Raw genomic sequence first — 115219 nt, 5'->3', positions numbered from 1 at the left:
CGCAGGCTGCGCCGCCGCCCCCGCCGGACCGCGTCCGCGGCGCCGGGCAGTCCGCCCCGCGCGATGCCGTCCTGCACGGCTCGGGCCAGGGCCTCGTCGAACTCAGACATAGTTCTCCGCCTCCTCGTTCTCATCCGCGTACTCGGAGACATGGCCGGCCAGCGCCCGGCGCCCCCGCGCCAGACGCGACTTCACCGTGCCGGTCGGGGCGCCGGTCTCCAGGGCGATCTCGTCCACGGTCCGGCCCACCAGGTGGTGCAGCACGATCGCCTGCCGCTGGTCGGCCGGGATCGCGCGCAGCGCGGCGACCAGTGCCAGGTGGTCTGGCGAGGTGCCCGGCTGCACGTCCGGCCGGGCACCGCGCCGGTGCGCGCGCAGCCGGTTGGCCGTCCGGCGCCAGGAGCTGACCGCGATCCGGAAGGCGACCGTGCGGACCCACGCCTCGGGATCCTCGTAGGCCGCCACCCGGCCCCAGCGCTGCCAGGCCCGCGCGTAGGCCTCCTGGAGCGCGTCCTCGGCCTCGGCCAGATCACCGACCATCGCGTACACGTGGCCGAGCAGTCGGCGGTTCGAGGCGGCGTAGAACGCCTCGAAGTCCGCCTCCGATCTCGCTGTGCCCATCAGATCCGCCCCTTGTCGTCCGAGGGTGGCGATCGGCGCCACCGATCGGACACGCCCCGGCCCGGCCGCGGGTTCCCTCGCGGCGAGGAAATCTCCGGAAAAACCTGGAGCCCGCCGGCCCGAAGCGGACCGGCGGGCTCCATGCCCACAGCAGAATGCGCTGCTCAGTGCGTCTGTGTCACCTCAGTGCGTCTGTGTCACCTTCGCCAGGGCTCGCGGCGCGTCCGGATTCAGGCCACGGCTCATCGTCACGTGATACGCCAGCTGCTGGAGCGGCAGGATCTCCAGGATCGGCGAGAGCTCCTCCGGGATCCCGGACGGCAGCACGAACCCGGCAGTCGCCCCGGCCACATGCTCGGCCGAACCGACCACGACCAGGTCCGCACCGCGCTCGTGCAGCCGCTCCAGCACCGGTTCCAGCGCCGCCCCGCCGGCCCCCTCGGCCGCCACCGCGACCACCGGGCTGACGTTGTCGACCATGGCCAGCGGCCCGTGCAGCAGGTCCGCGCCGGAGAAGGCGTGGGCCGGCAGGTAGCTGGTCTCCATGATCTTCAGCGCCGCCTCGCGCACCGTCGGGTAGGAGTAGCCGCGCGCGGTCAGGACCAGCCGGGAGGCGAAGCGGTAGCGCTGCGCCAGATCGGCCACCTCGGACTCACGCGCCAGCACGGCGGCGGCCAGCTCCGGCAGCGCCTTGGCCGCCGAGCCGTCGCCGCCGCGCAGCGCGTCCACCAGCAGCCACAGCGTCAGCAGCTCGGCGGTGTACGTCTTGGTCGCCGGCAGCGCCAGCTCCGGACCGGCCAGGACGTCCAGGGACAACTCGGAGGCCTGGTTCACCGGGGAGCCGGCGACGTTGGTCACCGCCAGCGTCAGACCGCCGCTGGCCTTGGCCATCTCGGTGTACGCCACCAGGTCCGGGGACCCGCCGGACTGCGAGACCGTCACGCACAGCACGTCCCGCAGATCCGGCTCGGCGCGGTAGGCCGTGGTGGTCGACATCGAGGTCAGCCCGACCGGCAGACCGAGCGCGATCTCCATCAGGTACTTGGCGTAGTACGCCGCGTTGTCGCTGGTCCCGCGGGCGGTGAGCAGCGCGAAGCGCGGGTGGGCCGCCTTCACGGCCTCGGCCGCCTCGCGGATGCGCGGCAGCCCCTCGGTGAGGATCCGCTCCAATACCGCGGGCTGTTCGGCGATCTCCCGGGCCATGATCTGTCCTGATTTCAGAACCTGCCCCGATTTGATCCCCTCGGGCTTGGCATCGCTCACCTACGCCGTCCCTTCCGTCAGGAGCCGCGCGACCGCGAGCCCGGACACCAGCGCCGCACCATGAGTGGCGATCTGCGTCGCCCCGGCGGACTTCTCTCCCAGACCGTACGCGATCCCCATCTCCACCACGATCGCGTCCGGCCGGACGGCGGTCACGGCGGCCAGCGCCGAGGCCATCCAGGCGTGCCGGTGCGCGTCGCGCACCACCAGCACCAGGGGCCGGCCCGCGGCGGCGGCCACGGCCTCGGAGACCGCGGCCGGGGTGTACGCGATCGCGGCCGCCCGCGGCCGCACCGCGTCCAGCGCGGCGGCGGTGTCGTCGTCGCCGGCGAAGCCGGTCGGCGCGCCGGGCTCGACGAACCGCACCGCCGAGCTGCCGGCCGGCAGCTCGCTGAGCACCGGGCTCAGGCCCCAGGGCACCGCGGTGCCCGCCGCGTTGTTGGCCAGCGGCACGAACTCCAGGATCGAGGCCGGACCGGCCAGCGGGACCAGCGGGGCACCGCAGACCCGGACCGCGCGCAGGGCGGCGGTCAGGCCGACGGCGTCCGGAGCGTCCGAGGCATCCGAGGCCGCCGGGGTGTCGCCCGGCGGCTCAGAGCCCGTACTCCCGGCCACCGCACCGCCAGCAGCGTGCGTCCCCTCCACGGTCGCACGCTGCTCGGCGGCCCAGGCCCCCAGCTCGCGCACCCGGGTGGCGGCGTCGTGCAGCCGCTCGGCGGGCAGCCGGCCGTCCCGCACCGCCTCGACCAGCGCGTCGCGCAGCATCAGGTAGTCGCACTCGTCCCGCAGGCCGCCGCCGACGCAGACCGCGTCGACTCCGGCGGCCAGCGCCAGGACCGTCCCCTCGGCGATCCCGAACGTGTCGGCGATGGCGGCCATCTCGATGCCGTCGGTGACCACCAGCCCGGTGAAGCCGAGTTCACCGCGCAGCAGGTCCACCAGGACCTTGCGGCTCATGGTCGACGGGAACTCCGGGTCGTAGCGGGGCGCCAGGATGTGCGCGGTCATCACCGACTTCACCCCGGCCTGGATCGCGGCCCGGAACGGCGCCAGGTGCTTGGCCCACTCCTCGTCGGAGTGCTGCACCAGCGGCAGCCCGTGGTGCGAGTCCACGGCCGTGTCGCCGTGCCCGGGGAAGTGCTTGGCGCACCCGGCCACCCCGGCCGCCTGTAGACCCCTGACATACGCCGCGGAGTGCCGCGCCGCCACGCCCGGATCGGCCCCGAAGGACCGGGTCCCGATCACCGGGTTGTCCGGATTGGTGTTCAGGTCCGCGTCCGGCGCGTAGTTCAGGTTGATCCCGGCGCGCCGCAACGAGCGCCCGATCTGCCGGGCCACCGTCTCGGTCAGCTCCGGGTCGTCCACGAACCCCAGGGCGTAGTTGCCCGGGAACGCCGACCCGGTGGCGACGTCGAGCCGGGTGACGTCGCCCCCTTCCTCGTCCACCGCGACCAGCACGTGCGGGTTCTCGGCCCGCAGCGCCGCCGACAGCTCGCCGGTGCGTTCCGGCGTCGCGGCTATGTTCCGTCCGTAATAGGCGACTCCGCCTAGACCGTCCTCCGTCAGGGCGCGACGCACCCAGTCGGGAACCCGGCCGGAGTCGTCATTGACGAACCCCGGCTGCAGGACGGCGGCGGCGTCGCGCAGCAGTTGCTCTCCCATGCGCGCGCCGACCCCTTACCCCTTCACCGCGCCGGCGGTGAGACCGGTCGAAAGGCGGCTTTGGAAGATGGTGAACAAGATGATGACGGGAGCGGCGATGATCAGCGCCCCGGCCATCTGCCCGGAGTAGTCCGAGCCGTGCGACGGTGTGCTGCTGAAGAACGTCAGCCACACCATCGCGGTCTTGTTCTGGGCCGGCCCCATGATCTGCCGCGCCATCACGAACTCGTTCCAGGCCTGGATCCAGGCGAACACGCCGGTGGACACCAGCCCGGGGGCCAGCAGCGGCAGCACGACCCGCCGGAAGGCCTGGGCCTTGGTGCAGCCGTCGACCATGGCCGCCTCGTCCAGCTCGACCGGGATGCCGACGATGTAGGTACGCAGCGTCCAGATGATGAACGGGATCGTGAAGACCAGGTAGGCCAGGATGAGCCCGACCAGCGAGCCGATCAGGTTCGCGGAGTTCAGCACCGGCAGCAGGCCGACCAGGATGGTGATCAACGGCACCGTCTGGACCACCAGGATCGCCACGATGAACGGCTTGCGGCCGCGGAAGTCGAAGCGGGCCACGGCCAGCGCCGCCAGCAGGCCGACGACCAGGCTGATGGCCACCGAGCCGAGGGTGATCACGACGGTGTTCCACAGGTTCGCGCCGAAGTTGTCGTCCATCGCCGAGGAGAACGACGAGAAGTCCCAGTGCGAGGGCCAGAATGTCGGGTGCTGCGCGATGAGGTCCTTGTTCGACTTCACCGTGGTCAGCAGCATCCAGTAGATCGGGAAGCCCAGCACGATGGCGACCAGCATCGCCACGGTGTTCCAGAACGCGGTCATGGCCCGGCGGGGGGCCCGGCGGTAGGCGCTCACTTCTGATCCCCGATCCTGAGCATCTGACGGATGTAGAAGACGAGCACCAGCATCATGACGACGATCATCGCGACCGAGATGACCGCGCCGTCGCTGTACCGGTTCCGGTCGAAGGCCTGCTCGAACAGGTAGACGCCGATGGTCCAGTAGCCCTGCTCGGGCGCGCCGTTGCGCATGGTCCAGATCTGGTTGAAGACCTGGAAGTCCCAGATGAAGGACAGCGCCGTGGTGATCATCAGCAGCGGCCGCAGGATCGGCAGCGTCACGTTCCGGTAGACCTGCAACGGCGAGGCGCCGTCCACCCGGGCCGCTTCCTTGAGCTCGGTGGGCACCTGCGTCATACCCGCGTGCAGGGCCAGGACCAGGAACGGCAGCGCGCCCCAGACCACCACCGAGGTGACCACGACGTACAGGCCCTGATTCGGGTCGGCGAACCAGTCGTGGTGCAGCATCCCCTTGAAGCCGACCAGGTAGAGGATGTAGTCGATGACGCCGTAGGCGTTGTCGAACAGCCAGCGGAACACGGTGCCGGTGACGATCGTCGGCATGGACCAGACGAACAGCAGCACCGTGATCAGGGTGACCCGGGCCCAGGGCGAGATCCGGCCCAGCAGCGCGGCGATGGCCATCGCGATGAGCATGCTCAGGGCGACGTTCAGCGCCGTCCAGACCAGGGTCCGGCGGATCACCTGCCAGAACAGCGGGTCCGACAGGATCGAGCTGAAGGTCTGGAAGCCGACGTAGCTGACCAGGCTGGGATTGACGAACTTGCGGTAGTTGTTCATGTTCTGGAACGCCAGCAGGACCATCCGCACCAGCGGATAGCCCATCATCGTCGCGAGCACGACGACCGAGGGCACCAGGAAGAGATAGGGCAGGGACTTGCCCCGCACGGTCACGCCCCGCCGTTTCGGCGGTGGACTTTGGACCTCCCGTTGGGAAGGCCGGTTCTGGATAACACTCATCGGATCCGCGATCCTCTCGGGCGCCCGGCGCTGATGGCGACTCGCAGGCGGCGGCAAGGAAGCGGCCGGCGGTGAGGACCCCCCCTCACGACGCCGGCCACTCAGGTGTTCTCTGACGGGGTGCGCTGCGGCGGTGCGACCGGCTCCCCAGCCGGCCGCACTCCGCTCCCCCCTTTGTCGATCAGTCGCGAACTAGCTGTTGAGGTCCTTCAGGATGCTGTCCTGAAGACTCTTCAGCACGGTCGCCGGATCCTGACCGGAGGCGATCTGCCCGAACGCGGTCTTCAGCTGGGTCTCGTCGGCCGGGGCCCAGTTCGGCGAGTTCGGGATGAACCAGGTGACGCCCTTGGCCGCGTCGCCGGTGGCCTTGTTGGCCGGGTCGGCGGCGATGTAGTCGTCGATCTGGGTCTTGTTGTTCGGGATCGCCTTCTGCGCCAGCAGCTTCATGCTGGTGGTGTCGGTGAAGATGCGGATCCACTCCTCACCGAGCTTGCTGTTGGCCGCCTTGCTCGGCACGGCCAGGTTCGAGCCGCCCAGGAACGCCGGGGTCGGCGCGGCCGCGGTCACGCCGGGCACGGCGATCTCGGCCAGGTCGGGCTTCAGCGTCGGGTCGCCGACCTTGGGGTCGTAGACCTGCGCGGCCTCCCAGCCGTTGCCGATGATGGCCGAGATGTTGCCCTTGGCCATCAGGGCGTCCTGGTCGGTCTCGTCCTTGGTGGCGCCGCCGACCGAGTAGTTCTTCTGCAGGTCGTCCCAGGTCTGGATGCCCTGCAGGAACTTCGGGTCGGTCATCGTGCCGGTCCAGCTGTTGCCGTCGGACTTGGCGATGACGCCGTTGACGCCGTAGGTGCCGGCGCCGAAGGAGATGGCGGTGTACCAGTTCTGGCCCGGCAGGTAGAGCGCCGAGAAGTTGGGCTTGGCGGCATTGGCGGTCTTGACCTTGTCCAGGTCCGCCTTCAGCTCCTCGACGGTGGTGGGCGCGGTGGTCACCCCGGCCGCGTCCCACAGGTCCTTGCGGTAGATCAGGACGCGCGAGCCGGCGTAGTAGGGGATCGCGTACTGCTTGCTGCCGTCCGGCGAGGCGCCGGAGGCGGCCAGGCTGTCCAGCCAGGCGCCGGAGTTGTCGAACTTGGACTTGTCCCCGGTCAGGTCGACCAGCTGGTTCGCGCCGATGTACTTGGCGGTCTGGGTGTTGCCCAGCTCGATCGCGTCCGGGGCCGACGAGGAGCCGATGGCGGCGTCCACGGTCTGGCCGTAGTTGGTCCAGGTCTGCCAGTTGATCTTCACCTGGGCGCCGGTCTCGGCGGTGAAGCGCTGGTTGGCCTGGTCGACGACGTTCTCCCAGCCCTTCTGCGCGTCCTGCATCAGCCAGATGTTGACGGTCTTGCCCTTGCCGTCCGTGGTGATCGGCGACCCGGTGGAGCCGGTGCCGCCGGAACCCAGCTGGTTCGAGGACGGGGCCGCGGTGGTGCCGGTGCCACTCGCCGAGTCGCCACCGGACTTCGACGAGCTGCACGCGGAAGCCATGAGCGCCACGGCCACGGCCGCCGACGACAGGGCTATGAGCTTGCGCCTCATGCCGTACTCCTTGGTAGGTGAGGGATCTGAAAGACCCACGGCGACCACCAAGGACTCACCGACCGCGCGACACGGCAACCCTGAGCGATGCCGTCCCGTGCTGCGTTGACCGGTGTATCCGGATCTCGTGGATCTGTTGTGGTCGGCACCCGGGAATCACAGGGCTGTGTACCACCGCCGTGAAGCGCCTCCTGAAGCGCCTGGCGGACCCTTCCCGATTGGTTTAGACCAGTCCGGAGACTGGCATAGACCACTGGGGCCGTCAAGACTGCGCGACCTCGGTTGTCCAAGCCGTTACCAAGACGCAACCAGCACTGACATACATAATCCCGTCCCAGGTAAACCCCGGTATCCGAACAAAGTCGGCACCGAGATCGCCCGGCTGGACACACACGCGGGTCCATGGCACTTTGGGCCACGAGGAGGGGCCGTTCATGACCGCAGAACCCGCGAACATCGCTCTGGAGGCGCAAGGGCCGCCGACCCAGAGCCCGCCGCTGGAATCAGGGCTGGAATCCGCCCTGGAAACCGTGCGCGTGCCGAAGTACTACCGCCTGAAGCAACACCTGCTCGATCTCACCCAGACGATGCCCCCGGGCACCCCGGTCCCCCCGGAACGCCTGCTCGCGACCGAGTTCGACACCTCGCGCACCACCGTCCGGCAGGCGCTGGCCGAGCTGGTGGTGGAGGGCCGGCTGGAGCGGATCCAGGGCAAGGGCACCTTCGTGGCCAAGCCGAAGGTGGCGCAGTCGCTACAGCTGACCTCTTACACCGAGGACATGCGGGCCCAGGGGCTGGAGCCGACCTCGCGGCTGCTGGAGATGGAATACGTCGCCGCCGGCGTGGAACTCGGCGAGCGGCTGGGCATCCGGGCCTCGGCCAAGGTGCTGCGGATCAGCCGGCTGCGACTGGCCAACGGCGAGCCGATGGCGATCGAGACCACGCACCTGTCCCAGCAGCGGTTCCCCAATCTGCGCAAGCTGCTCGGCCGCTACTCCTCGCTGTACACGGCGCTGGCCGAGGAGTACGGCGTGCATCTGGGCGAGGCCGAGGAGACCATCGAGACCGCGCTGGCCACCCCGACCGAGGCCGGCCTGCTCGGCACCGACACCGGCCTGCCGATGCTGCTGCTGTCCCGGCACTCGATCGACACCGAGGGCGAGCCGGTGGAGTGGGTGCGCTCGGTCTACCGCGGCGACCGGTACAAGTTCGTGGCGCGGTTGAAGCGGCCCGACGGCGAGTAGCGGGCCGGCCGGCCGGGAGCGGCTCGACCGGCACAGCGTGTCCCAACTCACCCCGCGATCGCACGGCCGGGGCCAGGGCCTGCCGTAAAGTCGCGTCGTGTCCATCGTCGTAGTCACCGGAACCAACACCGACGTCGGCAAGACCGTCGTCACGGCCGCCGTCGCCACCCTGGCCGCCACCCGCGGCAGCTCCGTGGCCGTGGTGAAGCCGGCGCAGACCGGGGTCACCCCCGACGGGCCCGGCGATCTGGCGACCGTGCGGCAGCTGGCCGGTGTGACCGATCTGCACGAGTACGTCCGCTACCCGGACCCGCTCTCCCCGGCCGCCGCCGCCCGCCGCTCCGGCATAGCGCCGCTGGACTTCGACGACACCGTCCGGCGCATCCAGGACCTGGCCGACAATCGGCGACTGGTCCTCGTCGAGGGCGCCGGGGGCCTGCTGGTCCGCAACGACGAGGACGGCAGCACCCTGGCCGACCTGGCGCACGCGCTCAAGGCGCCGCTGCTGCTGGTCGCGCACCCTCACCTGGGCACCCTGAACATCGCCGCGCTCACCCTGGAGGCGATGGCCGCCCGCGGTCTGGACCTGGCCGGCATCGTGCTGGGCTCCTGGCCGACCACACCGGACCTGGCGATGCGCAGCAACATCCGCGACCTGGAGACGATCGGCGCCCGCCCCCTGGCCGGCGCGCTCCCCGAAGGCGCCGGGCGGCTCGATCCCGCCGACTTCCTGCTCGCCGCCCGGGCCGGACTGGCCCCGGCGTTCGGCGGCACCTTCGATCCGGCAGAATTTCGGCAGACCTGGGACCCTCGGAAGGCGGCCTGACTTATGACAACCACTGAACAAGACCTCGATATCCTCGGCGCCGCCCGGCGCCAGGTGCTGGACGAGGGCGTGGGGCTGACCGAGGAGCAGGTGCTTCAAGTCCTGCGGCTGCCCGACGAGGCGCTGCCGGAGCTGTTGCGGCTGGCGCACGAGGTCCGCGAGAAGTGGTGCGGCCCGGAGGTCGAGGTCGAGGGCATCGTCTCGGTGAAGACCGGCGGCTGCCCGGAGGACTGCCACTTCTGCTCGCAGTCCGGCCTGTTCCCCTCGCCGGTGCGCGCCGCGTGGCTGAACATCCCCGAACTCGTCGAGGCGGCCAAGCAGACCGCGGCCACCGGCGCCACCGAGTTCTGCATCGTCGCGGCGGTCCGCGGCCCGGACGAGCGCCTGATGAAGCAGATGCGCCAGGGCGTGAAGGCGATCCAGGACGCGGTCGACATCCAGGTCGCCGCCTCGCTCGGGATGCTGACCCAGGAGCAGGTCGACGACCTGGCCGACATGGGTGTGCACCGCTACAACCACAACCTGGAGACCGCGCGCTCCCACTTCCCCAACGTGGTCACCACCCACACCTGGGAGGAGCGCTGGGAAACCCTGACGATGGTCCGCGACGCCGGCATGGAGGTCTGCTGCGGCGGCATCGTCGGCATGGGCGAGAGCCTGGAGCAGCGCGCCGAGTTCGCCGCGCAGCTGGCGTCCCTGACCCCGGACGAGGTCCCGCTCAACTTCCTCAACCCGCGCCCGGGCACGCCGTTCGGCGAGTTGGAGCCGCTCGGCGCCAAGGAGGCGCTGAAGACCATCGCCGCCTTCCGGCTGGCGCTGCCGCGCACCATCCTGCGCTACGCCGGCGGCCGCGAGATCACCCTGGGCGACCTGGGCACCGAGCAGGGGCTGCTGGGCGGGATCAACGCGGTCATCGTCGGCAACTACCTGACGACGCTGGGCCGCTCCCCCGAGGAGGACCTGGCGCTGCTGACCAAGCTGGAGATGCCGATCAAGGAGCTGTCGAAGACGCTGTGACGGCCGGCCGACACGGCCACCGGGCGGTCCGGGGCGGTCATCCGACCCGGGCCGTCGCCGTTCACGCCGCCAGCAGCCGCAGCGCCGCCTCGGACGACGAACCCTCCGGCACGGTGTGCAGGATCAGCGCCTGGTCCGGGTCGTCGGGGGCACGGAAGGTCTCGTATTCCAGGGTGATCTCGCCGACGACCGGGTTCCGGTAGGTGTAGCTGCCGTGCGTCTTGTCGCGCACGTCGTGCCGCGCCCACACCTCGGCGAAGTCCGGGTTCCGGCACAGCTGTCCGATCAGCGTGCCGAGCGCCGGATCATCGGGGTGCCGACCGAGGTCGAAACGCAGGTATGCCGCGATGTCCGCCATCTTCGCGGCCGGGTCTTGGAACAGCCCGCTGAAGTGCTCGGTGTGGCAGAGCAGCCAGGCGAGGTTCCGCTCATGCGGCTCCAGGACCCCGAAGTCGGTCAGCAGCGCGGCCGCGAGCTCGTTCCAAGCCAGCACGTCGGTGCCCAGGCCGACGACGTACGCCGGGACGTCGGTCGTGGACTCCAACAACCGCTGGAGCCCGGGCCGTACCCACTGCGGCTCCCGCTTGCCAGTCCCCTGATACACCTGCGACTGGCCCGGCCGCGCCAGCCGGTACAGGTGCTCGCGCTCGGTCGGATCCAGCTTCAGCGCCCGGGCCACGGCGTCGAGGACTTCCTCGGAGAACTGGAGCGCACGGCCCTGTTCCAGCCGCACGTAGTGGTCCACGCTCACCCCGGCCAACAGCGCCGACTCCTCGCGGCGCAGCCCGGGAACCCGGCGGCGGCCGCCGTAGTCGGGCAGGCCCACGTCGGCCGGGTTCAGCCGGGCCCGCCGGGAGCGCAGGAACTCGCCGAGTTCGGCGCGTCTGTCCAGGGTCATGACTCCTGCCTAACACGCGCGGCGCATCCTGGTCATCCCGTGCCTAGGCTTCGCGCGGTCCTGGGTAACCGGCCGCGCAGGGCCGATCGTCGTAAGCATGACGAACGAGACAACGCAGCAGAGCACGAACACCGTCCTGGACACCGCCCGCCTCGGCACCACCGACCTGACCATCACCGGCGTCGGCTTCGGCTCCTGGGCCGTCTCCGGCAGCGGCTGGAGCTACAGCTGGGGCGCCACCGACGACGCCGAGTCGATCGCCGCGATCCGGCACGCGGTCGACTCCGGCGTCAACTGGATCGACACCGCCCCGGTCTACGGTCTCGGCCACTCTGAGGAACTGGTCGGCAAGGCGGTCTCGGCCTACTCCGAGGCCGACCGGCCCTACATCTTCACCAAGACCGGGCTGGTCTGGGACCCGGAGAACCCGCAGGCCGCGCCGATCCGCACGATGCGGCCGGCCGGCGTGCGCCGGGAGCTGGAGGCCTCGCTGCGGCGCCTGGGCGTGGAGCAGGTCGACCTCTACCAGGTGCACTGGCCGGACACCGGCAAGGCGCTGAGCTTCGCCCCCGGCGACGCCGGTGACGGCTCGGTCTCCCCGGACCACACCCCGCTGGCCGAGTACTGGCAGCTGATGGCCGATCTGCGGGCGGAGGGCAAGGTGCGCGCGATCGCGCTGTCCAACCACAGCGCGCAGCAGTTGGCCGTGGCCGAGTCCATCGCGCACGTCGACGCCGTCCAGCCGCCGTTCTCCGCGATCAACCGCTCGGCCGCGGCGGACATCGCGTGGGCGAAGGAGCACGACACCGGCGTCATCGTCTACTCGCCGATGCAGTCCGGCCTGCTCACCGGGGCGTTCTCGGCCGAGCGGGTGGCGAACCTGCCGGCCGACGACTGGCGCCGCGAGAGCCCGGACTTCACCTCCGGGTTGGCCGCGAACCTCCAGGTGGCCGAGGCGCTGCGGCCGATCGCGGCGCGGCACGGCGTGAGCGTCGCCGAGGTCGCGATCGCGTGGACGCTGGCCTGGCCGGGCGTCACCGGGGCCATCGTCGGGGCGCGCACGGCCGCGCAGGTGGACGGCTGGCTGCACGCGGGGGCGCTGCGGCTGACCGAGCAGGATCAGGCCGAGGTCACCGCCGCGATCCAGGCCTCCGGAGCCGGGTTCGGACCCGCGAGCGTGTAGCGCGATCCGGCGAGGCGGTCGCCGGGTTGTTCGCCGGGACGACGAGCACCTGCAAGGCCGGCGGGTTCCGTGAAGTCAGCTCTCCGACGCCTCGACGCCGGGTGCTGAGGATCGGCTTCCAGGCCCTTGCGCGAGCCGGAGCGGGGCGGAAAGCTACTGACTCGTAACTTCGCCCCAGTCCGCCCGAACCGACCACAGGTGACCGTCGTGACCGAAGCACAGCCCGAAAGCCCGCGACCGCTGCACGGCGGCCAGATCTCCGTCGAGGTGGCCCGCGCGCACGGCGTGGAGACCATGTTCACGCTCTCCGGCGGACACGTCTTCTCGCTCTACGACGGAGCGGTGAAGGCCGACCCGCCGATGCCGATCCTGGACGTCCGGCACGAGCAGACCGCGGTCTTCGCCGCCGAGGCCACCGCCAAGCTGACCCGCAAGCCGGGCCTGGCGGTCCTGACCGCCGGCCCGGGCATCACCAACGGCGTCTCGGCGGTGACCACCGCGCACTTCAACGGCTCACCGGTGGTCGTCCTCGGCGGCCGGGCCGCGGATTCCAACTGGGGCAAGGGCGCCTTGCAGGAGCTGGACCACCCGCCGCTGCTGGCGCCGGTGACCAAGCACTCGGCGACCGTGCACACCACGGCGACGCTGGCCGCCGACCTGGACGGCGCCTTCGCCCTGGCCGACGCGCCGCATCGCGGTCCGGTCTTCCTCGACCTGTCGCTGGAGGCGGCGTTCGACGTGGACGCCAAGCCGTTGCCGACAGTGGGAGCCCGCAAAGCGGTCGTCCCGGATCCGGAGGCGCTGGCGAAGATCGGTGATCTGCTCGCCCGCGCCGCCAAGCCGGTGCTGGTGCTGGGTTCCGACGTGTGGATGGACGGCGCCGAGACCGCCGCGGTGGCCTTCGCCGAGGAGACCGGCGTCCCGGTGATCACCAACGGCATGGGCCGCGGCATCCTGCCGCGCGGCCACCGGCAGCTGGTCACCCGGGCCCGCTCGGCCGCGTTCGGCGGCGCGGACCTGGTGATCGTCGTCGGCACCCCGCTGGACTTCCGCCTGGGCTACGGGCTGTTCGGCGGCCGTGACGGCAACCCGCTGGCGCCGGTGGTCCACCTGGTCGACTCCCCGGAGCAGATCAGCAGCCACGTCGGGCTGGCGGCGAGCGCGGCCGGCGACCTGGCCGCGGCCTTCGAGGGCATCGCGGAGTCCTGGCGCAAGGGTACGAAATCCGGTGCCTACGCGGACTGGCTGACCGCGTTGCAGGACAAGGCCTCCGCGGCCATCGCCGCCGACCGGGACCTGCTGACGTCCGCGTCCGACCCCATCCACCCGGCCCGCGTCTACGGCGAACTGCTGCCCCGGCTGGCCGACGACGCCGTGGTGATCGGCGACGGCGGCGACTTCGTGTCGTTCGCCGGCCGGTTCGTGGAGCCGGGCCGGGCCGGCTGCTGGCTGGACCCGGGCCCCTACGGCTGCCTGGGCACCGGCCTGGGCTACGCGATCGCGGCCCGGCTGGCGCGGCCGACCTCGCAGGTGGTGCTGATGTTCGGGGACGGCGCCGCCGGCTTCTCGCTGATGGACGTGGACACCCTGGTGCGGCACGGGCTGCCGGTGGTGATGGTGATGGGCAACAACGCGTGCTGGGGCTTGGAGAAGCACCCGATGCAGGCGCTGTACGGCTACGACGTCGCCGCCGACCTGAACCCGGACGCCCGCTACGACAAGGTCGTCGAGGCGCTGGGCGGCGGCGGGGAGTTCGTCACGGACCCGGGGCAGATCGGGCCGGCCCTGGACCGGGCGTTCGCCTCGGGGCTGCCGTACCTGGTCAACATCGCGACCGACCAGACCATCGCGTATCCGCGCTCGACCACGGGGCTGTGAGTATCGACTGGATATCGCGCGAATATCGAGTACCGAGCTGAAAGTGTCGCAGCGCGGCGGAGTTTTGTAGTCTCCAGCGCGTGACTGACTGGGTGACCATATCCTCGCTGGCCACCGCCGGGACCACGGTGATCCTGGCGGCGGCCACGCTGAAGTCGGTGCGCTCGGCCTCGCGCGCCGCGGCCGCCGCCGAGCGGGCCGTGCTGGTGGGCCTGCGGCCGGTGCTGCTGAACTCCCGCCTGACCGACCGCGACGAGAAGATCTTCTGGGCCGACGACCACTGGGCGGTGGTGAGCGGCGGGCGCGGCTACGCCGAGATCGTGGACGGGAACGTGTACCTCGCGATCTCGGTGCGCAACGCCGGTGCCGGGCTGGCGGTGTTGCAGGGGTGGTCCGTCTCCGACGAACGCCGCGGTCCGGAAGACCGGCACACGGCGCTGCCGGACTACCGCCGGATGATCCGCGATCTGTTCATCCCCGCACACGACATCGGCTACTGGCACGCCGCGATCCGCGACACCGACGACCCGCAGTACGACGCGATGGCGGCGGCGATCAAGGAGCGGCGGGTGTTCACCGTCGAAGTCCTCTACAGCGACCACGAGGGCGGGCAGAGCAGCATCTGCCGGTTCGTCCTGCGGCCGCGGGACAAGGACGGGAATCCGGCGGACTGGCTCACCGGGGTGGGGCGGCACTGGAATCTGGACCGGCCGGATCCGCGCAGTACGCAGTACGCGTGAGGCGCTATTCCCTTTGATCGCTATTCCCTTTGATCACCGGGAGGGGCGAAGCTAGCGTCAGGTGCATGAGCTCCGAGACAAGTGCGCCCGGTCCCAGTGCCCCCAGTACCCCCAGTACCCCCAGTGCCGATCCCGGGAAGTGGCTGGAGTACAACCGCGCCAACTGGGACGAGCGGGTACCGATCCACGTCGACGGCGAGTTCTACGACCTCGCCTCGTTCGTCGCGGGGCGGGAGACGCTGGCGGAGTTCGAGCTGGCCGAGGTCGGGGACGTGCGGGGCAAGCGGCTGCTGCATCTCCAGAGCCACATCGGCACCGAGACGCTGGGCTGGGCCCGGCACGGGGCCGTGGTCACCGGGCTGGACTTCTCGGGGCCGGCGATGGCCGCCGCGGCTTCGCTCGCGGAGCGGATCGGCGTCACCGACTCGCGCTGGTTCACGTCGGACGTCTACGACGCGGCCGAGGCGCTGGGCGGGGAACAGTTCGACGTCGTGTACACGGGCAAGGGCGCGTTGTGCTGGCTGCCGGACATCGAGCGGTGGGCCCGGGTGGCGGCTTCGGTGGTGAAGCCGGGCGGGTTCCTCTACCTGTCGGAGTTCCATCCGTTCGGGAACACGCTCCGCGAGGAGGACGGCCGGACGGTCGGGTACGACTACTTCGACGCCTCGCCGCAGGTCTGGGACGAGCCGGGGACGTACGCGGATGCCGCTGCGGCTACGCGGGAGAACGTCACGGTCGAGTTCAACCACGGACTCGGGGACATCGTCAGCGCCCTGATCGCGGCCGGGCTGCGGTTGGAGTTCCTGCACGAGTTCGACAAGACGATGTTCGCCCGGTATCAGGTTCTTGAGAAGCGGGACGGGTTCTACCGGCTGCCCGAGGGGATGCCGCGGGTGCCTTTGATGTTCTCGCTGCGGGCTTCCAGGCCGGCGTAGGCGCTTACCGGATTGCCGCCTACCGGGTTTGCCGCTTACCGGGTTTGCCGCTTACCGGGTTTGCCGCTTACTTAGCTCTCCCTCTCCTACCGCGTCTACAGCTTCGCCATGAAGCGGTCAGCGTTGACGATGACGCGGGTGATCTCGCCTTCGCCGACCAGCCGGCCGGCGGCGTCGTGGGCGGCCACGGTGAAGCGCAGGAGGCGATCGTCGCGGTGCGCGAGTTCGGCGGCGGCGGTGACGGTGCCGCCGACCGCGGTCGGGTAGACGTGGTCGAAGCGGATGCGCGTGCCCACGGTGGTCTGGCCCTCGGCCAGGAGCGGCGCGGCAGTCGCGACGGTCGCCTGCTCGGCGAGGGCGATGAGGCGGGGCGTGCCGAGGACCGGGAGGTCGCCGGAGCCGATGGCTTGGGCGGTGTCGGCTTCGGTGACGTGCAGGGTGACTTGTGCTGTCTGCACTGCCTGTGCGCCCTGCGAGGCATGGGCGCTTTGCACCTGGCTCGGTGTGCTTTCAGCGCTGTCAGCGCTGTCAGCGCTCTCGGTGCTGTCGGTGTTCTCAGTGCTCTCGGTGCTGTCGGCTTCGGTCACGCGTAGACCCTACACAGGCTGTGGAAGACGCCCCGCCGGCTCATGAGCTCCGGCCAGGTGCCGCGTTCCACGACGTGACCGTCGTCCAGCACCACGATCTCGTCGACGTGCTCCAGCCCGGCGAGGCGATGCGTGACCAGGAGCGTGGTCTGCGGCAGGGCGAGGAGATCACACAGGAGCGCGTCGGCGGTGGCCGGATCGAGGTGCTCGGTGGGCTCGTCGAGGAGCAGCACCGGGAAGCCGGCCAGCAGCGCGCGGGCCAGCACCAGGCGACGATGCTGGCCGCCGGAGAGGCGAGCGCCGTGCTCACCGACGAAGGTGTCGAGCCCGCGAGGAAGAGTGCCGACCCAATCGGCGAGGCGGGCTTGGCGGAGCACCGATCCGAGCTCCGCGTCCGTCGCGTCGGGACGGGCCAGCCGCAGGTTCTCGCGCAGGGTGCTGTCGAAGACATGGGCGTCCTGCGCACAGAGGCCGACGACGCGCCGCACGTCCTCAGACCGCAGGGCAGTGGTGGGGACGCCGCCGAGGGTGATGGAGGCGGGGTCCGCGGGGTCGACGAGGCGGAGCAGGGCACTGATGAGCGTGGTCTTGCCCGAGCCGCTGGGCCCGACCACGGCGACCTTGCGGCCGGGGGCCAGGTCGAGGTCGAGGTGCTGGAGGGCGGGATCAGTGCGGCCGGGCCAGGTGACCTGGAGCGCTCGGGTGGCGATGGTGGGGTGGGCTGCGGGATGCGGCGCGAGGGTCTGCGATGCGACAGGCAGCGGCAGCGGCTCGGCGGGCTCGCGGACGGCGTCCGGCGCGGCGAGGACTTCGCGGACGCGGCGCTCGGCGGCACGTGCGCGGCGGAGGTACTGGAGCGCTTGGGGCATCGCGGCGGTGGCTTCGAGGAGGGCGAGCGGGGTGAGGATGAGGACGGCTAGGAGCGTGGGTGGGAAATGGTGCGCGGCTTGCTGGGCAGCTTGGTGCGCGGCTTGCAGCGCTGTGGTGCCGAGCGGGTGGGCGGTGCCGGGGGCCCGCGAGATGGCACCCGCGGCTTGGCTCGCATTGGCAGCAGCTAGGTGCGCGGCGTCGGGAGTTTGTCCGGCAACACTCAGGGCTTGGCGGGCTGCCGCGACTTGATGAGTGGTGTGGCCACCCGCGTCGACAGCCCCCAAAGCCACGTAAGCGGCGCCCCAGACCGTCGCGCCGGTGGCGAGGGTCGTCAGGGCCGTGCCGAGGCCGCGGGCGGCGGCTGAGCGGCGTTCGGTGGCGGTGAGGTCGCGGTCGGCCGCCTGGACGCGGGCCAGGCGCGGGGGGACCGCGTCGGCGGCGAGCAGGTCGGGGGCGCCGCGCAGGAGGTCGTGGAGTTCGGTGGTGAGGTGGCCCTTGGCGGGCGCCACGTGCCGGTCCGCGGCGGCGGATGTGCGGGCGGCGGCGAGGGGGATCGCGATGCCGGTCGCGAGCAGGCCCAGGGCGGTGATCAGCGCGACGCTCGGGAGGGCTTCGGCGAGTGCGGCGACGGCCGGGGTGCCCACGGCCGTCGCGGCGAGTGCGGGGATCAGGAAGCGGACATAGCGGTCCTGGACTGCGTCCACGTCGGCGACGAAGCGTGCCAGCAACTCGCCGCGCCGCCGGCCTGGCGCCTGTCGGCAGAGGCGGTCGTAGGTGCGGGCGCGGAGGCTGCCGAGGATGCGGTACGCGGCGTCGTGCGCGACAAGGCGCTCGGCGTAGCGGAACACGGCGCGCCCGATGCCCAGCGCCCGTACCGCCGTGATCGCGATCATGAGGTCGAAGATCGGCGGCTGCTGCGATGCCCGGGAGATGAGCCACGCGGAAGTCGCCGCGAGGCCGGTCGCCGAACCGAGGGCCGCGGCGCCAAGGGCTGCGGCCAGGGCGAGGCGCGCGGTGGGGCGGCCGCTGTCCAGTCGCTCATTTGGCCGAATTCGGGCGCGGGTCTGGGCGGCGGGGTCTTGACAGGGTTCACAATTGCGAAGATTGTTCTTTTTGAGGCGGTGCGCCCCCTGGGTGGGCGGGGCGTCAACCGGGTGTGTCGCGTAGGTATCGGCGGGCCCGAGCGTCACCACCCGATCCGCGACCTCCAGCAGTGCCGCGCGGTGCGCCACGATGATCGCGGTGCGGTCGGCGACCAGGCTGCGGATGCTGGCGACGGCCTCCGCTTCGGCCGCGGGGTCCAGGGATGCGGTCGGCTCGTCGAGGAGGACTAAGGGGCGGTCCGCCAGGAAGGCCCGAGCCAGGCCCAGGCGTTGGCGTTGGCCCGCGGACAAGCCGTGGCCGCCTTCGCCGATGCGCGCGTGCAGGCCGCCGGGGAGGGCCGCCACGAAGTCCGCCGCCGCGGCCGCTCGCAGCGCCTCCCAGACCGCCGCGTCGGACAGGTCGGTCTCGGGCAGGTCCGAGTCAGGCACATCCCCGTCGGACACCGCGCGTCCGGCCCCCAGCCGCACGTTCTCCGCCACCGTCCCCGCGAACAAATACGGACGCTGCGGCACCCAGGCGATCGGCCCGCACGCGGTCGCCGTCCCCGCCGCCACATCCACGAACCCCAGCAGCGCCTTCAACACCGTCGACTTCCCCGCGCCCGACGCCCCCACCAGCGCCACGCACTCCCCCGGGGCCACCGTCAACGAGAAGTCCGAGAGCGCCGGCTCGCCGCGGCCCGGGTAGCTGACCGTCAGTCCATTGATCTCGATCCCGGCGAGTTCCGTCGAGGCGCGCGGGCCGGGGACCGGCGCCGGGACCGGCGTCTCCAGCACCCCCAGCACCTCCCCCGCAGCCGCCTTCCCCTCGGCACTCGCGTGGTAGAACGCCCCCACCTGCCGCAGCGGCCAGTACGCCTCCGGCGCCAGGATCAGCACCAGCAGCCCCGTGCGCAGGTCCAGCGTGCCTGCCACCAGGCGCAGCCCGATCCCGACCGCGACCATCGCCACCGAGATCGTCGACGCCAGCTCCAGTACCAGCGACGACAGGAACGCCAGCCGCAGCGTCCGCAGCGTCGCCGCCCGGTCCTCGTCCGTGGCCCGGCGGATGGCGGCGGCCTGGGCCCGGGCGCGGCCGAACACCAGCAGGTCCGGCAGGCCCGCGACCACGTCCAGGAAGTGCCCGGCCAGTACGTCCAGCGCCCGGCGGCGGCGCTCCACATGCGTGCGGGTCGCCACGCCGACCAGCCACAGGAACAGCGGGATCAACGGCAGGGTCACCAGGACGATGAGGCCGGACTCCCAGTCCGCGCCGAACAGGACCGCCAGGACCGCGGCCGGGACCGTCGCCGACAACACGACCTGTGGCAGGTAGCGCGCGAAGTAGCCGTCCAGGCCGTCCACACCGCGGGTCGCCAGCGTCACCAGCGATGCCGTCTTGCGCGTGGCCAGCCATCGCGGGCCGAGAGCCATGAGATGCGCGGCCAGCCCGACCCGCAGCGCCGACTTCACCGACGCCGCCGCCCGGAACGCCGCGGCCTCCATGGCCCACGCGAGCCCGGCCCGCACCGCGACACAGCAGCCCAGCGCCACCAGCCACGGCCAGACCCCCGACGCCGTGGGCGCCGCCCGACCCGCGGACCCGAACCCGAACCCGCCCCCGAACCCGATCGCGATCAGCGACGCCAGCGCCCACGCCTGCCCGATCACCGCCAGCGCCGACAGCGTCCCGAGCACCGCGCACAGCGCCGTCCAAGGCCGGACAGCGCCGGCGTGCTCCGCCAGCCGCCGGTCGAGCATCAGCGGCCCGCCGCGGCGAAGCGGGTAGGCACAGCGAGGCGGGTCGGCAGCATCACCGAGGCCATCAGTGCGCCGCCGGAATGTTCCGGACCCCGATCCGCTTCCGGAACACCCAGTACGTCCAGCCCTGATACAGCAGCACCAGCGGCGTGAACACGCACGCCACCACGCTCATCACCCTCAGCGTGTAGTGCGAGGACGCCGCCGAGTGCACCGTCAGCGACCAGTCCGGGTTCAGCGAGGAGGGCATCACGATCGGGAACACCGCGATGAACATCGACGCCACCATCGTCGCCACCGCCACCCCGGACAGCACGAAGGCCCAGCCGTCCCGCCCGATCCGCACCACCACCGCGCACGCCAGCAACGCCACCAGCGGCACCACCGCCACCGTCCAGGACAGCGGCCCGCCCCAGTGGTTGTTCACCCGGCCCAGCAGCACACCGACCAGCACCAGGCTGACCAGCGCGCCGGGGACCGCGAGGCGGCGGGCGGCGTCGCGGATCGGGCCGCGGGTCTTCAGGGCGGTGTAGACGGCGCCGTGGGTGAGGAACAGGGCCAGGAAGGCCAGGGCGCCGATGACGCCGTCCACGGTGGTGAGGAAGTCCGACATCCGGCCGTGGAAGTTCATGTCGTCGCCGATCTTGGTGCCGGAGAACATGCAGCCGAAGACCAGGCCCCACAGCAGCGGGGGTAGCAGCGAGCCGACGAAGATGCACAGGTCCCACCAGGCGCGGTGCCGGGCGTCGCTCTTGCCCCGGTACTCGAAGGCGACGTTGCGCACGATCAGCGCCAACAGCACCAGCAGCAGCGGCACGTAGAAGCCGGACAGCAACGTCGCGTACCAGTTGGGGAAGGCCGCGAAGGTGGCGCCGATCGCCGTGATCACCCACACCTCGTTGCCGTCCCAGACCGGGCCGATGGTGTTGATCAGGACCCGGCGGTTGGTCTCGTCGCGCGCCAGGACCTGCGTCAGGATCCCGACGCCGAAGTCGAAGCCCTCCAGGAAGAAGTAGCCGATCCACAGCACCGCGATCAGCAGGTACCAGAAGTTCACCAGGCTCACAGGCCGTCTACCTCTCAGTGCTCAGTACTCAGTACTTCAGTGCTCACTACGCGGATCGAGGGCTCAGTAAGCGAACGCCAGCGGCTGGTCTTCGTCCCCGTCCGAGGACGCCGACGCCGGCCCGTCGGCCGGGGCGACGTCGTGCACCCCGGCCCGCGCGTACTTGACGCACAGCCCCACCTCGACCACCGCCAGCACCGCGTAGAGCGCCGCGAACAGGATCAGCGAGGTCAGCACCCGGCTGGCCGGGACCGAGGTCGAGACGCCCTCGCGGGTGCGCATCAGGCCGTAGACGATCCAGGGCTGGCGGCCGGTCTCGGTGAAGATCCAGCCCCAGGCCGAGCCGATCACCGGGAAGACCAGGGTCCACAGGCCGAACCGCCAGAACCACGTGCCCCAGCGTCCGGCCGGCGTGCGGCCGCGCCGGGTGAACCAGAGCCCGAACAGCGCGACCAGCACCGAGAACATCCCGAAGCCGATCATCCAGCGGAAGGACCAGTAGGCCATCGGGATCCACGGCCGGTAGTCGCCGGGGCCGTACTTGGCCCGCTCGGCGGCGTTGGTCTGGTTGATGCCGGGGACCGGGTCGTGGAAGTTGCCGTGGGCCAGGAAGGACAGCAGCCGCGGGATCTCGATCTCCACCGAGTTGCGGCCCTTCTCCACGTCGCCGACCGCGAACAGCGAGAACGGCGCCGGGCCCTGGGTGTCCCACAGCGCCTCGGCCGAGGCCATCTTCATCGGCTGCTGCTCGAACATCACCTTGCCCTGCTGGTCGCCGGTCAGCGCGACGCCGACGCCGGCGATCAGCAGCGCCCACAGGCCGACCAGCAGCGAGGGCCGGAACACCGTCGGCTGCTGCTTCTTGCGCAGGTGGTAGCAGGAGATGCCGACCAGCGCGGCGCCGGCGCACAGGAAGCAGGCGGTGAGCACGTGCAGGAAGGTGATGACCGTGGTCTTCTGGATGATCACGGCCCAGAAGTCGGTGAGCTCGGCGCGGCCCTTCAGCTCGTTGATCACGTAGCCGACCGGGTGCTGCATGAAGGAGTTGGCGGCCAGGATGAAGTAGGCGCTGGCCACGGTGCCGAAGGCGGCGATCCAGATGCAGGCCAGGTGCACGGCGCGGGGCAGCCGCTCCCAGCCGAAGATCCACAGGCCGAGGAACGTGGACTCCAGGAAGAAGGCCAGCAGCGCCTCGATGGCCAGCGGCGAGCCGAAGATGTCGCCGACGAAGCGGGAGTACTCCGACCAGTTCATGCCGAACTGGAACTCCTGCACGATCCCGGTGACCAGGCCGAGGGCGAAGTTGATCAGGAACAGCCGGCCCCAGAACTTCGTGGCCTGGTAGTACTGCTCCTTGCCGGTGCGGTGCCAGGCCGTCTGGAACCCGGCGACCAGGAACGAGGTTCCGATGGTCAGCGGGACGAACAGGAAGTGGTAGACCGTGGTGATCGCGAACTGCCAACGCGCCACCGACACCGGGTCCATCGCGGCGGTCACGGTCTGGTGCACGGCTCGGCCTCCCGCGGACGGACAGACGTGGTCAGGTGATCACGCAGCGTAGTGGGTCCGGACTCGGTGCGGCCAAAGCCCCGTCACCTGTTCGGCGGCACGCGCGGGGCCGGTGTTACCTTGCCTGCATGGATTACTGCGGGCAGTGCGGCGAGCCGACGGCCGCGACCGGCCACGACCGGTGCGCGGCGCGGGCGGAGCTGGAGCCGCCGCGGTACTGCGAGCAGTGCCGCCGGCGGATGGTGGTGCAGGTCGTGCCCCGGGGGTGGTCGGCGCGGTGCGTCGAGCACGGGACGATCACGAGCTAGGGCCGGACAGCAGAGCCGGACAGTAGAGCCGGATAGCAGAGCCGGACAGCAGGTCCGGACACGACGAAGCGCGCCGCCGGTCGACCCGGGACGGCGCACTTTCTGGTGTCTTGCCCTCAGCCGATGACGGCGATGAGGTCGCCCTCCTGCACCACGTCGCCCTCGGCGACGGCCAGGCGCGACACCTTGCCCGAGACCTCGGCCAGGACCGGGATCTCCATCTTCATCGACTCGAGGATCACGAGGGTGTCGCCGTCCTCGACCTCGTCGCCCTCGGCCGCCACGATCTTCCACACGTTGGCCACCATCTCGGCGCGGACTTCCTCGGCCACGTTCGATGCTCCCTCGCAGTCACAAGCTAACTCTGTACGTGCGCATCCAATCACGCCGCACCCCGTACCCGCCCGCGCAGGGGCCGGACTCACTCACCGACCATCCGGCTCAGCGACTCCACGACCGCCGGGTCGTAGTGCACGGCCAGCCCGAGCCGGATGTTCCGCAGCGCCTCGGTGCGCTCGGCGGGCTCCGGCGCCTCGCCGGCCAGGTCGTCGTAGTCGTTGGCGACCCGCAGTATGCGGCTGGGCAGCGGGCCGGCGGCGCCGAACGGGTCCGGGTGGTGCTCCACGATCTCCGCGGCGTTGCCCAGCGCCCCGGCGCGCCGGATCACCTCGGCGCCGGCCCGGGCCAGCTCGCGCTGGCGTTGCAGGGACAGCGGGGCGGTGCGGCCGCCGTGCACGGGTTCGGCGACGGAGAGCTGGCCGATGTCGTGCATCAGCGAGGCGTACTCCAGGTCCAGCAGTTGGTCCTCGCTCAACCCCAGCTCGCGGCCGATGCGCTGGCAGGTGCGGGCCACCCGCCGGGCGTGCCCGGGCTGGGTCAGACCGGCGACCTCGGTGATGCGCGACAAGGCCCTGATCGTCTCCAGGTGCACTTCCTTGATCCGGGCGAAGCGGCGCAACGAGACCTGGGTGAAGGCCAGCGGCAGGCACAGCGCCGGCAGGACCCAGATGGACATCGTGCGCGAGGCCAGGGTGACCAGCAGCGCGGTCGCCACCACGGCCAGCCCGACCCGGGTGGTGAAGCGCACCTCGTCCCGGGCCGCGGCCAGGATCGGCCGCCGGTGCTGGCCGGCCTGCAGGACCGCGCCCATCAGCCCGTCGCTGATGATGGCCAGCACCAAGAACGCGGCGGTGGCGGCGCCCACCGACACACTGTGCAGGTGGTGGGTGAGGAAGCCGGGGTCCATGGCGGTGGTCTGCGCCAGCTTCGGCCCGTCGACCCGCGCCCCGAGCACCCAGCGCAGGTAGAACATGCGGAACAGCCACGCGATCAGCGCGACCATCAAGAAGCGGCGGGCGGTGTAGTCCAGGGTGGTCGGACGCCGGACGGCCAGGTGCGGCACCGAGCCGACCAGGAACCCGAACGCGGCGACCGCGACCGCCTGCGGCGCGTTGTGCAGCGCGGGCTGGTGGCCGATCTCGGTGATGACGGCGTAGGCCAGCGCGGTGGCCGCCCCCAGCGGCGCCGCCTCGCGCCCGCCGGGCAGCCGCACGCGGAACGCCTCGCCGGCGGCGATGATGAAGCCGAAGGCGAGGGCGTAGCCGGGCTGGCTGAACCCGTGGACCGCGCACGACCCCACCGCCGCGAACGCCACGAAGCAGGCGAGCACCAGCAGCACCGGATTGCTCTGCGCCCACGCGGTCCGCGCGTCGCTGTCAGCGTCGAAGGCCGCCCGATGGGCGGGGGGCTTGGCGTGGTTCATCCCGACCTCCCGGAATCCTTCGCCTCGGGATCACGCGGCGGCCACGAGCCCGAATCTGCGGGCCCGATGAAGCGCATCGCGGACGAGGACGCGGAAGACCCGCGCGAGAACCAGGAGGGGCCGCCGGAGGACGCGGAGCGGGGGTCGGAGTCGGCGGACTCGGCAGCCTTCGGAGCCTCGGTCGGCTCGGGAGCGGACCACGGCTCGGGGGACGGGGCCCAGGCTTCGGGGTCGCCGGGCTTCGCGCGGGGGACGGGGATGGTGTCTTCGCTGTCTGCGTTGTCGGCATTGTTGGCGCTATCAGCGCTATTGGCGCTCGCGACGGGGGCGGCGGCTGCGGGGGCGGGCTCCTGGCTGGCGGGTATGGGCTTGCGGAGGTCGAAGTCGGCGGCCGACGGTGCGGCATCGGCAAAGCGCGCCGGATCCGCGGGAACGGTCGATGATGCGGCACCGGCAAAGGGCATCGGATCGATGCTGTCAGCATCCTCAAGGCGCGCCGGATCCGCGGGGACAGTCGATGATGCGGCTTCGACAAAGGGCATCGGATCGATGCTGTCCGCGGCAACTGGAGTCATGCTGTCTTGGCGCTCGGCAGTCGGCGCGGCAATCGGCGCGGAGGCATCCGCGAGATGCGCCGGTTCAGCACCGGCGCCAGCCGGAGTGTCACTGTCCCGCGAGCCGAGGTCGGCCGTCGGAGCCGCGGCATCAAGCCGCACCGAATCAGCCTCGTCCTCGTTAGCAGCCGCGCCATCCTCCCGCGCGGCAGCCGGCCCTCGCGGATCAGGTTCCTGTGCCGGTGTCGCCGCGCGCATCCGCATCGAGCCGAGGCCGACGCCGCCGTATAGACCAGGGTCCTGCGGCCACCGAGTGCTCTCAGCCGACGGCTCAGGCTTCGCCTCAGCCTCGTCCTCCCAAGCCCACCCCTCATCCGGCTCCGGCCCCGGCTCACGCACCACGGCCGAGTGCATCCGCTCCGACCAGCCGTCGTCGAAGCCCGCGTCCCCCACCGTGTCGCCCGCACCCGCGTCGGCACCGGCGCCAGGGCCCGCCTCGCTGCCCGCGTTGTCCGCCTCCGGCTCCGCCACCCGCTGCCCCGGAATCCCGCCCAGCACCTCGGGCACCGGCCGGCCGGGATCCGCGTTCGGTTCCCCGCCGTGCGCCAGCCAGCTCGGGTACCAGTCCGAGAACCACTCGGCCGGGACGAAGGGGTCGTCGTGGTCGGCGAAGGAGAAGCCCGGGACACGCTTGGGAAGCGGCCAGGGGCCCACTGCCGCGGCGGTGGTCCCGTCTTCCGGCTGGGGTTCGGCCGGCGTGAGTTCCGTGGGAACCCAGGGCGTGCCGGAACGCGCCGCCTCGTCCAACGCCGCTTCGAAGGCGCGGACCAGGGCCGGGTCGAACTGGGTGCCGGCGCCGCGGCGGAGTTCGGCCACCGCCTCCTGGACCGAGCGGGCCGCGCGGTAGGAGCGGGTGGAGGTCATCGCGTCGAAGGCGTCGGCGACGCCGATGATGCGGGCGAACTGCGGGATCTCATCACCCGACTTGCCCGTCGGGTAGCCGCGGCCGTCCAGGCGCTCGTGGTGGTAGAGCACGCCTTCGTAGACCTCGGTCAGGAACCGGATGTCGCGCAGCACCGCCACCCCGTGGTTGGGGTGCATGCACAGCAGCTTGAACTCCTCCTCGGTCAGGCCGCCGGTGCTAGTGAGCAGCCGCGTGGGGACGCCGAGCTTACCGATGTCGTGCAGCAGGCCGGCGAAGCGCAGCATCGCGCGCCGGTCCTGGGGCATCTTGAGCTGTTTGGCCAGCATCTCCGAGCCGCGGGCGACGCGCTCGCTGTGGCCCCGGGTGTAGGAGTCCTTGATCTCCACGGCCTGGACCAGCGCGGCGATCGTGCCCTCGTGCGCCGCGTTCTCCTTCGCGTACTGCGACAGGCTCCAGTGGGCTATGTACATCGGCACGATCACCAGCAGCGCGGTGTACCAGCCGATGTCGTGCCACAGCGACAGGAAGATCAGTGCCAGCACGCCCGAGGAGTAGTACGGCATGGTCGCGCGACGGACGTCGCCGCGCAGCACGTCGATGAAGCGGGCGGTGCTGGACAGTTGCATATAGCCGGCGATGATCACGGCGTTGGCCACCAGGCAGGTGGTGACCGCGGCGGTGACCGGCAGCAGGAACTCCGGGAAGTTCAGGAAGTGCCCGGGGGCGTGACCGCCGGCCAGGTAGCACACGACCGATCCCGCGGCCGGGACCAGGCTCATCATCCCCGCGTTGACGAACTGCTTGGTCCAGGTCCAGCTCGGCAGGCGGGGCAGGGTCAGCGAGGTGGCCAGACCCACCACGGCGGCGGCCGGCGGCGCCAGGACCACCACGGTCGTGAGGGTGACCACCAGGGAGACCGACATCGTCCAGCCCGAGGCGCCGATCCGCACCCGGGAAAGCCGCTCGGCAGTCACCACCAGAACACACAACACCGCCAGCAGGCGCGGGTCGGTTCTGGACAACGGCAACATGGCGACGACCGACAGAGCTGCCGCCACCAAACCAGAGATGTAACACCGCACGGCCAACGGCATCGGTCATCCTTCAGTCCGCGCAGGGAGCGCGTCAGCACCGGTCAACGCAAAACCCTGTCACGAAACGCCCGACGGGTCCACAGGCCGACGCATGGGGCGGCGCCGGCCCGTGGTCCTCGGTCGTACGGTCAGGGTTAAACCCCGACGCTCCCGATCGCGATCATTCGGACCACCCGTCTTCCCAAATTCGTCCGCGGTCATGGGGCAGACCACGGGAATGGATCAAAGCACGTAAGAGTACAGAGGAAAATTACCCGCCAGTCAAGAAAAGATCCACTCTTCCGAGTGGATCCGGCCGGAACGCGCCAGGGGCGCGCCATAGGCGCGCCCCTGGATCATCCGATGTCTTGCTACTCGCCGGTACCGCCCACGGCGACCTCACCACGCACCTGCCGGATCCGGGCCAGCACCTTGGCCCGCAGGTCGACCGGCGGCTCGTCACATCCGCAGCAGCGCTGCACGAGCTTCTTCACCATCGCGTCCAGCCCGTACTTCTCCAGGCACGGCTGGCACTCGTCGAGGTGGCGCTTAACCGCCGCGCAGTCCTCATCGGGCATCTCGTTGTCGATGTACTCGTAGAGATGATCGAGGACTTCGGTACACGGCGTCTCGTGCGGCTGCCCGCAACTCATGGCGCTTCAGTTCCCTTCCGCCGCGGCGGCCACCAGGCCGCGCTCCCGCGCGTAGTCCTCAAGCATCGCACGGAGTTGCCGGCGCCCGCGGTGCAACCGGGACATCACGGTGCCGATCGGCGTCCCCATGATGTCGGCGATCTCCTTGTACGCGAAGCCCTCGACGTCGGCCAGGTAGACCGCGATGCGGAACTCCTCGCCGATGGCCTGCAGCGCTTCCTTGACGTCGGAGTCCGGCAGGTGGTCCAGCGCCACCGTCTCAGCTGACGGCAGACCCGCCGAGCTGTGCGACTCGGCCCGGGCCAGCTGCCAGTCCTCGATCTCCTCGGTCGGGCTGACCTGGGGCTCGCGCTGCTTCTTACGGTAGCTGTTGATGAACGTGTTGGTCAGGATCCGGTAGAGCCAGGCCTTGAGGTTGGTGCCCTCGCGGAACTGGTGGAAGGAGGCGAAGGCCTTCGCGAACGTCTCCTGGATCAGGTCCTCGGCGTCGGCCGGGTTGCGGGTCATGCGCAGCGCGGCCGGGTAGAGCTGGTCCAGGTACACCAGCGCGTCGCGCTCGAAGCGCTCGTTGCGCGCGTCCTCGGACTCCCCGGGGTCCACCCGCGGCGCGTCGGCGGGGGCCGGTTGCTCCGGGGAGACGGCCTCGGCGATGACGGCCTCGCCACGTGCGTCGTCTGCGGTCACGGCGACCGTCCTCACCTCCTCGGGGGTACCCGAAGAGCTTATCCAAGGCGTGGCCGCCGACAAATCGATCTTGACCGCCGGACGGCGCTGCTTCAGTGCCAAAGTCATTCCTGTCCCCTCGACAACGTGGTCGGACCCTGGAGGGTTCAAGGGCTACAACCGGGCTCAGGGCAGGGGTATTCCCAGGTGTTCACCCCTGTGAGCTGGGCGACACCCGGTGTGATGAACGCCTCAGGCGGCGTCGGTGATCTCCCGGGCGACCTTGCAGTCGTCGGCCATCCGGTCCAGGAGCGCCTGGATCGAGTCGAACTTCAGCGTGTCCCGGATCCGGGCGGCGAACTCCACGGCCACGTGCGTGCCGTACAGGTCCAGGTCGTCGCGGTCCAGCGCGTAGGCCTCGACCCGGCGGTCGACGCCGTCGAAGGTCGGGTTGGTGCCGATGGAGATCGCGGCCGGGTGCCGGACCGACTTCTCCGGCTTGTCGACGTCGGTGATCAGCCAGCCGGCGTAGACGCCGTCGGTCGGGACCGCGGCGAACGGCACGGTCTCCACGTTCGCGGTCGGGTAGCCGAGCTCCCGGCCGCGCTGGTCGCCGCGCACCACCACGCCCTCGACCCGGTGCGGGCGGCCCAGCAGGTCCGCGGCCTCGGCCACGCCGCCGTCGGCGATCAGCGCCCGCACCCGGGTGGAGGAGAAGCGGTTGTCGGCGCTCTCGCCCTCCGGCCCGCGCAGGCTCACCGGCACCACCTCGAAGCCGTGCTCCTGCCCCGCCGCCTGCAACGCCGCGACGTCGCCGGCCGCCCGGTGCCCGAAGCGGAAGTTGGCGCCGACCACCACCGCCCGCGCGTGCAGGCGCTCGACCAGCACCAGGCGGATGAACTCCGCCGGCGCCCAGCGCGAGACCTCCAGGCTGAACGGCAGCACCAGGACCGCGTCCACGCCCTCGCCGGCCAGCAGTTCGGCCCGGTGCCGCTGGGTGGTCAGCAGCGGCGGGTGACTGCCGGGCCGGACGATCTCGCTGGGGTGCGGGTCGAAGGTGAGCACCACGGTCGGCAGGCCGAGCGCCCGGCCCCGGGCGACCGCGCTGCGGACCACCTCGCGGTGGCCCCGGTGGACGCCGTCGAAGACGCCGATCGTGACGACCGAGGGGCCGAAGTCCTGCGGGACCTCGGCGGTGCCGTGCCAGCGTTCCACGGGGGTGCCTGCCTTGTGATCGAGAGTTTCTGCCGACAAACAAGAGTGCCATCCGCCGGACCCGGTCGCGCAATCGGTCCCCGGCAGGATCTTGGACTTAGGACTTTCGGACCAGCCGTCACATGAAGACGGCGACCGGCTTGGCTTTCTTCCCGCCCGGCAGATCCTCGTACAGCGCGAGGAAGCGCCCGTCCGGCCCGAACACCGCCACCGGCTCCCCGGACCGTCCCGAGGCCGTCAGGAAGCCGCCGTGCGCCACCATCGCGGCCTCCTCGGCGGTGATGTCCCGCGCCGGGAACGCCGCCCGCGCGGCGGTGTCCAGCGGCACCACCGGCAACTCGCCGCCGCCGTCCACCAGGTCGGTGAGTTCGGGCAGCGGCCGGGCCAGGTCCAGCCCGTAGGGGCCGACCGCGGTGCGGCGCAGCATCGTGAGATGCCCGCCGACACCGAGCCGGGCGCCGAGGTCGCGCGCCAGGGCCCGGATATACGTGCCGGAGGAGCATTCGACGGTGGCGTCGACGTCGACCAGCGGGCCCTCGCGGCGGATCGCGTGGACCTCGAAGCGGTGCACGGTCACCGGCCGCTCGGCCAGCTCCACCGCCTCGCCCTCGCGCACCCGCTTGTAGGACCGGACGCCGTCCACCTTGATCGCCGAGACCGCCGACGGACGCTGCATGACGGGGCCGGTGAATGACGGAATCGCGCCACGGATCATGTCATCTGACACGTTCGCGGCGTCGGCACTGTCCGTCACCTCGCCCTCGGCGTCGTCGGTGACCGTGCTCTGACCTAGGCGGATGGTGGTCTCGTAGGTTTTGCCGGTGAGCGCCAGGTGGCCCAGCAGCCGGGTGGTCTTCTCCACCCCGACCACGAGCACGCCAGTGGCCATCGGGTCCAGCGTCCCGGCGTGCCCGACCCGCCGGGTGCGCGCCAGTCTGCGCACCCGGCCCACCACGTCGTGCGAGGTCCAGCCGGCCGGCTTGTCGACGATCACCAGACCGCCGGGACCGTCGTCGGCCTTCGTCCGCTTCCCCACGGGACTAGGCGTCCTCGTCGTCGTCTTCGAAGCCGTCCTCGTCGTCCCGCGGGGCCCTGTAGGGGTCCGGCTCGCCGGCGTAGGCCGCGGTGGCCGCCGCGTCCCGGACCGCCGCGTCCGACACCGCGACCTTGGCCAGCAGGTCCTCGATGTTCCGGGCGCCCTCCGGGATGGCGTCGGCGATGAAGGTCAGCGACGGGGTGTGCTTCACCCCGGTCTGCCGGCCCACCTCGGTGCGCAGGATGCCCTTGGCCGACTCCAGCGCGGCGGTGGACTCCGCGCGCTCCTCCTCGCCGCCGTACACGGTGTAGAACACCGTGGCGTCGCGCAGGTCGCCGGTGATGCGGACATCTGTGATGGTCACGAATCCGAGCCGGGGGTCCTTGACCCGGGTCTTGAGGGTCTCGGCGACGATCACCCGGATCCGGTCGGCCAGCTTCGCGGCGCGCGTTCCGTTGTTCGCCATGCGAACTCACTCCTTCTAGCTCGGATTTCTACTATTCGTCCGCATCGCTGCGCAGCCTTCTGCGGGCGCTGAGCAGCTCGATCTCCGGGCGCCACGCTACGGCGCCTTCGAGATCGTCCAGGACTTCATTCACTCGTGCGGCCGTGGCCGCGACCACAGCGACGCCGATCTCGGCGCGGCGATGGAGGTCTTGGTGGCCGGTCTCGGCGGCGCCCACTCCGGCGCGCTTGTCCAAGTCGGCCAGGATCGGCTTCACGATCCCGCGCTTCTCCTTCAGCGAGTGAACGTCGCCCAGGAGGATGTCGAGGGTCATAGTCCCCACGAACACTGCACATCAGGGCCAACCCGGCCCAGGGGATGAGTCTCTATCTGCCGAGATAGAGAGTGGTGGGGGCGGCCCGGTTGGACCGCCCCCCTATCGTTACCGACTAGACGCGCGGCTTCTCGCGCATCTCGTAGGTCTCGATGATGTCCTCTTCCTTGATGTCGTTGAACGACCCGAGGTTGATACCGCACTCGAAGCCCTCGCGGACCTCGACGGCGTCGTCCTTCTCCCGCCGCAGCCCCTCGATGGTGAGGTTGTCGGACACCACGGCGCCGCCGCGGATGAGACGGGCCTTGGCGTTCCGGCGGATCAGGCCGCTTTGGACCATGCAGCCGGCGATGTTGCCGATCTTGCTGGAGCGGAAGATCGCGCGGATCTCGGCGGTGCCGAGCTGCACTTCCTCGTACTCCGGCTTCAGCATGCCCTTCAGGGCCGCCTCGATCTCCTCGATCGCCTGGTAGATGACCGAGTAGAAGCGGATCTCGACGCCCTCGCGGTCGGCCTTGGTCTTCGCCCGTCCGTCGGGACGGACGTTGAAGCCCAGGATGACCGCGTCGGAGGCCATCGCCAGGTCCACATCGGACTCGGTGATGGAACCGACGCCGCGGTGCACGACGCGCAGGTCGACCTCTTCGCCGACGTCCAGCTTGAGCAGCGAGTCCTCCAGGGCCTCGACCGAGCCCGCACCATCACCCTTGATGATGATGTTGAGCTGCTGGACCTCGCCGGCCTTGATGACCTTCTCCCAGTCCTCGATCGAGACGCGCTTGCGGGAGCGGGCCATGGCCGCGTTCCGCTCGCGGGTCGCGCGGCGCTCGGCGATCTGCCGGGCCACGCGGTCCTCCTCGACCACCAGGAAGGTGTCGCCGGCGCCGGGGACGCTGGTGAGACCGAGCACCTGGACCGGACGCGACGGCCCGGCCTCGGCGACGCTCTCGCCGTTGTCGTCCATCATGGCGCGCACCCGGCCGTAGGCGTCGCCCACGACCATCGAGTCGCCGACACGCAGCGTGCCGCGCTGCACCAGCACCGTGGCCACGGCGCCGCGGCCGCGGTCGAGGTTGGCCTCGATCGCCACGCCCTGGGCGTCCATGTCCGGGTTGGCCCGCAGATCCAGCGAGGCGTCGGCGGTCAGGATGACCGCTTCCAGCAGCTGCTCGATGTTCAGGCCCTCGCGCGCGGAGATGTCGACGAACATGGTCTCGCCGCCGTACTCCTCGGCCACCAGCCCGTACTCGGTGAGCTGGCCGCGCACCTTCGTCGGGTCGGCGCCCTCCTTGTCGATCTTGTTGACCGCGACCACGATCGGCACGTCGGCCGCCTGGGCGTGGTTCAGCGCCTCGATCGTCTGGGGCATCACGCCGTCGTCCGCCGCGACCACCAGGATCGCGATGTCCGTGGCCTTGGCACCGCGGGCACGCATGGCGGTGAACGCCTCGTGACCGGGGGTGTCGATGAAGGTGATGGCCCGCTCGTTGCCCGCGACCTCGGCGACCACCTGGTAGGCGCCGATGTGCTGGGTGATGCCGCCGGCCTCGCCCTCGATGACGTTGGTCTTGCGGATGGCGTCCAGCAGGCGGGTCTTACCGTGGTCGACGTGACCCATGACGGTCACGACCGGCGGCCGGACCCGCAGGTCCTCCTCGCCGCCCTCGTTCTCGCCGAAGTCGATGTCGAAGGACTCCAGCAGGACGCGGTCCTCCTCCTCCGGCGAGACGATCTGCACGGTGAAGCCGAGCTCCTGGCCGAGCAGTTCGAACACGTCGTCGGAGACCGACTGGGTCGCCGTCACCATCTCGCCGAGGTGGAACATCACCTGCACCAGGGACGCCGGGTTGGCGTTGATGCGCTCGGCGAAGTCGACCAGCGAGGCGCCGCGGGGCAGCCGGATGGTCTGCCCGTTGCCGCGAGGGAGCATCGCGCCGCCGAGCGACGGCGCCTGCATGTTGTCGAACTCTTGACGCCGCTGCTTCTTCGACTTGCGACCGCGGCCCGGACGACCGCCGGGACGGCCGAAGGCACCGGCCGTACCGCCGCCGCCGGCGCGACCGCCGCGGCCGTAGCCGCCACCGCCGCCGGGACGGCCGCCGTAGCCGCCGCCACCGCCGCCGGGAGCACCGCCGCCGGGACGCGGGGCGCCGTAACCGCCGCCACCGCCACCGCCGCCGGGACGGGCGCCGCCGCCCGCCGGGGCGCCGGGACGCGCACCGCCGCCGGAGCGGCCGCCGGGACCGCCGGCCGGGGCACCCGGACGGGCACCGCCGCCGGGGCGGCCCTGGCCGGGGCCGGGACGCGCAGGGACGCGACCGGGCATCATGCCCGGGTTCGGACGCGGGGCGCCGGGGACGCCGCCGCCGGGACGCGGCGGCATGCCCGGACGCGGGCCGCCGTCGCCGCCGCCGGTGGCACCGGCCGGCGGACCCGGACGGGCCGAGGGCCGCTGGGGCTGCTGCATGCCGGTCGAGCCGGAGGACGTGAACGGGTTGTTGCCGGGACGCGGACCGGCCGGACGCGGACCCGGGGCCGGGGCGCCGGGACGGCCTCCCTGGCCCTGGCCCTGACCCTGAGCCGGACGACGGTCGCCGGCCGGACCCGGACGGGCACCGCCGGGCGCCGGACGCTGACCGCGGTCGCGATCGCGGTCCCCGGGGCCTCCCGGACGCTGCCCGGAACCCGCGGGACGCGGACCGGGACGGCCGGGGATGCTGCTGCCGCCGGCGGCCGGGGCCTGGCGCGGCGGGATCGCCCCGCCGGCACCCTGACCCTGACCCGCGGCCGGACGACCGGACGAAGCCGGGCGCACGGGGGCCGGAGCCGACGTCGAAGGTGCGGCCTGCTCCGGCGGCGCCGCCGGAGCCTCCGGGGCGGCCGGAGTCTCAGGGGCAGCCGGGGCCTCGGGGGCGGCCGGAGCCGGGGTCTCAGCCACCGGACTGGCCGCCGCGGCCGCTGCCTGAGCCTGCGCGGGAACCGCGGGGCCGGGCTTGGGCGCGACCGGACCGGGGCGCGGACCTGGCCTGGGGGCACCGCCGGCGGGACGCGGGGCGCTTGAGGACGCCGCGGTCTTCGCGGCGGGGGCGGACTGCGCGGAGGCAGCCGACTTGCCGGCGCCGCCCTTGGCGCCGCCGGATTCACCTTGCTGGATGCTGTCGATCAGTTTACGGACGACCGGCGCCTCAACGGTGGAGGACGCCGAGCGGACGAACTCACCCAGATCTTGGAGCTTGGCCATCACGACCTTGCTCTCTACTCCGAGCTCCTTGGCGAGTTCATAGACCCGGACCTTGGCCACTTCACTCCTTCTTCGGCCCGCGTCTGTTCGCGAAGCCGTCTGGTTACTGCATGGGCGTACTCATCGCGTGTTGCTGCTCATCGAGTGCTCATCGCCTGACTCGACCTGCTTCCGACTAGTACTGGGTTCTCTGTTCCACGCACCGGACGCGGACAGGGATGTTTTGCTTCAGCTGCCTTCCAACAACGCGCGGACCGCCGTTGTTTCCAACGGACCGTCGACCCGCAGCGCCCGCGGGAATGCCCGCCGCTTCTCGGCGAGGGCCAGGCATCCCGGATCGGGGTGGAGGTGCGCTCCCCGGCCGGGCGACCGCCCGCGCAGGTCGGGGACGACGACGCCCTCGACCGCCACGACGCGCAGCAGCTCAGTCTTCGCCGCTTTTGCCCGGCAGCCCACACAGGTTCGCATCGGTACAGAACGCGCCGATGCGGCAAGGCGTGCAGAAGCATCCGTCTGGCTAGACACGTCTCAGTCTAGCGCCTGGATCACTCCCGCGTTTCCCGGGTTATTGACGGGCGGTCAGGACCCGGCTTATAGTCAACACATCAGTTGATTAAAGAGATGGTTGATCAAAGACATGGTTGACAAAGAAGAGGCCCTGGACCGGGCCTTCACCGCCCTCGGCGACCCGGTGCGCCGCGCGATCGTGGCGCGGCTGTCCCGCGGCGAGGCCACGGTGAACGAGTTGGCGGACCTGTTCCCGATCACCAAGCAGGCCGTCTCCCGGCACATCGGAGTGCTGGAGGACGCCGGCCTGATCACCCGCAGCCGGGACGGCCAGCGCCGGCCCTGCCATCTGGACCCGGCCGCCCTGGAGCGGCTGACCAGCTGGATCGACGGCTACCGGCTGGCTGCCGAGAGCACTTTCCGAAAGCTCGACGCCGTACTGGAAGCGCTCAAAGAGGAGGAAGAACGATGAGCACCAACACCAACCCCACCAACCCCACGACCATCACCGCCGAGGAAGGCACCCCGTACCTCGAAGTCGTCCGGGACTTCGACTGCACCCCGGCCCAGCTGTTCCGCGCGCACACCGACCCGAAGCTGGTCGCCCAGTGGCTGGGCCCGCGCGACCTGGAGATGGACGTTGAGGAATACGACGCACGCCCGGGCGGCAGCTACCGCTACATCCACCACGGCGGCCACCTCGGCGACCACCGCGCGGCGTTCCACGGCGTCTTCCACACGGTCAAGCCGGACCTGATCGTGCAGACCTTCGAGTTCGAGGGCGCACCGGACGAGGTGGCGCTGGGCACCTACCGCATCCAGGAGGTGGACGGCCGCACCCGCCTGATCACCCGCTCGGTGTTCCCGTCGATGGCCGCCCGCGAGGCCGCCCTGGCGTCCGGGATGGAGTACGGCATCCGGGACTCGATGGACCGCCTGGCCGAGCTGCTGACCCGGGAGGCGTGAGCGATGGCCGGGGTCATCATGGCCGACGCGGTCTCGCTGGACGGCTTCCTGGCGACCGCCGATGACCAGGTCGGTCCACTGCACGACTTCTACTTCAACGGCGACACCCGAATCACCGCGGGGAACCGGCACATGTCCTTCAAGGCGCCGGCGGCGTCGGCGCGGTACCTCGACGAGCAGTGGTCCCGGATCGGCGCGATGGTCATCGGCCGGCGGCTGTTCGATATCACCGACGGCTGGGACGGCATGCCGGTGGCCGGAGACCGGGTGTTCGTGGTGACGCACAGCGTTCCCACGGACTGGAAGCACATGGGCACCGCCCCGTTCACCTTCGTCACCGACGGCGTGGCGAGCGCGATCGCGCAGGCGAAGGCGGTCGCCGGGCCGGATCGGGACGTCGCGCTCAACGGCGGCGACGTCGGCGGGCAGGCCTTCGCCGCCGGGCTGGTCGACGAGGTGGACCTGGCGCTGGTCCCGGTGGTGTTCGGCTCGGGCAAGCGGTTCTTCGGCGACCGCTTCGAAGGCCAGGTGCTGCTGGACGATCCGGTCGTCGTGCCCAGCGAGCGGGTCACGCACCTGCGGTACCGGGTTCGGAAGAGCTGAGGGGACCCGCTGCTGACCGCGCACGGCGCACCGAGGGGGTGTCCACCGTGCGCGGTCGGTTCGCGGCCCTGGCAGGCGGTCAGCGCTCGGGCCGCGCGGCCCGAGCGGTCAGCCCGCGGCCCAGGAAGCGAGCATCCGCAGCGAGTCCGCGGTCGGCGATCCGGGCGGCGCGGTGAAGACGATCATCGTCAGGTCCGGATCCGCCGCGACCGACAGCGCCTGCCAGTCCAGCAGCAGCCACCCGGCCACCGGGTGGTCGAAGCTCTTGCGGAACGTGTCGGTCGCCAGCACCTCGTGGCCGCCCCACCATCTCCGGAAGTCGGCGTCCCGCTCCAGCAGCTCGCTGACCAGCTCGGCCATCCGCCGGTCCCCCGGCATCAGGCCGACGCTCATCCGCATCCGCGCCACGCTGACCGCGGCGACCTCTTCCCAGTTGCGGTGCATGCCCCGGACCCGGGGCTCCAGGAAGAGCATGCGGATCATGTTCCGCTCGCGCGGCGGCAGCTCGGCGAAGTCGAAGTACAGCGCCGCCGCGAGCGGGTTCCAGGCCACGATGTCCCCGCGCGGATCCATGACGATGGCTGGGATGTCGCGCATGGCGTCGAGTAGATGCCAGACCAGCGGGCCGACCGTGGTGCCGCCCTCCGCCTGGCCGCCGGTGTTCCGGGAGCGGGTCGGGGGCTGCGCCAGGATGCGCAGGTAGGTGCGCTCGGCGTCAGTCAGCCGCAACGCGGTGGCGATCCCGTTCAGCACACTGTCCGAAGCCGTGGTGACGCGGCCCTGTTCCAGCCGCGTGTAGTGATCGACACTCATGACGGCCAACTGCGCGACCTCTTCGCGGCGCAGACCGCGGACCCGCCGCGGATTCCCCACAGCGGGCAGTCCCACGGATTCGGGCGCTATGGCCGCGCGCTTCGACTTCAGGAAATCACCGAGCTCACTCACGTACCCAGCATCGCATCCGCGCCGCCGGCGTTCCTGGGGTCGCCGTCCCCAGGAACAGGCGAGCTCTGGTTGCGCACTGCCGCGCCGAGCACGCTGAAGTCCATGAGCACTCTGAACCTCGAAACCGCAACCCGCCTCCTCGCCGCCGGCCAGCAGGCCGCCGCCGAGATCGGCGTCCCCATGAGCATCACGATCGTCGACACCGCCGGGAGCCTGGTCGCGTTCCAGCGGATGGACGGCGGCTGGCTGGGCTCCGTGGATCTCTCCCAGCGCAAGGCGAAGACCTCCGCGCTGTTCCCGATGCCGAGCTCCGTCCTCGGTGAGATGTCGCAGCCCGGCGGGCCGATCTACGGCGTCGAGAACACCAACGGCGGCCTGGTCACCTTCGGCGGCGGCCTGCCGCTGGCCACCGCGGACGGCACCGTGGTCGGCGCGGTCGGCGTCTCCGGCGGCCTGGTGGACCAGGACGTCACGGTCGCCGAGGCGGTCGCCAAGGCGCTGTGATCCCGCCGGGCCGACGGGTCTGCGCGGCTCTGTAAGCAACTCCCCGCATGAGAAATAAGGGCCTTCCAATTGGAAGGCCCTTATCCATGCTCGCCAGGTACTAGTCCGTGATCGGCTCCGCGACCGGCTCCGCGTCCGAGCGGATGTCGATCCGCCAGCCGGTGAGCCGCGCCGCCAGCCGCGCGTTCTGGCCCTCCTTGCCGATGGCCAGCGACAGCTGGAAGTCCGGGACGATCACCCGGGCGCTGCGCTGGTCCAGATCCACGACCTGCACCTTCGACACCCGGGCCGGGGACAGGGCGTTGCCGACCATCTCGGCCGGGTCCTCGGACCAGTCGACGATGTCGATCTTCTCGCCGTGCAGTTCGGCCATGACGTTCCGGACCCGCGCGCCCATCGGGCCGATGCAGGCGCCCTTGGCGTTGACGCCGGCCCGGTGCGAACGCACCGCGATCTTGGTGCGGTGGCCGGCCTCGCGGGCGATCGCGGTGATCTCCACCGCGCCCTCGGCGATCTCCGGCACCTCCAGCGCGAACAGCTTCCTCACCAGGTCCGGGTGGGTACGGGAGAGGGTCACCTGCGGGCCGCGGGCGCCGCGCCGGACGTCCACGACGTAGCACTTCAGGCGCTCGCCGTGCCGGTACTCCTCGCCCGGGACCTGCTCGGCGGCCGGCAGCGTGCCCTCCAGCTTGCCGATGTTCACCAGCACCGCGCGCGGGTCCCGGCCCTGCTGCACCACGCCGGTGATCAGGTCGCCCTTGCGGCCGGAGAACTCGCCGAAGGTCTGCTCGTCCTCATGGTCCCGCAGCCGCTGCAGGATCACCTGCTTGGCGGTGGTGGAGGCGATGCGGCCGAACTCGCTCGGGGTGTCGTCGTACTCCCGGGTGGTGCCGTCCTCGATGTCCTCCACGGCCCACACGGTGACGTGGCCGCTGGCCCGGTCGACCTGGACCCGGGCCCGGGCCTTGGCGCCGTCGGTGCGCTTGTAGGCGATCAGCAGCGCGGCCTCGATGTCCTCGACCAGCTTCTCGAAGGGGATCCCGCGGTCCTTCTCCAGGTCGCGCAATGCACTCGTGGGGATGTCCATGGTCGTCAGCCCTCCTCGTCCTCGTCGATGTCGTCGATGTCGTCATCGATGTCGTCGATGTCCGCCGGCTCGCCGTCCGCGTCCGGATCGGCCTGGCCAGTCTCGTCGTCCTTGCGGTTGAACTCAATCTCCACGCGCGCCTTGGCGACCTCGGCGAACGTCAGCCGGCGCTGTTCGATCACGGTCTTCTTCTTGCCGGGCTTGGCGGGCTCGGCCTGGAGTTCGAGCAGCACGCCCTCGTCGTCGCCGTCCAGGACCCGGCCGGTGACCTCGCCGCCGTCGCGCAGCACGGCCCGCACCAGCCGGCCCTTGGCCCGGTGCCAGTGCTTGGGCAGGGTCAGCGGCCGGTCGGTGCCCGGGGACCCGACCTCCAGCACGTAGGGCTGATCGCCCATGACCCCGGCCGCGTCCGGGCCGTCGAGCACCTCGGAGACCACCCGGGTGAGATCGGAGACCGCGTCGAGCGACACGCCGTCGTCGCCGTCCACCACGACCTCGACCCGGCGACGCCGGGCCACCTGCGAGACACGGACGGCTTCCAGGTCGTAGCCGGTGGCGGCGACGACCGGCTCCAGCAGCGTTTGCAACCGGTCCGCCGGGGATCCGGATCGGGGGGTGCTCATCGTTCTCCTTGTGCAGTTGTCGTGCAGTTGTCGGCGTTCGTGCTGTCGCTTCGTAGCCAACACAGTATCCGTTCCGCCCCAGGGCGCGCTCCCGTCAGCACGGCCGTGGGAATCGCTACACTTTGCCGGTGACCTGGGTGCCCGCCATGCTGACGAGACGCACGTTGCTCACTGTGACGGGTGTGGCGCTGGTAGGCGCCTGTGCCGCTCCGTCCGATAAAGGAAGTCCTGGAAGCGCTCCGGGCAAACCGGTGCCCGCGGGGCAGCCGGATCCGGTGCGGGACCGGGCGCTGGCGGCGGAGTCCGACCTGATCGCGCGCTACGACACCGCGCTGGCGCTGCCCTCCGTGACCGCCGACGCGGTTCTCAGCGCGAAGCTCAGAACGATCCGCGCGGAGCACTCCTCGCATGCCGCCGCTATAGGGGCCGGCTACACGCCGCCTTCGACCCCGCCCCCGACCCCGCCGGCGGCCACACCGCCGTCATCCACACCACCGCCCACCCCGCCGGAGGCCACCGTCCCCCCGGTGGACGCCAAGACCACAGTGGCGACGCTGGCCAAGGCGGAACAGGATGCCGCGAGCGCCCGGACCACCGACATCCTGTCCACCGACGCCGCCACCGCCATGCTGCTGGCGTCGGTCGCCGCCGCCGAGGCCGGACACGCGGCGTTGCTACTGGGAGGCACCGCATGAGCGCGTTTCAGACCGCGCTGGGCAACGAGTACGCGGCGGTATACGGATACGGAGTCCTCGCGGTCCGCCTCACCGGGGCACAGCGGACCGCCGCGCAGAACGCGTACGACACTCACCGCGCGCGCCGCGACATCCTCATCGGATGGATCGAGGCGCGGGGCGACAAGCCGGTGGCCGCGGCGCCCGCGTACACGACCCCGTTCCCGGTGAACACCGCTGCGGATGCCACCCGATTGGCGACGCAGTTGGAGGAACGGCTCGGCGCCTCCTACGCGGACGTCGTCCAAGCCTCCGACGGTGACGTCCGCCGCACCGGCGTGGAGTGGCTGACCGACGCCGCGGTCCGGGCGGTGCGGTGGCGCGGGACCTCCGTGCCGTTCCCGGGCCTTCCCGAACGGGACTGACTTCCTACCGGTCCGCCCGGTCCGCCATCAGTTGTTGCCGTTGCCGCCGCCGTTGCTCAGCGCGTCGGAGAAGTTCTGGAGCTCCCCGGACAGGGCCGAGGCCGTGGTGTCGTTGACCAGCCCCTGGCCCTGATCGTCGTTGACCTGCGAGCCCAACTGGTCGGTCTTGTCCTGCACATCGCGCAGGTAGTGCACCTTCATCCCGTTCTGCTGCGCCTGCTGCACCGAACTCTCCAGATCGGTCAGCGAGTTCTGCAGATCGCGCCCGGCGATCGGGTCCATCACCGTCGCGCCCTGCGCGATGAACCCGTCGATCTGGCTCCGGATGCCCTCCAGATAGGCCAGCGGGTTCGCGTTCGGGTCGGCGGTCGGTGAGGCCGTGGAAGCCGGCCCGGAGGAGGAAGGTGTGGAAGGGGTCGGGCTGCCGGACGACGACGTGGCCGAGCCGGACGGCGCGGTCGCGGAGCCGCTCGGGGTGGTCTTCGCGGTGATGCCCGGCGGCGGCACGGACGTGGTCTGCTTCTCCGCCTGCGAGCCCTTCATGAACAGCGCGGTGGTGGCCGCCGCGATGAAGGCGATGACCAGGGCGCCCAGGAGCATCCAGATCCAGTTGTAACGGCGCGGCGGGGGCGGGCCGGGGAACGTCGGCTGGGCCGGGTAGGAACCGCCGTCATCGTCGTCCGGAACGCTCTGCTGGGGAACGCGCGGCCCCATGTATGCGGGCTGCTGCTGGGCGGCCAGGGACGAGGGCGGTGAAGTGTCGTACGGCTGCATCACCATCGTCCGGTTCGCGGTCGGCCGCACCGCGCCGGGGATCTCGGCCGGGGCACCGCGCAGTTCGAGGACGGCCGCGACCGTCGCCGCGGCGGGCCGTTCCATCGGGTCTTTGGCCAGGCACTGCCGGTAGATCCCGGCTATCTGCGGCGGCAGGCCGGCGGTGGGCAGCGGCGGCGGGAGCCGGTGCAGGTGGCCCTTGACCACGTCGTCGACCGTCTCGGCCTCGAACGGGGCCCGGCCGGTGATGCTCCAGTAGAGGATGCAGCCGAGCGCGTAGACGTCGGACGCCGGGAGTGCGCCGCGTCCGGTCAGCTGCTCCGGCGCCATGCACGAGGGCGTCCCGATCACCAGGCCGGTGCGGGCGTCGGTGTCGGAGGAGGCCTGCGCGATGCCGAAGTCCAGGAGCTTGACCCCGTCGGACATCAGCATGACGTTGCCGGGCTTCAGGTCGCGGTGGATGATCCCGACCTGGTGCACCGCCTCCAGGGCGCTCGCCAGCTGCGCGCACGCCAGCCGGGCGTCGTTCTCCAGCAGCGGGCCCTGCTCCAGCCGGTCCTCCAGGTTCAGCCCGGCCAGCAGCTCGGTGACCAGCACCGGCTGGAAGTCCCCGTCCCCGTCCTGCCACTCGATGTAGTCGAAGACGGTGGTCACCCGCGGATGCGACAGCCGGGCCAGGGCCAGGGCCTCCCGGCGCAGCTGCTCGCGGCCGGCCGGATGCGCGGCCGCCCCGCCGTGCAGCAGCTTCACCGCGACCAGCCGGTCCAGGCTCGAGTCCTGCGCCTCCCAGACGACCGCACTGCTGCCGGCCCCGAGGGGCCTGGTCAGACGGTAGCGCTCGGCTATGACGGTGCCGGGGGTCGGTGCATCCATGGAGGTGATTATTGCGCGTCAGCCGATGAGGACGGCGCCGTACGGGGTGTGATCGAGACGACCCGGGAGCCCGGAGGCGGCGCGGCGCCGCCGGAAGCCTTCCGACGGCGCCGCACGGTGGCGGTCCGGCCTCAGCCGCGCACCAACGCGTACACGTGCTCGACCAGGTCCGGTACCGCGACCTCGGTCTTCTCACCGCTGCGGCGGTCCCGGACCTCGACGACACCGTCGGCCAGGTTCCTGCCGACCACGATGATGGTCGGGATGCCGATCAGCTCGGCGTCCTTGAACTTCACACCGGGCGAGACGCTGCCCATGCGGTCGTCGTACAGGACCCGCACGCCGCGCGCGCCGAGCTCTTCGGCGTAGCGGTTCGCGGTCTCGTAGATGGTCTGGTCCTTGCCGGCGGCCACGATGTGCACGTCGGCCGGGGCCACCTCACGCGGCCAGACCAGGCCGAGCTCGTCGTGCAGCTGCTCGGCCAGGACCGCGACGGCGCGCGAGACGCCGACGCCGTAGCTGCCCATGGTGACGCGGGCCGGCTTGCCGTCCTTGCCGAGCACGTCGAGCTTGGCCACGTCGGCGTACTTGCGGCCGAGCTGGAAGATGTGGCCGATCTCGATGCCGCGGTCGATGGACAGCTCGTGGCCGCAGCGCGGGCACAGGTCGCCGGCCCGCACCTCGGCGGCCTCGACGGTGCCCTCGATGTCGAAGTCACGGCCGGCCACCGCGTAGGCGACGTGCTTGCCGGCCTCGTTGGCGCCGGTGACCCAGGCGGTGCCGAGGGCCACCCGCGGGTCGACCAGGTACTCGTACCCGGCCTCCTTCATGCCGACCGGGCCGATGTAGCCGCGGACCAGCTTGGGGTGCTTCGCGAAGTCTTCAGCCTCGAACAGCTCGACCTCGCCGGGCGCCACCGCCGCCTCCAGGCGCTTGAGGTCCACCTCGCGGTCGCCGGGCACGCCGACGATCAGGACCTTGGGCTCCTTCACGCCGGGGTAGCGGACCTTGACCACGACGTTCTTCAGCGTGTCCTTGGCCTCGATCTCGATGCCGAGGCCGTTCACCACCGCGACCAGCGAGTCGATCGTCGGGGTGTCAGGCGTGTCCAGGATCCGCAGCGCGGGCTGCGCGGCGGCGTCCCGCGCGGGCGGCACCGCGGTCTCGACGGCCTCGACGTTGGCCGCGTAGCCGCAGTTGTGGCACGCCACGTAGGTGTCCTCGCCGGTGGGCGCGGTGGCCAGGAACTCCTCGGAGGCCGAGCCGCCCATCGCGCCGGACACCGCCGAGACGATCTTGTACTTGATGCCGAGGCGATCGAAGATCCGGATGTAGGTGTCGCGGTGCTGCGCGTAGGAGTGCTTCAGGCCCTCGTCGTCCAGGTCGAAGGAATACGAGTCCTTCATCAGGAACTCCCGGCCGCGCAGGATGCCGGCCCGGGGCCGCGCCTCGTCCCGGTACTTGGTCTGGATCTGGTAGAGGGTGACCGGCAGGTCCTTGTAGGAGGACACCTCGCCCTTCACCATGTCGGTGAACATCTCCTCGTGCGTGGGGCCGAGGAGGTAGTCGTTGCCGCGGCGGTCCTGGAGCCGGAACAGGTTGTCGCCGTACTCGGTCCAGCGGCCGGTCGCCTCGTAGTACTCGCGGGGCAGCAGGGCGGGGAACTGGACCTCCTGGCCGCCCATCCGGTCCATCTCCTCGCGGACCACGCGGGTCACGTTCTCCAGCACCTGCTTGCCCAGGGGCAGCCAGGAGTAGATGCCCGGGGCGACGCGACGGACGTACCCGCCTCGGACCAGGAGCTTGTGGCTCGGAACCTCGGCGTCCGCCGGGTCCTCGCGCAGTGTTCGCAGGAACAACGACGACATACGCCAGATCACGGGGTGCTCCTAGTGTTCGATCGGGTAGGCTGGCACGCCACGCGCAAGCCGCTGTGACGCACTTTCTGTCCTGCGAGGATATCCGGCTCCGGCGTGATCGACTGCCGTTTCGCCCTTCGCACATGCCTTCAACAGCGCGTAAAGACCCTCCCGTAATCGCGGCGGGCAGGTTACCGTGCCGACATGGCAGCCAAGACCCGGAACGACGTTCTCCGGGTGAATATGGATCCGGCGCTCGGCGACGTGGCGCTGGCCGAGGCACGGGACGCGCTCGCTTCCGGGGACTGGGGACCCGCGCGGGAGGTCCTGGCCGAGACCCGCAAAACGGTCGACGGTCCGGGCTGGGACCGGCGCAGCCACCGGGTCCGGGTGCTCGCCGAAGCGGTGGCGAACTCGTCCTGGGTGGAGCGCTGGCAGGTCCTTGAGCCGGTGAATCCGGACGCCGCACTACTGCGCGCGCAGGTGGAGACCGTGCGCACCCTGCGCGCTTCGCTGGCCGGCGGCAGCGGATACCGCGAGACCGCCGCCGAGGCCTTGGACCTGTGCACGCACGCCGCCGAGATGGCGCCGGCGGATCCGACTCCATGGGTGGTCATGCTGACGCTGGCGCGCGCCGCGGACCGCGGCTCCAAGCGCGGCCACGACGCGTTCTGGAACTGCTGGCAGGAGATGCGGACCCGGGACGCCCTCAACCGTGACGGCCACCACGAAGCACTGATGTATCTGTTCGCGGCTTGGTGCGGTTCGCATCAGGAGATGTACGACTTCGCTTATTGGCTGGCCGGTGAAGCCCCGCCCGGATCCCCTCTGGCCGTGCTCCCGTTGGTCGCACATGCGGAAGTCTTCCGGACGTCTCTATTGGGGATCCCCAAGCAACGTGAGCCTTCTCCGTACGCGCACTGGTCGCGGGATCTGGTTTCCGCGGATGTGGACCGTGTCCTGCACAGCTGGTTGGGATCGGCGATAGTGCCGCACGCGCAGGCCGATCTGGACCGGAACTACCTGTTGCACGCGATGGTGTTCTCGGGCCGCGTCGACACCGACGAGACGCGGGCGCTGTTCGACGCGATCGGCTCGCACGCTATGCGGGTGCCGTGGTCGTACACCGGGGACCCGGGATCCTCGTTCCTGTACTGGCGCGACCAGGCGTTCCACGCCACATCCCCGCGCCGCTGACGGTCTGGTCCGAATTCCGCTAGTACCGCGCACTCCCCTGCGCGACACTCGAAGCATGCGGGAAACAGCTCTCCAGGACGACTTCGACACTTACTACCGCGCCGTGTCCAGCCGCGACACACGCTTCGACGGCCGTTTCTTCACCGGCGTGACCACCACCGGCATCTACTGCCGGCCGATCTGCCCGGCCCGCACCCCGAAGCCGGAGAACGTCCGGTTCTTCCGCGTCGCGGCGGCCGCCGAGGCCGCCGGGTTCCGCACCTGCCGCCGCTGCCGCCCGGACAAGGTGCCGGGCTCCCCCGACTGGAATGTGCGCGCCGACCTGGCCGGCCGCGCACTGCGGCTGATCGCCGACGGCGCCGCCGACCAGCCGGACGGGGTCGCGGCCCTGGCCCGGACGCTGGCGGTGAGCGAGCGGCACCTGCACCGGATCCTGATCGCCGAACTCGGGGTCGGGCCGCTGACGCTGGCCCGCTCCCGCCGCGCGCAGACGGCACGGCTCCTGCTGGAGTCGACCTCGCTGCCGGTCTCGGACGTCGCCTTCGCCGCCGGCTACGGCTCGATCCGCCAGTTCAACGACTCGGTCCGGGAGGCCTTCGGCGGCACCCCGAGCGAGATCAGGACCCGCTTCGGCACCGGCGCCGCGGCCGCCGAACTCGCCGGAAGCGCGGTGGACGGGGACGGGGCTCTGACCCTGCGCCTGACCTACCGGCCGCCGTTCGACTTCGCGGCGCTGCTCGGCTGGTTCGGCAACCGGGCCGTCCCGGGAGTGGACGAGGTGGTCGGCGAGGGCGCCGACGCGGTGTACCGGCGCGCGCTCCGGCTCCCCCACGGCACCGGCCTGGTGGAACTGCGGGACGACCAGAACGTGGGCGTGGTTCATGCGCGCTTGGCCGTCGAGGACCTGCGGGACGTCGCGGTGGCCGTCCGCCGCTGCCGCGACCTGCTGGACCTGGACGCCGACCCGGCGCAGGTGGACGCGGCGCTGTCCGGGGACCCGGCGCTGGCCCCGCTGATCGCCGCCCGGCCCGGACTGCGGGTGCCCGGCGCGGTCGACGGCTTCGAGATCGCCGTGCGCGCGGTGCTCGGCCAGCAGATCAGCGTGGCCGCCGCCCGCACCATGGCGGCGCGCGTGGTCCAGCGGTTCAGCGCGGTGGAGCTGGCTGCCGAGGCGGCTCTGGTGCCGCCGGGGGCGGGAGCCGGACCAGCGGTCACGAGTCCGGCGACCGCGGCGACGAATACCGGTTCGACGACCGAGGCGAGTCACTTTGTCGACAACCAGGCGGCCCTCAATCCCTTCCCGCGCCCCGAGACCCTGGCCGAGGGCGACTACGAAGGCCTCGGCCTCACCCGCCGCACCGCCTCGACCCTGCGCGCGCTGGCGGCCGCGGTCGCCCGCGGCGAGCTCACGCTCGACCGCGGCGTCGACCGGGCCCAGGCCCGCGCCAAGCTGCTCGCCGTCCCCGGCATCGGTCCCTGGACCGCCGACTACATCGCCCTGCGCGTGTTCGGCGATCCCGACGCCTTCCCGGTCGGCGACCTGATCGTGCGGCGCCAAGCCGAACGCCTCGGGCTGCCCGGGACCGAGAAGGCGCTCCTGGAACACGCCGAGGGCTGGCGCCCCTGGCGCGCCTACGCCGCCCTGCACCTGTGGGCCGCCGCGAGCGACCCCGTCACCGAAGGAACGAAGTGATGAGCACCCTGACCTACACCACCATCCCGACGCCGGCCGGCCCGTTCACCGTGCTCGCCGACCCGGACGACACCGTCCACGCCGCCGGCTTCACCGCCGACCCGGCGTTCCTGGCCGGCATGCTGAACGCGCCGGTGCCGGAGAAGGGCGCGCACGACCACGTGGCGAAGCGCGTGGCGGCCTACTTCGCCGGCGACCTGTCCGCGCTCGACGACGTCACCGTCGTCTACCGTCCCACCGGGCCGTTCCGGACCGCGGCCTGGGACGCGATGCGCACGGTGCGGGCCGGTGCCACGATCAGCTACACGCAGCTCGCGGCGACCGCCGGCAACCCCAACGCGGTCCGTGCGGCGGGCTCGGCGTGCGCGTCGAACGCGATCGCGTTGTTCGTGCCCTGCCACCGCATCGTGCGCAGCGACGGCTCCAGCAAGAACTTCCTGTACGGCCTGGAGTGCAAGGCGACGCTGCTCGCCCACGAGAAGCAGTACGCGGACGCCTGAGCTGGGTGGCGGCGCACCGGCTCCGGCTCCGCAGAGGGGTCTGAGCCGCGCGGCAGCCTCCGAATCCACCGCGCGGGCTCGCCGCCGCACCGGACCAAGCCGGCCTCAGGCCTCGGCGACCGGCCGTCGTAACCCGGGTTCCACCCCGGCCGCCCGGTCGCCGTTCAAAGCCGCTTGGCCGGGGAGGAAGCCCGGCGGCATCGCCCCGACCGGGGCCACCTCGAACAGCACCTGGAACTCGACTCCGTACTTCTCCTCCATCCGCACCCCCAGCGGCCCGCACTCCACCCACGGGATCAACCGCATAGCGCGGAACTCCGCGGGCTCGTGCTTGTAGGCCGCCAGCTTCACCGGTTCCCCGCCGCCGACGCGCGGCGCGACGGTCCACACGACCGGGTTCTCCCGGGGCGAGGCCAGGCCGAGGAAGACCACACCGCCGTACTCGACCCACGCGACGTGCTCGCTGCGTCGGCCGACCGTGGCCGTCCCGTACAGGTACGAGACCATCTCGACCGTGTCCGCGTCCTCCCGGATGTCCCGGAAGTGGTCGTTCACGATCTTTCCCAGCTTCTCCTTCAGCGCCACGTCCACGTGGGCGCCCCGCTCCGATGAAGTCCGCAGCGAGTAGAAGGCGATGGATGCCCTGTCATCCACCCTGTAGTAGGCACAGGCCGGGGTCGCGTTATAGAGCTTCACCAACAGCTTGCTCCGCGCGCCGTCCGGCAGACCGTTGCGGATCTCGTTGAGCAGCGCCAGATTCCGGCTGACCCCGGCGGAGACGTCGATCCCCTCTCCCCTCAGGTCCGTGTTCCGTTGCCGGGCCGCGTCCGAGGTGGGGTCCAGGAGCAGGATCTCCACCCGCACCTCGTTGTCGGCGGACAGCACGTTCCGCAGTGCCGTGACGCAACGCTGTCGTTCGTCCGCCTCGTCGCCCTCGGCGGTGGTGACGTCCAGGACGCTGCTGGACGTGTCCATGATCCGCACAAGGTCGTCGCAGCGTTCCAGGCGCTCTATGAACTTCAGATACGGGAACCGCTCGTAGCCGGTCATCGGTGCGTAGTCGGCGATGTTGCCGAACTTCTCGTTGGCGAAAGCGCGGATCGCCAGGAACACCGGAGACAGGAAGAACGCCACCAGAAGCGCTCCGGCCACATCGCCGATGACCCCGCGGAAGAACTCCTTCCACTGCCCGTTGTCCGGATGCACCCAGAACATCGTGAGCGTGATCGCCACCGCCGCCAGCACCACGGACAGCGTCCAGGCCACCAGCGCGCTCATCCGCCGGTTCCGCAGCCGGGTCAGCCAGCCGGGCCGGCCTTCCGGGGCGTCGGCGGGATCGCGCTCCCGGTCGCGTTCACGCTCCACCTCCCGGCCCTCATCTCGCCGGGCCGGCGTGAAGCCGTTCTCCACAGTGGGGAACTCTTGAGAGGTCTCTTCGGGCATGACCACCCCCTTCGGTGACGAGAATCGCCCATCAGAGCATTCCCAAACCGGTAGCGGGTGCAACAATTAAGAACGTCAAGAGTGGGGCAGGCCGCGGGTAGACAAGGTCAGAAGAGAATCGACGCGAAAGCGCCGACCTCCTCGAAGCCGACTTTGCGGTAGACGGCCCGGGCCGGGGCGTTGTAGTCGTTCACGTACAAGCTCACCACCGACGCGAAATCGCGCAGCGAGTACTCGACGACCGCCGCCATCCCGGCCGCGGCGATGCCCTTGCCGCGCAACGCCGGGTGCGTCCACACCCCCTGGATCTGGCACGCCTGCTCGGTCACCGCGCCGATCTCGGCCTTGAACACCACGTGCCCGTCTTCCATCCAGGCGAAGGCCCGGCCGGCGTGCACGAGTTCGGAGACCCGGGCGCGGTAGGAATAGCCGTTGTCGTCGCCGACCGGCGAGACTCCGACCTCCTCGGTGAACATCGCTATACAGGCCGGCAGCAGGGTGTCTATCTGGTTCGCGGTCACCGGCTTCACCCGGAAGTCCGGGGTCACGGTCGGCGAGGAGCCGCGGATCTCCATCAGCGGCTGGCTGGAGCGCACCTCGCGGGCCGGGCCCCAGGACGGTCGCAGCTGTTCCCACAGCGCCATCGCGGCGTCGGCCGGACCGACGATCGAGGAGCAGCGGCGGCCCTGGCGGCGGGCCCGCTCGGCGAAGGCCCGCACGGCCTCCGGATTGGCCTGGACCGGGACCAGGTTCGCGCCGGAGTAGCACAGCGCGTCGAGCTTGCCGTTCACGATGTGGCCCCAGACCTCGCCGCCCAGGCGCCACGGGTCCAGGCCGGAGGCCTCCACCCGGGAGGCCACGAAGACGTTCGAGACCGGGTCGCGCGCCAGCAGCGCACGGACGTCGGCCAGATCGGCCACGCCGAGCAGCCTGGTGTTGGTCCCGCGGACCCTCGACAACACGCTCATCGCACGCTCACCAGTTCACTGTACGGCGGTTAACCGCAGCCTGCCCTGCTCTGTAGCGGAAACGGCCGCGCACCGACCGACCATACGGCTATTCGGTGCGCGTCGTGACCCGAAGCCCTCTACTAGAGGCTGGAAACACTCTAGAGAAGCCCTCTGTAGCCCCGTACAGGACGGTACTGGAAGCGGAGCGTTAAAGCGCGGCGTTCACAGACTCCACGACCTCACCGGTCTCGGTGTCGATCTCGATGCCCATGTCCGAGGCCATCTTGAAGGCCTCCTCGATCAGCGTCTCCACGATCTGCGCCTCGGGCACGGTCTTGATGACCTCGCCGCGCACGAAGATCTGGCCCTTGCCGTTGCCGGAGGCCACGCCGAGGTCGGCCTCGCGGGCCTCGCCCGGACCGTTCACCACACAGCCCATGACCGCCACCCGCAGCGGCACCTTCAGACCGTCCAGAGCGGCGCTGACCTGGTCGGCGAGCTTGTAGACGTCGACCTGGGCCCGACCGCAGGAGGGGCAGGAGACGATCTCCAGGCCGCGCTGGCGCAGCCCCAGCGACTCCAGGATCTGCTGCCCGACCTTGACCTCCTCGACCGGCGGCGCGGACAGCGAGACCCGGATGGTGTCCCCGATGCCCTCGGCCAGCAGCGCGCCGAACGCGACAGAGGACTTGATAGTGCCCTGGAACGCCGGACCGGCCTCGGTGACGCCGAGGTGCAGCGGATAGTCGCACTGCTCGGCCAGCAGCCGGTAGGCGTTGATCATCACGACCGGGTCGTTGTGCTTGACCGAGATCTTGATGTCGCGGAAGTCGTGCTCCTCGAACAGCGAGCACTCCCACAGCGCCGACTCGACCAGCGCCTCGGCGGTGGCCTTGCCGTACTTCTCGTACAGCCGCTTGTCCAGCGAACCGGCGTTGACCCCGATCCGGATCGGGACCCCGGCGTCCTTGGCCGCGCGGGCGATCTCGCCGACCTTGTCGTCGAAGGCCTTGATGTTGCCGGGGTTGACCCGCACCGCCGCACAGCCGGCGTCGATGGCGGCGAAGACGTACTTGGGCTGGAAGTGGATGTCGGCGATGACCGGGATCTGCGACTTCCTCGCGATCGCCGGCAGCGCGTCGGCGTCGTCCTGCGAGGGCACCGCCACCCGGACGATCTGACAGCCGGCCGCGGTCAACTGCGCGATCTGCTGCAACGTGGCGTTCACGTCCGCGGTCAACGTCGTGGTCATCGACTGCACGGACACCGGGGCGTCACCGCCGACCGGGACGGAACCCACCATGATCTGGCGGGACTTGCGGCGGATGGCAAGCGGCTTGGTCGGGAGTGCGGGCATGCCCAGCGCGATGGCGGTCAAGATCTCACCGTTCCGTGAATGGTTGCTACTGCCGTCAACGCTACGGCACTGCCGTGGGGTGTCCGCGCACACCGCGAGATTTTCACTTGGCCTTCACTGGCGCCATAGTGGCGCAGGTCACAGCTACCGCGCGGACGGTCCGAAGTCAATGCCCGATCAGGCCGATGTCCGATCAGCTCGGGAACTTCAGCGGGTTGGTGATGTCGGCGGCCATCAGCAGCAGCGAAAGGCCGACGAACAGGACCAGGAAGGTGAACGCGGCCGGCATCAGCTTGTTCAGGTCCACGCGGCCCGGGTCCGGGCGGCCGACCAGCTTGGCGACCTTGCGGCGCCCGGACTCGTACAGCGCGATCGCGATGTGCCCGCCGTCCAGCGGCAGCAGCGGCAGCAGGTTGAAGATGCCGATGAACAAGTTGATGCTCGCGATGTACTGCAGGAAGCTGGCGTAGCCGCCGTCCTTGATCACGCTGCCGGTCAGGCTCGCCATGCCGACCACGCCGACCGGGGCGTTGGCCGAGCGCGGCTGGCTGGTGTTGGTCGCGGCCTGGAACAGCTTGGGGATCGAGGCCGGGATGTCGACCAGGCCGGTGACCGAGCCCTTGGCGTAGCTGCCGAAGTCGCTGAAGCCCTGGCCGAGCGCGCTGACCGGGCCGGGGTGCTTGGTGATCTCCGGCGGGGCCTGGATGCCGATCATCAGGCCGAGCTGGACCTGGTTCGGGTCGGCCGAGACGTTGCCGACCGCCGGGGTGATCGTCGTCGTCTTCTGCTGGCCGTCGTGCAGGTAGGTCACGGCGACCGGGACCGGGGCGGAGGTCGGCTTGTTGTCGGCGCCGAGCGAGGGCTGGCCCTTGTGCAGCTGGTCGGTGACGTCCTGCCAGCTGTGTGTCGGCACGCCGCCGACCGCGATGATCTTGTCCCCGTTGGCCAGGCCCGCGGCCAGCGCGGGGCTCTGGGCGTCCCCGGTCCCGCAGGCGCCGGCGGTGGTCTTCAGGCACTGGGTGACCGTGCCGACCGTGCCGGACAGGTCCCGGGTGGCCACGCCCCAGGTCAGCGGGACCATCAGCAGCAGCACGAGCGCGATGATGAAGTGCACCAGCGAGCCGGCCGAGAGCGTCAGCAGCCGCCAGCCCAGCGGCTTGCGGTAAAAGGCCCGCGGCTCGTCCTCCGGGTCGATCGGCTCCAGGTCCGTCATCCCGACGATCTTCACGTAGCCGCCGGCCGGGATGGCCTTGACGCCGTACTCGGTCTCGCCCCGGCGGAACGACCACAGCCGCGGCCCGAAACCGACGAAGAACTCCGTGACCTTGCCGCCGGCCTTGCGGGCGCACACCATGTGCCCGGCCTCGTGCAGCATGATCGATGCGATGAGCGCGAGGGCGAACAGGATGATGCCTAGCGGGCCCACTTATCCACCTAACGTAGTCGGCACGGATGCCTGTCGACGTCTGTCGTCTTCTCAGCCGGCCGTCAGTTCGCGTGCCCGCGCACGCGCCCAGGAATCCGCCTCCAGAACGGCCTCCAGGGTAAGGTCCCCACCCTGAGAGCGCCCTGAACCGGCGTGTTCGGCGACCACCCGTTCGATGGTATCGACGATCGCCGGGAAGCGGAGGCGGCCGGCCAGGAATGCCGCCACACACTCCTCGTTGGCACCGTTGAAGACGGCCGGAGCGGTCCCTCCGGTTGCGCCGACCTGCTTGGCCAGCCGGACCGAGGGGAAGGCCTCGTTGTCCAGAGGGAAGAACTCCCAGGTCGAGGACTCACTCCAGTCTATGGCCGGGGCGGCGCCGGGGACCCGGTCCGGCCAGCCCAGGGCCAGCCCGATCGGCAGCCGCATGTCCGGCGGGCTGGCCTGGGCCAGCGTCGAGCCGTCCACGAACTGCACCATCGAGTGCACGATGGACTGCGGGTGCACCACCACCTCGATGCGGTCGAAGGGCACATCGAACAACAGGTGCGCCTCGATCACCTCCAGGCCCTTGTTCACCAGCGTCGCGGAATTGCAGGTGATCAGCGGGCCCATGTTCCAGGTCGGGTGCTTCATGGCCTGCTCGGGCGTCACGTCGGCCATCTCGGCCCGGGTCCGGCCCCGGAACGGGCCGCCGGAGGCGGTGACGATCAGCTTCTCGACCTCTTCGGCCCGGCCCCCGCGCAACGCCTGGGCCAGCGCCGAGTGCTCGGAGTCGACCGCCGTGATCTGCCCGGGCTTGGCCAGCCGGGTGACCAACTCGCCGCCGATGATCAGTGACTCCTTGTTGGCCAGCGCCAGGATCCGGCCGGACTCCAGGGCGACCAGGGTGGCCTTCAGCCCGGCGGCGCCGTCGATGGCGTTCAGGACGATGTCGCACTCGCGCGCGGCCAACTCGGTCGCGGCCTGCGGGCCGGCCAGGATCTCAGGGATCTGGAACTCCCCCGCGGAGTAGCCGCGCTTCTGGGCCGCGGCGTAGAAGGCGAGGTTCAGGTCCTGCGCGGCACTGCCCTTGGCCACCGCCACCGTCCGCGCACCGGTGGCCAGCGCCTGCTCGGCCAGCAGTTCCGGGTTCCCGCCGCCGGCCGCCAGGCCGACGACCCGGAACCGGTCGGGGTTGCGGGCGACCAGGTCCAGGGTCTGGGTACCGATGGAACCGGTCGAGCCGAGCAGGATGATGTCACGCGGGAAGTGGGTCACGCCGCTCATTGTGGCGCACCCCGAGGCGTGGTCAGGGCACTGCGGCCGGACCGTCGCAGGAGATTCACGGGATGTGCTCATTTCCGCCACGATCGCGGTTGAACGGGGCGGCTACATCTCCATCAGGCGGGCCGACAGCCCGCCGACCGGGATCCGGTCGATCTCGCTGCCGGCGTCCCGCAGGTCCGTGAGCACCAGGTCGTCGTACATCAGGTGGGCCGCGTCGTGCGGCCAGAGCACGGCCCAGAGCCACAGGCCGCCGGCTTCGCCGAGGAAGACCGCGCGGTCGCCGGTGTCCGGGACGTTCCACATGGAGGTCGAGCGGCCCGCGGCGTAGAGCTTGGCGTGGGCGGCGGTCTGCTCGAAGATCTCGCCGGGGTCCGGGCCCTCCAGCCCGGCGAAGCGGGCGCCCAGGCCGATGCCCATCTCCTCGGCGATCAGGAGGAGTTCGCCGACCCCGCCGAAGGGGTTGGGGCCGGCACACGCCACCGCGGTCGCGCGGGCTCCGGCTTCGTCACCCGCGTAGGCGACGCCGGTGAACTCCCAGCCGGCCGGCAGGGGCCAGGGCATCCAGACCGGGACCTGGCTGTTGACGGCCGTCTCGGCCAGTTCCTTGACGGTCGGAGGCTGGACCGGTTGCAGCGGGTGGACCGCGCCGTGCAGGTCGCACTGCCAGGTTGTGGCGAGCAAGCCAGGGGCGCGCACCCGCTTCCCACAACGTGGGCAGCTGGGCTCGGCCTTCATAGAGACTGACGGTCCTCTCGTGGCGGGCGGTCCGTCAAGCCCCGTCACCCGGATGGCGGGAGGTCGGAACCGTGGATGGGGCGCGGTTCCACGCCCGCGCCCCCGCCGGACTCCCGCGCCCTGCCGCGCTCCGGTCCCGCCAACGGATTCGGTTACGCCAAGGGGGTCGGGCGGCCGGGCTGCTCGCCGCCCCTGGCCTCGCCGTAGGAGCGCTTCGGGACCATCACCTTGCGGCGGAAGACGCAGACCACGGTGCCGTCCTGTTTGTAGCCCTTGGTCTCGACGTAGACGACGCCGCGGTCGTTCTTCGACTTGGACTCGGTCTTGTCCAGGACCACGGTCTCGCCGTAGATGGTGTCGCCGTGGAAGGTCGGGGCGATGTGCCGCAGCGACTCCACTTCCAGGTTCGCGATCGCCTTGCCGGAGACGTCGGCCACCGACATGCCCAGGAGCAGCGAGTAGATGTAGTTGCCGACCACCACGTTGCGCTTGAAGTCGGTGGACTCCTGCGCGTAGTTCGCGTCCAGGTGCAGGGGGTGGTGGTTCATGGTGATAAGGCAGAACAGGTGGTCGTCGTACTCGGTGACCGTCTTGCCCGGCCAGTGCTTGTACACCGCGCCGACCTCGAACTCCTCGAAATACCGGCCGAACTGCATGGGTCGGGTCCTTCCTCGCCTGGTCGCCGCCGGTCGCCGGTCGGCGCTGCCTGTGTCCTGCCCGCTCCCGTCATCTTGGCGCAGTCGGCTACCGGCCAGTAGTACGCCGGGCGGTGAGGTCGGCCACGTTCTTGACGCGGTGGCCCGGCCCTGATGTGATGCCCGGCGTGACCGGCAGTCCCATATCCGACTACGGATACCCCGCGCCCTTCGCGGCTCCGAGACCACCGCGGGCCCGGACCTCGGTGGCCGGCCTCGGCGTGGCGCTGATCGTCCTGCTGGCCCTGGACGCCGCGGTGGCGGCCCTGGCCGCGGGCGTGCTGGTCTGGCGGCACCAGGTACTCGGCACACTGCTCACCGACCCCGGCTCCCTCGGCCCGGACGACCTGCACGACTCAGACCGGCTGGCGCTGGGCGCCGTGGGCTGGCTCTACATCTTCCTGGTCGCCACCATCGCGGTCTTCATCTGCTGGTTCTGGGCGGCCCGCAACAACGCCGAGCTCTACTCCCCGAACCGCGGCACCCTGAGCGTCGGCTGGGCGATCGGCAGCTGGTTCCTCCCGCTGGCCAACTGGGTCCTGCCGCTGCTCGTGGCCCGCGACATCCACCGCGGCACCATGGCCGGCCGCAAGGACAAGCCGGCCGGCGGCGGCCAGATCACCGGCTGGTGGTGGGGCCCCTACGTGATCGCGGAGATCCTGGCCCTGGTCTGTAGCGGCGAGAACGGCAACGCCAAAAAAGCCGCCGACTTCACCGACTTCGCCCACGACCTGCAAACCGTGGCGGCGACCGGCGTCGCGGCCCTGATCGCGACGATCGCGGCGGCCCTGCTGGCGATCGGCTACGTGCGCACCATCACCAAGACCCAGAACGCCCGCAACCGCGAGGGCGACTGGTACGGCGGTCCGGGGCCGGCGGTGCTGCCGGGGCCTTACGGGATGGGGTACGGATACGGGTACGGGGCGCCGATGCCGGGCTACCCGATGCCGCAGATGCAGATGCCCGGCTATCCCGCGCCGCGAATGCCGATGCCGATGCCACCGCAGCCACCAGCCTGGCCGACGGAGACTGCACCGGTGGTGCAGGACCGGATTCCGCCGGTGCAGGACCGGATTCCGGTGGCCGACACGCAGATCGCCGACACGCATAGTGCCGAGACCCAGAGCGGCGAGGCATGGAGCGGCGATGTGCCGAAGCCGGAGGAGCCCGGGGACTGGCTTACGCCGCCGAACTGACTCGCCATCGAGCCTAGGCCGACCTCCTGGCAGCCCATGCTCGTGGTCGAGTCTCGCCTGCCGGCCGCCGCAAAAGCGCTGCCGAACTGACCGGCATGCGCCGCAGCCTCAACGCACCTGGCCGCACAGCTGCCGAGGCAAACTGGTCGGCCGCCGAGGCTTCACCGTAAGCGCCCCGCCTCAGCCGCACAGCTGCCGAGGCAAGCTCACCGCCCGCCGCGGCCTCACCGCAACCGCAGCCGCTTCCGCGACTGCCCCGCCGCCTCAGTCCTCGAGCTCGCCCTCGCCGCCGGCGTCGCCGACACCCACCGCGACGGCCCCGTAGGCCTCCATCTCCCCGGCCGGAAGCACCTCGGAGATGTGCGGCGTCAGCTTCTTCAGCAGCAGTGTCAGCTGCTCCTCGCTGAGCACGTCGCCAACCACCGTCGCGTGCGCCAGGTCGCCGATCAGCGAGGCGGCGCGGGACAGGCCCGCGTCGCGGTCCCAGGCGCGGTAGGTGGCGGCGCGGGCGTAGCCGCGGGCCACGCGGGCGGCGCCCACCCGCTCGTGGCGCAGGAGTTCCAGGTCGGCGGCGTCCAGGACTTCGCGGCGGTCCACCTCGAAGATCACGTCCGGCCGCTCCAGGGCGGCGCCTATCTGGTCCACCTGCGGGCGCTCCAGGTTGGAGACCGCGGTGACCAGGCCGTTGACGTGCCGGCCGTGCGGGCCGTAGGCCCACCAGCCCGGGACCTCGGCCACCACCAGGAACTCGCGGGTGACGATGGCCTGGGCGCCGATCGCGCTGGAGGGTGTGTAGTGCTCCGGGGCCGGGACCGCCTGGAGTTGGAACAGGCGGAAGCCGCCGTCGATGCCGAGCGAGAGGGTCATGTCGTCGGCGATGCCCAGACCGGCCTGCGCCGGGTCCGGGTAGACCAGCAGGCCGACCGGGACCTCGGTCTTCGGCGAGGCCTCGTCGTCGTCCACGGACAGGGTGTCGTGGTCCTGCCACGCCGAGGGGATGAACGTGGTCACGCCCCGGTTGAGCGCGTCGTAGAGGTCGACCTTGTGGTGGTCCGGCCCCACGAACCTTGTCCCGTCCATCCTCGCTATGACGTAGTAAGTCGCCACTGTTTACTTCCCGCCCTATACGTTCGCGCTCTTCAACCGCCTCAAGGCACCATCCTGCCGCAACCCGGCCCCCCGGTGGGAGCGACCACCTAAAAACCCAGGGAGCGCACGCCGGTGGCGACGGCGTCCGGTCGGTCCGCCGCGATCAGGTGTTTGGCATCCGGTAACTCTACGACTTCAGCCCCGGGAAACAAGCCCGCGAACTCGCGCTGGCGTTCGATCCACCGCCGGACATGTCTGTTCTCTGATTCGCCCGCCGCTCCGACCAGCACCTGTACCAGAACCTCGGGAAAGGGCCGCTCGCAGCGCAGCTCAAGTAACTCCACCGCGCAGGCCCGGTACGACGACAACTCGTTCACCACCGCCGCCGCGACCCGGCTGGACCGGTAGACGGCCCGCCCCAACTCCCGGTCCGGATCCCGGTGCGTGGTACTCGCGGACTGATAGACCAACCGCCGCACCGCCGGGCCCAGCACCTGGTTCAGGCCCAGCAGCGTGGTGCCGCGCACGAACGCCTGCCCGACCGCGCGCCCCGGCCCGCCCGCCGCCGGGGTGATGTCCGACTCCGCGCTGGCGTCGACGAAGACGATCCCGGCCACCCGCTCGGGGTGCAGCCGCGCGAAGGCCTCGGCGTGGAAGGCCCCGTAGGAGTGCCCGACCAGGACCACCTTCTCCCGCGGTGGCACGCCGACGGCGTCCAGGACCCGCCCCAGCCGCTCGGCCTCGCCGGCCAACGTCTGCGGCAGCGGCCGGCCGTCGGCTCCGAGCTCCGGCTGCGACCAGCCGAGCCCCGGCCGGTCGAAGCGCACCAGCCGGTGATCCCCGGCCAGCATCGGCACCACCGGGTCCCACTCGAACCAGGCGCCGGCCAGGCCCTGCACGAACAGCACCACCGGCCCGCCCGAACCGTCCCGCACGACATGCAGCAGCGTGCCGCGATCATCGACGAACCTCACCGCGCCTCCTCGCGGCCATGATCCCACGCGGAAGGGGCGAAACGCCGAAGCGCCCGGCGAACGACGGCCGGAAGACGGGGCTGGCAAGCCTCAAACAGCGCGGCCGCCCTCGGACGCCCGGGCCTCCCCCGCCGCCCGCGCCGCCCGGCGCACCAGCACCGGGATCAGTGCTTTGTGAATCGGTGCGGCGACCGTCCACAGCCCACGGCCGAGCGCGCCTCGATACTCGACCTCCGTGGTCCAGTGCACACCGCGCGCGTCGAGGTGGACGATGTTGCGCGCGGCCAGCAAGCGCGATGGCGCCGCGAGCACGACCCGCTCCGGATCGGACTCCGCGACCGTCCAGCCCAGCACCCGCTCCGGGGCGAGCGGCACCCGCAGGCCGAGGCAGCGCCAGCCCACCCGCAGGAACACCCGCGTCGGCGGCGAAGCACCTTCCCAGACAGCGCGGGCCCACTGTTCCGCGGTCCGTTCGTCCCCGGCGGGACGGTCGAAGTCCCCTGTGAACCTGAAATCCGGCACGGCACCTTAATGTACACGTGTCCACTAAGCTGGGCCCATGACGCGGCGACGCATGGCACCCGAGGAACGGCGCGCCCAGCTGATCGGGATCGGCGCCCGGCTCTTCGCCGAACGGCCCTACCACGAGGTCCAGATGGACGAGGTCGGCGCCGCCGCGGGCGTCACCCGCGGCCTGGTCTACCGCTACTTCCCGAGCAAGCGCGACCTGTTCGCGGCCGTCTACCGGCAGGCCGCGGACGGGCTGCTCGACGCCACCGGACCGGCCGGGGACGCCACCGCCGCCGGGCAGTGGATCGCGGCCGGACTCGACGCGCACTTCGACTACTTCGCCGCCAACGCCACGACGGTGCTCTCCGCCAACTGCGACCTCGCGGGCGACCCGGTGATCCAGAGCATCATCGGCGAGGAGACGGCCATCCTGCACCGGCGACTCCTCGACGCCCTGGACCCGGCCGGGCCGGAGCGCGACGTCGCCGCGGTGGCCCTGCTGGCCTGGCTGTCATTCGTCCGGGTCAGCAGCATCGAATGGCTGCGGCACGGCCGCATCACTCGCGACGACCTGCGGTCGCTGTGCCTGCGCACGCTCTCCGGCGCACTGTCCTCGACGAACCCTGCGGACCCGGCGGACCCCGCGGGCCATGCCGGCCGCGCGGAGCCCGCAGACCCCGCGACATCAGCAGCCCCCGCGACGGCCGCCGATTCCCGGGCCACCGACTCCCGGAGATCGGCAGGCGCTCGCGCATCAGCCCTCGATCAGGAGGCTCACTTCGCCTTGTAGTCCTCCAGCAGCCGCCGGCCGATGATCATCTTCTGGATCTCGGCGGTGCCCTCGCCGATCAGCAGCATCGGCGCCTCGCGATACAGCCGCTCGATCTCGTACTCCTTGGAGTACCCATAGCCGCCGTGGATCCGGAAGGAGTCCTCGACGACCTCCTTGCAGTACTCGGCGGCCAGGTACTTCGCCATCCCGGCCTCCAGGTCGTTGCGCCGGCCGGCGTCCTTGACCTTCGCCGCGCGCACCATCATCGCGTGCGCGGCCTCGACCTTGACGCCCATCTCGGCCAGCTTGAACTGGATGGCCTGGTGCTGGGCGATCGGCTTGCCGAAGGTGGTGCGCTGCTGGGCGTAGGCGGCGCCGAGTTCGAAGGCGCGCACCGCGATGCCGCAGGCCCGGGCGGCGACGTTGACCCGGCCGACCTCGACGCCGTCCATCATGTGCGCGAAGCCCTTGCCCGGGGTGCCGCCGAGGATCCGGTTCGCCGGGATGCGGTAGTCGGACAGCACCAGTTCGGTGGTGTCGACGCCCTTGTAGCCCATCTTCTCGATCTTGCCCGGGATGGTCAGGCCGGGCGCCACCTCGCCGAAGCCGGCCGGCTTCTCCACCAGGAAGGTGGTGAGGTTCTTGTGCGCGGCGGGCTCGCCGAGGTCGGTGCGGGCCAGCAGGGCGACCAGTGTGGAGGAACCGCCGTTGGTCAGCCACATCTTCTGGCCGTTGACGACGTAGTCGTCGCCGTCCGGCACGCCCTTGGTCGTGATCGCCGCGACGTCCGACCCGAGCGCCGGCTCGGACATCGAGAACGCGGCGCGGACCTCGCCCTCGGCCATCCGGGGCAGGAAGTGCTGCTTCTGCTCGTCGGTGCCGTGCTGCTTGAGCATGTAGGCCACGATGAAGTGGGTGTTCAGGATCCCGGACACCGACATCCAGCCGCGCGCGATCTCCTCCACGACCAGCGCGTAGGTGAGCAGCGACTCGCCGAGACCGCCGTACTCCTCCGGGATCATGAGCCCGAACAGGCCCATCTCCTTCATGCCCTCGACGATCTGCGTCGGGTACTCGTCGGCGTGCTCCAGCTCGTTGGCGACCGGGATGATCTCCTTGTCCACGAAGGTGCGGACGGTCGCCAGGATCTCCTGCTGGATGTCGGTCAGCCCGTCGGTCTGCGCCAGGCGCGCCATCTCAGGCCTCCGGCGCTTCGAAGGAGCTGGTGCGGGACATGCCGGCGGCCCGGCCCTTGCCCGCGATGACCAGGGCCATCTTGCGGGAGGCCTCGTCGATCATCTCCTCGCCCAGCATCGCCGAGCCCTTCTTCCCGCCGGCCTCGGAGGTGTAGTAGTCGTACGCGTCCAGGATCAGCTCGGCGTGGTCGTAGTCCTCCTGGGCCGGGGAGTAGATCTCGTTGGCCGCCTCGACCTGGCCCGGGTGCAGGACCCACTTGCCGTCGAAGCCGAGCGCGGCCGAGCGGCCGGCGACCTCGCGGAACGCGTCCACGTCCCGGATCTGCAGGAACGGGCCGTCGATCGCCTGCAGGTTGTGCATGCGCGCGGCCATCAGAATGCGCATGAGGATGTAGTGGTACGGGTCGGCCGGGTAGCCCGGGATCAGCGCGCCGACGACCAGCGACTTCATGTTGATGCTGGCCATGAAGTCGGCCGGGCCGAAGATGATGGTCTCCAGACGCGGGCTGGCGGCGGCGATCTCGTCGACGTTCACCAGGCCGGCGGCGTTCTCGATCTGCGCCTCGATGCCGATCTTGCCGACCTCGAAGCCCATCGTCTTCTCGATCTGCGTGAGCAGCAGGTCCAGGGCCTGCACCTGGGCGGCGTTCTGCACCTTGGGCAGCATGATGGCGTCCAGGTTCGCCCCGGCGCCCTCGACCACGGTGACCACGTCGCGGTAGGTCCACTCGGTGGTCCAGTCGTTGACCCGCACCACCCGGGCCTTGCCGGTCCAGTCCCCCTCATTGAGGAACTTCACGATCGTGTGCCGGGCCTCCGGCTTGGCCAGCGGGGCGCAGGCGTCCTCCAGGTCCAGGAAGACCTGGTCGGCCGGCAGCCCCTGGGCCTTCTCCAGGAAGCGCGGGTTGGAGCCGGGGACGGCCAGACACGAACGGCGCGGGCGCTGGGGGCGAGCGGAGTCGGACATGGGGTGGGTTCCCTCCCGGGAGTGGGTACGGACCGCTGATATAGCCGTCACGTTACTGGCGGGTCACCTAACGCGTCATCATGACGCGCGCCACTTCCGGGGGCCGCTTCATGGGGATCAGTGCGCGCTCTGCCCCCGGTTCGCGGTCACCACGAGCAGCAATCCGCCGAGGATCAGGACCGCCCCGGGAATCGCCCACACAGAGGGGATCTGGTGCAGGAACACGGCGGCGATCACGGCGGCCGTGGGCACCTCCAGCAGGATCGCGGTGGAGATGACGGTCGCGCTGGTGGTCTTCACCACCCGGTTGAAGAGCGTGTGCCCGAGGAACTGCGCCAGGAGGGTGAGCGCGCCGATTTTCAGCCACGCGTTGCCGCCGAACCCGACGAGCGAGGACCCGGTCGCCACCGCTGCGCCGATCAGGAAGACCGAGGCCGCGCCGTAGCAGAGAAAGGCGTAGGTCGGCAGCGACGCCGTCTTGCGCACCTCGCCGCCGATGGTCATGTAGACGGCGGCGAACGCGGCGGCGCTCAGCGCGAGCAGGTCGCCCTGGAACGCCCGCGCCGAAGCGTGGAAGTCCACCCCGGACAGCACGATCACCCCGACGAACGCCACCGCGATCCCGCCGAACGCCCGGCGCGGCACATGGTGGCCCAGCACCTTCGCCACGATCGCGGCGAAGATCGGCTGCGTCGCGGCGAACGCCGTGGCCGACGCCACGGAGGACATCTTCGCGGCCGGCGTCCAGGTCGCGAAGTGCGCGCCGAGGATGAGGCCGGAGACGAGGGCCAGCAGGGTGGTGCGGCGGCCGAGACCGCGCAGCTCGGCACGCAGGTTCCGGCGCAGGAGGACGTAGGGGGCGAAGACCGCGGCGGCTATCGCGTTGCGCCAGAAGGCGATGGCCATCGCGGGCGCGGCGGCCGCGGCGATGAGCGGCCCGGACGTGCCGACCGCGGTGACCGCCACGCCGAGCACCGCGATGTCGGCTTTGGGCGGCCGATGGACCGCGGAGACACGGACCGGGGCGGACGGCACGCCGACCGGAACCGTCGCGGCGCTGTCGGCGGTCACCTGGGGATCCCGGTCACGTGTAAGCCCCTGTCGGTGGGTGGAGTCCTGTCAACGGGATTCAGCGTAGCCGGGGGCGCAAGGAGGTCAGGTGGGCGCTCAGTATGCGGGCGGCGCCAGTATCGCGGCGGCCATGGAACGCACGGCGGCCACCGCCGCGGCCCGCTTCTCCTGCGGCGCGTGCAGCGATTCGGCGAAGACTCCCCGCATGCCGTGGACCATGAACGCCGCGGCCAGGACCGGATCCGCGGGCGCGAACTCCCCCGCGGCGATGCCCGCCTCGATGTGCGCCAGCAGCGCGTCGCGGGTCATCTCGACCTCCGGGTGGGCCGGCCCACCGGCGTGGAACAGCGCTCCCCGTGATCGACCGCAACCGGTGCGAGGGGAAGGCCGAGTGCGTGACGGTCTGCCCGTACGACGTCTTCGACGTCCGCCGCCTCACCCCCGAGGAGCGCGAGGGCATGTCGCTGCTCGGCTCGCTCAAGTCCTGGGCGCACGGCCACAAGCAGGCGATCGTCGCGCGCCCGACGGACTGCGGCACGTGCGGCCTGTGCGTCAAGGCGTGTCCGGAGAGCGCGATCGCGCTGCGCAAGGTATGAGACGCTACGGCCATGCCCGAGCAGCCCGCGCAGCCCGCACCGCCCACTGACGGGGACCAGAAGCGCGAGAAGAACGAGAAGAACGAGACCCCCTGGGTCCCCGAACCCGACTTCGACGCGGCCCTGATCGAGGAGGCGGCCAAGAAGTCGGGGCTGGTCTGGCTGAGCCCGGCCGGCCTGTCCGCGAAGGCCGACGCCGGCCGACCGAGCGGAAGGAGCGGGCCGAGCGCACCGGGCGGCCCGAGCGGCCCACAGGCGGTCTGGCACGTCTGGCACGACAGCGCGGTGACCATCGTCGCCGGCGGCGCCGAACAACCGCTCCCGATGTGGGCGGTCCCCGGCCGGGTGGTCGAGGTCGCGATCCGGAGCAAGGAGCAGGGCGGCCGCCTGATCAGCTTCCTGAGCCAGGTGGCACTGGTGGCACCCGGCACCCCCGAATGGGGCGCGGCCGCCGAGGCGCTGCACGCCGAGCGCCTGAACCTGGCCGAGGGCGACCGGTACCGGCAGCGCTGGGCCGAGGAGTCGGCCATCCTGCGGATGCGGCCGCTGGGCGGCGCGGTCACGCCGGATGACGGGTCCGGCGCGGCCCGGCCGCTGCCGACGCCGGCTACTACTTTGGGGCGGATGCCGCGGATGGTCGGCGGGCTGCCGCGGGAGCGGGCGCGGAAGAAGTAGGGGCGGTTCCGGGCCTGGCTGTTTCGGGCCTGGCTGTTTCGGGCCTGGCTGTTTCGGGCCTGGCTGTTTCGGGCTCGGCCCCGACCACCCATTCGGCAGAACCCCAGCATCTCCGCACAAACCGCCGGGTACCGCACCCGCATGAACCGTGCCGCCCTCGAAGCCGCCAACGCCGACCCCAACGAGCGCGGGCGCAAGGGGCGGATCGGGTTCTTCGTCTTCATGGCGCTGCTCATGCAGCTGGCCTTCGTCGTCTCCTACACCGGCGCCATGCATGGCCCGCAGCGGCCGCATCGCATGCCGGTGGGGGTGGTGGCGCCGCCGCAGGTGGTACAGCAGTTGCAGAAGACGTCCGATCAGGCCGGGCCGCTGTTCACGCTCAAGGTGGAGGCCAGTGCGGCGACCGCCGAGGACGCGATCAAGCACCGGCGGGTGCTCGGCGCGTATCTGCCGGCGGCGGTCGGGAACGCCGATGAGTTGCTGGTGGCCACGGCTGTCGGGCCGGCGGCTCCGCAGGCGCTGACCGTCGCGTTCACGCAGGCCGCGCAGGCGCAGCAGCACACGTTGCAAGTGCGGGATGTGCTGCCGCCGCACCGGGGCGACATCGAGGGGCTGGTGCCCTTCTATCTGGTGATCGCCTGGACCGTGGGCGGCTACCTGGTCTCGACGCTGGTGGGGCTGATGGGCGGAATGAAGAGCTCGACGCCGCGGCTGGCGCTGGAGCGGATCGGGATGCTGGCCGTCTACAGCTTCCTGGGCGGGGTCGGCGGGACGCTGATCGTGCACACGATCCTGGGCTTCCTGGGCGGCGGCTGGTGGACCCAGGCGCTGATCGGGATGCTGGTCGTGTTCTCGGTGTCGGTGTTCGCCAACGGCATGCAGAGCTTCCTCGGCCTGGTCGGGACCGGGATCGTGATCGGGCTGTTCGTGATCCTCGGCAACCCGTCCGGGGCCGGGCCGTGGCCGCGGAACATGATCCCGACGTTCTGGCGGGTGATCGGGCCGTGGCTGCCGAACTTCCAGGGGACCAACGCGGTGCGCGGGGTGGCGTACTTCCACTCCCAGGGCCTGTCGTCGGCGATCTGGGTGTTCGTGATCTACGCCGCGATCGGGATGGCGCTCTCGGTGGCCGGGGCGGGCCGGGACAACGCGATTCTTCGGATGAGTGAGCATTAGAGCAGAATCGCGGGCATGCGCGACTTCATCCAGGGCCTGCCGAAGGCCGAACTGCACGTCCACCACGTGGGATCCGCCTCGCCCCGGGTCGTCGCCGACCTCGCGGCCCGCTACGAAGGACAAGCGTCTGCTACGCGCGGCAGCAAGAACCCAGTACCGGCCGACCCGGAGCTGCTGGCCGAGTACTTCACGTTCACCGACTTCCGGCACTTCATCGAGCTGTACCTGAGCGTGGTGGACCTGATCCGCACACCCGAGGACATCAGGGACCTGACCTACGGCGTGGCCCGGGACATGGCGGCGCAGAACATCCGGTACGCCGAGCTGACCTGCACCCCGTACTCGCATCTGCGGCGCGGTATCGATGCGATGGCGTACCTGGAGGCCATCGAGGACGCGCGGGTGGCCGCGCACCGGGACTTCGGGCTCACCCTGAAGTGGATCTTCGACATCCCCGGCGAGTCCGGCCCGGCGGCCGCGGCCGACACGGTCGCGCTGATCGAGGCCCGGCAGCCGGAGGCGCTGGTCGGGTTCGGGCTCGGCGGCCCGGAGATCGGCGTGCCGCGCCCGCAGTTCGCGCCGCACTTCGAGCGGGCGCTGGCGCTGGGCCTGCACAGCGTGCCGCACGCCGGGGAGTCCACCGGCCCGGAGACCGTGTGGGACTCGCTGCGGCACCTCAAGGCCGAGCGGATCGGGCACGGGACGTCGCTGGTGCAGGACCCGGAGCTGGTCGCCTACCTCGGCGAGCACCGGATCCCGATCGAGGTGTGCCCGACCTCCAACATCGCCACCGGCGTGGTGAAGGACCTGGACCAGCACCCGATCCGGGCGATGGTCCAGGCCGGCCTGCTGGTGACGGTCAACAGCGACGACCCGCCGATGTTCGGCACCGACCTGAACCACGAGTACGAGGTCGCCGCGAAGCTGCTGGGCCTGGACGAGCGCGGGATCGCGGAGCTGGCGAAGAACGCGGTCCAGGCCTCGTACCAGGACGCCGAGGGCAAGCGGACGCTGGCCGCCGAGATCGACGCCTACACCGCCCAGGCCCGATGATCGGGAATGGCGAAACCGCACAACGAGTTGGAGTACGCATGACAGTGGAGATCCCCGCCGAAGTCCGCGCCCTGCTGGAGCAGCCGGTCCTGGTCAACCTGGCCACCGTGCGCCCCGACGGCGCGCCGCAGGTCAACCCGATGTGGTTCAAGTGGGACGGCGAGCTGATCTGGTTCACCCACACCAATCGGCGGCAGAAGTTCAAGAACATCGCGCACGAGCCGCGGGTCTCGGTCTCCATGATCGATCCCGACGACAAGTACGGGTACCTGGAGGTGCGGGGCGTCGTGGAGAAGATCGAGGACGACCCGGAGGGCACCATGTACCAGCTCCTGTCGGAGTGGTACGACGGGACCGCCATCACCCCGGACGACGCGCAGTACCGGGTGAAGATCGGCGTGCGGCCGACGAAGGTCGTCCGCTAGCAGAGCACGTCGGCGGGCCCGGTTCGTCGATCAGTCGACGAACCGGGCCTGTCCGGGCTGTCTCAGAGCAGCTGCACGGACTCCGCGTAGTGGCAGGCCGCCTTGTGCACCGCGTCGTCGCTGGTGGCCATCCCGCCCGGGCCGCGCCCGACCAGCAACGGCTCCTCGTTGATGCACTTGTGCTGCTGCTCGGAGGTCAGGGTCTGGAACTTCGGGCAGCGGGTCCGGAAGCGGCAGCCGGAGGGCGGGTTCGCCGGGGACGGCACGTCGCCCTGCAACAGGATCCGCTGGCGGGTGCGCTCACGGCGCGGGTCCGGGATCGGGATCGCGGAGATCAGCGCCTGCGTGTAAGGGTGCTGCGGGTGGTCGAAGAGCTGGTCGCGGGGGCCGAGCTCGACGATCTTGCCCAGGTACATCACCGCCACCCGGTCGGCGATGTGCCGGACCACCGACAGGTCGTGGGCCACGAACAGGTAGGCCAGGCCCAGCTCGTCCTGGAGCTCTTCCAGCAAGTTGATCACGCCGGCCTGGATCGACACGTCGAGCGCCGACACCGGCTCGTCCAGGACCAGCAGCTTCGGCCGCAGGGCCAGCGCCCGGGCGATGCCGATGCGCTGCCGCTGGCCGCCGGAGAACTCGTGCGGGTAGCGGTTTCCGTGCTCCGGCTTGAGGCCGACGGTGGCCATCAGCTCTTTGACCTTGTCGCGGCCCGCGTCCTTCTCGCCGTAGAGGCCGTGGATGCGCAGCGGCTCGGCGATGATCTCGTTCACCGTGATGCGCGGGTCCAGGGAGGCGAACGGGTCCTGGAAGACCAGCTGCATGTCGCGGCGCAGGCGGCGCAGATCGTTCTTGCCGACGGTGGTCAGGTCCACGCCGTCGAAGACCACCGTGCCGCTGGTCGCCGGCTGCAGGTGCAGCACCGCGCGCGAGGTCGTCGACTTGCCGCAGCCGGACTCGCCGACCAGGCCCAGGGTCTCCCCGGGGGCGATGTCGAAGGAGATGCCCGACACCGCCTGCACCACGCCGACCTGCTTGCGGAACAGGCCGGAGGAGCGGATCGGGAACTCCTTGACCAGGTTCCGGACCGTCAGCAGCGGGGCGGCCGGAGCGGACGCCGGGGCCGGCGTCGGGGTCGGGGTGGTGGTCACTGCGCGGCTCCGTTCTGCGGGTCGGCGCCCGGTTCGGTCCCCGGTCCGGCCGACGGCGAGCCCGGCGCGGTGCCCGGCTCAGTGCTCGGTCCAGCCGCCGGCGAGCCCGGCTCGATGCCCGGTCCGGTGCCCGGCCCGGTCGGCGGCAGGCCAGGTTCGGCGTCCGGGCGCTCACCGGGCGCCGCGTTCGGGTCGGTGCTGAAGATGTCCATCGCGCCCTCGCCCGTCAGCTGGTCGGAGTGGTGGCACGCGGCCTCGTGGTCGGCGCCCAGCGCGGGGAGCAGAGCCGGCTCGCTTTGCAGGCAGATGTCGGTCCGCAGCGGGCAGCGCGGGGCGAACGGGCAGCCCGGCGGCAGGTTCACCACCGAGGGCGGGGTGCCCGGGATCGGGGTCAGCTTCTCCTGGCTGCGCTGGTCCAGCCGCGGCAGCGAGCCCAGCAGACCCACGGTGTAGGGCATGCGCGGGTGGTAGTAGATGCCGTCGATCGGGCCGATCTCGACCGGCTTGCCGGCGTACATCACCAGCACCCGGTCGGCCTGCCCGGCGACCACGCCGAGGTCGTGGGTGATCAGCACCATCGCGGCGCCGGTCTCCTGCTGCGCCGCCCGCAGCGCCTCCAGCACCTGGGCCTGGACCGTCACGTCCAGCGCGGTGGTGGGCTCGTCGGCGATGATCACGTCCGGGTCGTTGGCCATCGCGATGGCGATCACCACGCGCTGCCGCATGCCGCCGGAGAACTCGTGCGGGTACTGGTCGATCCGCTTGTCCGGCGACGGGATGCCGACGATCTCCAGCAGCTCCAGGGCGCGCTTGCGGGCCACCGCCTTGGTGACGTCGTGGTGCGCCAGCACCGCCTCGGCCAGCTGCCAGCCGATCTTGTAGACCGGGTTCAGCGAGGTCATCGGGTCCTGGAAGATCATCGCGATCTGCCGGCCGCGGATCCCGGTCATCTCCTTCTCGGTCAGCCCGAGCAGTTCCCGGTCGCGGAACCGCACCGAGCCGGCCGTGCGCGCGGTCTTGGGCAGCAGCCCCATGACCGCCATCGAGCTCACCGACTTGCCCGAGCCGGACTCCCCGACGATGCCCAGCACCTCGCCGGCGTGCAGATCGTAGGAGACGCCGCGGACGGCCTGCACCGGCCCGTCGTCGCTGGGGAAGGTGACGGTCAGGTCCTTGACCGACAGCACGGTCTCCGGCGGCGGGCCGCCGCCGAAGCCGGGGGCGGGCGGGTACGCGGTGGCGCCCGCGTTGTCCGAGTGTTCGGGGTTCATGCGCGGGCCTTCGTCTGGGTCGGGTCGAGGGCGTCACGCAGGCCGTCGCCGATGAAGTTCACGGTCAGCGCGATCAGGATGATGAACAGGCCCGGGAAGTAGAACAGCCAGCCGCGCCCGCCGGTGGCCGCGGTCTCCCCGGCGGTGACCAGCGAGCCCAGCGAGATATCCGGGAACTGCACGCCGAAGCCCAGATAGCTCAGCGCCGTCTCGGTCAGCACCGCGGTCGCCACCAGCAGCGTGAACAGCACGATGATGGGGCCGGCCACGTTCGGGATGATGTGCCGGAAGATGATCCGCCGGTCGGTGGCGCCCAGCGCCCGCGCCGCCTCGATGTACTCCTTCTCGCGCACCGAGAGCACCTGGCCGCGGACCACTCGGGCCGAGCCGGTCCACAGCAGGCCGGCCAGCACGATCGCCAGCAGCGCCCAGTTGTTGCCGAACTTCTTGCCCAGCAGCGCGCCGACGGCCAGCGCCGGGATGGTCAGCACCAGGTCGACCAGGCGCATCATCAGGGTGTCGGTGATGCCCCGGTAGAAGCCGGAGACCGCGCCGTAGATCGAGCCGAAGAAGGTGCCGGCGATCGCCACCGTGAACGCGATCTTCAACGACAGCTGGGTGCCGGCCATCACCTGCGCCATGTGGTCGGCGCCGTTGGAGTCGGTGCCGAACGGGTGGCTGAGCGAGGGTCCCACCGAGAAGTCGTTGGTGAAGTCGTTCGGGCCGTACTTCCAGACCACCGGCCCGACGGTGGCGAACAGGATCACCAGGAACAGCACCACCAGCGAGGCCACCGCCAGCTTGTGCTGCCGGAACCGGCGGAACACCAGCTGCCACTGGTTGCGCGCCTCCACCGCGAACTCGCGGTCCGGCGGCTCGGTGCCGCCCTGCAGTATGTCCTCGCCGCCCGGGGTGACGGCGTCTATCATCAGCCCGGGCTGCTGGCCCTGCACGCCGAGGAACTCCGCGCCCCGGCCGCCCGGCGGGACCTCGGGTTCCACCGGCTCGTCGTTGACGTCCCGCTCCGGGAGGTTGTCAGCCACGCGTCATCCCTCCTAGGCCAGCCGGATGCGGGGGTCGAGGACCGCGTAGAGCAGGTCCGCGATCAGGTTGAAGACGATCACCAGCGTCGCGGAGATCAGCAGCCACGCCAGCACGGTGTTGGTGTCCTGGGTCTGGATGGCGTTGATGAACATCGTGCCCAGGCCCTGCCATTGGAAGATGCGTTCGGTGATCACCGTGCCGCCCATGATCGCCGCGACGTCCAGCGTCACCTGGGTGGTCATCGGGATCAGCGCGGTGCGCAGCCCGTGCCGCACCATGACCCGGCGCGGGGACAGCCCCTTGGCCCGGGCCAGCCGCATGTAGTCGCTGTTCAGCACGTCGAGCATCGACGCGCGCTGGAACCGGGCCCAGGTGGCGTAGGAGCTCAGGGCCAAGGTGATGGTCGGCAGCAGCAGGAAGCCGAACCAGGAGCCGAACCCGCCCCACTGGCCTCCGGGTGGCCCCAGGGTCTTGATGTCGGTGCCCAGGGAGTTGTTGATGTCGGTGGCCCAGATCTTCAGCAGGATCGCGAACCAGAACACCGGCAGCGACAGGAAGAAGAACCCGATCAGGGTCGCGACGTAGTCGGTGATGCTGTACTGCTTCATCGCGGTGATCACACCGACGATCACGGCCAGGATCAGCGCGATGACGATCGCGCAGATCACCAGCCGGAAGGTGACCCAGACCCGGCGGCTGAGCTCGGCGTTGATGTCGAACGCCGAACCCTGCACCGACGGGCCGAAGCTGCCGTGGATCACCAGGTTCTTGACCCAGTTCCAGTACTGGACCAGCAGCCCGTGGTTCAGGCCGAGCGCCTTCTCGCGCGCCGCGACCTCGGCCGCGGACGGCGGCGGGTTCTTGGCCTTGAAGTCGCCCAACGGGTCCGCGCCCCAGGCCACCAGCAGGAAGACCAGGAACGTGGACAGGATCAGGATCGGGATCGACACCAGCAGGCGGCGGATGGTGAAGGCGAGCATCTCCGGGCCTTCTTACGTTGCGAGCGGACGGGACCGTACCTGCGCGAGGAGACCGGCCGGGCCCGCACTGGGCGGGCCCGGCCGGCGCCGGACTAGGACTTCAGACCCCACTGCGCGATGTTGTACGTCGGGCCGATCTGCGTCGGGTTGTCCCGGACGTTGCCCAGGGTGTTCCGGTAGGCGATCATCGTCGGCTTCTGGTACAGCGGGAGCGTGTACGCGTCCTTGGTGACCTGCGCGTCGGCCTCGTTCAGGTCCTTCTCGCGGGCCGTCTGGTCGGGGTTGACGGTGGCGTCGGCCAGCCACTTGTCCACGTCGGCGTTGCTGTAGTACCCGTAGTTGCTCATCGGGTTGCCCTGCGTGGTGGTGGTGTAGATCGGCTGGTTCGCCGAGTTCGGGAACGGCGTGTCCACCCAGGCGAAGTCGATGATGTCCCACTGGTGCTGGGCGTCGGTCTGGGCCAGGGTCTTGCCCAGGGCGTCGGTGGAGCTGACGTTGACCGTGATCCCGAGCTCCTTCATGGCCTGCGCGAACAGGTTGCAGGTGGTCTGGCGGATCGCGTTGCCGACGGTGTAGCGCATGCTGAATGCCGGGACGGCCTTGCCGGAGGGGTCGACCAACGCGCTGCCCACGCCCTTGTAGCCGGCCGTGGTGAGGATCTGCTTGGCCTTGGCCAGGTCACCGTTCGCCGGATACATCGCGGAGACGTTGTCCTGGTAGCCGGGCTGGCCGGGCACCACCATGCGGTTGTTCAGCACCGCCGCGGCGCTGTCGAACTGCTTGACCGTCCGGTCCACCAGCCCCTGCCGGTCGAAGGCGGTGAACATGGCCTGCCGCAGCGCCATCTTGGCCGGCGCGCTCTGGTCGGCGTTGGCCGGACCGCCGAAAGCCGTGTTGCGCAGGTTCAGATCGATATGTTCCCACTGAAGGCCCTGGTTGAGGTGGTAGTCCACCCCGGAGATGCTCTTGACCCGGTTCACCAGGTCCAGCTCCGGCTGCGGGTAGATGCCGTCCACCTCGTTGTTGGCCAGCGCGGTCGGCTCCTGCGAGGAGTCGGTGATGGCCCGGAAGTCGACCTCGTCCAGGTTCGCCGGCTTGCCGTAGTACTGCGGGTTCTTGACCGTCTTGATCAGGCTCTTGTCGGCCGAGACCCCGCCGGGGGCGATCTCGAACGGGCCGCCGGAGACGGTCGGGGCGTTGGCGTCCAGCCAGGTGAAGGAGGCCGCCACGTCGCCGTGCTGCTTGGCGACGTGCGAGGGCAGGATCGAGGAGAACAGCGACTTGTAGTCCGAGAACGGCTGGTTGGCCTTGAAGGTGACGGTCACGGTCTTGCCGTTGTCGCTGCCGGTCACCGAGGCCACGTCGCTGTAGCCGGTGGTGCTGGCCACGTCGACGTTCGGGTTGGTGCCGTTCTGCGCCTGCCACAGGTAGATGAAGTCGTCGGCGGTGATCGGGGTGCCGTCGGACCACTTGGCGCTGGGCTGGATGTGGTAGACGATGCTCTGCGGGGTGCTGCCGCTGGCGTTGGTGACCACCGGGTCGCCGGCGATCAGGTCGGTGTTCAGCACCAGCGAGTAGTCCGGCTGCGGGACGAAGACGTCCGGGTAGATGCCGTTGGTGGTCTGCGCGTAGTCGAAGGTGTTGCCCAGGGACGTCAGCGGGTTCCAGTCCTGCACCGTCTTCTCGATGGTCCAGGTGATCTTCCCGCCCTGTTTCACCGTGGCGGCGTTGACCGAGTTCCGGTCGGCGATGCTGGTGCCCGAGCCCGAGCCGGTTCCGGAATTGGACGACCCTCCGCTGCTGCTCTTGCTGCTGCTACAGCCCGCCGCGGCCAGGGCCACGGCCGCCGCGATCGCTCCGGTCTGCAGCGCGAGTGTCCTCCTGCTGACGCCCATCTCTCTCCTCCTGTCGGGACACACCATGCGAACGCGCTGCTGGGAGCGCGTTCGCCACTCTATTCCCGACAATCAGGGCATTCAGCGTGAGCATGCCAAAAGAGTGACGAGTGTGGCTGAACGGAAGCAGAACACGAAGGGCCGGTCCCGCACGGATGTGCGGAGCCGGCCCCTCGCCGAGCGCCTGTCGGCGCGAAGGAGATCAGTCCTCGCGGATCCAGGACATCATCGAACGCAGCTTCTGGCCGGTCGCGGTGATCGGGTGCGCGGCCTCGGCCTCGACGTACTTCTTGTAGTTCGGCAGACCGGCGTCGTACTCGGCGATCCAGTTCTTGGCGAAGGTGCCGTCCTGGATCTCCGCCAACACCTGCTTCATCGTGGCCTTGGTCTGCTCGTTCACGATCCGCGGGCCGGTGACGTAGTCGCCCCACTCCGCGGTCTCCGACACCGACCAGCGCATCTTCTCCAGCCCGCCCTCGTACATCAGGTCGACGATGAGCTTGAGCTCGTGCAGGCACTCGAAGTAGGCCACCTCCGGCTGGTAGCCGGCCTCGACCAGGGTCTCGAACCCGGCCTTGACCAGCGCCGAGGCCCCGCCGCAGAGCACCGCCTGCTCACCGAACAGGTCGGTCTCGGTCTCCTCGGTGAAGGTGGTCTTGATGACCCCGGCCCGGGTGCCGCCGATGCCCTTGGCGTAGGACAGGGCCAGCGCGGTGGCGTTGCCGGTGGCGTCCTGCTCCACCGCGATCAGACACGGCACGCCGCGGCCCTCGACGAACTGCCGGCGCACCAGGTGCCCCGGGCCCTTCGGCGCGACCATGCACACGTCGACGCCGGCCGGCGGCTTGATCAGGTCGTAGCGGATGTTCAGGCCGTGCCCGAAGAACAGCGCGTCACCCTGGACCAGGTTCGGCTCGACGGCCTCGGCGTAGACCTTGCGCTGCACCGGGTCCGGCACCAACATCATGATCACGTCGGCCTCTTCGCAGGCCTCGAACGCGGTCACCACCCGCAGTCCGGCCTCCTCGGCGGCCTGCCGGGACTTGGAGCCCTCGTGCAGCCCCACCCGCACGTCCACGCCGGAGTCCCGCAGGGACAGCGCGTGCGCGTGGCCCTGGGACCCGTAACCCAGAACCGCGACGCTGCGGCCTGCGATGATGCTCAGGTCCGCGTCGTCGTCGTAGTACATCTCAGCCATGGTGGTCGCTCATTTGCTTTCTGTGGGTGCGGTTTTGGTTGTCAGAACGGCCGTTGGCACCGCCGTGGGCGTGGCCGCCCTCGTGATGCGTCCGGACGTCCTCGGGGGTGACCGGGCGCAGCGGCCGGTCGGCGATCGAACGGGAGCCGCGGCCGATGGCCACCAGCCCGGACTGGACCAGTTCCTTGACCCCGAACGGCTCCAGGACGCGCAGCAGCGCCTCGATCTTCTCCCGGTCGCCGGTGGCCTCGACGGTCACCGCGTCGGGGGCGACGTCGACGATCTTGGCCCGGAACAGCTGCACCGTGGCCAGCACCTCGGCGCGGGTCTCCTGGTCGCAGCGGACCTTGACCAGCAGCAGTTCGCGCTGGACGCTGGCCGTCGGCTCCAGCTCGACGATCTTCAGCACGTTGACCAGCTTGTTGAGCTGCTTGGTGACCTGCTCCAGCGGATGCTCCTCGACGGTGACCACCAGAGTGATCCGGGAGACGTCCTCGTGCTCGGTCGGCCCGACCGCCAGCGACTCGATGTTGAAGTCGCGGCGGGCGAACAGGCCGGCGACCCTGGTCAGGACGCCCGGCTTGTTCTCGACCAGGACGGAAAGGGTGTGCATCGACATGGTATTTACTCCTCCCCTTCGCCGCTGTGCTGATTAAAGGCGAGGACTTCGCGATGTCTCATTCTTCGCCATCTCCGCTGTGCTGATTAAAAGCGAGGACTTCGCGATGTCTCATTCTTCGCCATCTCCGCTGTGCTGATTAAAAGCGAGGACTTCGCGATGTCTCATTCTTCGCCATCTCCGAAGTCGGGCCGCACGTCCTGGGCGGCCAGGATTTCATCGTTGGAGACGCCGGAGGGGACCATCGGCCACACCATCGCGTCCCGGTGCACCACGAAGTCCACGACCACCGGCGCGTCGTCGATCGACATCGCCTTCTCGATCGTCTTGTCCAGGTCGGCCGGGTCCTCGCAGCGCAGGCCGACGCAGCCGTAGGCCTCGGCCAGCTTCACGAAGTCCGGGATGCGGCGCGAGTGCAGATCGGTGTTCGAATAACGCTTGCCGTAGAACAGCGTCTGCCACTGCCGCACCATCCCCAGGCTGCCGTTGTTGATCACGGCCACCTTGATCGGGATGTCGTTGATGGCGCAGGTGGCCAACTCCTGGTTGGTCATCTGGAAGCAGCCGTCGCCGTCGATGGCCCACACGGTCGAGTTCGGCTTCCCGACCTTGGCGCCCATCGCGGCCGGGACCGCGTAGCCCATGGTCCCGGCGCCGCCGGAGTTCAGCCAGGTATAAGGGTTCTCATAGGAGATGAACTGCGAGGCCCACATCTGGTGCTGCCCGACACCGGCGGCGAAGATCGTCTCGGGGCCGGCGATCCGCCCCAGGTGCTCGATCACCTGCTGCGGCGCCAGGGAGCCGTCCTTGGGCAGGTCATAACCCAGCGGATAGGTCCCGCGCCAGCCGTTGAGCTGCTCCCACCAGCCGGCGTAGTCGCCGCGCCGGCCGGCCGCGTGCTCGGCCTGGACCGCCACCACCAGGTCGGCGATCACCTCGCGGCAATCGCCCACGATCGGGACGTCCGCGACCCGGTTCTTGGAGATCTCGGCGGGATCGATGTCGGCGTGCACGATCTTGGCGTTCGGCGCGAAGCTGGACAGCTTGCCGGTGACCCGGTCGTCGAACCGGGTGCCCAGCGCCACGATCAGGTCGGCCTTCTGCAACGCGGTGACCGCCGCGACGGTGCCGTGCATGCCGGGCATGCCCAGGTGCAGCGGGTGGCTGTCGGGGAAGGCGCCGCGGGCCATCAGCGTGGTCACGACCGGGGCCTCGGTCAGTTCGGCCAGGACCCGCAGTTCGGTGCTGGCCCGGGCCTTCAGCACGCCGCCGCCGATGTACAGCACCGGCCGCTTGGCCTCGGTCAACATCCGGGCCGCCTCGCGCACCTGCTTGGCGTGCGGCTTGGAGACCGGACGGTAGCCCGGCAGGTCCATCTCGACCGGCCAGGAGAAGTCGGTGGTGGCCTGCAGCGCGTCCTTGGTGACGTCGATCAGCACCGGGCCGGGACGGCCGGTGGAGGCGATGTGGAAGGCCTCGGCGACGGTGCGGGCGATCTCGTCGGGGTGCGAGACCAGGAAGCTGTGCTTGGTGATCGGCAGCGTGATGCCGACGATGTCCGCCTCCTGGAAGGCGTCGGTGCCGATGTGCGTACTGGACACCTGGCCGGTGATGGCGACCAGTGGGACCGAGTCCATGTGCGCGTCGGCGATCGGGGTGACCAGGTTGGTCGCGCCCGGGCCGGAGGTCGCCATGCAGACCCCGACCTTGCCGGTGGCCTGCGCGTAACCGGTGGCCGCGTGGCCCGCGCCCTGCTCGTGGCGGACCAGGATGTGCCGCAGCCGGGTGGAGTCCAGCAGCGGGTCGTAAGCCGGGAGGATGGCGCCGCCGGGGATGCCGAAAACGGTGTCGACCCCGCTCTCCTCAAGCGCGCGGATCAACGAGGCGGCGCCGGAGATCGCCTGCTGATCACTGCGGTCTGTCATGACTATCTCTCTTCTTGGGATCGCCGTACTCGGCCAAAGAAAAAACCCCTGCCGGACCCGAGGTCCAACGAGGGGTGGCGCGCAGCCGACTGGCCTGATTGAGGACCAGATTCAGCCTGCGCGCCCGGCAAGTACGAGAATCGACTTTCGTGTCGTCATGTTCGCAACCTTCCTCCTGAGCCCGCGCCTGTGTCAAGCATTGATCGCCGGGGTCTCGCCATGCGAAATGGCCCAGGTGGCGGCGAGCGGTTCGGCGACCACCCGGTTCCGTCCCGCGGTCTTGGCCCGGTACATCGCGGCGTCCGCTCGGCGCAGCAGGTTGGAGGCCGTGCCGCCGGGTTCGGAGAAGGCGACGCCGATCGAGGCGCCGAGCCGGTGCGTCAGGTCCTCGATGCAGTACTCCGCGCACAGCCGGCCGCGGATCCGCTCGGCGACCACCAGCGCGCCGGCCACCGTGGTGCCCACCTCCAGCACGATCACGAACTCGTCCCCGCCGAACCGGGCCACGGTGTCCCCGACCCGCAGTGAGCTGGAGATCCGGTACGCCGCCTCGACCAGCACCCGGTCGCCGGTCTCGTGGCCGACCGAGTCGTTGACCCCCTTGAAGCCGTCCAGGTCCAGGAAGATCACGGCGACCGGCTCCCACTCGGCCTGCCGCTGGGTCAGCGCGTGCTCCAGCCGGTCGGTGAGCAGCGCGCGGTTGGCCAGGCCGGTGAGCGCGTCGTGGTAGGCGTGGTGTTGCAGGGTCGCCGCGGCCCGGCGCAGGTCCTCGGTGAGGCGCTGGTTCTCGAACAGCGTCAGCGCCTGCCGGGCCACCAGCGCGACCAGCACCGCGGCCCCGGCGATCAGCACCACCGGGTCCATCCGGCGTTCGGTGTCCAATCCGTCGGCCAGGACCCCGGCCAGGCAGAAGGCGGCGGCCAGGTACGGCAGTATCCCGCGCAGCGTCCGCAGCAGCGCGGCCCAGCGCGACGGCGAGTCGATGAACCGGGTACCCGGGTTGAGCGGATCGATGGCCGGGACGTCGGGGGCGGCCAGGGCGAGGGCGACCTCGCGGCCGGTCGCGGCGTCGCAGTCGTGCAGCCCGACCGAGCAGCCGGCCCCGCACGCGGTGGTGTCCGCGGCGCCCTCGGCGGTCCGGCCGACCCGCTCGGGCCGCCAGCCGTCCCCGTACCAGGCGGCCACCGCGATCACCAGGTAGCCGGCGAACCAGCCGGTGTCCAGGATGCCGCCGGACCGGTAGCCCTCGCGGACCGCGGGCATGGTGAAGATCGAGTCGCAGACCACGATCATCAGGTAGCCGACCCGCACCCCGGTGCCGATCCCGCCGCGCTCCCCCGGCGTGCGCGCCCGCAGCGCCAGCAGCAGGCTGACCAGCACCAGGTCGAAGGCCGGATAGCCCAGGACCAGGAAGGTCCGCACCGGGGAGTCCACCCGCTCGATGGCCAGCGCCAGGGCCACCACCCAGGCCACCACGAACAGCGAGCCGGCCACCAGCGTGGTGTCCAGCAGCAGCCGGACCCGCACCGACAGGCTCACCTGCTCGCCGTGCGCGGTGACGAAGGCCGCTAAGGCCAGCGGCCCGAAGAACAGGAAGGACCAGTCGGCGGCCGAGGGGGTCGGCGGGGTGACGTCCAGGACCAGCTCATACCAGGCCCACACCGCGTTCCCGACCGCCGCGGCCAGGCAGGACAGCCCGGCCAGCAGCCAGGAATAGCACCGGAAACAGGCCATCCGGTAGAAGCGGACCATCAGGATCGTGCGATGGATGCACGCCGCCGCCGCGAGGGCCGCGGCGGCGGCCAGACCCGCGTCGCCCATCACGGCCGGCACCGAGCCGGCCGGGCCGATCAGCGCCACCGAGGCGTGCGCGGTGATCAGCAGGCCGACGGCGGCATAGCCCGGCGGCACGCCGTGAATGCGCGCCCCGGGCAGCCGCCGGGCGTCAAGGGCCCGCATCGGCCCTCGCCTGTCCAGTCCCATGGCAGTGCGTCACCAACCCTCGCTGACTTCCAACGGAAGGCTGACTCTAGGGCACGGACCCCTTACGCACCGTCATATTAGCGGGAGATAACCGAGATGAGGTGGGGAATCACCACCGATCGGGTCAATCCCCTTCCGCTCGGAGACCTTGTCAGGTCCTCTTCACAGAAGTGTCTCCCCCTTGCTCAGGAGCCCGAAGGTCACCGCGTCGACCAGGGCCTGCCAGGACGCCGTGATGACATTCTCGTCCACGCCGACGGTCGACCACTCGGCCTCACCGTCGGAAGTGGTGATCAACACCCTGGTACGCGAGGCGGTGCCGTGGTCGCCGGTCAGGATCCGCACCTTGTAGTCCACCAGCTCCAGCGCGGCCAGGACCGGGTAAGCCGTGGCCAGCGCGGCTCGCAGCGCGATGTCCAGAGCGTTGACCGGGCCGTTGCCCTCGCCGGCGGCCAGCACCTCCTCGTCCTTCACCTTCAGTTTCACCGTCGCCTGGTTGACGACGGCGCCGTCGGCCAGCTGCTCGGCGAAGGTCCGCCAGGACAGCACCTCGAAGAAGCACACCGGCGCCCCGCCGAGCTCACCGCGCAGCAGGAGCTCGAAGCTGGCGTCGGCGGCCTCGAAGGAGTAACCGCCGGCCTCCAGTTCTTTTACCCGGTTGACGACCCGGCTCAGCGTCTCGGGGTCCGCCGACAAGTCGAAGCCCAACTCCCGGCCCTTGAGCTCGACCGAGGCCCGGCCGGCCATCTCCGAGACCAGCATCCGCATGTCGTTGCCGACCAGCTGCGGGTCGATGTGCTGGTACAGGTCCGGGTCGACGCGGACCGCCGAGGCGTGCAGCCCGGCCTTGTGCGCGAACGCCGACACCCCGACGTAGGGGGCCTGCGGGTTCGGCGCCAGATTGGTCACCTCCGCGACCGCGTGCGCGATCCGGGTCATCTCGGCCAGACCCTCCGGCGGGATCACCTCGCGGCCCAGCTTGAGCTGTAGGTTGGCGACCACGCTGAACAGGTTGGCGTTGCCGGAGCGCTCGCCATAACCGTTGGCGGTGCCCTGCACGTGGCTGGCTCCGGCGTCGATCGCGGCCAGCGCGTTGGCCACCGCGCAGGCGGCGTCGTCGTGGGTGTGGATGCCGATCCGGGCGCCGACCGACTCGCGCGCCTCGTGCACGATGTCGGCGAGCTGGGTCGGCAGCATCCCGCCGTTGGTGTCGCAGAGCACGAGCACGTCGGCGCCGGCCTCGGCGGCGGTGCGCAGGCACTCCAGGGCGTAGGCCGGGTCGGCCAGGTAGCCGTCGAAGAAGTGCTCGGCGTCCAGGAACACCCGCTGCCCCTCGGCCCGCAGATGTCCGACGGTGTCCCGGATCATCGCCAGGTTCTCCGCCAAGGTGGTCCGGAGCGCCAGTTCGACATGCCGGTCATGGCTTTTGGCCACCAGCGTGACGATCGGCGCTCCGGACTCCCGCAGCGCGGCCACCAACGGGTCGTCGGCGGCGCTGACACCGGCCCGGCGGGTTTTGCCGAACGCGGCGAGCTGCGCGTGCAACAGGTCGAGCTCGGTCTGAGCCCGCCGGAAGAACTCCGTGTCTTTCGGGACGGCCCCCGGCCAGCCGCCCTCGATGAAGCCGACGCCCAGGGCATCCAGGTGCCGGGCGATCGCGAGCTTGTCGGCGACGGCGAGGGTCAGGCCCTCCTGCTGGCTGCCGTCGCGCAGGGTGGTGTCGTAGACGTGGAAGTCGTCGGAGACGGACATTGCGGCGATACTCCTCGGCTGTGCAGGCTTGGGGAAAACAGGCCGTGCTGTCTAGAGAAAACAAAAAGCCCCCCGTGGGAATCCACGAGAGGTCTGCGCGCTGGCGGTGGGCAGTGGTTCTATCGCTGCTCCGGTGCCGGCGCGCACGCCGTAATAATCTGCGGCTGCTGCATGCCCACAACCCTGCCATACCGGGAAGCCCTTGGGACAGCGTGTCTCGTCATACGGGATCTGTGACATCCCGCAAGTGGCGCAGGGGCGAGAAGAAGACCCAGGCCACGGCCGAATAGCTGCCGATCACCGCGATCCACAAAGTGGGCCGCAGCCCGAGCCAGGTACCCACCGCACCGCCGAGCAGCGCACCGAGCGGCATCGTGCCCCAGACGATGAACCGCACGCTGGCGTTCATCCGGCCGAGCAGGTCGTGCGGGGTGATCGCCTGCCGGTAGGAGACCTGCGCGACGTTGTAGACGACCGCCATCATCCCGAAGAACGCCAGCCCGGCCGGATAGAACAGCACGCCCCAGCCCGGGGTCGCCAACGGCGCCAGGAACGCCGGGAGCCCGAGCACCAGCGGCGCCAGCCAGATGATCCGGGCGCTGCCGAAGCGCTTGGCCAGCGGCCCGGCGGTGACGCCGCCGACCATCCCGCCGACCGCAGCCATGGTGAGCACCAGGCCGACACCGCCCGGCTTGAGGTGCAGCACCCGGACCATGAACGGGATCTCCACGGCCATCAGCATCGAGTTGAACAGGTTGCTGGTGCCGGTGCAGCCCACGACCTTGCGCAGGATCGGTTGCCCGACGACGAAGTGCAGCCCCTCCTTGATGTCGTCCCGGATCCGGCTCTCCTTGCGGCTCGGATGCGGCGGCGGCTCCGGCGTCCGGATCAGGAACAGCGACAGCGCGGACAGCCCGTAGCTGGCGGCGTCGGCGATCAGCGCCCGGGCCGCGCCGAGCGCCCCCACCAGCACCCCGCCGAGCGAGGGCCCGGCGAACTGCGCGAAGGACTGCGTGGTCCCGAGCTTGCCGTTGCCCTCGACCAGGTCGTCGCGCTCCAGCAGCACCGGCAGGTAGCTCTGGTAGGCGACGTCGAAGAACACGGTCAGGACCCCGGCCAGCAGCGCGACGACCAGCAGGTGGAGAAACGTCAGGTGCATCCCGGGCAGGAACGTGGCCAGCGGCACCGAGGCCATCAGCAGCAGCCGGCCCAGATCGCACCACATCATCAGCCGGTGCTTGGCGGCCCGGTCCACCAGGGCCCCGGCCGGCAGCGCGACGAGCAGGAACGGGACCGTGCTCATCGCGGTGAGCAGGCCGACCTGGAAGGTACTGGCGTTCAGCAGCACCACCGCGGCCAGCGGCAGTGCCAGCACGGTCACCGAGCTGCCGATCTCGCTGACCGACTGCCCGCCCCACAGCAGCAGGAAGTCCCGGTGCCGCCACAAGGAGCGCCGGGGCGAGGTGTCGGTAAGGGTCTGCGTCACCCGACGACCTTCCCCCACGCCCCGGCGGATATCAACTAATTAATAGGTAATCGATCGACGATCAAGCGATCTTGCGCAGCCAGTGGTGCAGGTCGGCGGCCTTGCCGGTCTGGATGTCCAGCAGCGCCTCGCGGATCCTCAGCGTCACCGGGCCGGGCTCGCCGTGGCCGATCGCGAACTCGCCGTCCTTGCTCTTCACCTTGCCCAGCGGGGTGACCACGGCGGCGGTGCCGCAACCGAACACCTCGGTGATCTCGCCGCTCTCGATGCCCTGGCGCCACTGCTCGACCGAGATCGTGCCCTCCTCGGCCGGGATGCCGAGGTCGGCGGCGACCTTGAGCAGCGAGTCGCGGGTGATGCCGGGCAGCAGCGAACCGGTGAGCGCGGGCGTCATCAGCCGCGCGTTCTCACCCTCGCCGTAGACGAAGTACAGGTTGTTGCTGCCCATCTCCTCGACGTACTTGTGCTCGAAGCCGTCCAGCCAGACCACCTGGTCGCAGCCCTGCTCCACGGCCTGGGCCTGGGCCAGGAAGCTGGCCGCGTAGTTGCCGCCGCACTTGGCCTCGCCGGTGCCGCCCTTGACCGCGCGCACGTAGTCCTCGCAGAGCCACACGGTCACCGGCTTCACACCGCCGGCGAAGTAGGAGCCGGCGGGACCGGCGATCAGCATGAACAGGTACTCCGCGCTCGGCGAGTTCACGCCGAGGCCGACTTGCGTGGCGAACATGAACGGGCGCAGGTACAGGCTGCGGCCCTCGCCCTCGGGCACCCACTCGCGGTCGGTGCTGACCAGGGCGTCGATCGCGGCCAGGAACAGGTCCTCGGGCAGCTCGGGCATCGCCATCCGGGCGGCGCTGCGGTTGAAGCGCGCGGCGTTGGCGTCGGGCCGGAAGGAGACGATCTGGCCGTCGGCGGCCTTGAACGCCTTGAGCCCTTCGAAGATCTCCTGGCCGTAGTGCAGGACCGAGGCGGCCGGGTCCAGGCTCACCGGACCGTAGGGCTCCAGGACGGCGTCGTGCCAGCCGCGGCCCTCGGTGTAGCGGATCGTGACCATGTTGTCGGTGAAGATCTGCCCGAACCCGCCGACCGCTTTGAGGGCTTCCCGCTCCTCGGTCGACTTGGGAGTACTGCTCGGCTTGAGTTCGATGGTGAGTGTCATCGCGCGTCCTCCTTGACGGCCTCGACGGCCAGCTCTGGCCCGGTGTCTAGCCGAGGCGCGCAGCTCGCGACGCCCCTCCCAGGGAAAATCCCATTATCTGAGACGTTACCCCAGGAGCGGGGCGAGGAATACCTCGGCCCGCGCGCATTTGCTCGCACGACACAAGCCGGCCTGGCGCTCCTGTGCCGCCAGGCCGGTCCGGGATGGGATGGGATGTACTACAGCGGCGTACTACGAAACAGCGGCCTTGGCCGCCAGCGCGTCGCCGATCTCGGAGGTCGTCCGCGGCGTGGCGTTCGCCGCCCGCTCGGCGAGGTCGGCCTCGACGGCCTCCTCGATCCGGCGCGCGGCCTCGGACAAGGCCGGGCTGGCCTTGGTGCGTCCGAGGTGCTCCAGGAGCAGGGCGGCGGACAGTACCGCGGCGGTCGGGTCCGCCTTGCCCTGCCCCGCGATGTCCGGCGCCGAGCCGTGTACGGGCTCGAACATCGACGGGAAGGTGCCGGTGACGTCCAGGTTCCCGGAGGCCGCCAGCCCGATGCCGCCGGTCACCGCGGCGGCGAGGTCGGTGATGATGTCGCCGAACAGGTTGTCGGTGACGATCACGTCGAACCGCTCCGGCTGGGTGGCCAGGAAGATGGTCGCGGCGTCGACGTGCAGGTAGTCGGTGGATACCTCGGGGAACTCCGCGGCCACCGCGTTGAAGACCCGGCTCCACAGCGAGCCGGCGAACACCAGCACGTTGGTCTTGTGGACCAGCGTCAGCTTCTTGCGCGGCCGGGCCTGCGCCCGGGCGAAGGCGTCACGCACCACGCGCTCGACTCCGTAGGCGGTGTTGAGGCTGACCTCGGTGGCCACCTCGTGCACGGTGCCGGAGCGGATGGTGCCGCCGTTGCCGGTGTAAGGACCCTCGGTCCCCTCCCGGACCACGACGAAGTCGATCGGCGCGGTCTTGCGCAACGGGCCCTCGACGCCGGGGAGCAGTTTCGACGGCCGCAGGTTGACGTGGTGGTCGAAGGCGAACCGCAGCTTGAGCAGCAACCCGCGCTCCAGCACGCCGGAGGGCACGCTGGGGTCGCCGATCGCGCCGAGCAGGATCGCGTCGTAGCCCTTGAGCTCGGCCAGCACCTCCTCCGGCAGCGTCTCGCCGGTGGCGTGGTAGCGGCGGGCCCCGAGGTCGTACTCGGTGCCCTCCACCTTCACGTCCTGCGGCAGCGCGGCCTGCAGGACCTTGAGGGCCTCGGCGGTGACCTCGACGCCGATGCCGTCGCCGGGGATCACGGCCAACCGGATGCAGGAGGGTGCTGTCATGGTCCTACGGTAAACCGTGTCTCGATGGGCAAGCTGCGAGTGTTCGCTATGTGGACACGCGGATCGCGATCGCGGCCGCTCAGCGGCTGCGGCGATCCAGCGCCTGCTGCAACGCCTCGCGGGCGGCCGCGGCGGCCTCGGAGGAGGCGGCGGAGGTGGACCGGGGGCGACGGGTGCGGGTCATGGCGGACTCCAGACAGGGTCGTGATGCGGATGGTCGTCATAGAGGAGGACGACTCCGAAGGGTGCCGGAGTACTGCTGGGGGGACTACCGCGGTAAGGGTGGCCTGCGGCGCAAGGAAAACACTAGGACATCCGACTAAATCTTGTCTGCGCCGCGGGCGGATGTTCTTACGATGTGAGACCACCGCGAACCGTCCCGCTCCGTCCCCTTCGCCGCCCACATGCCACTTCCGCCCCGACAGCGAAGAATCAGGGGCTATGAGCCCGGCTCCCACCCGAACCCCCGAAACCGGCGCGCACCAGCCCGACCACCGCCGCGAACGCTACGGCGACCGGCTCTTCCGCCCCGAGCGCGTCGCCACCGAACTCCCTCGCCTCTCAGCCCTCGCCGCCATGTACGACGAGCACACCTTCCGCTGCCTCAAGGGCCTAGGCATCTCCCCCGGATGGCGGTGCCTGGACGTCGGCGCGGGCCCCGGGGACGTGGCCCGCTGGTTGGCCGGGGCAGTAGACCCGGGCGGCACGGTGACGGCCCTGGACCGCAGCGTCCGCATGCTGAACACCTTCGCGAACCCGTCGAACCTCGACGCGCTGGAAGCCGACGCCCTGGAAGCCGAGCCCGGCCAGTACGACCTCGTCCACTGCCGCACCACGCTGATGCACACCCCGCAGCGCGCCAGACTGCTGGCCCGCCTGGCCTCCTGGGTCCGCCCCGGCGGCTGGCTCATGGTCGGCGACGACGTCGACTTCGCCACCCACTCCTCCCCGCACCCCGCCCTGCGCCAGACCTTCGCCGCGATGCGCCGCATGCTGAACACCACCATCGGCACCGACTTCCACTTCGCCCGCGACTACCCGGGCCGGCTCGCCGAACTGGGCCTGACCGACATCGGCGAGGCCGCCACCACCCCGGTCCTGCGCGCCGACAGCCCGGCGAACGACTTCTGGCTGCGGACCTGGGACCAACTGTGGCCGCGGATGGAACTCGACGAGGCGGTGTACCGGGAGGCGCGGCGGCTGTTGCAGGATCCCGAGGTGGTGGACCTGTCGCTGACGCACGTGACGGCTTGGGGGCGGCGGCCGGAGTAGCGGGCGAGATCACCGAGACGCGGTCACCAGTAGTCGCGGCGGGCGCAAGCCCGGGCGGCCCCACGCGGTTGGCCGCGATCCGCTTTCGCCCACACCCGCTCGCCCCACATCCGCTCCGCCACACGCCGATGGGCGGCCCCGGAACCCGGGACCGCCCATCGCAACGCTCTGCCTCACCCGGCCGCGGCCGGTGCGGCTCAGTTCTCCAGCGAGATGTTGTGCACCGCGGCGGCGCCGATCGTCGACTTGATCTCCTCCAGCAGGGCGGCCGGGGCGACGGAGTCGATGGTCAGCGCGACCAGCGCCTCGCCGCCCTTGGCGGCGCGGGCGACCTGCATGCCGCCGATGTTGATGCCGGCCGCGCCGAGGATGCCGCCGAGCTGGCCGACCACGCCGGGGCGGTCGGTGTAGCGCAGGAACAGCAGGTGCTCGGCGATGGTGACGTCCAGCTGGAAGCCGTCCACCTCGACGATCTTCTCGACCAGGCGCGGGCCGGTGACGGTGCCGGAGACCGAGACCACCGAGCCGTCGGCCAGGACGCCGCGGACCGTGGTCATGTTGCGGTAGTCCGGGCTGTCCGAGCTGGTGGTCAGCCGGACCTCCATACCGCGCTCGGTGGCCAGCAGCGGGGCGTTCACATACGACACCGAGTGCTCGACCACGTCCGCGAAGACGCCCTTGAGCGCGGCCAGCTCCAGCACCTTGACGTCGTGCTGGGTGATCTCGCCGCGGACGATCACGTCCAGCTGGGTGGGCGCGGCGCCGGCCAGCGCGGTGAACACCCGGCCCAGGCGCTCGGCCAGCGGCAGGCCCGGGCGGACGTCCTGGGCGATGGTGCCGCCCTGGACGTTCACGGCGTCCGGGACCAGCTCGCCGGCCAGGGCCAGGCGGACCGACTTGGCCACCGCCACGCCGGCCTTCTCCTGGGCCTCGTCGGTGGAGGCGCCCAGGTGCGGGGTCACGACCACCTGGTCCAGGTCGAACAGCGGCGACTCGGTGCACGGCTCGGTGGCGTACACGTCGATGCCCGCGCCGCCGACCCGGCCCTCCTTGATCGCGATGGCCAGCGCGGCCTCGTCCACGATGCCGCCGCGCGCCGCGTTGATGATCCGCACGCCCGGCTTCACCTTGGTCAGCGCCTCCTCGCCGATCAGCCCCAGGGTCTCGGGCGTCTTGGGCAGGTGCACGGTGATGAAGTCGGACTCGGCCAGCAGCTCCTCCAGGCTGACCACCTTCGCGCCCAGCTGCCCGGCGCGGGCCGGCTGCACGTAGGGGTCGTAGGCCAGCAGCCGCACGCCGAACGGCGCCAGCCGCTGCGCGACCAGCTGCCCGATCCGGCCGAAGCCGACGATGCCGACGACCTTCTCGTCCAGCTCCACGCCGGTGAACTTGCTGCGCTCCCACTTGCCGGACTTCAGCGAGGCGTTGGCCTTGGGGATGTGCCGCGCGGTGGCCAGCAGCAGCGCGATGGCCAGCTCGGCGGCGGAGGTGATGTTCGAGGTCGGGGCGTTGACCACCATCACCCCGGCCTTGGTGGCCGCGCCGACGTCGACGTTGTCCAGCCCGACACCGGCCCGGGCCACGACCTTCAGGTTGCTCGCCACGGCCAGCGCCTCGGCGTTCACCTGGGTCGCCGAGCGCACCAGCAGCGCGTCGGCCTCGGGCAGGGCGGCCAGCAGCTCGGCGCGGTCGGCGCCGTTGCAGTTCCGGATCTCGAAATCGGGGCCGAGGGCGTCGACCGTGGCCGGCGACAGCTGCTCGGCGATCAGGACGACGGGTTTCGCGGACACCACAGGCTTGGTCACGACAGCTCTTCCTTCACGCAGGTCGGAGTGAATTCGCCCGGATCCACGACGCTGTGATGTGGGCTGTACGCGGCTCAGTGTAGACCTTGAGAGGTGCCGCTCACGGGTGGCGCCGCGTAGTGAGACGGTGTGTCGGATGCCGGGACGGGGGCCTCGCGTGATGCAGCGCATAGCCGGTGGCACTAAGTGCCACCGGGGTTAAGACGTAGCATCGACCTTATGAGTATTGCCGTCGAGCACGGGATCACCGAGGACGCGATCCACAATGCGCTCTCGAAGGTCCAGGACCCTGAGATCCACCGGTCGATCACCGAACTGGACATGGTGAAAGCGGTCCACGTCGCCGCCGACGGCGCCGTGCAGGTGGCCATCTTCCTCACCGTCGCCGGCTGTCCGATGAAGGACCGGCTGACCAACGACATCAAGCGCGAGGTCGGCACCATCGCCGGCGTCACCGCGGTCGAGGTCGAGCTGGACGTGATGAGCTCGGAGCAGCGCGAGGCGCTCAAGACCAAGCTGCGCGGCGGCCAGGTGGACCGCGAGATCCCGTTCGCCCAGGCCGGCAGCCTGACCCGGGTCTACGCGATCGCCTCCGGCAAGGGCGGCGTCGGCAAGTCCTCGGTGACCGTGAACCTGGCCGCGGCGCTGGCCGCGAAGGGCCTGAAGGTGGGCGTCGTGGACGCCGACATCTACGGCCACTCGATCCCGCGCATGCTCGGCGTCACCGAGCCCCCGACCCCGATCGACGACATGATCCTGGCCCCCACCGCGCCCAGCGGCGTCAAGGTCATCTCGATCGGCATGTTCACCCCGGGCAACTCCCCGGTGGTGTGGCGCGGCCCGATGCTGCACCGCGCGATCCAGCAGTTCCTGGGCGACGTCTACTGGGGCGACCTGGACGTGCTGCTGCTCGACCTGCCGCCGGGCACCGGCGACATCGCCATCTCGGTGGCCCAGCTGGTCCCGAACGCGGAGATCCTGGTGGTCACCACCCCGCAGCAGGCCGCCGCCGAGGTGGCCGAGCGGGCCGGCACCATCGCCGTCCAGACCCGCCAGCGCATCACCGGCGTCATCGAGAACATGTCCTGGCTCCCCTGCCCGCACTGCGGCGAGCAGGTGGACGTCTTCGGCGCCGGCGGCGGCCAGAGCGTGGCCGAGGCCCTGACCCGCGCCACCGGCACCAAGGTCCCGCTCCTGGGCCAGGTCCCGATCGACGTCCGGCTGCGCGAAGGCGGCGACAGCGGCGTCCCCCTGACCGCCTCGGACCCCGACTCCCCCGCGGCCCAGGTGCTGATCGGCATCGCGGACAAGATCGCCACGCGCAGCCGCGGTCTGGTCGGGATGTCGCTGAACGTCTCGCCGGTCCGCAAGTAGCTCCCCGGCGCTCCGGCGGGCCGCGAATAACTCGCTTCGCAGGGCACTGACCGCGTGCGACCATGAAACGCATGCGGTCGGCACCCCCGCTCGGCGACGAGCTCAGAAGCCGGCTCGGCCCGCCCAAGCGCGTGCGCACGCTGGCCAGCAGCCCGCGCTCGAAGGTCTGGCGGGTGTGGCTGGACGGAACCCCGGCCGTCGTGAAGCAGCTCGTCGCGGGACCCGGCGCGGACGAGCGCTACGCGCGGGAGGTGGCGGCGCTCGGGGCCGCGTCGGCCGTCGCGCCGCCGGTGGTGCCCCGGCTGCTCGGCACGAACCCGGCCGAGCGAGTGCTGGTCACGGAGGCGATGCTCGAACGCTGGCCGGGGCTGCGACCACTGCCGACGAAACGGCCCTGACCGCAGCGATCGCCCGGCCGGGAAGACGCCTAGGGCGACGAGCGCCGAAGGCGACTGAACAACGAGGGCCGGCCCGATCCGGACCAGCCCTCGTATTCTCACATCACCGTGCGGGGGTTCCTTAGAGGGTGGAAAGTGACAATTCGCGGCGCGAAACGGCCTATGAGCGGCGCCTGGCGTCGCCAGGAGGCCCTTACAGCCAACCAGGATGCGCGGGCCCCCTGTCTAGCCATGCTTGCTCCTAGACCGTTTCGCTATTTCCGTAGTCGACCGGCGGTTCCGTATACCGCAAATCGTCACTTTCCACCCTCTTAGTTCAGGAACATCCCGGCGAACGTCCGGCGCGCGCGCCGGGTGCTCTGCTTGCGCAGACGGCTGGCCTCGCGCAGAAAGCGCTGTCGCTCGGCCTGGTCCCGCATCTCCTGTGATCGGTAGCGTGCGGCTTCTTCGTATTGGAATAGCATCTTGAAACTCCTTGTGGGATCGCCGGTCTCGGCGGTCGCTGAAATCTGTCTCGGGTACTGCTGGAACTGCGTGTCCTGCTGAATCAGCTGCGGGTTCTCGGCCCGGTGGCCGGGTTTACGCAGCATCTGCTGGCGCGGAAGACCGTGGGTGTTCATGCCGGGATCGCAACCTTCTTGGCGGCCTCGACCGCGGCGGCGGCCTCGGCGGCGATCTGGGCCTCGACCACCGCGGCGTCCTTGCGGGGACGGCCCCGCGGGCGCTTGCGGGCGACGATCACACCCTGGACGAAGAGCTCACCGCCCCAGACCCCCCACGGCTCCCGGCGCTCCAGGGCGCCGGCCAGGCAGGCGGCCTTCACCGGGCACTCGACGCAGATCGCCTTGGCGAACTCGACGTCGGCCGGGGTCTCGGCGAAGAAGACCTCCGGGTCGTAGGCCCGGCAGGGCAGGGTGGTGTCGGTCTGCTCGACGACCGTGTCGAACACGTTCTGCACTGTGAGTCACCTCGTCAGTTGGTTGCTCCCGGCTTGAGTTCTTCAGGCCGGGTCTTGCGGTACCGCTCCCGCTCCGGGGTCACCGTCGCGGGCCGTACTGTCGCGCGTTGAGAAAACACGAAGGCCGCGGATCCCTTGTCGGGATTCCGCGGCCTCAAGTCCTGCCGGCTGAAGAGGGTTCTTCATCCAGGTGGACCCGAGGTGCGGAAGTCCCACGGGGTCATCGGCTTGCTGCCGTTGTCGCCCTTGCTGCTGTCGTCGCCACTGCTGTCGTTGCCGTCGTCATCGCGGTCGGAGCCGCCACTCAGTTGGGCCTGGGCCAAAACCGGCTGCGTGACGGGGCGCGGACGCTCCTGTCCCTGCGAACCGACATAGCCGTGCCGCTCCAGCAGACCCGCACCCAGGGCGATGAGCCCCAGGAAGCCGGCCGCACCGGCCAGGCCGGTACCGGAGACGGACTCCACCTGCGAAGCGGCGAAGGCCGAGCCGAAGCACTCCTGCCCGGACACCAGGCGGTGAGCGGAGGCGGAGCTCCCGGACCCGCGGAAAATCGGCGCAGGAATCACCGCCTGCACGCCTTCGACGACGACATCTGTCATCAGCCTCATGGAACTCACCTCCTTACATTCGCCTCGGTGTGGCAGGAGCCGCTGGCAGTCGGCACCACACGTTTTACAAGTGGAAATCTTCAGTTGCGGCGCGCGGGGCGCCTTTGGGCGATCTCTCGCCCGCATCGGAAGGTTAGGTGATCCCCGTTGTGGACCGCAAACTATTTTTGACCTGCGGTTATGCCCTTGAGCCCGAACTTTCCGGCTCCGATGGCCCCCACCCCGGTCGACACAGTTGCCCCCAACCTCGACGCTGACCATGCTGTCAGAACCGCACGGGGCTGTCACCCCTTTCACGCCAACTTTCTGGAAAACTTCGCGAGAAGATGAGCGAGGATGGGATAAGCGACGGGGAGCGGCAAGCGATCAGCGCGAGGGGCCCGCGGGCGGGGATCTGAGAGCGTGGGAGCGCGCGGGTAAGCGCTGGGAGCGCGGGAGGGCGCGAGCACATATGGATACGAACCGCGATCCGTCGGGCGCCGAGGACGACGTCTTCGGCCCGGTCGAGGACGGCGAAGAGGTCTTCGAATGGATCGATGACCAGGAAACCGAGGACGGGCCCGGCGACCAGCCGGCCCGGCGGGTCCTGACCTTCCGCGAGCGCCTGGCCGCCGTCCGCTCCGGCGGCCGCCGGCTGCGCCGCTCGCGCCGGGAGATCACCGCCGCCGCGGCCGCGATCGTCCTGGCCTGCGCCATCGGCGGGGCCTGCACCGCCTGGTTCGACAACGTCGCCGGCGCGGCGGACCGCGCGGCCGTCGTCTCGCTGGCCGTGGACTCCGTGGTCGACGGCGACCCGACGGTCTCCTCCTACGACGCCGCCGGCAGCTCGGCGGTCGGCCAGTACGTCGTCGAGATCGCCAACAACGGCCCGGACGCGGTGACCCTGGACTCGGTGAGCGTCGACGCCGGAACCCTGCTGATGTCCAGCACCGGCTGGAAGCCGCTCGGCCCCTCGGCACGGATCCCCGGCGGCGGCACCACCAAGGTGGCGCTGACCATCAAGCTGTTCTGCCCCTCGGTGGTCCTGGGCCAGCAGACCGGGATGTTCGGCGCGGCCGCCGACGGTGTCGGCGGCGGGTCGGCGCTGGCGTTCCCGGCCGTGCACGCCCGGGTCCGCGACGCCGACGGCGACCTGCGCGATCTGACCCTGGCGACCCGGGTCACGGTGTCCTCCCAGCTGAACGCGGACGTCGGGCAGCTCGACTTCGGCAGCCCGGACGGCGCGTCGGTCCCGCAGATCGTCTCGGCCGACGGCGGCGCCTGCACCCGATACACGGCGGACAAGGCCGCCCAGCGCACGGCCGCGATCGGCAACGCGGGCCGGTTCCCGAGCAGCATCGAGTTCGGCTACGACAAGGTGCTCACCCCCGCCTCCGACGGCACCTTCGCGCTCGGCTTCACCGTGAAGAACACCAGCGATCACCCCGAGGTCCTGACCACCCGCTCCGACCCCGCCTATCTGGTCGACAGCGAACTGCGCACCGACTGGCAGCCGGAGGCCATCAACCTCGCCCCCGGCGCGTCCGCGTCGGCCCGGCTGACGATCTCCATCCACAACTGCACCAGCGTGCTGGCCGGTGCCCCGATCCTCGGCGAGACCATGCTGGAGGAGACGGACACCACCGACGGCAGCTCGTCCCAGCCGGTGTTCATCGACCAGGCGCTGACCGGGTCGCTGCGGCTGGCCGGCGATCTGGTCCAGCAGGAGAAGGCGGCGTGCTGATGACCGACCTGATCGAGTCCGAGGACGAACTGCTCGACCCGCAGGCCGGCCCGCCGGTCCTCACCCCGCCGCACCGGGTGGCCGCGGCCTGGCACCGGCTCCGCGACCGGACACCGCTGCGCTCGGTCCGCTCGGTGCGCGAGACCGATCCGGACCGGCACCGGCGCCGGGTCCTGGCCGGGCTGCTAACGGTCGCGGTGGCCGCCGGGGCCGGGGCGACCGGGGTGGCCGTGCACCGCGGCGACCTGCACGGCGCCCAGGCCCGGACCCAGGACCGGACGCTGCTGCACCTGCTCGGCGGCAGCGCCGCGCTGACCCTGAGCGAGTCCGGCGACTACGGCGGCGTCGACCTGCCCGGCAGCCTCCAGACCCCGCTGCAGGCGCACTTCAGCATCGCGGTGCGCAACGACGGCGCGAAGCCGGTGGACGTCACCAACCTGCAGCTGTCGGTGCCCGGGGTCGACGTCCTGGCGACGCCGGGCCGGATGAACATCGCCCCCGGCGACGCCGAATCGCTGACCGGCCTGGTCGCCGTGCACTGCGACGCGCCGAACCTGCGGGAGTACCCGACCGGCGTCACGCTGTCGATCCGCACCGCGGCCGCGAAGGGCCAGCCGGCCGGCTCCCCGACCACCCTGACGCTGGCCTTCGACCCCGGCCACCCCACGGCCGATCCGGGGACCGGCACCGACGACGCGCTGAGCGGAATCGTGGGCGACCTCGGGTTCGCCACCACCTCCAGCTTCTACCGGCTCTGCGGCGACGCGCTGACGCTGATGCCGCCGCAGGTGAGCGCCACGGCGCTGACCGACGGCCCGAGCCCGAGCCCGCAGAACCCGGTCGTGCGCTACTCGCTGCACATCGACTCCGACGCCGCCCAGGTCGCGGTCCCGCTGCCCAAGCCCCCGGCCGTCCCCGGGGTGAGCGCGCAGAGCGACCTGTCCGGGCCGGAGCAGATGATCGGAGTCGAGGGGCTGGACGTGGATGTCACCGACCGCGTCACCGACTGTTCCCAGTTCGGCGACTACCTGTCGATCCGCGGCGGGGCCCAGCAGGCCGGGGCGTCCCTGAACGCGGCGACGCCGATCGGGCTGGAGTCGGCCGATCCACGGTTCCGGACCACGGCCACGCCGCTGTCCTCGGCGGTGCAGCCGCAGTTCGACGGGCTCACGCCCGGGACCGCCGATCTCCAGTTGGCGCTGCTCGCCCAGCTCGCCGCGATCTGCCCCGACCTGTGATCCGCGGCTATCGCCCGGTATCGGTATCAGCCTGCGGACCGGCCCCCGGCTGCGAACCCGCGATGATCCCCAGGACCTCCTCGCCGTACCGGTCCGCCTTCGCCTTGCCGACCCCGGCGATCCGGGTCAGCGCGGCGGGGGTGGCCGGGCAGGACTCGCCGATCGCGGTCAGCGTGGCGTCGGTGAAGACGCAGTAGGCGGGGAGCTTCTGCTTCTTCGCCTGGCCCGAGCGCCACTCGCGCAGCGCCTCGAACAGCTCGGGGTCCAGGTCGCTCGGGCAGGTCTCGCAGCGCCCGATCTTGCGCTCGGCCGCGTCGATCAGGGAGCGGTGACACACCCGGCAGGTGATCGGTTCGACGATCCGGCGCGGACGGTCCTCGGTGTCGGCCGAGGAGCCGGAGCCGCGGCGCCGTCCGGCCCCGCCGCCCCTTATGACGGCGCCCGCCGCGCCCTCGCGGTGGTCCCGGCCCACGCCGCCGCGGAGCCCGTCCAGGAAGCGCGAGGGGGAGCGACTGGCCCGGCCGCCCGGCGAGCGGGCCAGCGCCCACGACAGGAACAGCCGCTCACGCGCGCGGGTGACCCCGACGTAGAGCAGCCGGCGTTCCTCCTCGATCTGCTCCGGGGTCTCGGCATAGGTGATCGGCATCATGCCCTCGGTCATGCCGACCAGGAAGACCGCGTCCCACTCCAGGCCCTTGGCGGCGTGGAAGGTGGACAGGGTGACGCCCTCGACGGTCGGGGCGTGCTGGGCGTCGGCACGCTCGCGCAGCTCGGCGCTGAACCGGTCGAGACCGGCGTCCGGGTGCGTGCGGCCGTACTCCTCGGCCAGCGAGACCAGCGCGGCCAGCGACTCCCAGCGGTCGCGCAGGCGCCCGGCTCCCTTGGGGGCCAGCGGGGTCCAGCCGTGGCTGGAGAAGATCGCGCGGACCTCGGAGGCCAGGCTCTCCCCCTCGGCCTCGCCCTCGTCCTTGCCCGGGCCGCCCGCACCGAGACCGGGCAGCGCGTCGGAGGCGTTGTCAGAGCGGGCCTTGGCCGCCCCGCGCAGCCAGACCTGGATCGCCTCGCGGACCTCGGGACGTTCGAAGAAGCGCTCGACGCCGCGCAGTATGTAGGGCACGCCGACGTCGCTGAAGGCCTGCTCGTACTCCTCGGACTGGGCGTTGATGCGGTAGAGCACCGCGATCTCGGAGAGCCGGACCCCGGCGTCCACCAGCTTCTTGATCTCCCGGGCCACCTCGCGGGCCTCGGTCTCGGCGTCCGGGTGCTCGGCGAACTTCGGCCGCGGCCCGTCCGCCCGCTGCGCGATCAGCTGGACCCGGGCCTTGGCGGCCCGGCCCTCGGCGCGGTCCAGCAGCGCGTTGGCCAGGGCCACCACCTGCGGCGTGGAGCGGTAGTCGCGGACCAGCTTGACCATGGTCGGGTCGTCGAAGCGGTCGGCGAAGTCCAGCAGATAACGCGGGTCGGCGCCGGTGAAGGAGTAGATGGTCTGGCTGGCGTCGCCGACCACGCAGACATCGGCCCGGTCGCCCAGCCAGCAGTCCAGCAGGCGCTGTTGCAGGGGGTTGACGTCCTGGTACTCATCGACGGTGAAGTAGCGATACTGGTTGCGGACCGTCGCGGCGATGTCCGGCCGGTCCTCCATGATGCCGATGGTGAGCAGCAGCACGTCCTCGAAGTCGATGGCGTTGCGGTCCCGCTTGGCACTCTCGTACTCGGCGTAGACCTTGGCCACCTCGGCAGCGTCCCGCGGCGGCGTCCGCAGCGCCTTGGCCGCGGCCCCGGCATAGTCGTCGGCCACCACCTGCGTCGACTTCGCCCACTCGATCTCACCGGCCAGGTCCCGCAACTCGGCCCGCTCGGCATGCAGCCGCAACCGCCGCACCGCCTCGGAGACCAGCGGAATCTTCGAGTCGATGAGCTGCGGATTCGGCCCACCGACCGCCTTCGGCCAGAAGTACTGAAGCTGCCGCAGCGCCGCGGCGTGGAACGTCCGCGCCTGCACCCCGCCGGCACCGAGCTGCCGCAGCCGCCCCCGCATCTCCCCGGCCGCCCGCTGGGTGAAGGTGACGGCCAGCACCTGACTCGGGATGTACTCCCCGGTCGCGACACCATAGGCGATGCGGTAGGTAATAGCCCGCGTCTTCCCGGTCCCCGCCCCGGCCAACACACACACCGGCCCATGCAGCGCCTCAGCCACGGCACGCTGCTCAGGGTCGAGCTGTTCCAGGAGCCCGCCGGCGGCGACCGGTCCGGAGCCGGGAGGAGTCTGCGCCATCCGTCCATGTTCGCATCAACAGCCGACAAGCCACGCCGCGGATGCGGAAGAATCGAGCCCCCGCCGTGGTTGCACACACCGGATGTTCCCGACACCCGACAGGAAGTGGAAGATGAGCGACCAGATCACGATGTACTCGACGCCCTGGTGCGGCTACTGCCGCCGCTTGAAGAGCCAGCTCCAGCGCGAGGGCATCGGATTCGCCGAGGTCGACATCGAGCAGGTACCCGACGCCGCGGAGTACGTGATGAGCGTCAACGGCGGCAACCAGACCGTCCCGACGGTGGTAACGATTCCGGCCGGCGGTGGAGACCCGATCGTTCGCACCAACCCTTCGTTGGCGCAGCTCAAGGCTGATCTGGCCAGCTGATCTTCCTGCGCCTGTGGCTCACGGCACAGGCCTCGAAGGTCCTGCCCCGGCATGTTGAGCACAACGTGTCGGGGCTTCGTTGTGCCCGAACCCATGATGCTTGTCGGTCAAGTTCGGTCAAGTTCCTAGCGTCCCGGATCACCTCCGATGCAAGCTCGGTCTTATCGGTCGTCACCCACGACGCAGGAGGGCACCATGGCTCTGCACATGCTCGGCAAGGACCCGAACAGCGAGAACGGACAGTCCCCCACCGTTTACTACGACGACGCGACCGGTAACTACCTGCTTCAGGGGTGGAAGGTGGTGGATGCGGATCGGCTCGCTCAGCTGAGCATCCCCGAGCACGAGACAGTGATCGAGTTCCCGGCACGGATGACGCGGTTCTTCCCGGAGGTGAACGGTGGCAGTGGCCACGTCGTTTGATGAGCTGATGGCCTCCGTCCAGCGGTCGGCCGTGCATCTGGAGATGCGGGACGGCTACACGCGGAGTTCTGAAGCGTTCATCGCATGGCAGGGCGGGTACCGGGGCGCGCCCACCAACGCGCCTAGCCAGGAGTGGCGTGAGCTGGTTCAGACGACGACAGCACGCGGAGTCGAGATCCAGCGGGTCCGGATCGTATCTGAGCCCCTGAGTGACTTCGCGCAGTTCGAGTACGACATCACGGCAGAACACAACGTCGCTGCTGGAGAGCAAGTCAGGTGGCTCCCGAGACGCGATGCGTCAGATCTGGCACTCCCCGGCAATGACCTGTGGATCTTCGACGGCCGAGTGGTTCAATTCCTCCACTTCGCGGGTGACGGAACCTACTTGGATTCGACCTACGACGATGACGCACGACGGGTGAAGTTCTGCTCTGACAGCTTCGCTGCCGTGTGGGAGCGGGCCACGCCGCACGAGAACTACCGGCCCGCTGGCTGAGCGACCCACTCACCGTGTCCAAGTCCCCATCGTCGGCAGCGCAGCAAGCAAGGGAAGCGCTGGGCCAGCGCCTTCGTACGATCCGCAGGGATGCACGAATCACCGCTAGGGCTCTGGCCCAAGAGGCCGGCTGGCACGAGACCAAGTGTTCTCAACTCCAGTCCGGAAGTCGGCCGCCGTCCGAGGAGGACGTAGGGACGTGGACGCGGATCTGCGGTGCAGAGGACCAAGCTGAAGACTTGATCGCCACGGCCCGCAACATCGAAGGCATGTATGTGGAGTGGCGTCGCTTGCAGTCGGCCGGCCTCACCAGGCTTCAGCAGCACAAGGTGCCGCTGTTCGAGCAAACTCGATCCTTCAAGATCTACTGCTCGAACTTCATGCCGGGTGTGCTCCAGGAGCCCGGCTACATCACAGCACTCTTCACCTTGATCACAGACTTCCACGGCACGAAGAACGACGTCGACACAGCGGTCACCGCCAGGCTGGACCGCTCCAAGGTGGTCCGCGAGGGCAACCACACGTTCGCCATCCTGCTTGAAGAGGCAGTCCTTCGGTATCACATCGGCGATAACGAAGTGATGTTGGCGCAGCTTGTTCAACTCCTGTCGGGGATGTCCCTCCCGAGCATCAGCCTCGGCATCATCCCCGAATCGTCCCCGCGCGCCATGTGGCCTGTTGAGACGTTCAACATCTACGACGACAAGCTCGTCTCCATCGAGTTGCTTGGCGCTCAGGTGACGATCACCGCGCCTAGCGAGGTTGACGTGTATGTTCGCGCGTTCTCCGCGCTCTCCGGCATGGCGGTCAAGGGGAAGGCGGCTCGTTCCCTGATCACCGCTGCTATCGAAGCTCTCGGGTGACTCGTCAAGTTTGGTCTAGTTCATTGAGGCGCTGGTCACGCCTTCCGTAGCGTCTTGGACATGCTCCGAGAAACCGGGAACCCGACCTCCCAAGGGATCGTGGCGCGGTTCACCGCGCTGCCCTCATACCTTCCCCGTGGCGTCCACAGGTTCGATACCGACGAGCCGCTGACGCTGGGCAACCTGGTCAGTGGGCATGTGCTCGCCATCGATGGCCGTTGGTGGGATGTACTCGGGTGCACGTCAGTGAACCGGTGGGTGAGCATGGACACGACCGGGCCGAAGCTCACCGCGCATGAGGGCACCCCTGTTCATCTCGCATGGAGGGAGCCCGTCAGTGAACCTGTGGCCGCCGGGAAGTGACCGCCGTTCGCATTCCAGCGTTGCCCCCGGGACCGAAGTCCTTCAGGGCCGCGTCCTGCGCGTGTTCGAGCACTGCGAACAGTCGCCCGGTGGCTCCTACTGGCTGGTGTGGTGGCGTGACCATGAACAGCCCACACGCTTTCAGGAAGAACCCATCCTCACTTTTTGGCCCGCGAAGCAGCGGGCTGCATAGATCCCCACTCGTCCGCGATCCCGTCGGTCGGCAGGCTGGCTCATGCTGCCTCCGGCTCCCAGACCGGAGGCCGCCGCCTCCCGACCGGAGGCCTCCGCGTTCAGCAACAGCTAGCGCCGGTTCTGGAACATGCGTATCAGGCGGCGGATGATGAAAACGATAAACACGGCGGCCTCCTAGAACTGCTTCTGTGTTCCCCCGTTATCGGGTTCAACAGCGAAAGTACTGGCCGACGCGGGTGTCGGGCTTCAACCCTGGGGTTGACTTCGGGGTGGAGCGGGGGTGGAGGCCTTGACCCACCTTCGGGTGGCATCTGCGCACTCTTCGTGACGTATCGGTCACCGCGCGACTACACCTGATCTCATGACCAAGGTAGTTGGCGTCCTGATCGCCCTCATCGTGGTGGGCGTCGTGGTGACCTCGGGTAAGCACACGTCGAGTCCGGTGTGCCCGGCGACGTCGGGCAGACACGCGGCCCTGATCGGCGGGCGTTAGCCACCGATCGCCAGCTGCCAGTGCCCGCCGATCGTCAGGTCGGGGTCGCCAGCCGTCGCCACCCTGCGCTCAAGGCGTCGACGAAGAATTCGCGATGTTGTACAGCTGCTTCGCATTCGCATCCAGATACGGCCCGGCAAGCCAGTTCCCGCCATGCGCGTTGTGCGCACTACCCACCGAAGTATTCGTCACCAACGACACGTCCCCGGACGCCTGCCCCGGAGCGTGCGCGAACCAGCCGCCGCCGGAGGCCCCGCCGGTGAGGTCGCAACCGGCGCGGTATTCCTTGGCGTCGGGACCCAGTTCGGCGACGTTCAGCAGCTGCACCGAGTCCGCCGTGCAGCCCCACTGGGACATCCCGTTGAAAGGCTCCGCGGCGGGGTAGCCGCGGATCGAGATCTGCGGGGCCTGCTGGGTGGGGGCGTTGAACCACATCGGGACCGGCTTGGCGCCGGCCGACTCGATCGCGCTGTCCAGGGTCTGGCCGTCGGCGTTGCGGCCGACCTCGATCACCGCGTAGTCGTGGGCCAGGTCGCCGCCGTGGTCGTCGCCGGTCTTGACCCACTCCGGCGAGGTCCAGACGTGGACGGCCGAGAAGGTGCCCAGTGGGGCGTAGGCCGACAGGTCGCTGGGGTCGACGTTGGGGTCGCCGTCGGAGTTGTCGAAGGCCGGGACGAAGACCATGCCCAGGTGCCAGGTGCCGCCCTTGCCGTCGTGGACGCAGTGCCCCGCGGTCCACACCAGGCTGGCGTTCTGGCTCTTGATCACGGTGCCGGAGCACACGTAGTAGTTCCCGGAATTGGCGTCGCCCTGCCGGTAGAAGAAGAGCTTGCCGGTGACGGCGCCGGAGCCGGTGGTGTACGGGCCCGGCAGCTCGTGCGCGGCGACCGGGGCGGGCAGCGGTGCGTTGTCGAAGGAGGGCAACGACTGCTGTCCGGTCAGCCCCCCGTCCTTGCCCTGGTGCGAACCCCCGGCCGCGGACGGTGCGCCCGGGCTCAGCACCGAGCCGACGAAGTCCTTGCCGAAATCACCGCCGGAGGAGGACTGGCCTATGACACCGGTGCTCGAGCAGCCGGCCGCCAATGACACCGCCGCCAGCGCGACAAGCGTCGCGACCACTCGGTTCTTGATCCCCCGGCCCCGGCGTGGGCGTATCAGCATGGCGTAGCCTCCCCTCCCTTCAACGCCGAAAACCCTATCAATGGTTCTCTAAAAGAAGCCTGAGTCGTCGGCTGATCCGATGAGGGAAGTAGGTCAGTGCGCGACCGGGTCGCCGCCGTACCAGTGGTTGACCAGACGGCGGGCGATCGAGATGTCGGTAGGCAGCATCAGGAGTTCCCCGGTGTTGACGGCCTCCTTCAGCTCGGCCCGCGTGTACCACTTGGCCCAGCCCAGCTCGTCGCCGTCCAGGTTCAGCGTCGCGTCGTCCACGGTCGTGGTGAAACCGAGCATCAGCGAGCGCGGCAACGGCCAGGGCTGGCTGCCCAGATAGCGCACGGACGTGATCCTCAGCCCGGCCTCCTCGGCGCACTCCCGCGCCACCGCGGCCTCCAGCGTCTCGCCGGGCTCGACGAAGCCGGCCAGCACCGAGGCCCGGTTCGCCGGCCACGCCGAGTTCCGGGCCAGCAGCAGCCGGTCGTCCGAGTCGACGACCGCCATGATCACGGCCGGGTCGGTCCGCGGGTAGTGCTCGGTACCGCAGTGGTCGCATTTGCGGACCGAACCGGCGTACGTGATCCGGGTCGGGTTCCCGCACACGCTGCAGAAGCCGTGCGTACGGTGCCAGTTGTCCAGACCGATCGCATGCGCCAGCAGGCCGCCGTCGCGGTCCGGCAGCACCGCAGCCACCTCGCGCACGTGCCGCAACTCCCCCAGCGCCGGCGCCGCCTCGGCCGCCGGCGGCTCCGGCGAGGTCAGCGCCGCGCCCGGAGTGGAGGCGGAACCGGCGGTGGAGGCCGTCGGCCGGCCGTCCGGGCCGGGGGCGCCGACGCTGACCGCGAAGTACGCCACATCATCATCGTCGAGGCCGAGGAAGTAGCGCTCAGCCTCGGGATACCCGGCGTCGAACACCGCCCCGGGGCGGAACACCAGCCCGGCCTCGGGGTCCAGGACCGCTTCGGCCCGGCTGTCGTCGACGGCGAACACCCGGGTCCCCGGATCGGCCCAGACCGCCGCCAGCCACTCGTCGTCGGTACGCCGCTCGCCGGCCCGGTCGACGACCGACCGCGCCAGCGGCATCCGCCCGAGTTCGCCTTCGAAATACCGTGCCGGGCTGCTCGCTTGGTCGCTCTCCGGGCCGCTCGCCTGCTCACTTGTCAGGCCGCTCATCTGCTCACTCATCGACGTGTCCTCCCCGCTCCGTCCGGCCGCCTCAGCGCTTCTCGGCCAGGTCCGACCACAGGTACGCGGCGGCCTCGGCCCCCTTGAGCAGCAACGGGATCGTCATGCTCTCGTTCGGCGAGTGCCAGCCGTCCGAGGGCAGCGACACCCCGAGGAACACCACCGGCGCGTCGATGACCTCCTGCAGGTCGGCCTCCGGGCCGGAGCCGCCCTCGCGGGTGAACAGCACTTCGCGCGGGGCGTCCGGCTCGCCGAAGGCCTTGCCCATCGAGCGGCTGATCGCCTGCACCGCGGGGTGGTCCAGCGGGGTCATGCAGGGCTTCACGCCGTCGGACTCCCAGTGGTGGGTGCCGGTCAGGCCGGCCGGGATGTTGGCGTGGAACCAGTCCTCGAACTTCTTCGCCACCTCCAGCGGCTGCTGGCCGGCCACCAGGCGCATCGAGATCTTGGCGTGCGCCGAGGCCGGGACGATGGTCTTGTGGCCGGGGCCGGTGTGCCCGCCCCAGAAGCCGTTCAGCTCGAAGGTCGGGCGCGCCCACACCCGCTCCAGCGTGGTGAAGCCGGCCTCGCCGGCGGTCGCGGCGGACCGGGCGTTGCCCAGCCAGGCCTGCTCGTCGAAGGGCAGCTTGGCGAACATCTCGCGGTCGGTCTCGGTCAGCTCGACCACGCCGTCGTAGAAGCCGGGGATCACCACGTGCTTGTCATCGTCGTGGACCCGGCCCAGGAGCCGCACCAGCTCGGTCAGCGGGTTCGGGATCCCGCCGCCGAAAGAGCCGGAGTGCACGTCGGTGGCCGGGCCGCTGAGGTCGATCTGGCCGGAGATCATGCCGCGCATGCCGGTGCAGGTGGACGGGGTCTCGCGGTCCCACATGCCGGTGTCGGAGACCACGACGACGTCGGCCGACACCCGGTCCCGCTTCTCCTCCAGCAGCGCGCGGAAGTTCGGGGAGCCGGACTCCTCCTCGCCCTCGGCGATGATCTTCAGGTTCACCGCCGGCGCGGGTCGGCCGGTCGCGGCCAGGTGCGCCCGCAGTCCCAGCAGGTGGAACGCCAGCTGGCCCTTGTCATCGGCCGAACCGCGGGCGTAGAGCCGGTCGCCCTTGACGGTCGGCTCGAACGGCGGCGTGTCCCAGAGCTCCAGCGGCGTCACCGGCTGCACGTCGTGGTGCCCGTAGACGGCGACGGTCGGGGCGTCGGCGTCCCCGGACGGCCACTCGGCGAACACCGTCGGCAGCCCCGCGCCGTCCGCGGTCTCCCAGATCTCCACCGTCGGGAAGCCGATCTCCCGCAGCTTCGCGGCCAGCCACTCCGCCGACCGGCGCACCTCCGGCGCGCTCGTCGGGTCCGACGAGATCGACGGGATCCGCAACCACTCGTCGAGCTCGGCGAAGAACTCGTCGGCGTGTTCGGCTACATACGGACGGACGGCTTTGTCCGAGGCAGAAGTCATGCGTGCACCTTACCTCTGCCCCGGACCGTCGATCCGCGCCGGTCTCGGGGGTGGGGAACCGCTCAGCCGACCAGGTCCACGGGGACGCCCTGCAACGCGACCGGCCGGATGAACCGCCGGATCGCCTCGGTGCCCACCGAGGTGCTCCAGGACGCCGACGTCGCCGGCCACGGCCCGCCGTGCTGCATCGCCTCGACCACGGCGACACCGGTGGGCACGCCGTTCCAGACCACGCGCCCCGCCTTCGCCACGAGCGCGGGCAACAGCGCGCGAGCCGCCTCGCGGTCGGCGTCGCTGGCGTCGTCGGCGATGATCGTCGCGGTCAGCTGGCCCTCCAGCGAGTCGGCGAGCGCCGGGTACTCGGCCGGGTCCGCGCGCACGATCACGGCCGCCGGGCCGAAGTGCTCCTCGCGGTAGTCGCCCGCGAAGTCCTTCGCAGAGATCTGCGCCGCGAACGGCTTGCCGGCACGCTCCTGGTCCGCGCCCGCGCCGGTGATCCGCTCCTGCCAATGCCGGTGCGCGGCGGCCATCCCGTCGGTCAGCATCGGAATCGCGGCGTTGTCCGCGATCAGGACACCGGTCAGGTCGCCGAGCGCCTCGCCCTCGGCCGTCTCCGGCACGAACACCACGCCGGGCTTCGTGCACAGCTGCCCGGCCGAACCGGTCACCGCACCGGCCAGCGTCTCAGCCCACTTCTTCCGGCCCGCCTCGTCGGCGATGGCACCGGGCAGCACGAACACCGGGTTCACGCTCCCCATCTCCGCGTACACCGGGATCGGCTCGGGCCGCGCCGCCGCCGCGTCCATCAGCGCCCGGCCACCGCCGAACGAGCCGGTGAAGCCGACCGCCTTGATCGCGGGGTGCTGCACCAGCTCGATGGAGAGTCTGTTGGGGTCGCCGTCGGTCGACTCGGCGTCCAGGAAGCCGAAGGTGCCATTCGGCGCCCCGGCCCCGGCGACCGCCGTGCCCAGGATCTCCGCGATCCGCCGCGACAACCGGGGCTGCGCGGGATGCCCCTTCACCACCACCGGGCAGCCGGCGGCCAGCGCCGAGGCGGTGTCCCCGCCCGGGACGCCGAAGGCGAACGGGAAGTTGGACGCCGCGAACACCGCGACCGGCCCGAGCGGGACGTCGACGGTGTAGACGTCGGCCCCGCCCAGCGCCGCCCCCGGCGAGCTGCGCCGGGACAGGTGCCGGCCGGCTGCGACGTGGTCACCGTAAAGCCGCAGCTGGCCGGTGGTCCGGGTGACCTCGCCGGCCAGCCGGGCTTCGGTCAGCCCGCTCTCCTGGCCGGCCAGTTCGACGAGCTCCGCGCGCGCCGCTTCCAGGGCGTCGGCGCACGCGTGGAGCAGGTCGCGCCGGCGTTCGGCGCTCCAGGAGCCGTAAGGGCTCGCCGCTGACGCCGCCGCCTGGGCGGCCTGATCCAGTGTCGTGTGATATGTCACCAGACCAGGGTAACCCCGCCGCCGCACTCACCCAAGTCCCGCGGGTTGAGGATCGGCGGCTACTTGGCGGCAGCCGACTGAGCCCAGAAGGCCGTCGAGTCCGACTTCAGCTTGCTGATGAGCTGCTGCGGGGTGAGCTTGCCGACCATGAACGCGACGGACGCGGGCTGGAAGACCGTGGTGTACCACTTGGAGTCGTCGCGCATCAGCGCGTCCTGGTCCGGGAAGACCGTGCGGTTGGTCAGCGCGGTCTGCACCGTGGCCAGCACGCTCGGCGCCGGGATGTCGATGCGCGGCGTCATGTTGCCGGCCTCGGTGGAGATCTTCGACAGCTGGTTCTTGGCCATGAAGTAGAGGATGAACTTCTCGGCGGCGTCGGCGTTCTTGCCGGCCTTGGGGACGGCGAAGCCGAAGAAGTTCACGCCCGCGGAGTCGTCGGAACGCACGCCGCCCACGGCCGGCATCGCCGGGAACACGAAGCTGTCCACGTTCTCCGTGCGCTTGGTCTCACTGGGCACCCAGGTGCCGCCGAGGATGAGCGCGGCCTTCCCGGCGGCCCACGCGTTCTGCTGGTCCTTGCCGTGGGCGCTGGTGGTGCTGGCATCCTCGGTGTTCCAGCCCGGCGCGAAGTCGCCGCCCTTGATCAGCGTTTCGAGCTTCTGCGCGCCGTCGAGCAGCCGGGCGTCGTCCCAGCGGCTGTCCCCCCCGGCCGCGGTCGCGTTCTGCTCCTCGGCGGTGCGCTTGAACTGGCCGGGGCCGAGTTCGCGCTCGAACATCCACTCCACCCAGTACGCGGCGTTGCCCGGGCTGGCGTCCAGGGCCAACGGCGCCTGGCCCTTGGCCTTGATGTCGCCCATCAGGTCCACGAACTGGTCCCAGGTCTGCGGCGGGTTCGCGGACAGCTGCGGGTATTTGGTCTTGTCGAAGAAGACGGCCTCGGAGGCGACCTCGTAGGGCACCATCACCTCGGCGCCGGTCGCGTCGCTCAGCAGCGGCATGTACTTGTCCGGCACGATGTCGCCGAGCAGCTGGTTCTCCCCGGGCACCGGGTGCCGGTACAGGGTCGTCAGGTCGGTGACGCCCACGCCCTCGGCGGCCGCGCCGAGGATGGTGTTGATGCTGCCGTCGGACAGGTCCGGCACCGGCTTGCCGGCCTTGAGCGCGGCGGCGACGTCGTCCAGGACGCCCCGGCCGTGCCACTCCACGGTGACCGTGACCCCGGTGGCGGCCTTGTAGGAGGCCAGCGCCTCCTTGATCACAGTGGCCTGCGGCTCGTTCTCCTTCCACATGGACCAGTACGTGAAGGTCTTCGACCCGCCGGCGGCGGCTCCCGACGACGTGCTGCTTGAGCAAGCAGGAACGGTCGCGGCCATGACGAGCACCGCGGCCGTCACGGCTATGTTCCGCCTCTTATGTCTTCCCCTGGACTGCGATGGCATGACGGCAGGGTACGGCTACCGGGAAAACGCTTACAACGCGGGGCCGCGCCCCCGTTTGAATCCCGGCCACCCGGCGTTCGCCGAGCCCGGCCGGGCGCGGCCGCCGAACCGGCTCAGCCGTCCCCGAAGATCTCTTCCAGCTCCTCGCGGTCGGGCAGTCCCGTCGGCCGGACGGTGGCGCCGCCGCGGACGTAGACGAACGCCGCGGAAACCGCCGAAAGCGGCACCCCGCGCATCTCCGCCCAGGCCAGCCGGTAGACCGCCAGCTGGACCGGGTCCGCGTCGTGCGACCGGGAGGTCTTCCAGTCGACGACTTCCCAACCGTCAGTAGTCTTATATACGGCATCGATGCGTCCGCGCACCACCCGGCCGGCCAGCACCACCTGGAACGGCTGCTCGACGGCGGCCGGCACCGAATCGGCCCATGACGTGCGCAGGAAGGCCTCCTGAAGCTCCTTCAGGTCCACCTCGTCGGCGATCTCCTCGTCGGCGGCACCGGGCAGATCCTCGTACTCGAACAGCGCCTGCTGCCCGAACAGCGACTCGATCCACGCGTGGAACTTGGTGCCCAGCCGGGCCGAGGGCTGCGGCGGCTGCGGCATCGGACGCGCCAGCTCGCGCCGGAACCGCGACGGGTCGGAGCGGTAGCGCAGCAGTTGGGAGGCCGACATCGAGGACGGGAGCGGGGCGTAGCGCTGGATCGCGTCACCCCGCTTGAGCTCCTCGAGCAGGGCTTCGAGGTCGCGGTCCCAGGACGCTATGGCCGCCCGGTCCTCGGCGCAGGCGGCGGTCTCGGCGTCGGGTGCCGCTGGCCCAGGCTGCTCCGGCTGCTCCGGCGGCCGCTGAGCCGGCAGTGCGGCGGCGACCGGCTCGCCGGTCTCATCGATCAGCGCGGGCGGCCCGAAGTCGGCGCCCGGCGCGACGTCCGCCGGACCGCCGGGGCGTCCGTCGGACTGCTCAGCCTCTTGAGGTTCCTCAAGAAACGGCTCCTCGTCCATCGGTTCGCCGTACGCCTCGGCCTGCCGCCGATGGAGCGCCGCGACCACCATTTCGGCGCCGAGCCGACGCCGCTCAGCGGCCTCCGCGTCGGGCAGCACCGGCCAGCGCGCCTCGGTCGCGCCGAGGCTGGGATTCGCCGCGTCCGGGTCCGGTTCGGCGGCCCACGCGACGATCTCGCCGTGACCGTCCTGGCAGTGCTCGTACAGCCCGGAAAGCCAGGTGTCCGGGCCGCGGCGGCGCTTCTGCGTCGGCCCCCACCAGTGGCCCGAGGCGGTCAGGTAGTAGCGCGGCCTGGTGACCGTCACATACTCCAGCCGCAGGTCCTCCCAGGACTCGTACTCCTTGGCCTGTTCCTTGAACGACTTGAACGCGGCGGTGTTACCGGCGTCGTCCAGGACCGGCAGGTGCTCGGCGTCGCCGCGCAACGGGTAGGGCAGCACCGCGCCGGACCCGATCCACGACTCGCGCGGCTTCTGCGCGGCGCCGGCCAGGTGCGGGACGAACACCGCGTCCCACTCCAGGCCCTTCGACTTGTGCATGGTCAGCAGCTTCACCGAGTCGCCCTGCGAGGGCAGCGAGGCGTCGATCCCGCGCTCGTGCCGCTCGGCCGCTTTCAGGTAGGCACGGAAAGCGGTTACTGACTGGTCTCCCTCCAGGTCCTGGAAGTCGGCGGCCCGGCTCAGGAAAGCCGCCAGCGTCTCCGCGGACCGCTGCGCCACCAGTTTCGGCGACGCCGCGACCTCCACGTCCAGGCCGGTCACCGAGATCACCCGGTGCAGCACGTCCAGGACCGGCTCCGACAGCCGTCGGCGCAGGATCCGGATCTCGGCGGCGAACCGGGCGAACCGGACCCGGGCCTGCTCGGAGAACGCCAGGTCGGGTCCCGGATCCGCCATCGCGTCGGACAGCGAGACCACCTCGGTCGGATCCGAGCCGGCGACCGCCTCGGCCAGCCGGTCCCGGCCGGCCCGGTCGGCGAAGTCCGCCGGGTCCCGCACCAGTTCCCGGGCCCGCATCCCGAGCAGCGCCAGGTCCCGCGCCCCGATCCGCCAGCGCGGCCCGGTCAGCAGCCGGACCAGCGAGGCGTTGGCGATCGGCTCGTCCAGCACGTCCAGCATCGCGATCAGATCCGCGACCTCCGGCAGGTGCACCAGCCCGGACAGCCCGACCACCTCGACCGGCAGCCCCTGCGCGTGCATCTCCTCATACAGCGGCGGGATCTGGTTGCCCTTGCGCACCAGCACCGCGATCTCGCGCAGCGCGACCCCGCCCCGGTAGTGCGCGTCGGCGACCATGCGCGCGACCCACTTCACCTCGTCCTCGGCGGTCTCGGTCAGACCGACGCGGGTCCAGCCCTTGTCCGCCTTCTCCTCCGACGGCCGCAGCTGCCGCACCCCGGTGTGCCGTTGCCGCAGCGGGTCCGAGACCACGTTCGCGAACTCCAGCAGATGGCCGCCGCTGCGCCGGTTCTCGCTCAGCGCGTAGCCGCGCGAGCGGGAGCCGTCCGGCTTGGCGAAGTGGTCCGGGAAGTCGTCGAGGTTCGCCACCGAAGCGCCGCGCCAGCCGTAGATGGACTGGCACGGGTCGCCGACCGCCGTCACCGGATGCCCGCCACCGAACAATCCGACCAGCATCCGGCGCTGCGCCACCGACGTGTCCTGGTACTCGTCGAGCAGCACCACCCGGAACTTCTCGCGCTCGATCGCCCCGACCTCCGGCCGCTCCTCGGCCAGCCGGGCGCCGAGCACCATCTGGTCGCCGAAGTCGATCAGGTCGCGCCGCACTTTCAGATCCCGGTAGCGCTCGACCAGCTCGGACAGCTCGACCCGCTGCCTGGCGATCTCGGCGGCCTTCAGGAAGTCGGTGTAGCCGCGCTTCGCCTTGCCGTTCCTGGGGTCCCGGAACGATTCGGCCTGCCCGATGAAGGCTTCCTCGTGCTCGCGCAGCGCCTCCGGGGAGACCAGGTGCTCGGACAGCTCCCCGTCCAGGGCCAGCACCTTGTCGGCGAGGTCGGCGACCTTGCCCTTGAAGTACTTCAGCTCCTTGGGGCCGCGCACCGCGTTGACCGCGAGCTGGTAGCGCGTGGCGTCGGCGAGCAGCCGCGCGGAGGGCTCCAGGCCCAGGCGCAGGCCGTGCTCCTTGATCAGGCGGTCGGCGTAGGCGTGGTAGGTCGAGACGGTCGGCTCCCCCACCGACTCCTCGACATCCGAGTCCGGGTCATCGAGTTCTTCGTCTTCCAGCTTTCGCAGGGCTTTGCGGATGCGCTCCGACAGCTCGGCCGCCGCCTTGTTGGTGAAGGTCAGCCCGAGCACCTGGTGCGGCCCCACCTGCCCGGTCCCGACCAGCCACACCACCCGGGCGGCCATGACGGTCGTCTTCCCCGACCCGGCGCCGGCCACGATGACCGCCGGCTCCAGCGGAGCCGTGATGGCTTCGAGCTGTTCTTCCGTATAAGGAACCCCGAGCAGTGCTTTCAGATCTTCGGTGTCCCGGATCAAAGGAGTTGCTTTCCCTCGGGCTGTTTGGGGCAGCACTTACGGAAGACGCAGGTGCCGCACTGCTTCTCGCCGTAGGCGGCGAAGTTCTCGTCCAGGACCCGCGCCGCCATCTTCGCGAGCTTCTTCTCGATCGGGGTCTCGCCGGGCTGCTCCAGCGAGGGGTCCTGCTCGGCGGTCTTGGGCAGCCCGGCCGAATCGCCCTCGCGCAGGAACACCAGCTCGGCGCCGCCGGACTCGTTCGAGACACCCTGTATCGCGCCCTCGCGCACCACCAGCTGGTAGACCGCGAGCTGCGGGTGCTCCTGGGCCTCGCTCTTGGTCGGCACGTTCTTGCCGGTCTTGAAGTCGACCACGTAGGTCAGCCCGGCCTCGTCGGTCTCCACCCGGTCGAAGGAGCCGCGGATGCGCAGGTCGAAGCCCTCGACGTCGAGCCGCACATCGAAGTCCTGCTCCGAGGAGTGCAGCAGCCGGCCGCGGTCGGTGACGTGCCAGGCCAGGAACCGCTCCAGCGCGGCGCGCGCCTCCTCCTTCTGCTGCGGCGACTGCCACTGCGCCTCGAACGACAGCCGGTCCCAGACCCGGTCCAGCCGCTCCATCAGCACGTCCAGCCGGGCCGGGGTGTCGCCCTTGGCCACCTCGTCGGCCAGCACGTGCACCACGTTGCCGAAGCCCAGCGCGACCGTCTTCTGCTCGTGCGCGGCGGCCTCGTGGTCCAGGAACCAGCGCAGCGAGCACTCGTCTATGGCCGCGACCTGGCTGGCCGACAGCAGCAGCGGCTTGGCCGGGTCGCGGACCGGCTGCTCGGAGTCGGTCTCCTCGACCAGGCCCCACCACTTGTCCGGATGCGCGGACGGCACCAGCGGCCGGCCGTCGTTGGCCTGGGAGTCGGCCAGCCGGGCCAGCCGTTCGGCGGCGGCCTGGCGCAGCTGGTCGGAGCTCTTCGGGTCGGTCAGGACCCGGCGCAGGTCGGCGACCAGGGCCGGGATCGCCAGCGCGCGCTTGCGCAGGCCGGGCAGCGGCTGCACGTCGACGCCGAGTTCGTCCACGAACCGCGAGGGCGACTCGGCCGCGGCGTCGTCGCCGATCAGGGCGCTGTCGACGGCGGTGACCACCAGCCGCTCGCGCGCGCGGGTGGCGGCGACGTAGAAGAGCCGGCGTTCCTCGGCGAGGAGCGTCGCCGCGGTCGGGATCTCCTCCATCGACCGCAGGCCGTTGCGGCCGATCAGGTCGGCCTGGAGCAGCGAACCGCGCAGCCGCAGGTCCGGCCACAGGCCGTCCTGGACCCCGGCGACGATGACGAAGCGCCACTGGAGGCCCTTGGACTTGTGCGCACTCATCAAGCGCACCGCGCCGCCGCGCGAGGACTGCGCGGCCATCGAGTCGCCGGCCAGCTCCTGGGCTTCCAGATCGGCTATGAAGTTGCGGACGCCCCGGCCGGTCGCGCGGTCCTCGGCGCGGGCGGCGTAGTCGAAGAGGACGCAGACCGCGTCCAGGTCGCGGTCGGCCGAGCGGCCGGTGTTGCCGCCGCGCTGTGCGGTGCGTTCCAGGCGCTCCGGCCACTTGGTGGCGCTCCACAGCTCCCACAGCGCCTGCTCGACCGAACCGCCGCCGCGCAGTATCTGGCGGGTGCGGAGCAGAAGCATGCCGAGTTGGTAGGCCGGACGCGCGACGTCCTCTTCCATGGCGATCAGGCGCGCGGGCTCGGCGAGAGCTTCGCGGAGCAGGACCTCGCTGGGGCGGACGCCGGTGACCGTCGCGTCAGTGATCTCCCGGGGCTCCGGCGCGACAGCGTTCTGATTCGCTAAGCGCTCCTCAGCGCGCAGTGCCCGGGCGAGCTTGCGGAGTTCGAACGCGTCCATGCCGCCGAGCGGCCCGGACAGCAGCGAACGCGCGACGTCCGGCGTCAACGCCTCCTCGTTGTCCGCGACCCGCAACGCCTGCAACAGCACCGAGACCGAGGGCTCGGCGGCCAGCGGCAGTTCGTCGCCTGAGGTGTCGACCGGCACCCCGGCCGTGATCAGCGCGCGCCGCAGCGCCGGGATCGACCGGGTCGCGGAGCGGACCAGCACGGCGATCTCGTCCCACGGGATGCCGTCCTCGAGATGCGCGCGCCGCACCAGGTCGACGATGTTGTCCAGCTCGGTGTTCGGGGTCGGGAAGGTGAAGACCTGGAGCGAGCCCTCGATCGGCTGGCCGTCGACCACCGGCCCTTCCGCCGCCAAGTCGCGGTGCTCGCGCACCTTCTCGACCGGCAGCAACGGGATCGGCATGCGCCGGGTCAGCTCGCGCGAGGCCTTCAGCAGCGCGGGGCCGCAGCGGCGGGAGGTGCGCAGCACCGCGGTGTCGGCCGGGGTCCCGTCCATGTTCCGGAACGCCTCGGGGAAGTCCAGGATGCCCCGCACGTCGGCGCCGCGGAACTGGTAGATCGACTGGTCCGGGTCGCCGAAGACCACCAGGTCGGCGCCGTCCCCGGCCAGCGCCTCCAACAGCCGCACCTGGGACGGGTCGGTGTCCTGGTATTCGTCCACGAACACCGCGCGGAAGTCGTGGCGCAGTTCGCGGCGCACGTCCTCCTGCCCGGCCAGCAGCACCGCGCGGTGCACCAGCTCGCCGTAGTCCAGGACGCCCTGGACGTCGAGCACGTCCAGGTACTCCTCGAAGAACGCGGAGGCGGCGTACCAGTCGCCGCGGTCGGCCCGGCGCGCGGCCTGGGCCAGCTCGGTCGGGTCCAGACCCAGCTCCCGGGCCCGGGACAGCACGGTCCGCAACTCCTCGGCGAATCCGCGGGTGGCCAGCGCGGCCCGCAGATCCTGCGGCCACTGGATCCGCTCGCCGAGCGCGCCACCGCCTATCCCGACATCGATGCTGCCGGAGACGAGGTCACGGACGAACACGTCCTGCTCGGGGCCGGACAGCAGCCGGATCGGCTCGGTGAACAGCTCGGGGTCCTGGAAGCGGCGGACCAGTGCGTAACAAAAGGAGTGGAACGTGGTCGCCAGCGGCGCGACGCCGGACATCGGCAGCCGGCGGCCGATGCGGTCACGCAGCTCCGAGGCCGCCTTGCGGCTGAAGGTGAGGATCAGGACCTGGTCGGGGCGAAGGGCCGCGCGATCGGGGTCGGTTTTGGCGATGACGGCTTCGACCAACGTGTGCGTCTTGCCGGTCCCCGGTCCGGCCAGCACCAGCAGCGGCCCGCCGGGATGGTCGACGACGCGGCGCTGCGCCGGGTCCAGCGGGGGTCCGCTGACCTGAGGCGGGGCCTGCGTGTCGAACAATGTTTCGAATCCTTTGCCGGCGGGTATACCCGAGCGATACACCACGGTCCTCTATGACAACACAGACCACCGACCGTCACGCCCCATTCGGCAATGGATCACGCCCGCGCGCCGATCATGCCAGAGCGCGCGAAGGGCCCGCGGGGGTGCCCCCGCGAGCCCGTCATCAGGAGTAGCGCACTCCCGCTATTCGCTGCGCAGTACCTCAGAGATCGACAACCTCGCCGCGGACCGGGCCGGCACCAGTGCCCCGAGCACCGCGATCCCGACGCCGGCCAGGAACATCCAGGCCAGCAGGGGCAGCGTGTAGACGTGCACCATGCTCGGCGCGAGGTCCAGGCCCTGGGTCTGTTCGATCATCGAGACGATCAGCGCGTGCAGGCCGTAGCCCAGCGGCAGTCCGACGATCCCGCCGAGCAGGCCGAGCAGCCCCATCGAGGTCATGACCATCGCCACCACCTGGCGCGGGGTCATGCCCACCGACTTCAGCATGCCCAGGTCGCGGCGACGCTCACGGGTGTTGAGCAAGACGGTGTTGAACACGCCGAGCGCCGCGACCAGGCTGAGCACGATGGTGATGACCGCGGAGAACACCTTCAGCTCGGCGTTCGGGTCCGCGGTGCTGTGGACGCCGACGTTCCAGCCGGGGGCCAGCGCCCGCAGTCTCGCCGCCAGCGCCTGCCGGTCCACACCGGCCGCCGCGTGGACCTCGAAGTGGTCGGCCTGGCGGCCCGGCGAGAGCTGTTGAAGGGTGCTCCAGTCGGCGTAGAACATGCTGTCGCCGCCGGTGATGGTCTCGCCGACGACAACCGCCGTGGCACTGCGGCCGTTCAGCTCGACGGTCAGGACCTGGCCCAGGGACACGTGGTGCCGGTTCAGGAACCGCGCCGGCACCACGACCTGGTCCGGGCCGGCCAGCCAGTGGCCCTTGACCATGGTGAAGCCCATCAGCGCCGAGTCGCCGCCGTAGTACTGGATGTTGACCTCCGTGGTCATCCCCGCCACGCCGACCATGTCGCCGGTCTGGGGCGCCACGCCGTCCACGCCGGGGACACCCCTGATGGCCTTCCCGATCGCGTCCCCCTGCGCGGACGCTCCCTGACTCGTGTCGTATCCGACATCGACCGCCACGGCGCCGACCCGGTCCGAGGCCGCGCTGGTGTCGGTCATGGTGCGGGCCAGGCCGTTGGCGAAGACCACGGTGGTCACCCCGAGCAGCACCGCCGCGAAGGTCAGGGCACTGCGGGCGGGCCGGGCGAACGGCAGCCCCAGCCCCATGCTCACCGAGCGCGGCAGCCGCGAGCCGGCCAGCTTGCGCTGCACCTTCAGGCCCCGGCCGTGTTTGGGCGCCGAACCGGCCGAGATCGCGGCGATCGCCGACATCCCCGCCGCCCGCCGGGCCGGGATGTACGCGGCCAGGGCGACCACCAGCGGCACCCCGATCAGGCAGCCGACCATGACCAGCGGGCTGATCTGCCGCGTCCCGCCGAGCGCGTTGAACGCCTTGTTCATCAGCGGCTCCCCGACGACCACCCCGATCGGCAGCCCGATCACGGTCCCGGCGACCGCGGGCACCGCCATGGTCGCC

99 protein-coding genes and 2 pseudogenes (1 of these 101 cut by a window edge) are annotated in these 115219 nt (G+C 70.7%); 34 read left to right on the top strand and 67 right to left on the bottom strand.

All coding sequences use genetic code 11. From position 1 onward, the window contains the following. Window positions 1-102: 102 nt before the first annotated feature. The 6 genes from IZR01_RS00745 to IZR01_RS00720 form a co-directional block, all read right to left on the bottom strand. On the bottom strand, window positions 103-621 hold the full coding sequence (locus tag IZR01_RS00745) for a SigE family RNA polymerase sigma factor (RefSeq protein WP_194922482.1): 519 nt from the start codon (window positions 619-621) through the stop codon (window positions 103-105). Window positions 622-804: 183 nt separating this feature from the next. Next, window positions 805-1824 carry an SIS domain-containing protein gene (locus tag IZR01_RS00740; protein ID WP_194900034.1) on the bottom strand — a complete coding sequence of 340 codons (1020 nt, stop codon included), beginning with the start codon at window positions 1822-1824 and terminating at the stop codon, window positions 805-807. Between the two features lie 60 nt (window positions 1825-1884). Then, window positions 1885-3546, bottom strand: coding sequence for a glycoside hydrolase family 3 protein (locus tag IZR01_RS00735; RefSeq protein ID WP_194922481.1), 1662 nt, complete (start codon window positions 3544-3546; stop codon window positions 1885-1887). Between the two features lie 15 nt (window positions 3547-3561). Then, the gene (locus IZR01_RS00730; protein WP_323746560.1) at window positions 3562-4410 is read right to left on the bottom strand and encodes a carbohydrate ABC transporter permease; all 849 of its coding nucleotides are present in this window, start codon (window positions 4408-4410) and stop codon (window positions 3562-3564) included. Next, a complete protein-coding gene (locus tag IZR01_RS00725) occupies window positions 4407-5309 on the bottom strand; it encodes a carbohydrate ABC transporter permease (protein WP_323746561.1) in 903 nt (300 codons plus the stop codon). The genes IZR01_RS00730 and IZR01_RS00725 overlap by 4 nt, the downstream gene beginning before the upstream one ends. A 258-nt stretch (window positions 5310-5567) precedes the next feature. Continuing rightward, window positions 5568-6953, bottom strand: a complete 1386-nt coding sequence (locus IZR01_RS00720; RefSeq protein ID WP_194922480.1) for an extracellular solute-binding protein — start codon at window positions 6951-6953, stop codon at window positions 5568-5570. A gap of 434 nt (window positions 6954-7387) precedes the next feature. On the opposite strand from IZR01_RS00720, the gene IZR01_RS00715 reads away from it, so the two are divergent. The 3 genes from IZR01_RS00715 (at window position 7388) to bioB (ending at window position 10040) form a co-directional block, all read left to right on the top strand. Next, window positions 7388-8197 carry a GntR family transcriptional regulator gene (locus IZR01_RS00715; RefSeq protein WP_228555487.1) on the top strand — a complete coding sequence of 270 codons (810 nt, stop codon included), beginning with the start codon at window positions 7388-7390 and terminating at the stop codon, window positions 8195-8197. 97 nt (window positions 8198-8294) lie between these two features. Next, a complete protein-coding gene (gene bioD, locus IZR01_RS00710; RefSeq protein WP_194897385.1) occupies window positions 8295-9023 on the top strand; it encodes a dethiobiotin synthase in 729 nt (242 codons plus the stop codon). 3 nt (window positions 9024-9026) lie between these two features. Next, window positions 9027-10040, top strand: coding sequence for a biotin synthase BioB (bioB, locus tag IZR01_RS00705; RefSeq protein WP_194897386.1), 1014 nt, complete (start codon window positions 9027-9029; stop codon window positions 10038-10040). 61 nt (window positions 10041-10101) lie between these two features. Here the strand turns inward: bioB and IZR01_RS00700 are convergent, their stop codons facing one another. Beyond that, window positions 10102-10938, bottom strand: coding sequence for a helix-turn-helix transcriptional regulator (locus IZR01_RS00700; protein WP_194922479.1), 837 nt, complete (start codon window positions 10936-10938; stop codon window positions 10102-10104). A 97-nt stretch (window positions 10939-11035) separates the two neighbouring features. Between IZR01_RS00700 and IZR01_RS00695 the strand changes: the two genes are divergently transcribed. From IZR01_RS00695 to IZR01_RS00680, 4 genes are all read left to right on the top strand, one after another. Continuing rightward, window positions 11036-12121 (top strand): aldo/keto reductase, encoded by a 1086-nt coding sequence (locus IZR01_RS00695; protein ID WP_194922478.1) that lies wholly within the window; start codon window positions 11036-11038, stop codon window positions 12119-12121. Window positions 12122-12319: 198 nt separating this feature from the next. Beyond that, complete coding sequence (locus IZR01_RS00690; RefSeq protein ID WP_194922477.1) at window positions 12320-13999, top strand: acetolactate synthase; 1680 nt, start codon at window positions 12320-12322, stop codon at window positions 13997-13999. Window positions 14000-14079: 80 nt separating this feature from the next. Next, window positions 14080-14739, top strand: a complete 660-nt coding sequence (locus IZR01_RS00685; RefSeq protein WP_194897390.1) for a hypothetical protein — start codon at window positions 14080-14082, stop codon at window positions 14737-14739. A 65-nt stretch (window positions 14740-14804) separates the two neighbouring features. Next, window positions 14805-15674, top strand: coding sequence for a class I SAM-dependent methyltransferase (locus IZR01_RS00680; protein ID WP_194922476.1), 870 nt, complete (start codon window positions 14805-14807; stop codon window positions 15672-15674). A 95-nt stretch (window positions 15675-15769) separates the two neighbouring features. On the opposite strand, the gene IZR01_RS00675 is transcribed toward IZR01_RS00680, so the two are convergent. The 4 genes from IZR01_RS00675 to IZR01_RS00660 all read right to left on the bottom strand — a co-directional run bounded on the left by IZR01_RS00675 (window position 15770) and on the right by IZR01_RS00660 (window position 22537). Next, window positions 15770-16132 (bottom strand): thioesterase family protein, encoded by a 363-nt coding sequence (locus tag IZR01_RS00675; protein WP_194897395.1) that lies wholly within the window; start codon window positions 16130-16132, stop codon window positions 15770-15772. 125 nt (window positions 16133-16257) lie between these two features. Continuing rightward, window positions 16258-19974 carry a thiol reductant ABC exporter subunit CydD gene (cydD, locus tag IZR01_RS00670; protein WP_194922475.1) on the bottom strand — a complete coding sequence of 1239 codons (3717 nt, stop codon included), beginning with the start codon at window positions 19972-19974 and terminating at the stop codon, window positions 16258-16260. 64 nt (window positions 19975-20038) lie between these two features. Then, entirely contained in the window at window positions 20039-21040 is a 1002-nt protein-coding gene (gene cydB, locus IZR01_RS00665) for a cytochrome d ubiquinol oxidase subunit II (protein ID WP_194899553.1), read from the bottom strand. A 63-nt stretch (window positions 21041-21103) separates the two neighbouring features. Then, window positions 21104-22537: a cytochrome ubiquinol oxidase subunit I gene (locus IZR01_RS00660; protein WP_194899556.1), complete on the bottom strand. Its 1434-nt coding sequence runs from the start codon at window positions 22535-22537 to the stop codon at window positions 21104-21106. Window positions 22538-22677: 140 nt separating this feature from the next. On the opposite strand from IZR01_RS00660, the gene bsaP reads away from it, so the two are divergent. Next, window positions 22678-22857 carry a biotin synthase auxiliary protein BsaP gene (bsaP, locus tag IZR01_RS00655; protein ID WP_194899554.1) on the top strand — a complete coding sequence of 60 codons (180 nt, stop codon included), beginning with the start codon at window positions 22678-22680 and terminating at the stop codon, window positions 22855-22857. 116 nt (window positions 22858-22973) lie between these two features. Here bsaP and IZR01_RS00650 read toward each other — a convergent pair whose 3' ends face one another. The 11 genes from IZR01_RS00650 to IZR01_RS00600 form a co-directional block, all read right to left on the bottom strand. Continuing rightward, entirely contained in the window at window positions 22974-23189 is a 216-nt protein-coding gene (locus IZR01_RS00650; protein ID WP_015796282.1) for a biotin/lipoyl-binding carrier protein, read from the bottom strand. 89 nt (window positions 23190-23278) lie between these two features. Beyond that, window positions 23279-24619, bottom strand: coding sequence for an HD-GYP domain-containing protein (locus IZR01_RS00645; protein WP_194899555.1), 1341 nt, complete (start codon window positions 24617-24619; stop codon window positions 23279-23281). Beyond that, complete coding sequence (locus IZR01_RS00640) at window positions 24616-27192, bottom strand: HD-GYP domain-containing protein (RefSeq protein WP_194922474.1); 2577 nt, start codon at window positions 27190-27192, stop codon at window positions 24616-24618. The genes IZR01_RS00645 and IZR01_RS00640 overlap by 4 nt, the downstream gene beginning before the upstream one ends. A 350-nt stretch (window positions 27193-27542) precedes the next feature. Next, window positions 27543-27824 carry a mycothiol system anti-sigma-R factor gene (rsrA, locus tag IZR01_RS00635; RefSeq protein WP_194898826.1) on the bottom strand — a complete coding sequence of 94 codons (282 nt, stop codon included), beginning with the start codon at window positions 27822-27824 and terminating at the stop codon, window positions 27543-27545. A gap of 6 nt (window positions 27825-27830) precedes the next feature. Further along, entirely contained in the window at window positions 27831-28550 is a 720-nt protein-coding gene (locus IZR01_RS00630; RefSeq protein ID WP_438939670.1) for a sigma-70 family RNA polymerase sigma factor, read from the bottom strand. Between the two features lie 189 nt (window positions 28551-28739). Further along, a complete protein-coding gene (locus IZR01_RS00625; RefSeq protein WP_194922473.1) occupies window positions 28740-29702 on the bottom strand; it encodes a bifunctional riboflavin kinase/FAD synthetase in 963 nt (320 codons plus the stop codon). Between the two features lie 118 nt (window positions 29703-29820). Continuing rightward, complete coding sequence (gene truB / locus IZR01_RS00620; RefSeq protein ID WP_194898823.1) at window positions 29821-30738, bottom strand: tRNA pseudouridine(55) synthase TruB; 918 nt, start codon at window positions 30736-30738, stop codon at window positions 29821-29823. Between the two features lie 4 nt (window positions 30739-30742). Beyond that, window positions 30743-31204, bottom strand: a complete 462-nt coding sequence (gene rbfA / locus IZR01_RS00615) for a 30S ribosome-binding factor RbfA (RefSeq protein WP_194898822.1) — start codon at window positions 31202-31204, stop codon at window positions 30743-30745. A gap of 31 nt (window positions 31205-31235) precedes the next feature. Beyond that, window positions 31236-31517 carry a DUF503 domain-containing protein gene (locus IZR01_RS00610; protein ID WP_228555912.1) on the bottom strand — a complete coding sequence of 94 codons (282 nt, stop codon included), beginning with the start codon at window positions 31515-31517 and terminating at the stop codon, window positions 31236-31238. A gap of 115 nt (window positions 31518-31632) precedes the next feature. Beyond that, window positions 31633-34818: a translation initiation factor IF-2 gene (gene infB / locus IZR01_RS52890; protein ID WP_194922472.1), complete on the bottom strand. Its 3186-nt coding sequence runs from the start codon at window positions 34816-34818 to the stop codon at window positions 31633-31635. Window positions 34819-34986: 168 nt separating this feature from the next. Beyond that, the gene (locus IZR01_RS00600) at window positions 34987-35226 is read right to left on the bottom strand and encodes a YlxR family protein (protein ID WP_194891027.1); all 240 of its coding nucleotides are present in this window, start codon (window positions 35224-35226) and stop codon (window positions 34987-34989) included. A 169-nt stretch (window positions 35227-35395) separates the two neighbouring features. Here IZR01_RS00600 and IZR01_RS00595 point away from each other — a divergent pair, with 169 nt between their 5' ends. Genes IZR01_RS00595 through IZR01_RS00585 form a run of 3 tightly spaced genes read left to right on the top strand, consistent with a single transcriptional unit; the run spans window position 35396 to window position 36834 of the window. After that, entirely contained in the window at window positions 35396-35737 is a 342-nt protein-coding gene (locus IZR01_RS00595) for an ArsR/SmtB family transcription factor (protein WP_194891028.1), read from the top strand. Continuing rightward, on the top strand, window positions 35734-36231 hold the full coding sequence (locus tag IZR01_RS00590; protein ID WP_194891029.1) for an SRPBCC family protein: 498 nt from the start codon (window positions 35734-35736) through the stop codon (window positions 36229-36231). The genes IZR01_RS00595 and IZR01_RS00590 overlap by 4 nt, the downstream gene beginning before the upstream one ends. Window positions 36232-36234: 3 nt before the next feature. Beyond that, window positions 36235-36834, top strand: a complete 600-nt coding sequence (locus tag IZR01_RS00585) for a dihydrofolate reductase family protein (RefSeq protein ID WP_194891030.1) — start codon at window positions 36235-36237, stop codon at window positions 36832-36834. Window positions 36835-36942: 108 nt separating this feature from the next. Here IZR01_RS00585 and IZR01_RS00580 read toward each other — a convergent pair whose 3' ends face one another. After that, complete coding sequence (locus IZR01_RS00580) at window positions 36943-37779, bottom strand: helix-turn-helix transcriptional regulator (protein WP_194891031.1); 837 nt, start codon at window positions 37777-37779, stop codon at window positions 36943-36945. Window positions 37780-37881: 102 nt separating this feature from the next. Between IZR01_RS00580 and IZR01_RS00575 the strand changes: the two genes are divergently transcribed. Beyond that, complete coding sequence (locus tag IZR01_RS00575; protein ID WP_194891032.1) at window positions 37882-38283, top strand: GlcG/HbpS family heme-binding protein; 402 nt, start codon at window positions 37882-37884, stop codon at window positions 38281-38283. A gap of 100 nt (window positions 38284-38383) precedes the next feature. Here the strand turns inward: IZR01_RS00575 and nusA are convergent, their stop codons facing one another. Both nusA and rimP read right to left on the bottom strand, forming a co-directional pair. Then, window positions 38384-39370 (bottom strand): transcription termination factor NusA, encoded by a 987-nt coding sequence (gene nusA / locus IZR01_RS00570; protein WP_194891033.1) that lies wholly within the window; start codon window positions 39368-39370, stop codon window positions 38384-38386. 5 nt (window positions 39371-39375) lie between these two features. Then, complete coding sequence (gene rimP, locus IZR01_RS00565) at window positions 39376-39993, bottom strand: ribosome maturation factor RimP (protein WP_194891034.1); 618 nt, start codon at window positions 39991-39993, stop codon at window positions 39376-39378. A 251-nt stretch (window positions 39994-40244) separates the two neighbouring features. Between rimP and IZR01_RS00560 the strand changes: the two genes are divergently transcribed. Both IZR01_RS00560 and IZR01_RS00555 read left to right on the top strand, forming a co-directional pair. Next, window positions 40245-40688: a hypothetical protein gene (locus tag IZR01_RS00560; RefSeq protein WP_194891035.1), complete on the top strand. Its 444-nt coding sequence runs from the start codon at window positions 40245-40247 to the stop codon at window positions 40686-40688. Then, complete coding sequence (locus IZR01_RS00555) at window positions 40685-41092, top strand: ferritin-like domain-containing protein (RefSeq protein WP_194891036.1); 408 nt, start codon at window positions 40685-40687, stop codon at window positions 41090-41092. The genes IZR01_RS00560 and IZR01_RS00555 overlap by 4 nt, the downstream gene beginning before the upstream one ends. Window positions 41093-41119: 27 nt before the next feature. On the opposite strand, the gene IZR01_RS00550 is transcribed toward IZR01_RS00555, so the two are convergent. Both IZR01_RS00550 and IZR01_RS00545 read right to left on the bottom strand, forming a co-directional pair. After that, a complete protein-coding gene (locus IZR01_RS00550) occupies window positions 41120-42739 on the bottom strand; it encodes a serine/threonine-protein kinase (protein ID WP_194891037.1) in 1620 nt (539 codons plus the stop codon). Window positions 42740-42870: 131 nt separating this feature from the next. Further along, window positions 42871-44619: a proline--tRNA ligase gene (locus tag IZR01_RS00545; protein WP_194891038.1), complete on the bottom strand. Its 1749-nt coding sequence runs from the start codon at window positions 44617-44619 to the stop codon at window positions 42871-42873. A 183-nt stretch (window positions 44620-44802) separates the two neighbouring features. Here IZR01_RS00545 and IZR01_RS00540 point away from each other — a divergent pair, with 183 nt between their 5' ends. The 3 genes from IZR01_RS00540 to IZR01_RS00530 are packed head-to-tail and all read left to right on the top strand — an operon-like array spanning window position 44803 to window position 47988. Then, the gene (locus IZR01_RS00540) at window positions 44803-45795 is read left to right on the top strand and encodes a hypothetical protein (protein WP_194891039.1); all 993 of its coding nucleotides are present in this window, start codon (window positions 44803-44805) and stop codon (window positions 45793-45795) included. A 55-nt stretch (window positions 45796-45850) separates the two neighbouring features. Beyond that, window positions 45851-47488, top strand: coding sequence for a DNA-3-methyladenine glycosylase 2 family protein (locus IZR01_RS00535; RefSeq protein ID WP_194891040.1), 1638 nt, complete (start codon window positions 45851-45853; stop codon window positions 47486-47488). Continuing rightward, complete coding sequence (locus IZR01_RS00530) at window positions 47488-47988, top strand: methylated-DNA--[protein]-cysteine S-methyltransferase (RefSeq protein ID WP_194891041.1); 501 nt, start codon at window positions 47488-47490, stop codon at window positions 47986-47988. Before IZR01_RS00535 ends, IZR01_RS00530 begins: the two co-directional genes overlap by 1 nt. A 105-nt stretch (window positions 47989-48093) precedes the next feature. On the opposite strand, the gene IZR01_RS00525 is transcribed toward IZR01_RS00530, so the two are convergent. From IZR01_RS00525 to IZR01_RS00495, 7 genes are all read right to left on the bottom strand, one after another. After that, on the bottom strand, window positions 48094-49431 hold the full coding sequence (locus tag IZR01_RS00525; protein WP_194891042.1) for a hypothetical protein: 1338 nt from the start codon (window positions 49429-49431) through the stop codon (window positions 48094-48096). 107 nt (window positions 49432-49538) lie between these two features. Then, window positions 49539-50399, bottom strand: a complete 861-nt coding sequence (locus IZR01_RS00520; RefSeq protein WP_194891043.1) for a GNAT family N-acetyltransferase — start codon at window positions 50397-50399, stop codon at window positions 49539-49541. 190 nt (window positions 50400-50589) lie between these two features. Continuing rightward, a complete protein-coding gene (gene ispG, locus IZR01_RS00515; protein WP_194891044.1) occupies window positions 50590-51759 on the bottom strand; it encodes a flavodoxin-dependent (E)-4-hydroxy-3-methylbut-2-enyl-diphosphate synthase in 1170 nt (389 codons plus the stop codon). A gap of 172 nt (window positions 51760-51931) precedes the next feature. Next, window positions 51932-53164 (bottom strand): M50 family metallopeptidase, encoded by a 1233-nt coding sequence (locus IZR01_RS00510; RefSeq protein WP_194922471.1) that lies wholly within the window; start codon window positions 53162-53164, stop codon window positions 51932-51934. Between the two features lie 51 nt (window positions 53165-53215). Next, window positions 53216-54433: a 1-deoxy-D-xylulose-5-phosphate reductoisomerase gene (gene dxr, locus IZR01_RS00505; protein WP_194891046.1), complete on the bottom strand. Its 1218-nt coding sequence runs from the start codon at window positions 54431-54433 to the stop codon at window positions 53216-53218. 102 nt (window positions 54434-54535) lie between these two features. Continuing rightward, complete coding sequence (locus tag IZR01_RS00500) at window positions 54536-55168, bottom strand: DUF6758 family protein (RefSeq protein WP_194891047.1); 633 nt, start codon at window positions 55166-55168, stop codon at window positions 54536-54538. Window positions 55169-55320: 152 nt separating this feature from the next. Next, window positions 55321-55824, bottom strand: a complete 504-nt coding sequence (locus IZR01_RS00495; RefSeq protein ID WP_194891048.1) for a MaoC family dehydratase — start codon at window positions 55822-55824, stop codon at window positions 55321-55323. 167 nt (window positions 55825-55991) lie between these two features. On the opposite strand from IZR01_RS00495, the gene IZR01_RS00490 reads away from it, so the two are divergent. Next, entirely contained in the window at window positions 55992-57059 is a 1068-nt protein-coding gene (locus IZR01_RS00490; RefSeq protein ID WP_194891049.1) for a DUF4328 domain-containing protein, read from the top strand. A 264-nt stretch (window positions 57060-57323) separates the two neighbouring features. On the opposite strand, the gene IZR01_RS00485 is transcribed toward IZR01_RS00490, so the two are convergent. The 3 genes from IZR01_RS00485 to IZR01_RS00475 form a co-directional block, all read right to left on the bottom strand. Further along, window positions 57324-58139, bottom strand: a complete 816-nt coding sequence (locus IZR01_RS00485) for a hypothetical protein (protein WP_194891050.1) — start codon at window positions 58137-58139, stop codon at window positions 57324-57326. 116 nt (window positions 58140-58255) lie between these two features. Further along, window positions 58256-59122, bottom strand: a complete 867-nt coding sequence (locus tag IZR01_RS00480) for an alpha/beta fold hydrolase (RefSeq protein WP_323746033.1) — start codon at window positions 59120-59122, stop codon at window positions 58256-58258. Window positions 59123-59212: 90 nt separating this feature from the next. Then, window positions 59213-59644, bottom strand: coding sequence for a DUF2867 domain-containing protein (locus tag IZR01_RS00475; protein WP_194891052.1), 432 nt, complete (start codon window positions 59642-59644; stop codon window positions 59213-59215). Window positions 59645-59681: 37 nt separating this feature from the next. Between IZR01_RS00475 and IZR01_RS00470 the strand changes: the two genes are divergently transcribed. Further along, complete coding sequence (locus IZR01_RS00470) at window positions 59682-60422, top strand: TetR/AcrR family transcriptional regulator (protein WP_194922470.1); 741 nt, start codon at window positions 59682-59684, stop codon at window positions 60420-60422. On the opposite strand, the gene IZR01_RS00465 is transcribed toward IZR01_RS00470, so the two are convergent. The 4 genes from IZR01_RS00465 to IZR01_RS00450 all read right to left on the bottom strand — a co-directional run bounded on the left by IZR01_RS00465 (window position 60407) and on the right by IZR01_RS00450 (window position 63947). After that, the gene (locus IZR01_RS00465) at window positions 60407-61600 is read right to left on the bottom strand and encodes an acyl-CoA dehydrogenase family protein (RefSeq protein WP_194891054.1); all 1194 of its coding nucleotides are present in this window, start codon (window positions 61598-61600) and stop codon (window positions 60407-60409) included. The two genes, IZR01_RS00470 and IZR01_RS00465, sit on opposite strands and share 16 nt — an antisense overlap. A 1-nt stretch (window position 61601) precedes the next feature. Further along, window positions 61602-62567, bottom strand: coding sequence for an HpcH/HpaI aldolase/citrate lyase family protein (locus tag IZR01_RS00460; protein WP_194891055.1), 966 nt, complete (start codon window positions 62565-62567; stop codon window positions 61602-61604). Window positions 62568-62684: 117 nt separating this feature from the next. Next, entirely contained in the window at window positions 62685-63638 is a 954-nt protein-coding gene (locus IZR01_RS52885; protein WP_194891056.1) for a DMT family transporter, read from the bottom strand. Between the two features lie 96 nt (window positions 63639-63734). Beyond that, the gene (locus IZR01_RS00450) at window positions 63735-63947 is read right to left on the bottom strand and encodes a hypothetical protein (RefSeq protein WP_194891057.1); all 213 of its coding nucleotides are present in this window, start codon (window positions 63945-63947) and stop codon (window positions 63735-63737) included. Window positions 63948-63994: 47 nt separating this feature from the next. Between IZR01_RS00450 and IZR01_RS00445 the strand changes: the two genes are divergently transcribed. The 5 genes from IZR01_RS00445 to IZR01_RS00425 all read left to right on the top strand — a co-directional run bounded on the left by IZR01_RS00445 (window position 63995) and on the right by IZR01_RS00425 (window position 67563). Beyond that, window positions 63995-64234: a 4Fe-4S dicluster domain-containing protein gene (locus tag IZR01_RS00445; RefSeq protein WP_194891058.1), complete on the top strand. Its 240-nt coding sequence runs from the start codon at window positions 63995-63997 to the stop codon at window positions 64232-64234. A gap of 12 nt (window positions 64235-64246) precedes the next feature. Further along, complete coding sequence (locus IZR01_RS00440; protein ID WP_228553661.1) at window positions 64247-64909, top strand: hypothetical protein; 663 nt, start codon at window positions 64247-64249, stop codon at window positions 64907-64909. A 141-nt stretch (window positions 64910-65050) separates the two neighbouring features. After that, on the top strand, window positions 65051-66085 hold the full coding sequence (locus IZR01_RS00435) for a DUF3533 domain-containing protein (RefSeq protein WP_194891059.1): 1035 nt from the start codon (window positions 65051-65053) through the stop codon (window positions 66083-66085). Between the two features lie 15 nt (window positions 66086-66100). After that, the gene (locus IZR01_RS00430) at window positions 66101-67138 is read left to right on the top strand and encodes an adenosine deaminase (protein WP_194891060.1); all 1038 of its coding nucleotides are present in this window, start codon (window positions 66101-66103) and stop codon (window positions 67136-67138) included. A gap of 38 nt (window positions 67139-67176) precedes the next feature. Beyond that, window positions 67177-67563 carry a PPOX class F420-dependent oxidoreductase gene (locus tag IZR01_RS00425; protein WP_194891061.1) on the top strand — a complete coding sequence of 129 codons (387 nt, stop codon included), beginning with the start codon at window positions 67177-67179 and terminating at the stop codon, window positions 67561-67563. A 62-nt stretch (window positions 67564-67625) separates the two neighbouring features. On the opposite strand, the gene IZR01_RS00420 is transcribed toward IZR01_RS00425, so the two are convergent. From IZR01_RS00420 to IZR01_RS00360, 13 genes and pseudogenes are all read right to left on the bottom strand, one after another. Then, complete coding sequence (locus IZR01_RS00420; protein WP_194891062.1) at window positions 67626-68711, bottom strand: ABC transporter ATP-binding protein; 1086 nt, start codon at window positions 68709-68711, stop codon at window positions 67626-67628. Further along, window positions 68708-69982 (bottom strand): ABC transporter ATP-binding protein, encoded by a 1275-nt coding sequence (locus IZR01_RS00415; RefSeq protein WP_228553662.1) that lies wholly within the window; start codon window positions 69980-69982, stop codon window positions 68708-68710. Before IZR01_RS00415 ends, IZR01_RS00420 begins: the two co-directional genes overlap by 4 nt. Beyond that, on the bottom strand, window positions 69979-70911 hold the full coding sequence (locus IZR01_RS00410; protein WP_228553678.1) for an ABC transporter permease: 933 nt from the start codon (window positions 70909-70911) through the stop codon (window positions 69979-69981). Before IZR01_RS00410 ends, IZR01_RS00415 begins: the two co-directional genes overlap by 4 nt. A gap of 126 nt (window positions 70912-71037) precedes the next feature. Next, window positions 71038-72006 (bottom strand): ABC transporter permease, encoded by a 969-nt coding sequence (locus IZR01_RS00405; RefSeq protein ID WP_194891064.1) that lies wholly within the window; start codon window positions 72004-72006, stop codon window positions 71038-71040. A 92-nt stretch (window positions 72007-72098) separates the two neighbouring features. Continuing rightward, window positions 72099-73901, bottom strand: a complete 1803-nt coding sequence (locus IZR01_RS00400) for an ABC transporter family substrate-binding protein (RefSeq protein ID WP_194891065.1) — start codon at window positions 73899-73901, stop codon at window positions 72099-72101. 202 nt (window positions 73902-74103) lie between these two features. Then, entirely contained in the window at window positions 74104-75099 is a 996-nt protein-coding gene (ilvC, locus tag IZR01_RS00395) for a ketol-acid reductoisomerase (RefSeq protein WP_194891066.1), read from the bottom strand. Window positions 75100-75208: 109 nt separating this feature from the next. Next, a pseudogene (ilvN, locus tag IZR01_RS00390) lies at window positions 75209-75718 on the bottom strand (acetolactate synthase small subunit); the annotation flags it as partial. 164 nt (window positions 75719-75882) lie between these two features. After that, window positions 75883-77643, bottom strand: coding sequence for an acetolactate synthase large subunit (locus IZR01_RS00385; RefSeq protein WP_194891068.1), 1761 nt, complete (start codon window positions 77641-77643; stop codon window positions 75883-75885). Between the two features lie 192 nt (window positions 77644-77835). Next, a complete protein-coding gene (locus IZR01_RS52025) occupies window positions 77836-79602 on the bottom strand; it encodes a GGDEF domain-containing protein (protein ID WP_194891069.1) in 1767 nt (588 codons plus the stop codon). A gap of 186 nt (window positions 79603-79788) precedes the next feature. Next, window positions 79789-81378: a citramalate synthase gene (gene cimA / locus IZR01_RS00375; protein ID WP_194891070.1), complete on the bottom strand. Its 1590-nt coding sequence runs from the start codon at window positions 81376-81378 to the stop codon at window positions 79789-79791. 220 nt (window positions 81379-81598) lie between these two features. After that, window positions 81599-82864, bottom strand: a complete 1266-nt coding sequence (locus IZR01_RS00370) for an MFS transporter (protein WP_194891071.1) — start codon at window positions 82862-82864, stop codon at window positions 81599-81601. A gap of 61 nt (window positions 82865-82925) precedes the next feature. Beyond that, window positions 82926-84023, bottom strand: a complete 1098-nt coding sequence (locus IZR01_RS00365) for a branched-chain amino acid aminotransferase (RefSeq protein WP_194891072.1) — start codon at window positions 84021-84023, stop codon at window positions 82926-82928. 231 nt (window positions 84024-84254) lie between these two features. Then, window positions 84255-85331 carry a 3-isopropylmalate dehydrogenase gene (locus tag IZR01_RS00360; RefSeq protein WP_194891073.1) on the bottom strand — a complete coding sequence of 359 codons (1077 nt, stop codon included), beginning with the start codon at window positions 85329-85331 and terminating at the stop codon, window positions 84255-84257. A gap of 441 nt (window positions 85332-85772) precedes the next feature. Here IZR01_RS00360 and IZR01_RS00355 point away from each other — a divergent pair, with 441 nt between their 5' ends. Then, window positions 85773-86603, top strand: coding sequence for a class I SAM-dependent methyltransferase (locus tag IZR01_RS00355; RefSeq protein WP_194891074.1), 831 nt, complete (start codon window positions 85773-85775; stop codon window positions 86601-86603). A gap of 197 nt (window positions 86604-86800) precedes the next feature. Here IZR01_RS00355 and serA read toward each other — a convergent pair whose 3' ends face one another. Continuing rightward, window positions 86801-88393, bottom strand: coding sequence for a phosphoglycerate dehydrogenase (serA, locus tag IZR01_RS00350; protein ID WP_194891132.1), 1593 nt, complete (start codon window positions 88391-88393; stop codon window positions 86801-86803). Window positions 88394-88627: 234 nt separating this feature from the next. On the opposite strand from serA, the gene IZR01_RS00345 reads away from it, so the two are divergent. Continuing rightward, window positions 88628-89782, top strand: coding sequence for an Mrp/NBP35 family ATP-binding protein (locus IZR01_RS00345; RefSeq protein ID WP_194891075.1), 1155 nt, complete (start codon window positions 88628-88630; stop codon window positions 89780-89782). A gap of 71 nt (window positions 89783-89853) precedes the next feature. Continuing rightward, window positions 89854-90180 (top strand): hypothetical protein, encoded by a 327-nt coding sequence (locus IZR01_RS00340; protein WP_194922469.1) that lies wholly within the window; start codon window positions 89854-89856, stop codon window positions 90178-90180. A gap of 311 nt (window positions 90181-90491) precedes the next feature. Here the strand turns inward: IZR01_RS00340 and IZR01_RS00335 are convergent, their stop codons facing one another. From IZR01_RS00335 to IZR01_RS00325, 3 genes and pseudogenes are all read right to left on the bottom strand, one after another. Continuing rightward, window positions 90492-90800, bottom strand: a complete 309-nt coding sequence (locus IZR01_RS00335) for a hypothetical protein (RefSeq protein WP_194891076.1) — start codon at window positions 90798-90800, stop codon at window positions 90492-90494. A 77-nt stretch (window positions 90801-90877) separates the two neighbouring features. Beyond that, window positions 90878-91138, bottom strand: a pseudogene (locus IZR01_RS00330) (WhiB family transcriptional regulator); the annotation flags it as partial. A gap of 182 nt (window positions 91139-91320) precedes the next feature. Further along, window positions 91321-91746, bottom strand: a complete 426-nt coding sequence (locus IZR01_RS00325) for a hypothetical protein (RefSeq protein WP_194922468.1) — start codon at window positions 91744-91746, stop codon at window positions 91321-91323. Between the two features lie 451 nt (window positions 91747-92197). On the opposite strand from IZR01_RS00325, the gene IZR01_RS00320 reads away from it, so the two are divergent. Further along, window positions 92198-93469, top strand: coding sequence for a hypothetical protein (locus IZR01_RS00320; RefSeq protein WP_194922467.1), 1272 nt, complete (start codon window positions 92198-92200; stop codon window positions 93467-93469). Next, window positions 93469-94707, top strand: coding sequence for a hypothetical protein (locus IZR01_RS00315; RefSeq protein ID WP_194922466.1), 1239 nt, complete (start codon window positions 93469-93471; stop codon window positions 94705-94707). Before IZR01_RS00320 ends, IZR01_RS00315 begins: the two co-directional genes overlap by 1 nt. Before the next feature lie 7 nt (window positions 94708-94714). Here the strand turns inward: IZR01_RS00315 and IZR01_RS00310 are convergent, their stop codons facing one another. Continuing rightward, entirely contained in the window at window positions 94715-96982 is a 2268-nt protein-coding gene (locus tag IZR01_RS00310; protein WP_194922465.1) for an ATP-dependent DNA helicase UvrD2, read from the bottom strand. A gap of 112 nt (window positions 96983-97094) precedes the next feature. On the opposite strand from IZR01_RS00310, the gene IZR01_RS00305 reads away from it, so the two are divergent. The 5 genes from IZR01_RS00305 to IZR01_RS52020 all read left to right on the top strand — a co-directional run bounded on the left by IZR01_RS00305 (window position 97095) and on the right by IZR01_RS52020 (window position 100185). Then, window positions 97095-97352: a glutaredoxin family protein gene (locus IZR01_RS00305; protein ID WP_194922464.1), complete on the top strand. Its 258-nt coding sequence runs from the start codon at window positions 97095-97097 to the stop codon at window positions 97350-97352. Between the two features lie 195 nt (window positions 97353-97547). After that, window positions 97548-97775: a hypothetical protein gene (locus tag IZR01_RS00300; RefSeq protein WP_194891083.1), complete on the top strand. Its 228-nt coding sequence runs from the start codon at window positions 97548-97550 to the stop codon at window positions 97773-97775. Next, window positions 97753-98271 (top strand): DUF6879 family protein, encoded by a 519-nt coding sequence (locus IZR01_RS00295; RefSeq protein ID WP_228553664.1) that lies wholly within the window; start codon window positions 97753-97755, stop codon window positions 98269-98271. The genes IZR01_RS00300 and IZR01_RS00295 overlap by 23 nt, the downstream gene beginning before the upstream one ends. Continuing rightward, window positions 98226-99134 carry a helix-turn-helix domain-containing protein gene (locus tag IZR01_RS00290; protein WP_369125460.1) on the top strand — a complete coding sequence of 303 codons (909 nt, stop codon included), beginning with the start codon at window positions 98226-98228 and terminating at the stop codon, window positions 99132-99134. The genes IZR01_RS00295 and IZR01_RS00290 overlap by 46 nt, the downstream gene beginning before the upstream one ends. A gap of 919 nt (window positions 99135-100053) precedes the next feature. Next, on the top strand, window positions 100054-100185 hold the full coding sequence (locus IZR01_RS52020) for a hypothetical protein (RefSeq protein WP_267254728.1): 132 nt from the start codon (window positions 100054-100056) through the stop codon (window positions 100183-100185). A gap of 69 nt (window positions 100186-100254) precedes the next feature. Here the strand turns inward: IZR01_RS52020 and IZR01_RS00285 are convergent, their stop codons facing one another. The 8 genes from IZR01_RS00285 to IZR01_RS00250 form a co-directional block, all read right to left on the bottom strand. Then, entirely contained in the window at window positions 100255-101346 is a 1092-nt protein-coding gene (locus IZR01_RS00285) for a trypsin-like serine peptidase (RefSeq protein WP_194891085.1), read from the bottom strand. 93 nt (window positions 101347-101439) lie between these two features. Continuing rightward, window positions 101440-102525 (bottom strand): NAD(+) diphosphatase, encoded by a 1086-nt coding sequence (nudC, locus tag IZR01_RS00280; RefSeq protein ID WP_228553666.1) that lies wholly within the window; start codon window positions 102523-102525, stop codon window positions 101440-101442. A 31-nt stretch (window positions 102526-102556) separates the two neighbouring features. Continuing rightward, window positions 102557-103975, bottom strand: coding sequence for a dipeptidase (locus IZR01_RS00275; RefSeq protein WP_194922462.1), 1419 nt, complete (start codon window positions 103973-103975; stop codon window positions 102557-102559). A gap of 62 nt (window positions 103976-104037) precedes the next feature. After that, window positions 104038-105420 carry an aldehyde dehydrogenase family protein gene (locus IZR01_RS00270; RefSeq protein WP_323746861.1) on the bottom strand — a complete coding sequence of 461 codons (1383 nt, stop codon included), beginning with the start codon at window positions 105418-105420 and terminating at the stop codon, window positions 104038-104040. A gap of 59 nt (window positions 105421-105479) precedes the next feature. Then, window positions 105480-106814, bottom strand: a complete 1335-nt coding sequence (locus tag IZR01_RS00265; protein ID WP_194922461.1) for an ABC transporter substrate-binding protein — start codon at window positions 106812-106814, stop codon at window positions 105480-105482. Between the two features lie 158 nt (window positions 106815-106972). Continuing rightward, window positions 106973-110356 carry an ATP-dependent helicase gene (locus tag IZR01_RS00260; RefSeq protein WP_194922460.1) on the bottom strand — a complete coding sequence of 1128 codons (3384 nt, stop codon included), beginning with the start codon at window positions 110354-110356 and terminating at the stop codon, window positions 106973-106975. Beyond that, entirely contained in the window at window positions 110353-113631 is a 3279-nt protein-coding gene (locus tag IZR01_RS00255) for an ATP-dependent helicase (RefSeq protein ID WP_228553667.1), read from the bottom strand. Before IZR01_RS00255 ends, IZR01_RS00260 begins: the two co-directional genes overlap by 4 nt. 186 nt (window positions 113632-113817) lie before the next feature. After that, on the bottom strand, window positions 113818-115219 hold the 3' portion of the coding sequence (locus IZR01_RS00250; protein WP_194922459.1) for an ABC transporter permease. The gene runs 920 nt beyond the window's last position; 1402 of the gene's 2322 nt are visible here — the last part of the coding sequence; its start codon lies off the right edge, out of view — the gene reads right to left on this strand; its stop codon occupies window positions 113818-113820.

The organism is Catenulispora pinisilvae, from assembly GCF_015356865.1.
Taxonomy (GTDB): domain Bacteria; phylum Actinomycetota; class Actinomycetes; order Streptomycetales; family Catenulisporaceae; genus Catenulispora; species Catenulispora pinisilvae.
Note: the sequence above shows the minus strand (reverse complement) of the source record. Positions and strands in the feature narration are given on the sequence as shown.

What these genes read in the sequence shown, in the direction of transcription:
- IZR01_RS00415 (WP_228553662.1), bottom strand. Translation starts at nt 69,982, where the DNA reads ATGAACCCCGAACACTCGGACAACGCGGGCGCCACCGCGTACCCGCCC.
- IZR01_RS00325 (WP_194922468.1), bottom strand. Translation starts at nt 91,746, where the DNA reads ATGAGGCTGATGACAGATGTCGTCGTCGAAGGCGTGCAGGCGGTGATT.
- IZR01_RS00305 (WP_194922464.1), top strand. Translation starts at nt 97,095, where the DNA reads ATGAGCGACCAGATCACGATGTACTCGACGCCCTGGTGCGGCTACTGC.
- IZR01_RS00535 (WP_194891040.1), top strand. Translation starts at nt 45,851, where the DNA reads ATGCGGGAAACAGCTCTCCAGGACGACTTCGACACTTACTACCGCGCC.
- IZR01_RS00430 (WP_194891060.1), top strand. Translation starts at nt 66,101, where the DNA reads ATGCGCGACTTCATCCAGGGCCTGCCGAAGGCCGAACTGCACGTCCAC.
- IZR01_RS00500 (WP_194891047.1), bottom strand. Translation starts at nt 55,168, where the DNA reads ATGAAGGCCGAGCCCAGCTGCCCACGTTGTGGGAAGCGGGTGCGCGCC.
- IZR01_RS00465 (WP_194891054.1), bottom strand. Translation starts at nt 61,600, where the DNA reads ATGGCGCGCCTGGCGCAGACCGACGGGCTGACCGACATCCAGCAGGAG.
- IZR01_RS00530 (WP_194891041.1), top strand. Translation starts at nt 47,488, where the DNA reads ATGAGCACCCTGACCTACACCACCATCCCGACGCCGGCCGGCCCGTTC.
- IZR01_RS00460 (WP_194891055.1), bottom strand. Translation starts at nt 62,567, where the DNA reads ATGTCCGACTCCGCTCGCCCCCAGCGCCCGCGCCGTTCGTGTCTGGCC.
- bioB (WP_194897386.1), top strand. Translation starts at nt 9,027, where the DNA reads ATGACAACCACTGAACAAGACCTCGATATCCTCGGCGCCGCCCGGCGC.
- dxr (WP_194891046.1), bottom strand. Translation starts at nt 54,433, where the DNA reads ATGAGCGGCGTGACCCACTTCCCGCGTGACATCATCCTGCTCGGCTCG.
- IZR01_RS00285 (WP_194891085.1), bottom strand. Translation starts at nt 101,346, where the DNA reads ATGCTGATACGCCCACGCCGGGGCCGGGGGATCAAGAACCGAGTGGTC.
- IZR01_RS00275 (WP_194922462.1), bottom strand. Translation starts at nt 103,975, where the DNA reads ATGACTTCTGCCTCGGACAAAGCCGTCCGTCCGTATGTAGCCGAACAC.
- IZR01_RS00485 (WP_194891050.1), bottom strand. Translation starts at nt 58,139, where the DNA reads ATGGACGGGACAAGGTTCGTGGGGCCGGACCACCACAAGGTCGACCTC.
- rsrA (WP_194898826.1), bottom strand. Translation starts at nt 27,824, where the DNA reads ATGAGTTGCGGGCAGCCGCACGAGACGCCGTGTACCGAAGTCCTCGAT.
- IZR01_RS00470 (WP_194922470.1), top strand. Translation starts at nt 59,682, where the DNA reads ATGACGCGGCGACGCATGGCACCCGAGGAACGGCGCGCCCAGCTGATC.
- IZR01_RS00435 (WP_194891059.1), top strand. Translation starts at nt 65,051, where the DNA reads ATGAACCGTGCCGCCCTCGAAGCCGCCAACGCCGACCCCAACGAGCGC.
- IZR01_RS00745 (WP_194922482.1), bottom strand. Translation starts at nt 621, where the DNA reads ATGGGCACAGCGAGATCGGAGGCGGACTTCGAGGCGTTCTACGCCGCC.
- cydD (WP_194922475.1), bottom strand. Translation starts at nt 19,974, where the DNA reads ATGCTCGACCGGCGGCTGGCGGAGCACGCCGGCGCTGTCCGGCCTTGG.
- IZR01_RS00550 (WP_194891037.1), bottom strand. Translation starts at nt 42,739, where the DNA reads ATGGATGCACCGACCCCCGGCACCGTCATAGCCGAGCGCTACCGTCTG.
- bsaP (WP_194899554.1), top strand. Translation starts at nt 22,678, where the DNA reads ATGGATTACTGCGGGCAGTGCGGCGAGCCGACGGCCGCGACCGGCCAC.
- IZR01_RS00335 (WP_194891076.1), bottom strand. Translation starts at nt 90,800, where the DNA reads ATGAACACCCACGGTCTTCCGCGCCAGCAGATGCTGCGTAAACCCGGC.
- IZR01_RS00575 (WP_194891032.1), top strand. Translation starts at nt 37,882, where the DNA reads ATGAGCACTCTGAACCTCGAAACCGCAACCCGCCTCCTCGCCGCCGGC.
- IZR01_RS00640 (WP_194922474.1), bottom strand. Translation starts at nt 27,192, where the DNA reads ATGCCGTTGGCCGTGCGGTGTTACATCTCTGGTTTGGTGGCGGCAGCT.
- IZR01_RS00300 (WP_194891083.1), top strand. Translation starts at nt 97,548, where the DNA reads ATGGCTCTGCACATGCTCGGCAAGGACCCGAACAGCGAGAACGGACAG.
- IZR01_RS00365 (WP_194891072.1), bottom strand. Translation starts at nt 84,023, where the DNA reads ATGACACTCACCATCGAACTCAAGCCGAGCAGTACTCCCAAGTCGACC.
- IZR01_RS00345 (WP_194891075.1), top strand. Translation starts at nt 88,628, where the DNA reads ATGAGTATTGCCGTCGAGCACGGGATCACCGAGGACGCGATCCACAAT.
- IZR01_RS00735 (WP_194922481.1), bottom strand. Translation starts at nt 3,546, where the DNA reads ATGGGAGAGCAACTGCTGCGCGACGCCGCCGCCGTCCTGCAGCCGGGG.
- IZR01_RS00540 (WP_194891039.1), top strand. Translation starts at nt 44,803, where the DNA reads ATGGCAGCCAAGACCCGGAACGACGTTCTCCGGGTGAATATGGATCCG.
- nusA (WP_194891033.1), bottom strand. Translation starts at nt 39,370, where the DNA reads ATGGACATCCCCACGAGTGCATTGCGCGACCTGGAGAAGGACCGCGGG.
- IZR01_RS00585 (WP_194891030.1), top strand. Translation starts at nt 36,235, where the DNA reads ATGGCCGGGGTCATCATGGCCGACGCGGTCTCGCTGGACGGCTTCCTG.
- IZR01_RS52025 (WP_194891069.1), bottom strand. Translation starts at nt 79,602, where the DNA reads ATGCGGGCCCTTGACGCCCGGCGGCTGCCCGGGGCGCGCATTCACGGC.
- IZR01_RS00410 (WP_228553678.1), bottom strand. Translation starts at nt 70,911, where the DNA reads ATGATAGACGCCGTCACCCCGGGCGGCGAGGACATACTGCAGGGCGGC.
- nudC (WP_228553666.1), bottom strand. Translation starts at nt 102,525, where the DNA reads ATGAGTGAGCAGATGAGCGGCCTGACAAGTGAGCAGGCGAGCGGCCCG.
- IZR01_RS00555 (WP_194891036.1), top strand. Translation starts at nt 40,685, where the DNA reads ATGAGCGCGTTTCAGACCGCGCTGGGCAACGAGTACGCGGCGGTATAC.
- cimA (WP_194891070.1), bottom strand. Translation starts at nt 81,378, where the DNA reads ATGTCCGTCTCCGACGACTTCCACGTCTACGACACCACCCTGCGCGAC.
- IZR01_RS52020 (WP_267254728.1), top strand. Translation starts at nt 100,054, where the DNA reads ATGACCAAGGTAGTTGGCGTCCTGATCGCCCTCATCGTGGTGGGCGTC.
- IZR01_RS00610 (WP_228555912.1), bottom strand. Translation starts at nt 31,517, where the DNA reads ATGACCCTCGACATCCTCCTGGGCGACGTTCACTCGCTGAAGGAGAAG.
- IZR01_RS00590 (WP_194891029.1), top strand. Translation starts at nt 35,734, where the DNA reads ATGAGCACCAACACCAACCCCACCAACCCCACGACCATCACCGCCGAG.
- IZR01_RS00525 (WP_194891042.1), bottom strand. Translation starts at nt 49,431, where the DNA reads ATGCCCGAAGAGACCTCTCAAGAGTTCCCCACTGTGGAGAACGGCTTC.
- IZR01_RS00425 (WP_194891061.1), top strand. Translation starts at nt 67,177, where the DNA reads ATGACAGTGGAGATCCCCGCCGAAGTCCGCGCCCTGCTGGAGCAGCCG.
- IZR01_RS00740 (WP_194900034.1), bottom strand. Translation starts at nt 1,824, where the DNA reads ATGGCCCGGGAGATCGCCGAACAGCCCGCGGTATTGGAGCGGATCCTC.
- IZR01_RS00695 (WP_194922478.1), top strand. Translation starts at nt 11,036, where the DNA reads ATGACGAACGAGACAACGCAGCAGAGCACGAACACCGTCCTGGACACC.
- IZR01_RS00340 (WP_194922469.1), top strand. Translation starts at nt 89,854, where the DNA reads ATGCGGTCGGCACCCCCGCTCGGCGACGAGCTCAGAAGCCGGCTCGGC.
- IZR01_RS00320 (WP_194922467.1), top strand. Translation starts at nt 92,198, where the DNA reads ATGGATACGAACCGCGATCCGTCGGGCGCCGAGGACGACGTCTTCGGC.
- rbfA (WP_194898822.1), bottom strand. Translation starts at nt 31,204, where the DNA reads ATGGCGAACAACGGAACGCGCGCCGCGAAGCTGGCCGACCGGATCCGG.
- IZR01_RS00700 (WP_194922479.1), bottom strand. Translation starts at nt 10,938, where the DNA reads ATGACCCTGGACAGACGCGCCGAACTCGGCGAGTTCCTGCGCTCCCGG.
- IZR01_RS00310 (WP_194922465.1), bottom strand. Translation starts at nt 96,982, where the DNA reads ATGGCGCAGACTCCTCCCGGCTCCGGACCGGTCGCCGCCGGCGGGCTC.
- IZR01_RS00595 (WP_194891028.1), top strand. Translation starts at nt 35,396, where the DNA reads ATGGTTGACAAAGAAGAGGCCCTGGACCGGGCCTTCACCGCCCTCGGC.
- IZR01_RS00385 (WP_194891068.1), bottom strand. Translation starts at nt 77,643, where the DNA reads ATGACAGACCGCAGTGATCAGCAGGCGATCTCCGGCGCCGCCTCGTTG.
- IZR01_RS00440 (WP_228553661.1), top strand. Translation starts at nt 64,247, where the DNA reads ATGCCCGAGCAGCCCGCGCAGCCCGCACCGCCCACTGACGGGGACCAG.
- IZR01_RS00495 (WP_194891048.1), bottom strand. Translation starts at nt 55,824, where the DNA reads ATGCAGTTCGGCCGGTATTTCGAGGAGTTCGAGGTCGGCGCGGTGTAC.
- IZR01_RS00520 (WP_194891043.1), bottom strand. Translation starts at nt 50,399, where the DNA reads ATGAGCGTGTTGTCGAGGGTCCGCGGGACCAACACCAGGCTGCTCGGC.
- IZR01_RS00450 (WP_194891057.1), bottom strand. Translation starts at nt 63,947, where the DNA reads ATGACCCGCGACGCGCTGCTGGCGCACATCGAGGCGGGCATCGCCGCG.
- IZR01_RS00405 (WP_194891064.1), bottom strand. Translation starts at nt 72,006, where the DNA reads ATGCTCGCCTTCACCATCCGCCGCCTGCTGGTGTCGATCCCGATCCTG.
- IZR01_RS00645 (WP_194899555.1), bottom strand. Translation starts at nt 24,619, where the DNA reads ATGAACCACGCCAAGCCCCCCGCCCATCGGGCGGCCTTCGACGCTGAC.
- IZR01_RS00680 (WP_194922476.1), top strand. Translation starts at nt 14,805, where the DNA reads ATGAGCTCCGAGACAAGTGCGCCCGGTCCCAGTGCCCCCAGTACCCCC.
- IZR01_RS00720 (WP_194922480.1), bottom strand. Translation starts at nt 6,953, where the DNA reads ATGAGGCGCAAGCTCATAGCCCTGTCGTCGGCGGCCGTGGCCGTGGCG.
- rimP (WP_194891034.1), bottom strand. Translation starts at nt 39,993, where the DNA reads ATGAGCACCCCCCGATCCGGATCCCCGGCGGACCGGTTGCAAACGCTG.
- IZR01_RS00360 (WP_194891073.1), bottom strand. Translation starts at nt 85,331, where the DNA reads ATGACAGCACCCTCCTGCATCCGGTTGGCCGTGATCCCCGGCGACGGC.
- IZR01_RS00400 (WP_194891065.1), bottom strand. Translation starts at nt 73,901, where the DNA reads ATGGGCGTCAGCAGGAGGACACTCGCGCTGCAGACCGGAGCGATCGCG.
- IZR01_RS00715 (WP_228555487.1), top strand. Translation starts at nt 7,388, where the DNA reads ATGACCGCAGAACCCGCGAACATCGCTCTGGAGGCGCAAGGGCCGCCG.
- IZR01_RS00315 (WP_194922466.1), top strand. Translation starts at nt 93,469, where the DNA reads ATGACCGACCTGATCGAGTCCGAGGACGAACTGCTCGACCCGCAGGCC.
- ilvC (WP_194891066.1), bottom strand. Translation starts at nt 75,099, where the DNA reads ATGGCTGAGATGTACTACGACGACGACGCGGACCTGAGCATCATCGCA.
- IZR01_RS00600 (WP_194891027.1), bottom strand. Translation starts at nt 35,226, where the DNA reads ATGCGAACCTGTGTGGGCTGCCGGGCAAAAGCGGCGAAGACTGAGCTG.
- IZR01_RS00355 (WP_194891074.1), top strand. Translation starts at nt 85,773, where the DNA reads ATGAGCCCGGCTCCCACCCGAACCCCCGAAACCGGCGCGCACCAGCCC.